Origin of the sequence: Primorskyibacter flagellatus (assembly GCF_014638275.1) — a bacterium.
In the GTDB taxonomy this organism is placed as follows: Bacteria; Pseudomonadota; Alphaproteobacteria; order Rhodobacterales; family Rhodobacteraceae; genus Pseudooceanicola; species Pseudooceanicola flagellatus_A.
On sequence record NZ_BMFJ01000003.1, the window covers coordinates 1 to 110,830 of the forward strand.

Consider the following 110,830-nt stretch of genomic DNA (forward strand, 5'->3'; position numbering starts at 1 on the left):
CTTCCGTTTCGACATCTCTGATCTCCTTCTCGTCGAAGATCAGCAGACTGCAAATCATAGCTTATGTCAGTGTCCGAATTTCGGGGGGTAGCTCAAGGCGCCGGTCGATGGTCGAGACCGATAGGGCAGGGGAGGGGCCCGACCCGGACGCCAGATCCGCGAGATACAGTCCGATCATCTCGGGGGAGGGCGGCAGCGGCTCGGTGCCCTTCATCCGGCACCAGCGCGCGAAATGTTCCCAATCCTTCGCATAGGCCTTGAGTGTGTTCTCCGAGGCCGCGGAGCGCGCATAGTCGCGGGCCGTGTCGACGAGGCGGTCAAGTGTGCCGGAACTGGCCACAGAGGCGGGGAGTGTGATCCGGTCGCTCTTGTCTTGATCGGGACTTGCACCTGACTTATACTCCTCATCCATACGCATTCTCCGGGAGGTCTCTGTGGGCCGCGTGAAAGTCAATCTGACCCTCGACGCCGATGTCGCGGAATCGGCGCGGGCGCTTGGCCTCAACATGTCGCGGCTGGCCGAGGCGGCGATCATCAAAGCCGCCAAGGTGGAACGCAACCGCCTTTGGCGAGAGGCGAACCAACCCGCAATCGACACCTATGCCGAAGAGATCGCCAAGGAAGGTTTGCCCCTCGCGGCCTTCCGCAGTTTCTGAGGACCACTTGGTATGGCACAGTTCGATCTGTATCGCCTCAAGGGTGGCCAACTTGTCGTTGATTTGCAAACCGATCTGATCGGCATTGACGCCTCTCGTATCGTGGCGCCATTGCGCGAGGCAAGCCGGTATGTGGCCTTTCCGGGTCTCACGCCCGCTGTCGCTTTTGAAGGGACGACGTTGATCGTGCGGGTTCAGGAACTGGCCGCGGTGCCGGGCGCGGAGCTTCGGGACCAAGTTGGATCTCTGGCCGATCACCGCGACGCTTTGAAGCGCGCCATGGACATCCTGATCGACGGGGTGTGAACCGATCCCAAAGTGGAGGCGGGTCAAATCCTCGACGTCAGAGCAATCTCTCTCGTTGTCCTCGCTGGACGAAGACCCGATTGGTGCTTCTGAGCTCGATTTCTCGTGATCTTCTGACATGTCGCGGAGCATATCTTTTCATGTCCGATAAGGCAAACTTATTGGACATTGCGGGAAGCGGCAGGGTGGGGCGGTTATATCGCTATTTTCTGGAGAAAAGCGCCGTGCTGATGTAGGCTTCAGGCATGACTTTTGCCCGGCCGGATCACATCAGCGACCTCGACACGTTACCCCGGATGCCCGCCTGGGTCACCTCTGCACGCGCTGAAACCCCTGAAGATGTTGCGTTTTTATCGGGTGCGGCGCTGAACCACCTGCATCTTGTGTTGGGGCGTGAAGAGGTACCCCACGCCCTGTTGCGGGACCGGCTCGCGTTACGTGCGGCGGGGGCTTGCGTTGCGTTTTCCGGTCGTCCGGAGCGGGCAGGGGAGCTGCGCGATGCGGTGCACCTGTTGCGGTCCGGCGATCTTCCCGGACCCGCGGGGGAGACCTACCTGGCCTGGCGGCGCGCGGTGGAGCGGCCGGTGTCGGTCAAGGCTCTCGGTCGAGCCTTGCCGACCCTCGAGCCGGGCCAGATCGCGACGTGGCTCGATGCGGGGAGAGGCGCGCCGGTCACCCAGGTCGCGATGGTGCTCGAGGCGGTGCTGACAGACGCGCCGCGTGCCGACGCCCCGGCGCTGATCCTCGCGGATGCCGCCCTCGCCCAGGCGCTTGGCTGGGATCACCTCCTGCCGCTACTCGCCGCGGGCCTGAAACGCGTTGACTTGCGCAAGCATGGGGACGACTTGCGTCTCGCCTGTCATCGGTCGCTCGTCTCATCGGCGGTCGACGCCGTGCGGCAGGCCGCCGACCTCACGCGCCGGGCGGCGCATCTGAAGGCGGTCGCACCCAAGCTGCGGGCCAAGGGAGCGGGCGACGCGGTCGAGATGTTCCTGACCCGCGATGCCGTGGCGCCGTCGGCGTTGCCTTTGCCGGATCGCGCTGCGCGGCGGTTTTGCGAGCGGCTGGTCGACCTCGGCGCGGTGCGCGAACTGACCGGGCGCGACACCTTTCGGCTCTACGGGGTGTAGCGATGGCGAAGGATCGCTCTGACCCCGAACTGGATCGCGAGTTGGCCGACCTGCCGCCCGAGCTGCGCTGGCGCGAGTGGATGCGCCGGATCGAGGCGGTGCTCTTCGCCTCCGCCTCGCCGGTGCCGCGCGACGACCTGGTCCGCGTGGTGGGGCAGGGGGCTTCGGTCGATCTGCTGGTCGAGGACCTCGCCGCCGATCTGGACGGGCGGGCCTTCGAGATCGCTCAAGTCGCCGGCGGCTGGATATTCCGGACCCGGGCGGCCTACGCGCCCGCGATCCGCGCTGCGGCGGATGTCGGGGACCAGCTACTCGATCTGAGTGAATTCGACGTCGCGGTGCTGGCTGCCATCGCCTACCATCAACCGATCACCCGCGACGGGCTCAAGGACATCTTCGGCAAGGAAATCAGCCGTGACCTGATCGGTCGGCTGAATGCGCGCGACCTGATCGGGACCGGGCCTCGGTCGCCTCGACGCGGGGCGCCCTACACCTTTGTGACGACCGAGCAGTTCCTTGTTGCATTTGATCTGGAGACTCTCGCGGATCTGCCAGAGCGGGAGCAGTTGGAGGACGCAGGTCTGGAAGGCGGGTCATAGGAATGGTGGCGGGCTGGCAATCCTCGTATTGGCCAAACGGTGAGGCATGTCGTGGACGTTTCGTGACGCTCTCAGTTGAGACTTATTGAGAGAACTCAGGCTTCGATCCTGAGCCCGCTGAACAGAGCTTCGCAAGGGTCGCCATCCTCGGTCATTGCGCCCGGTTCCAAGTTTGCCATGTTCTCGTCGATGACTGCGTTGTGGTAGTTCTTGAGCCAGCTGTATTTGCGCCGCACCGTCGCATTGGGACTGTCGGCGAGACCGCTCTCCACCAACGTTTTGTGCCTACCCAGAAACTCGATCCAGCCGGCGTATTCGCCGTCGAGCTCGCTGAGACTGGCGCGAAGATAGTCGATGTAGTGAAGGCCTGACTCGTCCTGTCGTAGGAGGTTGTTCAGGTGACGCTCTTCATCCTCATAGGAATGTCCTTCCCGCCAGAGCGTTTGGTCCTGCCGGTGGCGTTCGATAACATCTTCGTGGATCGCAATGCGCGGGAAGATGACCTCGCCTTCTTCCATGAAATATGCCTGAACGAGGGCAGGCCCAAACACCGGACCACTGAAGTCCATGCCGAGATGCATGGGGCCGATCGTCATCGCGCCGCGCACCAATATGCCATTTGCCACGCATTCGATCTGGATGTGCAGCAGATCGATGAGCTCCCAGACCAAGGGGCCGGCCTGGTACTGAGTTTCAATGGTTCTGGTTCTCACGATCGCATCAGACACGATCTCGGCATGGACTTCGCTGATCATCCGCATTTCGTCGGAGCGGGTGGGCGGCGTGGCATCTCCTTCGGAAACCCTGCGAAACATGGAAAGCAAGTGCCTGATCTCTGCACCGCTTCGCGTGTGCAGGAGGTTCCTGAAACCGAGGACATCAAAAAAGGTCACAAGGCATTCTTCGTAGGCGGGGTCGTTCTCGAAAACAGTCATCTCTGGTCCATCTTCAGCCGAGGAGCTTCTCCAGCTCTTCCCCTTGGGTGGCATGCTTCTTGGGGTTTTCTGCTTTCAGCTTGTTCACGTTGATGAGCTTCCATCTGACCGCTGGAAGCTCGGCCGCCTGAGGGCGGTCGATCGCGTCGAAGTCGGGGGCGCCGTCATGCAGGGTTCTCAGGAACCTCTTCGCGCCCTCATCCAAGCGGGATTGGATATCACCGATCAGGCGGTCGCGCGTCGCGATCAATTCCCCGAGGTCGACCGCTTCCTTCGTCATGCCCTCGAATTCCCGGGCATAGGGCTGATCCAGATCGATCAGGTTTGGGTTCAGAAGTTCGTGCGGCGGGCGGGGTGAACTCGCGACGTAGATCAGAAAAGTACGGAACAACGCGTCGGTAAACCCTTCGTTCTCGTAGAGCAGTTTAACGTCGTAGAGGTCTCGCGGGTGCTGGCGATCAAGGGCCGCATGGAGCTTGCCGCCGAACAAATCCTCGAAGGATACGATGTTCATCGTCGCATATCCGAACGCCTCCTCGACGGCTTCGGAGACTTCGCGTTGTTCCGGATCATGCACGACGCCCCGGGTAACGGGGGAGGTTTCGATTTTGATTTCGGCTGTGCCGAGGCGGGCGAGCGCACGCGTAGCCCCACCGCCACCGCCGGCAATGCGCTGAGCTTTGGCGCCGGTGATGCCGCCTTCGATGGCGGCGGCGATCCGGTCCATCGCGTTGTTGATCTCGACGAGGCTTTCGCCGCGGTCCTTGACAGGCAGATAGGTCAAATCGATATCGACCGAGAGGCGCGGAAGGTCGCGATAGAAGAGGTTGATGGCCGTCCCGCCCTTGAGCGCAAATATCTCCTCCTTCGCGACATACGGAAGTACCCGCACGAGCAGGGCCACTTGGGCGGCATAGTCCTCACGCGCCATGACCAAGTTCCTTTCCCACAAACTCTTCGGGCACCATGATCCTGTAGCGTGGATGTATCTTGCCGCCTTTGACCAATGCGCGATCCCCGCTGCCGAGGTCGAAGTCTTCTGGATCGAGACGCTTGCGCCAGGCATGGTCGTGGCGGTCGGCGAACACGAAGAACAGGCGTTTGACCTTGATCTTCTTGCAACTTCTGAGCAGTGCCGAGAGGGTTCTTGGGCGCAACGTCGTCAGGCTTTCGAACACCATGTCGAGGTTGTGAAAGCTCTCCTGATCCGGCAACTCGTCCAGCGCCTCAAAGATCGCGCGTTCCGGCGAGGACATCACCAGTTTCCAGTCCCATGGCAGGGACGATGCTGTCTCGTTGAGATTTTTTCGTGCGTCATTGACACCCAACTCTGGATCGAAGAACAGCGATACGCTGCGTGTGCGGAGTTCGGCGTTGAGCGGCAGTTTTTCGAGCCAGTTGGGGATTTTTGAGCCGTAGAGCCAGACTGTGCTCTTGTCGCCGAGTGAGAGATAGTGCGCATAGCCTTGCAGGTCCAATGCCGTCGCCCCCCCGACATGGACAGGGTAGTGCATGATGTGCTGGAGCGAGAGCAGGCAGGTCTTCCAATCGAGCGTATTCGTGGTGGCGCTGCCTGGTGCCGGGCGGCGGAAGACGCCGCGTCCAAGGCGTTCTAGCCAGCCACGCTGGACATAGGCGTAGGACGAACGCCGGCCTATCCCGTGGTGCTCAAGCCAGACCGAGTCCACGAGGAACCCCGTGGGAACAGCCTCAAGAAGGCCCTTTAGTTTTTCGTGTTCTTGTCCGCTCATAGGCGACACAATGATATATTTTTAAAGGGACCGCCACTTGTTTCAGTGGAAACCCACAAAATAGTCTGTCAAGGATGGACAAATTTTCTCATTTTCAAAGAGACCGGTGGTTGTCGGCTCTGAAACTCACCAGCAAAGCAGGGGGGATGCCCTCGAACAGCTGAGAAAACACCCGGCCATGTGGGCTTCGCAGATGAGCGACTACCGGTCGTTCCTGCGACGAGAAAACCGGTGTTTGTCTATCGGCGAATGTGGCCGACTTTAAGTCCCGCCCGACGTGCTAAGCGGTCCGTGGTAAAATGCAGCCGAAGCCCGAGGAGCATCAAAGAATGTCTCAAGCCGTTCGGCGTTTTCTTCGACAAGACGTTTCGCCTGCTGCGGAAGTTCGGCACTCGCTCGCGTGAAGTCATCAAGTGCAATGGGTTCGAGCGTCGGAGCGGATGTCAGACGAAGCATGCGGTCTCGCCCGATCAAAAGTCCGGCCTGTCCAAGGGCGTTCTGGCTTTGCAGGTGCATCGCGCTCTCGATGATTGTTCTTCAGTGGAACATGCCGCCGCGCTTGATCTGACCGTCAGTCATACGAAGGTCTTGATCGCCACAGCCTAGGCTCAGGATGTCGATTTTGTGTCTGTCTACGTTGAAACAGCTCATGGCATCGACCAGCACCACCATGACGGGGTTGTTCGCCCAAACACCGCCATCGGCAAAGTGCCGGGTGCCATTTCGGTAGGTCGAGAAGAATGTCGGCGCGGCTGACGTCGCCAATGCTACCGTGACCAGTTCTTCCTGCCAGTCGAGGCGGAAGTCAGGGTGGTGCGGGGTCTTGAGGACGTTGACCTCGTTGAACCCATCGAAGGCGGGAATGTTCAAACGCACATTGACGGAGCCCAATGTCCTGTTGCCAAAGCGATCTCGAAGCGCTCGTTCCAAGGGTTCGCGGTTGTATCGATAGACGGCAAGATCGCGGGCGAACTGGTAAGCGGATCGCATCGCGCGACCAATTCGAGTTGGAGGAGTCCAAGGCCTGGGAAATATTTCCGACCCGTGGCGCATATAGATTTCCAAAACCTCCTCTGCGCGCATTCCTGCTGCCATGCCGAGCGCGATTATTCCTCCGGTTGAAGTGCCGGCGATCATGTCGAAGTAGCTGGCTGCCGAACCGCCCTTCAAGAAGCGACGCTCACATTCCGCCAGCACCGCCGCAGGCAGAATGCCTTTTATGCCGCCGCCATCAATGGAAAGTACGCGAAAATCATCTGCGGGCCATTCGAGTTGATCTCGACGGTGAAAGATGGTGCCCTGCGAGCGGCGGGATTGAGGTTGTGCCATGAAATCTCTCCATAAGTGCCGCCAACCTGGATCGCCCGCCTGACTGACTTCTGATGTGTTTGCCGGTCCCAAACCATTTTCCCGAAGCGAGCCAGCTTTCGTAGCAGCTCAGCCAGTTGGACGCCCAGGGAATGGTCGTATTGCTGATCAGGTCATCTGGCGACCACTGATCCGCTTCGTCGTCGAAGAGGCAGAGGAATGGCCCCGTACGCTCTGTTCGCGGATGTGATACATAAACATGCGGTAGGGACCCTTCTTCGTTACCGAAACGCCTTTGCATGGTCGGTTCAAGAACCTCAACAAGAGGCTGCAGGTACAGGTTCGATCTACCTTCGAGCAGTAGGGGTTCCGTATACTCTACCCGCAGCCGGTACGTCGTTCTGTGTGGCTGCAGGCGCCCCTCCCAGACACAAGTCCGTCTGCTCAGCCGGTCGCATGACCATTCCGAATAGACATCGGCCATGTCCGCAATCTGATCACCAACAGTTATCATCAGGTACAGTGCCCCCCATGTTCGTATTCGCGCGCGCAGGCCTCACGAGGCCTGGTGCCGACGCGATCCCAGCACCCAAAGCTGGTGCAGCCAGAGACGAAACAGGTGCCGCAGGTTTCAGATGCCCGCTCGGTGTCATGCCGAGCGCACCATGTTCGAGCTGGACAGTCTGTGCACGATGATAGGCCTGCAGAGCGGTCTCACCGGCCTTTTCACCGAACAGATCGTCGAACGTCGATTGGATAACCGCAGGATCGAAGCCAACCCGCTTCAGGTTTTCGAGGCGTTCGATGAGGGTGAGCAAGTCCGCCGCCCAAAGTTGCTGGTCGCTCCTTTGAGCCGGCCACCGATCGGTGAAGAGGTCGGGGTAATGTGCCGGATTGCGAACTTCCAGCAACCGCAGGTTCTGTTCAGCATTGCGGATCTGCCAGCGCATCCGCTTGGCAATCGCTATCACCTCATCGACCAGGCTATCGTTTGCAGGGCTGGCATCGATTGCAATCGCTGCGATAATGACGGCCGGTGGTTTGCGTTTGCCACGGTGATCGTCGTGCTTGCGATAGCGTTTGTCGCGGAACCTCTTGATCAGTTGCAGGGCAACCACGCGAGGCGATTTCTGGTCGAGCGGGACATGCACCGGCATCGGTTGGGTATCTGCCTTTTGCAACGCCAGACCAGACGTCTCATTTGAAAGCCGCGTGGCCAGTTCGGTGTAGGTTTCGCCATCGACGAGGTAACGACGCGCATCGAAGCGCTTCTGAAACGCCTCGCTGATCTCGACGCGAGCATTGAAGTGATCGGCAAACCCCTTAGGATTGATCTCCTTGTGGTACCGCTCGTCCGTCTCAGGCTTGTGGTGAAACAAGGTTGCCACGCGTTCTGGTGCCCCATCGATGCGAACGACCGGCATCAGATCGACCGTGACGCCGTCCGGGTAGGTAACCGTGACACAGCGACTGTTTTTCTCAATCAGGTAGTCGTAGTACTTGCTGCCTTTTTCGCCCTTGATCGCTTTGTACAGTTGTTCAAGCACCCATGCCGGATCGGTGCCAGGAGCGATCGCGATCTCGAGCACGGCATCAACGTCGTGCTGGTCGGTCTTCAGGCGTGACCGAGTCGCGGCGTGGATTGCAAAGCTGCCAGAAGGGTAGATCTCAAGGACCAAATCTTCGAGAGGGCTGCCAGGGCGGTCGACATGCTGAGCGAGCCCGCGAAAATGGCGGTCGGCTTCGTCGTGCATCGTGCGGGTGATCTGGATGGCACGTGCAACGTCCATCAGCGCAGCTTCTACAGGGTCGATCTCCAGGCTGCGGGCGAAATCTTCGAGGTTCGTCCTGATATTCATCTTCATCTGCCCCCTCAGGCTTGACGGATTCGCTGATCCGTCTTACAGTTTTTGACGTTTTCGTAGGATAGAAAGCGAAAAAAGAAGCCGCGAGCAAGCGGCAGTAATCCTACGATATCGTCATACTAACACATGCGGGAGCGTCATGTCAAATTCTACGGATTCCAATGGTGGGTTCGGTGACAGGTTACGTCAAGCCAGAGAAGCGCGAGGGATCAACCAAACGGAACTTGCGGCGAAGACTGGGTTACAACCATCAGCAATCGGCCATTTCGAGAAGGAGCGGCGCAAGCCTTCGTTTGCAAACATTAGGGCCCTCGCGAAGGCATTGAGCGTTACGTCAGACTACTTGCTAGGCAGGACCAACGACATGGCGGGAGCAACAACGGCATTTCGTGGTGAAGAGAACCTGTCAGACGACGACCGAGAGCACATTCAAATGATGATCGACCTCATGAACCAGAGAAAGTCGGGTCGTTGAGCAAATTCCGAATTCATATGGCGCGGCGCCAAGGTGAACTCAAAGCAAAAGAAAATGGCTACGATGCCTTCCCCGTTGATCCGTTTGCGATCGCGGAGAGCGAAGACATCTTGGTCGAGCCAAAGGATCCGGGCCGGGTTGGCGTGAGCGGCGGGATCATCTTCCATGATGAGAGCGTTGGCATCTTCTATGCGACCGATATCAAGAGCGAGGGGTTTCGCCGGTTCACCGTGGCTCACGAACTTGGCCACTATTTTCTTGAGGGGCATCCCGAGGAAATTCTGAAGACTGCTCCGATCCACATGTCCAGGGCGGGGTTTTCACAAGGGACGAGTTCGATAGAGCTAGAGGCGGATCATTTTGCGTCTGGGCTGCTCATGCCGTCGAGACTCGTGGGCGAGGTCATCGGGGGCAGCCGTGTCGGTCTGGATGGGATCATTGCGCTAAGTCAGCTGGCCGAGTGCTCGCTCACGGCCTCTGCCATCAGAGCCGCCGAATGTTGCGACTATCCGATGGCGGTTGTCGTCAGTTCCGGCGACAAGGTCGCATATGCGTTCTTGTCTGACAGCTTCAAAAAGCTCGACAAGCTCACATTCCTCAAAAAGGGTACTCCGCTGCCACGAACCCATACCCTGCGGTTCAACGCTGATACGCAAAGCATCCGGTCCGCGCGCTCGATATGTGGACAAACCAGTCTTGCTGAATGGTTCTCTTGTGGGCGACGGCTTGCGTTGGATGAAGAAGTCATCGGTCTCGGCGCTTACGGCTTCACCCTTACCGTCCTTTCCAGCGAAGAACTTGCTGACGATCCCGATGACGAAGCCTACGAAGAAGAAGCCTTATTGATTGAGAGCTGGACCCCCAAGTTCGCGATAGGTCGCTAAAGCGGCCATTCGATGAAGATTGGTACGCGCGCTGGCAGAGAGGAAGACCATTGGGCATGGGTCGAAACTAGTAGCCACACGTGTCCAATTTGTGATGCGGCCGAACATGATCGCGACAACGTGCCGATTCCTACCACGGCATGCGCGGCGCCTCGCCACAAGCTGATGCGCCGCGCATGTATGTCATCAGCTCTGATCGTTTAGCCTGGCATCGGGCGCATTGGCTTTTACCGAGGCAATGCCATTTTCGCGTGCGGCTTCGCTGCTATAGGCCTCGCTGGTTCCAATGACTTGGCCGTTGCTGGCCTTGAGGTTGAACATAGGCTTTCCGGCCGCATTGGTCTTCCGCTCGTAGCGTGTGTCCAACGGTGCGTTGGTGCGCACCGAGGCTATACCATTCTCGGCGCTGGCCTTCTGCTTATAGCCCTCGCCTGTCAAGATAATCTCACCATTTCCGGCCTTCAGACGAAACCGGTACTCCCCGGCCCTGTCCTCGTAGAGTTCGAATTTACCCGCCATTCTGTCACTTCCTCCGAAAGTCTGATTTCCGCGCGCAGTTGACAGGTGCGAGAAAGGCTTGGCAAGACCCGGTTTCCCTGACGCGGATCGAAATCGTTCCAACGCAATTGCGACGTTGTCCGGGGGTAACATTGCGTGAGCCAGCCGATGGTTCTGCTTTGGGGGGGCCGATCCTCAGGGTCGGAAGACGGGTGGTGTCTTTGCGCCACCCGTTGCGGGAAGTTCACTTGACGTGCATTTCTTGGGCGTCGTGGGCATGAATTTTGCCACATTCCACGCCCAATGAATGTTATAGCACACCGGATGTCAATTTTTGAGCAGACCCCGAGACCGCAGATATGTCCCTGAGCCCCGTTCTCGATATTTCCATAGACCCGGAACTTCATCCCTGCATTCCCGCTGCACTTTTGCGCCTTGGATACCTCTATCCCGAGCTCGACTTTCTCGTGTCGGACAAGGGCGTCGCGGTGCACGGCGCGTCGGGGTCCGATCTCGCGCGGCTCAAACGCGAGGTGACCTACCAAGTCTATCGCGAGAAGGTCTTCCGGCAGACCTTGTCCATGCGGCAGAGCCTCTACGCGATGTTGGCAGGCTGATGCAGATCTGGCCGCTCCGTTTTCGCGATCTCGACGATCAAAGAACCATCCTCGCCGATGACTCCGGCGCTTATTTCCTGGCCGAGAGCGGGTTCGTCGATCGCTACGCGCGCGACGCGATAACGCCTCCGGAGGAACGGTTCCTGCGGGAAAAGGGCCACGCCTTCGAGTGGGCGGGCGATCTCGCCCATACCGGGTTTCTCACGAGGTGGTCGCGGCGCCAGCATGTGGGCGGCGGGTCGGCCTATGTGATCCTGATCCCGACGCTGCGTTGCAATCTGAAATGCTCCTATTGCCAGGTCTCGCGCGCGCCGCTCGCGGCGCAGGGCTTCGACTGGGATTCGGAGACGCTTCAAAAGGTGCTGGGCTTTCTCGACGGCCTGCCGGTCGAGGAGATCCAGATCGAGTTCCAGGGCGGGGAGCCGTTCCTCAGGCTCGACCTCCTGCAGGCCGTCGCCGCCTTCGCGCGCCGGCGCTTTCAGCGCGTCCGTTTCGTGGTCTGCAGCAACCTTCAAACTCTCGATGAGGACATCCTCGCGTTTCTCGACAGCGAGGACGTGCTGATCAGCACCTCGCTCGACGGACCGCACCAGATCCATACCCGTAACCGGACCGCAGATAGCGCGCTAACGAAGAACTTCCTCAGCAACCTCGAGCGGGTGATCGGCCTGATCGGTCCCGCACGGGTCTCCGCCCTGCCGACCATCGACATGGACGACCCGCCCGATCCGGAAGATCTGATCGCGGCCTACGAGGCGTTCGGCTTCACCTCGCTCTACCTGCGCCCCGTCAACTACCAGGGTTTCGCCCGCAAGAGCCATCCCGCGGCCCGGACCTCGACCGCCTGGAACGCCTACTATCGAGGTTTCATCGACACGCTGATCGCGCGAAACGCGCTGACGGGCCGGGTGATGGAGGAGTTCTATCTTGCCCATTGCCTGCGACGCATCCTCGCTCCCGGGCTGGACGGTCACACCGATCTGCGCAATCCCAACATCCCGACCGGCGCGAATGCGGTCATCGATTTCGACGGACAGATCTATCCCAGCGACGAGGCGCGCATGTTGGCGCGCATCCGGCGGGTCAATCTCGCCATCGGCAATGTGAGCGATGGCCTGGACCAGGAAAAGCTGGCCCTGCTCGCGCCGGGACACATCAACAACTTCGATCCCGACTGTATCCACTGCCCCTATCAGCCCTTCTGCGGCACCGATCCGATCGATGATCTCTCGCGCAGCGGTCGGATTGATGTGCCCCGCCAAGACAGCTGGTTCTGCCAGCGCCACCTCGCTGTCTTCGACCTCGCAATGGAGCTGATTTACAGCAAAGACCCAGCGGTCGAATTTACCCTGTCGCGCTGGTTCGGGCTCGAGACTCTTCCCGACGCCTTGAGGCCGATCGCGCCATGATCCCGCTGCGTCTCAAATCGGAGTGCGACCGCACCCTCGCGCCTTTCGTGACCCGGATCGCCGAAGAGGAGCCGCGTTGCGCGGAGGATGCCACGCTTTGGTCGGAGGAGGCGGGCACCTTGGGCTACCAGACCGGACAGATCAAGTTCAGGCTTTCGGATGTCGCGCCCGCAGAGGTCGCGGGCGATGTGCTGCTCGTCGACCCGCGGCGCCAGATCGCCCATCGACTCATCCGGGCGGCCTCGCCGCACAACACGTTCCTGATTACCGAGCAATGCGACCAGCTTTGTCTTATGTGTTCCCAGCCGCCGAAGCCGCAGCACCAGGACATGTTTGACCATTTCCTCGCGGCCTCCCGGCTGGCGCCGACGGGCGCGCAGATCGGGCTTTCCGGCGGAGAGCCGCTCTTGCACAAGGACGCCCTCTTCGCCTTTATCGACGCAGTTTTCGCGACCCGCGATGATCTCTGCTTCCACATCCTGACCAACGGGCAGTATTTCGAGCGCGCGGATTTGGCATGGTTGCGCAAGCACCGGGCACGGCTGCTTTGGGGCGTGCCAATCTATTCCGACAACCCCGCAACCCATGACGAGATCGTCGGCAAGCCTGGCGCCTTCGCACAGCTGTCTCCGAACCTCGCGCTCCTGGGCCTAGCCGGCGCCGCGCTCGAGCTCAGAACAGTTGTCCTGCGGCAGAACGCTCCTGGGTTGCCAAGTCTCGCCGACTTCATCGCGCGACATCTACCCTTCGCCGCAACCTGGGCGATCATGCAGATGGAACGCATCGGCTATGGCCGGATGAACTGGGGCCGGTGCTTCTTCGACAGCAGCATCGACTTCGCCAGTCTCGGCGCGGCCATCGACCTGATGCGCGCGCGCCGCCAAGACGTGACGCTCTACAATTTCCCGCTCTGCACGGTGCCTCCGGCCTATCGGGATCTCGCGGCACGATCGATTTCAGACTGGAAGCAGAAGTACCTCCCGGCCTGCGCAACGTGCAGCCTGCGCGACGACTGCGCCGGGTTCTTCGAGTGGTACCGGGAGGAGGACGGATTCATGGAGATACGGCCGCAATGAAGAAGATCGGAAAATTCGCCATCACGCTCGCGGCCGCGGGCTACCTGCCACAGGGGGCTCAGGCCGTGGTCGCACCACCGCGGCTCGATTATGACGATGATGCGTCGGCCTCGCTGTTCCAGATCCTACGGGGCGAGCACAAGTACACGCTGGCCGGGCACCGATCACACTCGAGCCATGGCTCGCACGGATCGCATGGCAGCCATCGCTCCTCCTCGAGCGGGGGATATTCGAGTGGGGGCAGTTCCTATCGCCCGTCGAAACCCTCAAGCAACAGCACGCCGCCATCCTATGTCATGCCGCGCGCGTCGCAGGCGCCGAAAACATTGCCCGGCAACAGTACGGCCTTCACCGAGATTGTCAGGCGGGTTCAGACGGCACTCTATGCCTATGGCTATTACACCGGTGCCATCGACGGGATCGTCGGCACCGGCACCAAAACTGCGCTCAGCAAGTTCCAGAAGGACTGGAACCTGAAGATCACTGGCACCATCACCCCCGAGGTCCTCGATGCGCTCAATATCGTTGCGAAGTAGCTGGCTCCGATATGCCCTGGTCCTGGCCGGTGGCGTGGTGATCGGCCAGATCGTTCCGCCGCTCTGGACCTGGGGGGTGATCCTCGTCGCCGAGCCGTCGTACCAAGAGGCGACCTATCGCTGTGATCGCTCGATGCGCGCGCATCTCCTGGCCAAACAGAAGCTGGAGGCTGCGCCTTCGGCTGAAAGTGTCCGGGACCTCGAGGCGAGCGAGATCGCGCTGATCGACTGCCAGGATTACGACCTGATGCGCAAGCGGCTGATGCTCGTCGGGCTTGACGAGACAGCCCTGTCCTACATGGCACTGAAGGCCATCGAGGCCAAGGCGACAGACCTGCAGGATGTGATCGAGATCCATGAAATCCATTACTAGGGTCTTCTTCGCGATCGCGCTGATCTGCGCCGCCCCCGCCATGGCCGAAACCATGCGCGAGGCCGTCCTGCGCAAGGCCGCGCTGGAGAATGGATTGCGTCCGGCCGAAGAGTCCTGGCCCGATTTCGAACCGGAAAAGGCGGCGGTCGGCAAACTCCTCTTCGAGAGCGAACTTCTCTCGCTTACCCGGAACGTCTCCTGTCGTAATTGCCACCTCGACGAGTTCGGCTCCGCGGATGGTCTGCCGCTTGGACATGGGGCAGGTGGTGTCGGCAAAGGCGTCGAGCGGATGAAGAGCCAGGCAGGGGTGCTCTCACGCAACGCCCTCGCCCTCTGGGGCCGCGGCGGGATCGGCTTCGACGTCTTCTTTTGGGACGGACGGGTAGATGCCAGTTCGGGTGCGGTCCGAAGCCAGTTCGGCACCATGGCGCCCTCCGACGACCCTCTGGTCGTGACCGCGCATCTGCCGCCGGTGGAGTTCCGCGAGATGATCGGGGAGAGCAATGACACGGAATGGCTCCGCCAGGGCGATGTCAACGCCGCGGCCCGGGTGCACCAGGAGATCGCCCGCCGCATTCGGGGGACGCCCGAGATCGCCGAGCCCCTGTCTGAAGCGTCCGGGCTTGACTTCGAGCAGCTCACCTACTTGCAGATCGCCGAGGCCATTGCCGCCTTCATCCGCTCCGAGTTCCGGCTTCGGGAGACCAAGCTCCATCGCTTTGTCTTCGAGCGTCAGGCGCTGACAGACCAGGAACTGGCCGGCGGCCTCCTTTTCTACGGCCGCGGGCAGTGCGCGGCCTGTCACAGTGGCCCCTATTTCTCGGACCTCAGGTTCCACGCGATTCCGTTCGCGCAGTTCGGGTTCGGGTTCAACGGCTTCGGCATCGACTACGGCCGCTACAATTTCACGCAAGACCCCCGAGATCGCTACGCCTTCCGCACGCCGCCGCTTTATAATGTCACCAAGACCGCGCCCTATTCCCATTCCGGGGTCGAGCCGGATCTCGCCGGCGCCATCCGGGCGCATGTCGATCCTTTGGCAGAGATCGATACCAGCAGACTTTCCGCGCTAGATCGGGCCGAGGTCTACCAGAAAATCGCGCGCTGGTCACTGGAGCCGAGCTACGCGGTCGAGCTCAGCGACGCGGAGATCGCCGAGCTCGTCGCCTTCCTGGCGGCGCTGGAGTTCGATCCGGAGCCCGGGCGGTGAAGCGGGTGCGCCCGCGCGATGTGCTCGACCTCTTCACCCGGATCGCCATCATCGGGATCGGTCTATCCCTGCCGGTCTGGCTCTACCTGGCAGAGCTACGTCCGCGTTTCGTGCTTCACCGGACGGAGAAGGACCTCCGCGCGCTGGCCGCCGCCTGCGACCAAGCGCTGCGCAGCGCGGAGGCGACAGAGGAGACCCGTGCCCAACTGGACCCTGCGCAGGCGGCGCGCCTCGACCTGTCTCTCGAGATCGGCCGGTTGCCCTGCAAAAGCTACAGTGTGCTCACCGAACAGTTGCTTTCGGAGGGCGTATCGCGGCATGCGCTCGCGGCCCTCAACCTCTCTGCAACCTCCGATCCCGCTTATCCGGACTTGAGGGCGGTGCTCGCGGATGCGGACCAGCTTGATGCCCAGCTGCGCGTCACGTCCCGGCTCTTCGATCTCGCGCCGCTGCCTCTGAAGGAATATCTGCGCAATGCGAAGTTCCGGCTCGGCGAACGGTTATTTTTCGATCCACTCCTGAGCGGGCAGGGGGATCGCACCTGCGCCACCTGCCATGTCTTGGTCTCCGCGACCGCGGACGGGGCGGCCTTGGAGACACATCTTGACGTATCGCCAGAATGGTTGCCCGGCGTTCCTGCGCGCAACGTGCCCGATCTCTGGAACCGCGACCACAACGACGTCTCAACCATGCTCTGGGATGGTCGGGTTCAGGCGCTCGCCGCCGCGAATGAGGGCGGGCTCGTATCGCCCGAGCCCCTGCCGACGACGGGATTCGAGAACCTCATGGCGTTGCAATCGATTCGGCCGATCATTATCCCGGCGGAGATGCTTGGCGAGCCCGGCGCCGGGAATGTTCTTGCTCCCAAGTCACTCGGCGCGCCGCTCCCCGAAGCTGTGCTGACACGCCTCGCGACGCGACTCTACGAGGACGATGAGCGCGGTAAGGATACGGAGACATATCAGAGGTTGTTTCGCAAGAGCTACGGGGTCGGGGCTGCCGAAGAGGTGCGTCCGGCTCATCTCGGCAATGCGCTCGCGCATTACATCGAGATCGCCTTTCAGTCCCGGGAAACGCCTTGGGATCGCTACCTCGTCGGCGATCTTTCCGCCCTCACGGCGGATCAGAAACGCGGGGCGGTCCTATTCTATGGCGTCGGTAAATGCGCCGTGTGTCATGTGGGCGATGTCTTCAGTGACTTCGGGTTCCATTCCATCGGGGTGCCCGACATGCGGGAGGAGAAGGATTTAGGCCGCTTCTATGCCACCGGTTTGGCAGAGGACCGGTTTCTGTTCCGGACGCCGCCCTTGCGGAACGTCACGCTCACGGCGCCCTATTTCCATAACGGTCAGGGCAAAACTCTCAGCGAGGCGATCCAGCAACATCTCAATCCATATCAGTTTGCACGGGCCTACGCCGAAGGCGGAGAGCATCTGATGGGGTCGACAGAGATTGATGCGATTTCGCCGATCCTCGCGCCAAGATCTATGATCACCGATGCTCAAATCGAGCTTTTGATAGCGTTTCTGAAATCCTTGGAGGATCGCCGTGCCGACGCATTGTCGCCCTGATCAGGCATGGCTCTTAGAGGAACCTAGAATCTGAAGAGTATCTATCGAATTAGGGCATAGGGCCGGTAACGATAATGGCCCCTCTTATCGTGCGTTGACATTTGCGCGCGCCCAGAACAGCCTGCGGGCACTCACCCGGGGGGTCTCGACAAGAGGCTGAGATACTGCTGGCACCTGTGCAGCGCAGTGACCCGATGAACCTGATCCAGTTCACACTGGCGTAGGGATGGTGCACTGGCCGCGCGGGCCCCGACCACTTTCGTGGAGGGCTATTCCCACACCGGCAATCCCATTCGACGCGGAACTGGGTCTCCAACGCTTTGAGCTATGGAGGCTCCGACCGATGAAAGATCTCACCCCAACCGTCACCACGGGCCCGCTGCCCGCGTCGCGCCGCGTCTGGCACGCGGGCACCCGTCACCCCGATATCCGCGTGCCCATGCGCGAGATCGACCTGCACCCCACGGCCGGGGAACCGCCCGTCACCGTCTATGACAGCTCAGGCCCCTATACGGACCCGGATGCACAGATCGCCATCGACCGCGGCCTGCCGCGCCTGCGCGAGGACTGGATTGCGGCCCGTGGCGATACCGAAACCTACCACGGGCGCCATGTGCAGGCGGCTGACAACGGCTTTGCCGAAGGCGCGCGGCTGACACCCGAATTTCCCGTCCGCAACGCGCCCCGTCGCGCCACGCAAGGACGGGCTGTCACCCAGATGGCCTATGCCCGCGCCGGCATCGTCACGCCCGAAATGGAATTCGTCGCGATCCGGGAAAACCTCGGCCGCAAGGCGCAGGCCGAGGCCCATGCACAGACATTGCCGCGCGACGGCGAAGGCTTTGGAGCGGAGATTCCGGATTTCGTCACGCCGGAATTCGTCCGTGACGAGATCGCCAAGGGCCGCGCGATCATCCCCGCGAACATCAACCATCCCGAGGCCGAGCCGATGGCGATCGGGCGGAACTTCCTTGTGAAGATCAACGCCAATATCGGCAACTCGGCGGTGACCTCCTCGATGGCCGAGGAAGTGGAAAAGATGGTCTGGGCGACCAGATGGGGAGCCGACACGGTCATGGACCTGTCGACGGGGCGCAACATCCACAACATCCGCGACTGGATCCTGCGAAACTCGCCGGTCCCGATCGGCACGGTGCCACTGTACCAGGCGCTGGAAAAGGTCGGCGGCGTGGCCGAGGACCTGAGTTGGGAGGTCTTCCGCGACACGCTGATCGAACAAGCCGAGCAGGGGGTGGATTACTTCACCATCCATGCAGGGGTGCGGCTGCACATGATCCCGATGACGGTGAACCGGGTCACGGGAATCGTGTCGCGCGGCGGCTCCATCATGGCCAAGTGGTGCCTGCACCATCACCGCGAAAGCTTCCTCTACGAGCATTTTGACGAGATCTGCGAGATCGCGCGCGCCTATGACGTGTCCTTCTCGCTCGGTGACGGGCTGCGCCCCGGTTCCATCGCGGACGCCAATGACGAGGCGCAGTTTGCCGAACTTGAGACCCTCGGAGAACTGACCCAGATCGCCTGGGCACGGGATTGCCAGGTCATGATCGAAGGGCCGGGCCATGTGCCCATGCACAAGATCAAGGCCAATATGGACAAGCAGCTGCAGGTCTGCGGCGAGGCGCCGTTCTACACGCTCGGGCCGCTCACCACGGATATCGCGCCGGGGTACGATCATATCACCAGCGGCATCGGCGCGGCGATGATCGGCTGGTTCGGCACGGCGATGCTGTGCTACGTGACGCCCAAGGAACACCTCGGGCTGCCCGACCGGGACGACGTGAAGGTCGGGGTCATCACCTACAAGATCGCGGCCCATGCGGCGGACCTGGCCAAGGGGCATCCGGCGGCGCAGATCCGCGACGATGCGCTCAGCCGCGCGCGGTTCGAATTCAGATGGGAAGACCAGTTCAACCTCTCGCTCGATCCCGAAACCGCCCGGTCGATGCATGACGAGACCCTGCCGAAGGAAGCCCACAAGGTCGCGCATTTCTGTTCGATGTGCGGGCCGAAATTCTGTTCGATGCGGATTTCCCACGACATCCGCGCCGAGGCGCAGAAGGACGGCATGGCCCGCATGGCCGAGAAGTTCCGCGAAGGCGGAGACCTGTATATCCCGCTGGAGGACAAGGCATGAGCCAGAGCCCCGAAACCCTATTGACCGGGCTGCGCGCCACGCCGCCGCTGGTGCAGTGCATCACCAACTACGTCGCTATGAACATCGCCGCCAATGTGATGCTGGCGGCGGGGGCCAGCCCCGCCATGGTTTCCGACGTCGAGGAGGCCGAGGAATTCGCCGGGATTGCCGGAGCCGTGACGGTGAATATCGGCACCCTGTCGCCGCCCTTCGTCGCCGGAATGCACGCTGCAATCCGGGGCGCGCGAGGTGCGGGGCGGCCCTGGGTGCTGGATCCGGTGGCCTGCCAGGCGACGGCCTATCGCCGCGCGGTGGTACAGGCGCTGGTTGCCGAAGGCCCGACGATCATCCGGGGCAATGCCTCGGAAATTCTGTCGCTGGCCGGAGAGGCGAGCAGGGGGCAGGGCGTCGACGGGCGCGATCCGGTCGCGGCAGCGGAAGAGGGCGCGCGTCGGCTGGCGCGCAGCAGCGGTGCCGTGGTCGCCGTGACGGGCGAGGTGGACTACGTGACCGACGGAGAGCGGGCAGTGCGGATTGGGGGAGGCTCGCCCTTCATGCCGATGAACACCGCGCTTGGCTGTTCGCTCACCTGTCTCTGCGGAGCCTATGCTGCGGTGGCCGAAGACGCCTTCGACGCCGCCGTCGCTGGGCTTGCGCATTTCGCAGTTGCGGGGGCGAAGGCGGATGAGGGCGCCTCGGGGCCGGGCAGCTTTGCGCCCCGGTTCCTCGATGCGCTGGCGGCGGTCACCCCGGCGGACCTGTCACGGGGGGCGATTTACGACGCGGCGGTGCCCGCGTGAGGCGCTGCCCTGACCTCTCGCTTTACCTCGTGCTTGATCCCGGCCTGTGCGCCGGGGTCGGCATGGTCGAAACCGCCCGCGCTGCCGTCGCGGGCGGGGCGACGGTTGTGCAACTGCGCGACAAGGCGGCAGGCACCGCGCGGATGATCGAGACTGGCCGGGCACTGAAGGCGGCGCTGGCCGGAACCGGCGTGGTGCTGATCGTGAACGACGACGTGGAGGCCGCCGTTGCGATTGGTGCGGACGGGCTGCACATCGGGCAGGGCGACATGGCCGTGACCGAGGCCCGCGCCCGGATCGGTCCGGCGATGGTGCTGGGCCTGTCGGTCGAGACACCCGCGCTGGCCGCCGCCGTCGATCCGGCGCTGGTCGACTACATCGGTGCGGGGCCGGTCTTTGCCACGCCTTCCAAGCTGGATCACAAGGCGCCTGTGGGTTTCGAAGGGCTGGCGGCGCAGGTTGCTGCCAGCCCGGTGCCCGCCGTGGCGATCGGCGGGCTGAAGGCCGAGCACGTGGCGCAGGTCCTGAAGGCCGGCGCGCAGGGCGTCGCCGTGGTTTCCGCCATCTGCGGCCAGCCCGACCCCGAGGCCGCTGCCCGCGCCCTCAGGGACAGGATCGACGCGCTAACCGTCTGACGCCCAGAGCGCGTGGAAATGATGCACCGGCCCGTGCCCGTGGCCCACGTCCAGCGCATCGCTTTGGGCCAGCACCGCATGCAGGTAGGCCTTGGCGCGGGTCACGGCCTCGGCCATGTCGTGATGCGGCAGGAGCGCGGAAATGGCCGAGGACAAGGTGCAGCCCGTGCCGTGATCGTTGGTCGTGGTGATGCGGGGCGCGCGCAGGGTCTGGATACCCTCGGGACCGGCCAGCAGGTCGGTGCTGTGCGCGCCCTCCAGATGCCCGCCTTTAAGCAGGACGTACTCGGAGCCGAGAGAAAGGAGGTCGGGCAGGGCGGCGGTCATGGTCGCGGTGCTCCAGTCATCGGGACGGTTCAGCAGGACGGCGGCCTCGGGCAGGTTCGGCGTGATGACCGTGGCCAGAGGCACCAGCGCCTCGCGCAGCGCCGAAACCGCTTCGGGATCCAGCAGCGCGTGACCGCTTTTCGCCACCATCACCGGGTCCAGCACGATGTTGCGCGCCGCGTGATGGCGCAGCCGGTCGGACACCGCGCGGGCGATCCCGGCGTTGGCGATCATGCCGATCTTCACCGCGTCGATGCGCACGTCCTCGAGCACAGAGTCGATCTGGTCGGCGACGAAATCTGGGTCAAGCGCCTGGAAGGACCGAACGCCGCAGGTGTTTTGCGCCACCACGGCCGTGACGACCGAACAGGCATAGGCGCCAAGCGCCGACATGGTCTTGATGTCGGCCTGGATGCCGGCGCCGCCGGACGGGTCCGTGCCCGCAATGGTCAGGACGTTGGCGATCATGTCGGTGCCCCCGCCATCAGGGCTGCGGCCTGGTCCGCAACTGCGCCGACATCGCGGCTGAGCGCGAGGCTGCCATCCGTCAGCGCGGCAAGGTCGATCCAGCGCGCCTCGAGCGCGTCATCTGCGGCAACCGGAACCCCGGCGATCCAGCGGAACAGAACGGCGATCAGGATGAAATGGCGGCGCAAGGTGCCGGTGCCGTCGTGATCAAAGGCGTCGAGCGCCGTGATCACCCGTAGCGGGTCTGCGGAAACGCCGGTCTCCTCGGCCAGTTCGCGGATGGCTGCGTCGAACAGGGGTTCGCCCTGGTCAATCTTGCCGCCGGGAAATCCCCAAAGGCCCGCATCGGGCGGATTGGCGCGACGCACGAGAAGCACCTGGGTGTCGCGCACGACTACGGCGATGGTCGCCGGGATCGGGCGTGGGTCTGTCGATTGATATGGCAAAGCGGCCTCGTCATGCTGAGGCCGGCAAGGGCAAGAGGTCTGCGCGATCCTGTCCCTTCGCCGGCATGATCCGGATCAGGTTCAAAGGGTCACCGCGCTGCAATCGCCAGCGATATCTCAGCCCCTTGTCGGGACACCCCTAGGTGAGAGGCAGCTTATCAGGCTGAGCGCCCGGTTCAATGCCGGGCGGATGTGCTTGCGCCTGCTGTCGGTTGCTGAAACTTTGGGCAAAACAGACGAGGAAGCAGTCATGGAATCCCTGTTCCGTTCGCTTGGCCCGGTCATCGGCCGTCCCTCGCCAGTCGAGGCCCTTCGTGCGGGGCTCGGCGCTCTGATCGGCCTTGGGGTGACGGGTGTATTCCTGTTGTCGCCCGTGGTCGACCTGACACTTGGGCTTTACCTGATTGCTCCGTTCGGTGCGACGTCGGTCCTGCTGTTCGCAGTGCCCAACAGCCCGTTGGCGCAGCCGTGGTCGGCGGTGGTGGGCAACACCCTCGCGGCACTGGTCGGTGTGGCGGTCTGTTCCGTGATCGCGGACCCTGTCCTGCGGATCGCCCTTGCGGTCGGGCTGACGATTACGGTCGGCATCCTGTGTCGCGCGATCCATCCCCCGGCGGGTGCGGTCGCCATGACAGCGGCGATGAGCCCGGAGGCGGTCGAGCGACTTGGGTTCTGGTTCGCGATCGCGCCCGTCGCCACGGGCACCCTCGCGCTGGTCGTCTGTGCTGCGATCTACGCCCGGCTCACGGGGCGCAGGTACCCATTCCGCCAGTTCGATGAGCCAAATCGCCACCGCACCGAAGATCCCGATCCCGCCAAGCGCATCGGGCTGTCCCGAGAAGAACTGACAGAGCTGCTGGACCAGTATCGCCAGTCGTTCAATCTGGGTGTCGAAGACCTAGCGCGGTTGATCGGCGCGGCCGAGTTGCAGGCCGCCGCGCACCGGACAGGTCCGCTTCTGGCGACCGACGTCATGTCGCGTGATCTGGTGACCATTGGCCCGGACACTCCGCTGTCAAAGATTGCGGACCTGTTCAGACATCATCGCTTCACATCGCTTCCGGTGACCGGGGTCGAGGGGCGTTATCTTGGCGTGATCTTCCAGATGCACCTGATCGACCGAGCGCGCGAGGATGCGCTTCGGCTCGACCGTGGCTATCTCGCGGCGTTTCGGCGCCTGATCGACCAGGATCGTACGCAGCCGGTTCGAGCCAAGGACATCATGAGCGTCGCCGGGCCTCGGGCGGTACCGGCGACTCCGGTCGGGGTGCTCCTGCCGATGATGGCCGATGGTGATGTCGATGCGGTGCCGATCCTTGAAAAGGGCCGGATCGTCGGCATCGTCACCAGGACGGATCTGATCGCCGCCCTCGCGCGGTCCGGGCTGCGGGCACAGGGCTGAGAGGCGGCGGCCCGGTCAGGCCGGTTCGAGCGGGTGATCTTTGCGAGTCGGGACGCTTGCGAGACCCGCGACAGGGACATTGTCGATCAGGCGCACGCCATCGAGCCAGGCGGCGAGGAAAAGGCGACCGGGGCGGTCTGCCCTGGTCATCAGCTTGAGGTCGGGATCGCTGCGCAACTCCAGGTAGTCGATCGTGTCGAACCCGGCAGAAAGCAGCGCCGCCCTGGCGTTATCGAGGGCCTGCGCGACTTGTCCGCCGCGGGAGATGACACGCGCGGCGTCGTCCAGGACCTGGGCGATCACCGGCGCAATTTCGCGTGACCCGGGCCCGAGCCGGAGGTTGCGCGACGACATGGCGAGGCCGTCGTCCTCGCGCACGGTCGGACAGCCGACGATCTCGGTCTTCAGATCCAGATCCTCGGCCAGCCGGATCACCACCTGAAGTTGCTGGTAATCCTTTTCACCGAAATACGCGCGGTCGGCATCGCATTGCAGGAACAGCTTGGTCACCACCGTGGCCACCCCGTCGAAATGCCCCGGCCGCGCCCCGCCGCACAGGCCTTCGCTGACCCCGGTCACCGACACGGTCGTGGCAAAGCCTTCGGGGTACATCTGCGCGCCATCGGGGACATAGAGGATATCCGCGCCATAGGGCGTCAGCTTTTCGGCATCGCTGTCCTCGGTCCTTGGGTATTTCGCCAGATCCTCGGGGTTGTTGAACTGCTTGGGGTTCACGAACAGCGTCACGATTACCCGGTCGTTTTCGGCGCAGGCCCGCTCTACCAGCGACAGGTGCCCGGCATGCAGCGCGCCCATGGTCGGCACGACGCCGATGGTTTCGCCGGCCCGGCGCCAGCTTTCGGTCAGGGCGCGCAGGTCTGCCTTGGTGCGGATGATCTTCATGTGCCCGGTTCCTCCTGGGAAAAGACATGTTCGGGGGCGGGGAAGCTGCGGGCGCGGACCTCTGCCGCGTAGGTGCGGATGGCGGTGCGCGCATCGCTGGCCAGATCGCCATAGCGTTTCACGAACTTCGGCTTGAAGGCGTCGAAAAGGCCCAGCATGTCGTCGATCACAAGGATCTGTCCGTCACAGCCCGCCGAGGCCCCGATGCCGACCGTCGGGATGGCGATGTCCGCGGTGATCTGATCGGCCAGCGCGGCGGGCACCTTTTCCAGCACGACTGAAAACGCCCCGGCGCGGGTCACCGCGCGGGCGTCTTCCAGGATCCGGTCCGCATCCGCGCCGCGCCCCTGCACCTTGTAGCCGCCAAGCGCGTTCACCGCCTGCGGCGTCAGGCCGATGTGGGCCATGACGGGGATGCCGCGATCGACGATAAAGCGGATCGTGTCCTCCATATGCGCGCCGCCTTCCAGCTTGACCGCGCCGGCCCCGGTTTCGGCCATCAGCCGGGCAGCGTTGCGAAAGGCCTGGGCGGGGGATTCTTCGTAACTGCCGAAGGGCATGTCGACGACCATCAGCGCGCGGCTGAGGCCACGGGCGACGGCGCGGCCGTGCAGCACCATCATCTCCATCGTCACGCCGAGGGTCGAGGGCAGCCCGTGCAGCACCATGCCGACGCTGTCACCGACCAGAACCAGATCGCAGTCCGCGTCCGCCAGCTGTGCCACGGGGGTCGTATAGGCGGTCAGGCAGACCAGCGGATCGGCCCCCTTGCGCGCACGGATGTCGGACGCGGTGAGGCTGCGTTGCGGGGCGGATTGGCTCATGTCGGTCCTCCTCAGACAGGCTTCCGTGGGGTTACCCGGTTCGACATTATTTCGCAAGTGCAGCGTAATATTATTGCGATTCAATATAAGAAAAAGCCATATATGTGCGTGATGGGTTGTGGACTCAGAAGTCCAGTCCCAAGTCCAGCACCTGCGCCGAATGGGTCAGCGCACCGGATGAAATATAGTCCACGCCCGTAGCCGCGACCTCGGCGATGCGGTCCAGCTTCATGTTGCCCGAGGCCTCCAGCACCACCTGACGGGCGGTCATGTCCACCGCCTTCGCCAGCATTGACGTGTCCATGTTGTCCAGCAGAACAACGTCTGCGCCACCCTCGTCCAGGACCTCGGCCAGCTGGTCCAGGCGGTCGACCTCGATCTCGCAGCGGATCATGTGGGATGCCCGCGCCTTGACCGATTGCAGCACGGGACGGATGCCACCGGCGGCGGCGATGTGGTTGTCCTTGATAAGGATCGCGTCGGACAGGCCGAAGCGGTGGTTGAACCCGCCGCCATGCAGCACGGCCTGTTTTTCCACGATACGCAGGCCGGGGGTCGTCTTTCGGGTGCAGGTCACGCGGGTGTTCGTCCCGCGTGTCTCGGCCACGAAGGCGGCGGTCAGCGTGGCGATGCCGGACATGCGCCCGGCAAAGTTCAGCGCGACCCGTTCGCCCGACAGGATCGAGGCCGCGTCGCCCGAGATCTCCATCAGCAGGTCGCCCGGCGCGATCACGTCGCCATCGGCCTTGTGCGCGGTGATCTTCAGCGCGGGATCCACCAGCCGGAAGGCCAGTGCGGCAATCTGCAGGCCCGACACGACGCCCGGTTCGCGCGCATTCAGCCGCGCGGAATAGGTGGTGCCAGCAGGAATGACCGTGCGGGTGGTGATGTCGCCATAGGTGCCCAGATCCTCCATCAGCGCGGCGCGGACAAGGGGTTCAAGGATCAGGTCGGGCAGGGGGGCCGATTTTGCACGGGGGCTCATGCCGGTTCCTTTCGGGTCGTGGTCGCGCGGAGTGCCAGCGCGTCGTTCAGGGTCATCAGCGACCGGGTGCCGATTGCGCCGTCCGCCTGCGGATAGTCCGACCGGAAATGCGCGCCCCGGCTTTCGCGGCGCATCAGCGCGGCGGCGGCGATCAGGGTGGCGGTGGCGGTCATGTTCTTCAGCGTCTCGCAACCGGGCTGCGCGGCTTCGATGTCGGCGATCTGGGTCAGCGTTTGGGTCAGGCCGTCTGCCGTGCGGATCACGCCCGCACCGTCGGTCATCGCCTGCCGCAGCCGTTTGACCAGCGCAGGGTCGGGCGTTTCCGCCGGCAGAAGGTCGGGCAGGGTGACGGGCGCGACATCCATGGGCGAAGGCAGCGTGGCATGAATCGCCAGCGCGCAGCGGCGGCCATAGACCAGCGCTTCGAGCAGCCCGTTCGAGGCCAGGCGGTTCGCCCCGTGCAACCCGGTCGAGGCGACCTCTCCACAGGCCCAGAGGCCCGGCAGGGTGCTGGCCCCTTCCGCATCCGTCGCCACACCGCCCATGTGGTAATGCGCGGCGGCGGCCACGGGGATCACCTGTGTCACCGGGTCCAGCCCGGTCTGCTGGCAGGCGGCGGCGACGGCGGGGAAATCTGTCAGGATCTTTGCGCCAAGGGCGGCGCGGGTGTCTAGCGCGGGGGCCAGCCCTGCCTGCGTCTGGGCATAGACGGCGCGGGCCACGATGTCGCGCGGGGCCAGTTCCGCGTCGGGGTGCGCATCCAGCATGAAGCGCTCGCCCTGTCGGTTGACCAGTGTGGCCCCTTCGCCGCGCAATGCCTCGGTCGCCAGCGGGGCAGGGTCCAGCCCGCAGGCCATGGCCGTCGGGTGGAACTGCACGAATTCCGCGTCGGCGATCTGTGCGCCCGCGCGGGCTGCCATGCCGATCACCTGACCCCGAATGCGCGGCGGATTGGTGGTGAGGGCATAAAGCCCGCCCGATCCGCCCCCGGCCAGCAACACGGCGGTGCCGCGCAGGGTGACGCTCGCGCTTTGCCCCCGATCACAGCGGGCGACGGCCACGCCGGTGACACGGCCGCCCGAGACCTCAAGCCCCGTGGCCATCACCCCTTCTAGCACCTGGATATGATCCGCCTCGCGCACCTGTGCGGTCAGGGCGCGCATGATCTCGGCCCCGGCCTGATCGCCCTGCACACGCACCACACGGGCGAAGCTATGCGCCGCCTCGCGCGACAGCACATAGTCGCCGTCTGCGGTGCGGTCGAAGGGCGTGCCCAACCCGGTCAGGTCAAGGATGTGATCGCGCGCCTCGGCTGTGACCGACACCGCCACGCCCGGATCAACCGTCCCCGCACCGGCAGTGACGGTATCGCAGGCATGGGCATCGGCGCTGTCCGCCGGGTCCATCGCCGCCGCCACGCCGCCCTGCGCCCAGGCCGAGGAGGCGCCGGTTCCCAAAGCCTCGGGAGAGATCATCAGCACGGGACGCGGGGCCAGTTTCAGCGCGGCATATTGCGCCGCCAGCCCTGCGCCCACGATTATGACGCGGCCCGTGTTGATCGGCGTTTCGGTCGGGGTCATGGCCCTAGCCGGCCATCTTGGCGGACAGGTCGATCATGCGCTGAACAGCGACGCGGGCCTTTGCGGCGACCTCCGGGTCGACCTCGACCGCGCCCTGCATCGTGTGCAGCGACCACAGCACCTTTTCCAGCGTGATCTTCTTCATGTAGGGGCACATGTTGCAGGGGCCCACGAAATCCACATCCGGCAGCGCGTCCGAGATGTTCGAGGCCATCGAACATTCGGTCACGAGCATCGCCTTTTCCGGCCGCTGCTGCGTCACGTAGTCGATGATGCCGCTGGTCGAACCGGAAAAATCGGCCTCGACCACCACATCGGGCGGGCATTCGGGATGCGCGATGATCCTTGTGCCGGGGTTCCATTCGCGGAAATCCCGCAGATCCTGCGCGGTGTACTGTTCGTGCACGATGCAGGCACCGTCCCACCACACGATGTTTTTCTCGGGCACGAGATTGGCGATGTTCTGCGCCAGATATTTGTCCGGCGTCATGATGACCGTGTCGCTGTCCATCCCGCGCACGATCTGCACCGCGTTGGAGGAGGTGCAGCAGATGTCGGATGCGGCCTTCACCTCGGCGGTGGTGTTCACATAGGTGACGACCGGCGCGCCCGGATATTTAGCGCGCATTTCCGCGATGCCCTCCGCGGTGATGCTTTCGGCCAGCGAACAGCCGGCCTCCATGTCGGGGATCAGCACCGTCTTCGCGGGGTTTAGGATCTTGGACGTCTCGGCCATGAAATGCACACCGCATTGCACGATCACGTCGGCCTTCACCTTCGTCGCCTCGATCGCCAGCTGAAGGCTGTCGCCGACCACGTCCGCGATGCCGTGATAGATTTCGGGCGTCATGTAGTTATGCGCCAGGATGACCGCGTTGCGATCCTTCTTGAGCTGATTGATCGCCGCGACATAGGGCGCATAGATCGCCCAGTCGGGGGGCGTCACGACACGGTCCATCCGGGCGTAGATGTCAGCATGTGCCGTGGCGATGTCGGTGGACGGAGAGAGATCGTAGTGATCGGCGAGTTCGGCGCGCAGCGCGATCTGGTCGAGCAAGAGCGGAGTTCCTGAGGTTATTTCGGGTCGACGCGGAGGGCGCGACCGCACGCGGGTGGTGTCGGCTGGGAGGTGTTTACGGGCCGGCTTACCTAAGGGCAAGTGTGCGGGTCGTCATATTTCAATGACGCACGCTAACATGTACCGAAAGCCACCGTCATACGATTATGGGCTCAGATGTCGGTGCGCGGGCAAGTCTTTGAATCCGGTCCAGAGGCGAAGCGGGCTTTCAGCAGGCATTCGTCGTATTCCGAGCGAACCTCGGAATCGAACACGATGCCGCCGCCTACGTTGAAGACGGCCTCTCCGCCTGCGTGCAGTGTGAGGGTGCGAATGGCAACATTGAAGCGCATCTCGCCGGACGGAGCGATGAACCCAATGGCCCCACAATAGATGTCACGCGGACGACTTTCCAGCGCACGCAGGATCTGCATCGCACGGATCTTCGGAGCTCCGGTGATCGAGCCGCAGGGAAAGAGCGCAGTGAAAGTATCGGAGACGGTCGTCCCCAGTGCCAGCCGCGCCCGAACGCGGCTGACCATCTGATGCACTGTGGGATAACTTTCGATCCGGAACAGCTCGGGTACATGCAGCGTGCCCAATTGGCAGATGCGCGAGATATCGTTGCGCAACAGGTCGACGATCATCAGGTTCTCGGCTTGGTTTTTCCCGTCCTGTCGCAAGGTCTCGGCCAGGGCGGCGTCTGCCTCGGGCGTCGATCCGCGCCGGATAGTGCCTTTCATCGGATGTGTCTCGATCCAGTCTTCCGCGTCTACCTGGAAGAACAGTTCAGGCGACCGTGAGAGGATGATGGGCCCACCCAAGTCGACCAGGGCAGCATAGCGGACCGGCTGCCTGGCGGTCATTTCTTCGAACAGCGCTATCGGATCTCCCGACCATCGCGCGGAGAACGGGAAAGTCAGGTTCGCCTGGTAGCAATCGCCTGTGCGAAGGTGTCGGTGAACCCTTTCGAAGCGCGACCTGTAATTCTCGAAGGCCCATTCTGGCCGGACATCCGTCAAAGTCGCCTTGCCTGTTGCCCGTGTCCCGACCGATCCAGTCTCGGGCGCGTTGAAGACCCCAATGAGCACGAGCGGCAGGCGGCGGCCTCCGGGCATGATGTCACGCAATTTCGGCTCGAGAGCGTAACCGGCCTCGTAGCTCACGTAACCGGCACACCATTTCCCTGCCGCACGTGTGCGTTCCATTCGGTCGAGCGCGGCCTGGACTTCGTCCAGATGGTCGGCGCGGATCACCTCGCGTGGTGTGGCGAACCGCATCTCGGTACCGGCGAGGTCATCGCGCAGCAGAATGCTTGGCCCGTCCGCGCGATAGGCTGCTTCAGGCCTGTCCATCGGGAGCCGTGAAGGCCTGGGCCTGATCGTAGTCCACCGCGAAGCGCAGTTCGCGCAGGGGTTTCACCCGGCGGATCGATTCCGCGTAGGTTTCGTGCGCCTTGTAGGCAGCCAGAGCCGCATCATTGGCGAATTCGCCATAGACGACGACGTCGATTTCCTTGCTGTTCGGATCTGACTTCCGATTGAGCGAGATTTCGAGGTGCTGGGCATAAGGGATGCCGGTGAGCATCTGGAGCCCTTTTCTGATGGATTCGATATTGTCGTTGTTGATGGCGGTGAAGAAGACGATGTGGCGGATCATGGCAATCCCGGTTGGTTTCTGAGAACATGCGGATGCTCCCGACGCGTGGCCCGGAGTCGTCCGCAGACCGAGTTGTAGGGTCTGCCTCGCGTCGTTCAACCGGATAGTGCTGGGTCATAAAGGTGTGTGTCACCTGACCCTAGCCTGCCTTCTGGTCCTTCTCTGACCGGCGTCGCGCCATTCAAGAAGACTGTTGCCGACTACGATACGGCACCCAAACGCGACCACGGCTTCAACGTCGACCTCGGCAAGGATGCATATGAGGACGATCCGTCCCTGCAGGCCACAATTTGTGGTCCCAAAGGCGCTGGCCTGCTCCCCTTGGTGTCCGCGTACTTCAGCTCGTTCTGTTTAGGTTTTGTCGTCGGATCGGTCCGGGTCTGCCCTAGATGCGGGAAAATTCTATCGGCAAGTTCGGTCCGCCAGACAAGAAATCGCCACTGATCTGAAGAGTTCGTGGGTCCCACTGGAGAGAACCCCATGCCAATATACCAATCTTCATTCGTCCTCGACTTTGGATATGGGTTCTCCTTTGTCTTCTAGCGCGGTTATTCACTTGTCTATGGGTGCATGTGTCCACCACTCGACTTGCAAGGAACCAAACCGGCTTCCAGTCGCTGAAGGCGTTAGGCCTATGAAATGGTGCGGACAGCGGGACTCGAACTCGCACGCTCGATTGAGCAGGAGATTTTAAGTCTCCGGTGTCTACCATTCCACCATGTCCGCGTGGTGCCTCGGGCAGGATTCGAACCTGCGACCTAACCGTTATGAGCGGTCAACTCTAACCGCTGAGCTACCGAGGCACGTGGGGATCACTAAATGAGCGAATTCGGTGTCTTGCTCAAGGATCTTAGGGTCAGCTTGGCGCGATTTCTGGGCTTCCGCTGGACTGATGCCGAAAGGCACTTCGTGTCAGTGATATGAAAAAAGTAAAAGCAAGCTTTGGGTTTTGCCGGATCCAGAGTCACGGAATGGGGGTCTGGCAGGGTTCTGGACGGACCCTGCCGTCCCCTCCAAGGGTGTTTTCCTGACGGTCGGTACCTCCGGGTCTGCACACTTACCAGACATCGGAGATCATCATGGCCAAATCCAGCAAGCCAAAGTTCGACGCCGCGGCGTCGATCACCAACGAACTCATTAAGATCATCGACCGGGGCGTGTTGCCCTGGCGCAAGCCCTGGACGGTCGGCGGCAGTTCTGTGCCGCTCCGCCAGAACGGCGAACCCTATCAGGGCGTCAACAACTTCTTGCTGACCATGCGCACCTTGATGGCCGGATTCTCCTCGCCCTACTGGATGACGTTGAGGCAGGCGAATGAGCTCGATGCGAAAGTCATAAAGGGCTCGAAATCGTCGGTGGTCGTCTATTACGGAACGGCCGAGCGCGAACAGGCCGAAGGCGCCCACGGCGGGGAGGCGGAAACCGAAGACCCAAAAACCATCCCCTTCATGAAATCCTATCGCGTCTTTAACGCCGATCAGATCGAGGGGTTGGACCCTCGCTTCCATTCCGCTGCGGCCGAACCGGAAGTTCACCCCGAACGCGCACCGATCCCGCATATGCAGAGCTTCTTCGAGGCAATCGGTGCCAATGTCAGCTTCTCTGGTCGCGAAACATGTTACGTCCCGAACCTCGACAAGATTTACATGCCCCCGATCGAGCTCTTCGAGAACCCGCGGAATTTCTACGCCGTCTGGGGTCATGAGCTGGGTCACTGGACGAAACCCCGGCATCGGTTGAACCGAAGCTATGGCGACGCTCGGTTCGGGAACACGGCATATGCCCGCGAAGAGATTGTGGCCTTATCTTGACAGTCTGCACCGCATGTCACCTTGCCGTAGGATGGGTGACAGGCGTCGACGGTAGGCAGTTTTCAGGCTGGCCGCCGCGCTTACCAAAGAGCTGGCGGCGGCCAGCCTGAGAACTGCCGGGCCGAAGCGTGCACGGGGTGGGGGCATGGGGAGGGTTTTGCGCTGGTGTCGATTATTTCAGTTTGCGAGCGTCGCGAGGCCGGGGGTCTCGACGCGCATGTGCCGTTGATCCTGCGCGGCGACACGCTCTACGACCCCGATCTGGATCGCTTCTTTCTCGACCAGCCGCTATCGGGGATTCGATCACGGCATTCGCTTCGCGCCCAGGCCTATGATGTGACGGTCTGGCTTCGCTTTCTCGATGCCTGCGGCAAGACCGTATGGGCTGCGACCCGCGACGATGTCGAGGCTTATCATCGTGCGCGCCGGCGCGGCGATGCTGGTCAGCGGATCACGGCGGCAAGCTGGAACAGGGCCGTCGCCAGCCTTGATCGCCTCTATCGCTGGGGCGAGCGGCAAGGGCTGATCGCCGATGCACCGTTCAACCGTCGTGCCGTGTGGCGACCGGCGCAGGGTGGACGTCGCGGAATGATCGCCGCGCGCAACGATGCCTATGAACGTGTTGTGAAGCGGTCGGATGTCCGGTTCGTCACGATGGACGACTACCGCATCTTCCGCGAGGTCGGTCTACGCGGCCTCGCGCCTGACGGCAGCGAACGCCCCGGCGCGCGTGATCGGAACGGATTGCGTAACGCGCTCTTCGCTGATCTGCTCGTCACGACAGGTTTGCGACTGGAAGAAGCCTCAGGTCTGCTCGCCGGTGATCTCGCGGTCATCGTTCCGGACGGCGATGAGAACCGGCAGCTCTGGCTGCGCCTGCCGCCGCCGCTCACCAAGGGCGATCGCGGACGAAGTGTTCTGGTCCCACGCCGGCTGCTTCGTCAGATCGCGGCCTATATCGATGTCGAGCGCGCGGCAGGCGCGGCCAAATTCGTCGCGCGCGATGGCGCGGCGCGCTTTGACCGGCCGATCCATATTACCGACGCCGGTCTCGACCGCATGCGCGATGTCTGCACGCCAGAGGAACGAGGCCGTCTGATTCTGTGCAACGAGAACGGAACGCCGCGCGAGCCCGCGGCGCTATGGCTGACCGAGGTCGGACAGCCCGTTCGACCCAATTCCTGGGAGGTGATCTTCGCCCGCGCCTGCAAGCGCTGTAGAGACTATGGTTTCTCGTTGTCGATCAGCCCACACCAGCTGCGCCACACCTTCGCGGTCCATATGCTCGCTTTGCTGATCCAGGAGCGTCTGCGCGAAGCCGCATTGCCGGCGGGGCCGATGGAGAGCTACCGGCTGATCCTGGGCGACCCGCTGCAGCAGGTGCAACGCCTGCTCGGCCACGCGAGTCTCGCCACCACCTATATCTATCTCGACCATATCGCGACCCGCGCCGATACGGTGGATTCGGCGGTCGAGGAGTTGCTGGCACTGCTGCCGGGACCGCAGGGCGCATGAGCGGGCGTCCCCGCAAGGGCAGGCCCGTCGCTTTCGCACCCGTCACGCCGGAGCGAGCCAAGCCCGATCCGGTGCTCGGCCTCAGGTTCGTCATCGAGGCGCGGCATGGCGGGACCGTCCTGGTCGACATGACCGATCTCGATCCTCGTCCGCTCGGTATCGCCTTTGCCAGCGCGTTGCGCCGGTCGGCCGCGCTCGGCGGCCGGATCGGTGCGGCCAGCGTCATCAAACAGTATGTAAACTCCTATCGCCGTTTCTTCACCTGGCTTTCCGATGAGGCGGGGGAGGTGGACGGGCCCGAAGACGTGCGCGCAGCCCATGTCGACGGTTTCGCATCGGCACTCGAACGCGGGGGAATGGGCGCGATCTACCGGCATGTGACGGTCAGCAAGATCGTCAATACGCTGCGTGCGATAGAGGCGGATCGGCCCGACAGGATCACGCCCGACCTCCATGAGCGGTTGCGCTATACAATGGCGACCTCGGCGGGACGCTCGACCCCGCGTGATGCCTACAGTCCCTTCGTCGCCCGCGCGCTGCGCGACGCGGCCCGTACGGACGTGGAAGCGATATTCCGCCGGATCGGCGCCGAGGATCGGACCGATGAGGGCGATCCGGTCATTGCCGGAGCGCGGGCCGATGTCGAAGCTCTCATCGCGCGCCATGGAGCCGTTCGGACCGAGAGCGTCGAGCTGCGCCGTCTCTATTTCATGCGCTTGCGGCGCGGCTTGCCGATCAGCACGCTGATCGACGACCTGCATCGCCGACATCATCTGCACGTCACCGATCTGCCGCCATTGCTCGTGCTGCTTGCTCTCGATACCGGCCTCGAGCCGGAATGCCTGAAGGCGCTGACGGTCGATTGCCTGGACAATCCCTCCGCCGGAACCGTCGAACTGCGATACCTGAAACGACGCGCCGGCGCCGCCGGGCACAAGAGCATGCGCGTGCGCGACGGCGGCCTCGGCACGCCGGGTGGCCTTATCCGCCGGCTGATCGAGATCACGACCGTCGCCCGTCAGCATCTGCCCAACGATTGTCTCTGGGTTTACCACAACGTCGGCGGTCTCCATGCAGGCATCCGTCATCCGCGCGAACGCCTCGACGCCTGGGTGGCACGGCACCGGATTGTCGATGAGGACGGCAAGCCGCTCCATCTTCTGCTGTCCCGGCTTCGCAAAACCCACAAGGCGCTGTGGTACACCAAAACCGAAGGGTACATCGCCCGCTTCGCGGTCGGCCACACGCCCGAGGTCGCGGCGCGCCACTACGCCGATCTGCCATCGCTGCGGCCCCTGCACGAGGCCACCGTCGCCGATGCCTTCCGCGACGCTGTCGTCACCGCGATGCCGACCATCCTCGCGCCAGCAGCCGAGAAGACGCTGCGCGAAGCGCCCGAACAGGCCGGGCCGCTGATGCCGCCGGATGCGGTCGGTTCCATTCTCGATGGGGAGCAGGATCTCTGGCTCGCCGCCTGCGCGGGGTTCCATAGCAGCCCCTTCGCCGAGGCCGGCTCGCCATGCCAGCAGCCGTTCTGGGGGTGCCTCCATTGCCCCAACGCCGTCATCACCGCCCGCAAGCTCCCCGCGATCATGGCCTTCCTGTCCTTCGTCGAAGACCAGCGGCAGGGGCTTCCCGGTCCCGACTGGATGGTCAAGTTCGGGCAGGTTCATGCCCGGATCGTCCATCAGATCTTGCCCGCGTTTTCCGATACCGTTGTCGCCGAAGCGCGGTTACGCGCCGTGGAGGAGCGCCTCTATCTGCCTCCCGAGGCGCGCGCATGACCGCGCCCGCCCTTGCCCGCGCGCACGCGTTCGATGATCGGCCCGTGCTGGCGTGCGCGCCGCTCAAGCCGGGCCATGCCCGCGAGGACCTGTCGCGCGTCGGCGATCCAAGCTGGAATCTGGGTCCCGCCGTCTTCCGTGAGAACGCCCGGCGCTGCCACGTCACCGTGTATTTCGACGTGCTCGAAGATGCCGATGTGCAGGCAATGATGCGCGCCTATCTCTATGCGCGTCTCAATGTCGACCTTCCCGGCCATCGTCCGAAGCTGCCGCCCAGCTGCGTGCGGCAGGCGTTCAACCGGGCGCGGCGCTTCTTCGGCTTCGTCCGCGAACGATTGGGCGCGCTGGACCTTGCCCGCATTGATCCTCCGCTGATCGACGCCTATGCGCGGCATCTCCGAGAGGACCCGGCAAGGCGGCCCGTCATTGTCGGGCAGCTTCTCGAGGTCGTCATCGACTTCTATCTCTACCGCGAGCACCTTCCCGGCGGCGGCTTGTCGTTCGAACCGTGGGACGGGCGGCCACCCGCGCGCGTCGCGGGCTATCGTCATGTTCCCGAGAACCGGACCCCGCGCATCCCCGAGCCGATCATTGCGCCGCTTCTGGCATGGTCGCTGCGCTACATCACGGTATTCGCAGGGGACATTCTCGCCGCCCGGCGTGAGCTTTCCCGGCTCGAAGCGCGCCGCGACCGGCTCTTCGTCGCGGAACAGGGATTGCCGCATGCGGAGCGCCGCCGCCGGCAACGGCAGCGACTGGCGCGCTATTTTCGGTCCCGCGCGCGGCAGGGCCGGGGCGTGCCGGTCTGGGCAAGCCCACCCAACGGTTCCGCATCCGTCGATCCGGTAAGCGGGGAGCTTCTGCCCGTCGTCAACGTGCAGCTTCTGCATCTACACGTCGGCGTCGATGCCGCCAGGGAGCCGGCGATGCATCTCGCTCTCGCTGGCGGCGCGTCCGATCTCATCGCTGCCGCCATCGCGGATATCGGGATCGAACCCGGCGGCATGGATACGCCAATCTCGGTCGATGCCGATCTCGGCCGGCCATGGCGGCACCGCTTTGATGCCAAATCCCTCGTCCTGGAAGAGCGCATGCTGCAGGCAGCGGCTTATGTGGTCTGCGCCTATCTGACCGGTATGCGCGATTGCGAGGTGCAGGCGATGCGCCGGGGATGCCTGACGCTTGCGCGCAGCGAGGACGGCACCGTGTCACGACACCGCGTCCGTTCCACTGCGTACAAGGGAAAGGGGGGCCGGGGAGCGTCGGCGGAGTGGGTGACCATCGAGCCCGTCGCCCATGCGATCGGGGTGCTCGAACAGTTGACCCGGCGCGCGGCTGTTGCCCATGGTCTCGATACGCTCTGGCCCGTGCTGTCAGTGACGCGAAGTAGCAAACCGCACGTCTCCGCCGAGATCGTGCGCCAGTTAAACGCCTATCGTGACCACCTGAACAGGCTGTTCGGGACGGAAGAGGCGCCCGCCATACCGCCCGGGCCGGACGGTAAGCCCTGGCGGATCACGACGCGCCAGTTTCGTCGCACGATCGCATGGCACATCGCCAACCGTTCCTTCGGAACGGTGGCCGGCATGATCCAGTACAAGCATGCATCCGTCGCCGCGTTCGAAGGCTACGCGGGTAGCAGCGCCTCGGGTTTCCGCGCCGAGGTCGAGGCGCAACGCCGGCTCGGCCAGATCGATGATCTGCTCGAGTATTTCGACAGGCGGCGCGGCGGAGCCGACCTTGGTGGGCCGGCCGGTCTTCGTGTCGCGCGTACCCTCGACGAGACAGCCACCGAGCTTGGGCCATTGCCGCCGATGATCGCCGACCGGTCCCGTCTGCGCACTATGCTCGCCAGTCTGGCCCGCACCCTGCATGTCGGACCGCTTGCCGATTGCTTCTTCGATCCGGCAACCGCCCTGTGCCTCAAGCGCGTGACGGATGCCGCGGCAGACCGCCCGCTGACAGCGCTTTGTGAACCGACCCGCTGCCCGAACGCCTGCATCGCGCAACATCACAGGCCCGTGTGGGAGCGGAGTGCCGATGAGGCACGCATGTTGCTGCGCGAGAAGCGGCTGCCCGGATTGCAGCGGGCCGCGCTTCAGCAGGAAGTTGACCGGATCGAGGGTGTGCTGGCCCGGATCGCGCCGCCGCCCGTTCGGTCGGCGGTAAAGGGAGAGGAGGCTTGGGATCGGGGTGAGTGACGGGATGAGGAGAGCGGGAAAGGCCTGTTCCGCCCGTCCTGGAGACCTGTCATGTCCCGATCTTCCTCATCGGCCGGGCGCGCCGATGTTTATAACCGTATCACCACCGAGATCATCGCCGCCATCGAGGCAGGCGCCGGCGACTGGCGTGCGCCCTGGTTCCACGACGGGAGCAGCATCGCGCGTCCGACCAACGTTTCATCTGGCAAGCGCTATCGCGGCATAAACACCTTGGCGCTCTGGGCCACGGGCTTTGCCGCCGGATATTGCGACGGTATCTGGGGAACGTACAAGCAATGGCAGGATGCCGGCGCGCAGGTGCGTAAAGGAGAACGCTCTACCACGGTCGTCTTGTGGAGGGAGATCAAGGTTTCCCAGCAGGCCGACGACGAAGACGATGATGACGGGCATCGACGGATGTTCGCCCGCGCCTTTTCTGTCTTCAATATCGCTCAGGTGGACGGGTACGAGCGCCCGGCGACCCCTGTGCTGCCCGAGGCTGAACGCCTTGCCCATGCGGAAGCGTTCATCACAAACCTGGGCGTCAAGACGGAGTTCGGTGGATCGGAAGCCTATTACCGCCCGTCGACCGACACCGTGTTCATGCCGCCGTTCACTTCGTTTCGCGATGCCGCGTCGTTCTACGGTGTCTGGCTACACGAGAATGGTCACGCCAGTGGCGCAAAGCACAGGCTCAACCGCGACCTTTCCGGTCGCTTTGGTTCGGCCGCCTATGCCGCCGAAGAATGCTGCGTGGAAATTCTCAGCGGGCTGGTCCTGGCAGACCTCGGGATCGCCCACCATCCACGCCCCGATCATGCCGCCTATATTGCCTCGTGGCTCAAGGTCCTGAAAGACGACCCCAAGGCCATCTTCACCGCCGCCAGCAAGGCGCAGCAGGCGGCCGACTGGATGCATGCGCAGCAGCCCCATGCAGAGGAGGTAGCGGCATGACCAAAACCGTTCTCATTGCCGAAAAATTTCAGAATGGGGCTGGACTGTCAGGATATGTGGCCGAATTTACCTCGGTGTTCCTGGGTCAGACGCTCGGCTTCACGGCGCATACGCTCGAGATGAATGCCGCCTACCTCCACAACTGGTTACGGGTCCTTCGGTCGGACAAGGGTGCGATCTTCAAGCACGCTGCAGATGCGCAGCGTGCCTGCGACTATCTGATCGCCAGATCGGAGACGGGCAGGGCAGGGCGCAGTGCCGAGGCCGCTTGACCACACGGAGAACGGAGACACCCATGTCACGTAAGGAACCCAAAACGCTGCGGGTGGCCTGCTTCAACGACGGCCGCCGCAAGATCATCACCTTCAAGCGCCGTGCCTATTGGTGGAGCCCGTACGAGGGCGCTTATCCGCTCTCGGCAGCGCTCGAGAGCATCAAGCACCAAGGCGGCTGGATCGAAACCATCCCCAACCCGAATTACAGACCCAAGGGGCTGTTCGGGTAGGGCACCTTCGGCCTCGATTCATCCGCCAAGCGGAAAAGAGAAAGCAGGCTTTGGGAAGGGTGTTCCAACTTCTCAAAGGAGATCCCCATGCCCATGACCGTTCAACCCCTGCCAGACCGTCCCGATCCGACCGTGATCGCGGCGCAGAACGACGCGTTTCGCAAGCTCGCATGCCTTGGAGTGCCGCCCGCGCAGCCCATCCAGGGCCGCATGCATGTCACCCGCTCGCTTATGGAGGCCGGCGATGGCTTCATGGCCGAAGCGGTGAAGGCCACCGGTGCGTTCGATACATTCGAGCCTGAGAATGATCCCGAAGGATGGCACGATTTCGGTGCGGTCGAGATCCGGGGCGAGACCGTGTTCTGGAAAATCGATCTCTATGAAGCAGACTCGGATTTCCGCTACGGGGCCGAGACCCCGGACAACCCCGCCACCACCATGCGCGTGCTGACCATCATGCTGGCGCGCGACTGGTAGAAGGGCAGGGGACTCCTCCCCCCTGACATCTGAGACGATGAAGGCCCGCTGCCCCTCAAAGGGAGAGTGGGCCTTTTGTCGTGGTGATCCCTGAAGCCGGGGATTTGTCACGCGCGCGAGTGCGTCGGCCACACCTCACCCACCTGAAAGGATATCCCATGACTACGAACTTTGCCCCTCTCACCGTCGCCATCGGCGATCTGGTCCCGCATCCCGCCAATGTGCGCAGCAACTCACCGGAAACTTATGACCTCGAGAACATCGCCCATCTGAAGGCCAGCATCGCTGTGCTGGGCCTGCTCCAGCCGCTTATCGTCCAGAAACTCGATGGGAAATACGCCGTCCTCGCCGGCGGCCGCCGCCATGCCGCGCTGAAGGAGCTGGTCGCCGACAAGGCCGCCAAGGGGTTCACTGCGAAGACCAAGATCGACTGCCGCCTTGTGCCTGACGACTGCGACGTCACCACGGCCCTGTCACTTGCCGAGAACATCACCCAGGCACCGATGAACGCCATTGACGAGTTCGAGGCCTTCGCGCGGATGATGGAAGTCGACGGCCAGACGCCGGAAACGATCGCCAAGACATTTGGCACCACCGTGGCCACCGTCAAAGGCCGGTTGCGCTATGGCCTGATCCACCCCGATATCCGCGCCGCGGCCCGGGGCAAGACGATCACGCTCGACACGATGAAAGCTTTCGCAGAGCACCCGAGCCAAGAGGTGCAGCGCGAGGTTTTCGAGGCGCTCACGAAAGACGGCGGCTATCTGCAGGCCTATACCGTCCGTCAGGCCCTCAAATCCCGCGGGGTGAAGGTCAGCGATGATATCGGGGCCTTCGTGCGCGCAGACTACGAGGCCCGCGGCGGCGCTGTCGCGGCTGATCTTCTGGAAGAGCATTCCGTGCTGGAGGATGCCGCGCTGGTCGAGACCATCCTGCTCGAGAAGCTCGGGGCCGCCGCCGAGGAGGCCCGTATGAGGCTGGGCTTTGCCTGGGCCGATGCGAGGGTGCGCTATGATTACGCGACCATGGCCGACTACGGCCGCGTCTATCCCGGCCCGATCGAGCCCGACGAGACCGCCCAGAAGCGCATCGATGAGATCAACGCCGAGCTCGAGCAACTCCAGCTTGAGATGGAGGATGAGGGGCTCGAGGACGGTGCCTACAATGCCCTTTACGAGCGCGTAGACGCCTTGGAAGATGAAGCGCGCGATCTGCAGGAGGCCTACAGCGCCGAGGACCTCGCGCGGTCTGGGGTGATATCGTCGTGGTCGGCCGGTAAGGTCACGCTCCATGTGGGCCTCGTCCGCCCGGAAGACACCGTGAAAGAGGAAGGCGCGCGCGGCTCCTCGGCTAGCCCGACCGGGGAAGACGCCCCGGACGCCGGCGAAATCACCTATTCAGCCTCACTGGCCGAGGATCTTAAGACTGAGCGGGCGATGGCGCTCGGGGCCGCGATGGCGCTGCATCCGGAGGCCACGCTCGATCTGACGCTCTTCAAGCTGGTCAGTGACGTTCTGGCCAGCGGCATGAGTGTCACGCAGGCGATCAAGATCGATGCCCGCACGGAATACCGCAGCCATGCCAAGATGGACGAGATCGACGAGACCTCGCTCGAGCAGGTGGCGGCGGCGCATGATGCGCTGGACCTCTCGTGGCTCGATGACACCCGCGCGCCCGCCGATCAGTTCGCGGCGTTTCGCGCGCTGGAGGCAGGCGAGAAGGCCAAGCTCGTGGCCTATGCCACGGCTAGCACCACGCAGTCCTGTTTCGCGCGGGACCGGCAGCGCGACAGCCTCATGCATGACTTCGAGATCGAGATCATGCCCGACATTCGCGCCCACTGGACGCCGAATGCGGCGCTGTTCAATCGCTTCAAGAAGGCCTGGCTCCTGAAGATCCTCGGCGAGGATCTGGGTCTGGCTCAGGAGGCGGTGACGCTGGCCTCGTCGAGCAAGAAGGAGATCGTCGCCTTCTGCGACAAGCTCTTCGCCGAGCCCTTCGCCACGCTCACGGACGCGCAGCGCGCTGTCGTGGCCGCCTGGTGCCCGCCGATGATGCAGACCGCCGGTGTCGCCTTTGATGAGGCGGAGCCCGCTGCGGAAACCCCGGAGCCTGACAACGAGGTCGCGCAAGCGGCCTGAGCCATCACGCGACCCGCGCGAGGCGTTCCCCGCGCGGGTCGACCCTTCCAAACCGAACAGAAAGACATCCCCATGGCTATTCTCAAGTTCTCTGCCTCCGCAGTTGCGGCGCAGATCGCCCATGCGCGCGCCTGCAAAACCTTCCTGCCCAACTGGAACGGGCCCGTGGACAGGCCCGCCCTGATTCTGATCGTCGGCAATGGTGTGCATCTGCGATCGAACGGCATCGACGGCACGACCACTCGTATTTTAACGACCGAGCAGGCCGATCCCTCCTTCGCCTTCGCCGACGGCATGAACCCGTTTCGGGACACCGACTGGATGGCGCAGCGCCGCATGGCGTTTCGCGATCTGACCGGCCAGTTCTACACCGACATCCTGGATGACGTGCAGGTACTCATCGATCGGGGGCGGGGTGCGATCCGGCTCGCCACCGATGGCCACAGTATCCGCGTCTTCGTGCGCCGGGCCTCGGACTATCTCATCGGCGGGACCTACGAGGTGCCCTCGGGCCTCGGCGGCACCTTCCGGGTCATCCTCAAGGATGCCTGCGATACCTTCGCGATCGTGCAGAACTGCGGAAATTGCGAGGATTTCGACGTCATGCAGCCCTACCGCGTGCCGCTCGATGCGCTGATGGAACTCGATGATCGGAGGGTGGCGTAACGCGCCCTTTCTCAAACTAGCATCGCCAATACCCTACCGGGCCTGCGGCCCTCTCGGGACATTGGCGACAACAATTTTCCCCAACGACAGAAAGGACTCTGAAATGGGTTGGCTCTTCTACACCGACGGCCGCGTCAAAACCTACGCGGATGAGAAAGCGGAAATCGCCCGGCTTTGTACCTTCGAGGGCGAAAAGCGTAAGACGGAACTGGTCAAAGCCTGCAAGGTCGGCTCCACCTGGTATGCGGCGGCAAGGGTCATCAATCTCGACGGCACCCCTGTCGAAGACGCGACCTATGTGACCGATGCGGATGGCTCCATCACTTTCGGGGCTGTTTTCCTCACCCGATACGATGACGGCTGCTGGGGCTACAAGGACATGGAGGAAAGCGCTGGCCCGAACGAGTCTCGTGCTCCCCTTGGGCTGATCGAGCTTCTCTCCAACCTGAAAGACGAAGGCAGCTATGCTCATGCCTGGCGTCAGCGCTGCCGGGATTGGGCTGCGATCTCGGACTATGAGGAAGGCGACAAGATCAGGCTCGCCGCCCCTGTGACGCTCACCGATGGCAGCACCTGCCAGATCGTCACCGCGACCCACTACAGGTGTGGGCGGCAAAAGCGGCGCTGCTACCGCATCGAGGAAACCGGCGGGCTCGTACGCCTGTCGAAGGCCTCGCTTGCGGGCTCGGAGCTGCTCAGCTCCGCGAAAGGCGAGGCCAGTCCTGTGCTGGCGGAGTTCCTGGCGGGGCAGGGTGGCTGAGTTTCCCGCTGAGACAACACCACGGGACCACTTGCACACATACTGCCGACTTGAAGCCGTATCTCAAATGAGATACATCACTCCCATCAACTGGAGGACCATCCATGCCTGCCCAAACATCCATGCTTCATGTCCGTGTTGACGATCAGCTGAAAGCACAGGCTTCGGACGCACTTGCGGGCGTCGGTCTGACGCTCTCCGACGCGGTGCGTATTCTTCTGACCCGCGTGGCCGCAGAAGGCGGCTTGCCTGCCGGATTGACTGCTGATCCGGATGCCTATGACGCCTGGTTCAGGGCGAAGGTACAGGAAGCGCTGGACGATCCACGGCCCACAACGCCCCATGCCAAGGCGATGCAAGACGCCCAGGCATTGATTGACGGGAAGCGCCTTGCCAAATCTTGAATGGAAAGCCACGGCCATAGCCGACTTGCTGGCAATCATTGACTACATCTCTGACGACAACCCGGATGCCGCCCAAGTTCTCAAAGACGAGATTGAACACAAGACGTCCCTCCTTCCAGAACGCCCTCAGATGTACCGCGCGGGCCGTGTGGACGGGACTAGGGAGATGGTTGTTCGGCCGAACTACATCGTGGTTTATGCTGAAAGCCCTGAGATGGTGACCATTTTGCGCGTTCTTCATGCTGCGCAGCAGTGGCCATGATCGGGGTGCAGGCCCCCCGCTAAGAAATTGCCCGCTCTACGCCTTCAAAGTGTAGAGCGGCCTTTTTGTCCTTTGGAACTCAGACCCTGATCCAAAGGAAATCCCCATGTCCAAGCCCAAACTGGCAAACCCGGCTCTCTCAATCTCCGACGCTGATCTCACCTCTGCGCTGGCGCAAATCGGCGCGGAGATCGACCACCAACCCCTGCGCAGCTCGGCGCTTGCGCGCATCATGCGCGAGACGTTTCATGGCAGCGATGCCGGCGGTGCCTGGGACTGGCGCATGGCCTATGACCTGATGCAGGCCGCGGCCGTCCAGGTGCTGCTGCGTGGGGCCGACGCGGCAGGTGACATCGCTGCTGCAAAGCTGCTTGCCTCACGGCTGCTGACGGAAACCCGCCGGTCAGAGCAGCAGATCCGGCTGCAGCAGTTTTCCACGCCGCTGGCATTCGCGACCATGGCGGTTCGCGCGGCGGCGATCCGCAAGGCCGAGACCGTGCTGGAGCCCTCGGCTGGCACCGGTGCCTTGGCCGTTTTCGCCGCCCGGGCGGGTGCCAAGCTTTTGCTCAACGAGATCGACCCCTTTCGCCAGAGCCTCCTGCGCGCGATCTTCGGCGGTGAGGTGACGGGTCACGACGGCGGGCATATCGACGATCTGCTGCAGACACCGGTTCTACCCGATGTCGTGGTGATGAACCCGCCCTTCACCTCCTCGGTCGACCGCTCCCGGGACAAGCACATCGCTGCCAAGCATCTCATTGCGGCTGCCAAGCGCCTGGCCCCCGGCGGGCGGCTGGTGGCGATCATGCCGCCGGGGTTCACGCCCGAACGCGATGCCGCGCATTGGTCCCGCGCCTGCGGTCTCCTGGCGCCGCGATTGGCGCTGACGATGCCGGGGCAGGTTTATCGCAAGCTCGGCACCTCGGTGGAAACCCAGCTCATGGTCTTCGACAAGTTGCAGGAGGACGGCGGGATGATCCGCGCAACGGTTCAGGATCTGGAGGAAGCCCTTCCTTTTGTCGACACCGTGGCCGCAAACCGGCCTGAGACGCGGCCCGCCCAACGGGCGGCGAAAAACCCTTATGCGCGATCGGTCGGTCCAGTACCTGTCACGCGCAAGCGCCCAGTTGCCAGAGTTGCGGCGTCCAACGCTCAGACCAACGCCGCCATACCGCTCACTTTCACAAGCCTTGAGGCCCCGCGCGACAACACGCCCGTCTCGGACATCTATGCGCGCTACCGCCCGCAGCGGATCGAGATCGCGGGTGCGCAGGAACATCCCACACCGCTGGTCGAAAGCATCGCCATGGCTTCCGTGGCTCCGCCCGCTGCCTTAGGCGCGGCCAGTGCGGAATTGCGCCTGCCTGCCAAGCTGATCGAGGAGGGACATCTCTCCGAGGCGCAGCTCGAGACCATCATCATGGCGCATGATGCCCATGGGCGCGACCTGCCAGGACGGTTCACCATCGATGACGACCAGACCAAGCTGACGCGCGCCGATGCATACCCGGAGGCATGTGCCTATCGCCTCGGGTATTTCCTCGGCGACGGCACCGGCTGCGGCAAGGGGCGCGAATGCGCCGGGCTCATCCTGGTGAACTGGCTGGCCGGCCGCAGGAAGGCGATCTGGGTCTCCAAATCCGCGACGCTCATCGAGGACGCGATACGCGACTGGACCGATCTCGGCGGCTCGCCTGCCGACATTCAGCCGCTCTCCAAATGGAAACCGGACCAGCCCATCCCGATGGGCGACGGTATCCTCTTCGTCACCTACGCCACGCTGCGGTCCGCGGGCAAATGCGGCACCACGCGGCTGAGCCAGATCCTCGACTGGATGGGCGAAGACTTTGAGGGCGTGCTGGCTTTTGATGAAGCCCATGCCATGCAGAACGCCGCAGGGTCCGAGCAGGGCAGGGGGGTCAAACCCTCCCAGCAGGGCCTTGCGGGCCTGCGTCTGCAACTGGCAGCACCCCGCGCACGCGTCTTCTACATCTCGGCCACGGGCGCCACGAGCGTGCATAATCTGGCCTATGCCGCGCGGCTGGGGCTCTGGGGGCAGGGTCCCGAATACCCCTTCCCAAGCCGCGAGAGCTTTGTGTCGGCGATGGAAGCTGGCGGCGTTGCTGCCATGGAGGTGGTGGCCCGCGATCTCAAGACGCTCGGGCTCTACACGGCGCGCGCCCTCAGCTTCGATGGCGTGGAGTATGACGTGCTCGAACATGCGCTCACCCCGGCCCAGATCGAGATCTACGATGCTTATGCGACCGCGTTTCGGACGATCCACCACAATCTGGAAGCCGCACTGACTGCGACTGGCGTCAATGGCGCCTCGGGGGAGACCAATGCGTCAGCCGCCCGGGCCTCGGCCAAGTCCCGCTTCGAAAGCACGAAGCAGCGCTTCTTCAACCATCTTCTGATGGGCATGAAGGCACCGACCATCATCCGCGCCATCGAGGACGACCTGACAACGGGCCACGCGTGCGTCATCCAGGTGGTTTCGACAGGTGAGAGCCTGCTGAAACGCCGGCTTGACACGATGGACCCCGACGACGAGCTCGTCGAGGGTGCCTTGACGCCGCGCGACTACGTCTTGGGCTACCTCGAACAAGCATTCCCGATCCACGCGCAAAAGCTCGTGGAGATTGACGGCAACATGGTGGCCGAGCCGCTCCGGGATGAGACTGGCGCGCTGGTCGTCTCGCGCGAGGCGCTCGCCCTGCGCGATGCGGCCATGATGGAGTTGATGACGCTGGCGCCCATCCCCTCTGCCCTCGATCAGATCCTTTGGGCCTTTGGCGACGAGGCTGTTGCCGAGGTTACGGGACGGTCCATCCGCCCATTGAAGGCCGAGGATGGTCATCTCTTCATCGAAAAGCGCAGCGCCAGCAGCAATTCGTCTGAGACCCAGGCCTTCATGGACGGCGAAAAGGATATCCTGATCTTCTCCGATGCGGGCGGGACGGGCCGATCTTACCATGCTGCGCAGACGGCGAAGAACCAGAAACGACGCCGACACTACCTTCTGGAGCCCGGCTGGCGTGCCGATGCGGCCATCCAGGGGCTCGGCCGCACCCATCGTTCGGCGCAGGTCAGCGCGCCCTTCTTTCGGGTCTGCACCTCCGATGTGCATGGCGAGAAGCGCTTCACCTCGACGATCGCCAAACGCCTTGATCAGCTGGGGGCCCTGACCAAGGGCCAGCGCGAGACCGGCTCGCAAGGCATGTTCCGCGAGGAGGACAATCTCGAAAGCCCGATCGCACGGGCGGCATTGCGTGGGTATTTCGCCGATCTTGCCGCCGGGCGCGCCGAGGCGATGAGCTACGAGCGCTTCACCGACTGGACAGCCCTGCGGCTGATCGACAAGGACGGGGTGCTGCTCGAGGAGCTTCCCCCGATCCAGCGGTTTCTGAACCGGGTGCTGGCGCTGCCCATCCACATGCAGAACGCGCTCTTTGCGGAATTCATGAGGCGGATCGCTGATCAGACCGAACGGGCGCGTGCGGTGGGCACGCTCGATCTCGGCGTCGAAACCCTGCGCGGCGAAAAGATCGAACAGGTCTCCACCGAGGATCTCTGGACCTGCCCGAAATCCGGTGCGGTCACACGGATCATTGGGCTCGAAGTGACGGACCCGGTCCATGTTCTGGGTGCCGAAGAGGCTATGTCGCGCAATCCGGACAAGCTGCCCATGGTCAATCGCGCGTCTGGACGCGCGGCGCTGATCTCGGCGCGGCCCATACAGATGTATGACGAGGACATCGTCACGCTGATGCGCAAGGCGGTGCGGCCCAACGGGTCGAGCTACCTGGAGGAGACGCGGTTCGATTCCTCCGCCTGGGAAGAGATCGGAAGGCCTGAGTTCGAACGGCTTTGGGATGCCGAGGCTGCGGCCTTGCCTAAAACCACCACGACCAAGCTCTACCTGCTGACCGGGCTGCTGCTGCCGATCTGGAAGGACATTCCGACCACGAATGAACGCATCTACAGGGTCACGCCTGACGGGGCGACGGCCATGATCGGGCGCACGCTGAGCGAAGAAGGGGCGGCCGCGCTGCGCGCCCGCTTCCTCGTCTCCAATCCGCAAACGCCGGAGGATATGCTGACCGCCGCCCTCGGCACCACCGTACCTGTGGATCTGGGCCGGGGTCTCACCCTGACCCGTCGCCGGGTCGCAGGCGAGATGCGTCTCGAGCTGGGCGGTGCGGATCGGGGCATGATTGAAGGTCTCAAGGCCATGGGGTGTTTCACGGAGATCATCGCCTTCCAGCTACGGGTGTTCCTGCCGCATGGGGACGGGATCGACACGGGCCGCATTCTGACTCGGATCGTGGGGCAGGCACCAGATGCCGCTTCAGTGGCAGCAGAATAGGCAATGGGGGGAAAGATCATGACACTCGATGAAATCAAGGCGGCCGTCGATGCCGATCAGACCGTGCATTGGGCCAATACCGGCTACGTTGTCCAGAAGGACAGTCTCGGTCAGTACCTCATCACCTATTTGCTGAATGGTAGCTGTATCGGCCTGACCGACCGGAGCGGGCACCGGTTGAACGGTAAGGAAACGGAGTTCTTCATCGCGCGATCGGAAGATGGCGTGGAAAATCCGGGCCGCCAATCAAGACCAGACGGGCAGGGGAGGGGCGTAGCACCCGGAGGCGCGGGGGCATCCCCACTCGGACGGCAGCTCTGACCCGTGGGCGGGGCTGAAAGGAAAGCAGGCTTTCTGATTTGTGATCCCTCAAGGGGTCGAGAAAGCAATCCCGGATGTGCCGGCAAGAACGTCAGGCACCGACCAATCTGAAAGGAACCATCCCATGTTCGCAGGAACCCTTACCCGCAATGTCGAGACCGCAGCCGCTCAGTATACCGGCATGATTCACTCGACGCGTTTCGACATCGCCATCCAGCTGGAAGCGCGGGCCAAGATGTCCGCGCGCAGCCCCGATTACGACGTGACGGCGATCAACAAGTCGGGCCGCAAGGTGCGCATCGGCACGGCCTGGAACGAAACTGGCAACACCAGCGGCAACCCCTACATCTCGATGCAGCTCGATGTTGGCCTGGGCCCGTTCCGGGTCAACGCGGTGCAGACGAAAGAGGCGCGCGCGGCCCAGAGCGGCGAATTCGAGATCATCCCTCTGGTCTCGAACGGCCTGATGAAATCCGGCTCGATCTCGGGTGAGCTGACCGCCATGGACGCCGACAACGCCTTCACCGGCTACATCGCCAACATGATGTTCGATCTGGAGTTCATGCTGATCGAGAACAGCTACAAGACCGAGGAGACCCACCCTGACTACCGCATCGAGGTCAGCTCGCCCCGGGGCACGCCGATCCGCGTCGGCTCGGCCTGGATGGCCAAAAGCAGCCGCACGGGAAATGACTACCTGTCGCTGCTGATCAACACGCCCGATGGCGACCTGCGCGTGAACGCCGTGCAGAACGAAGAACAGCGCGGCGGGCAGACCTTCTCGATCATCCCGTTCATCGACAGCGGTGAGCAGCCGCAGGACGCAGGCGCGGGGCTCTCGCTGGTCGCGTGATTAGCGCGCGAGAGGAGACGATCTGAACCGAAAGGGGAGCCGTGGGACCACGGTTCCCCTTTTGGTCGTGTTGTTTCAGCTCAAAGATCAACGAGCAATACCTAGGCCTCACGTACAGGCCAATCGTCTGGGATCAGCTTGATACCGTTGGCTTTAGTCCAACGTTCAACTGTGGCGTCAACATAGCGATCATCATTCTCCATATATGCATGTTCGATTAGTAGAACTTGGAGGCCATTAGCTTTGGCTGTCTCTTTGAAGATGAAGTCCATTATTCTTGCCATGGAACGACGATCATCATCCTGCGCCATTTCTTCCAAGCTGCGTTCGTCGCGAGCCTTTTCATCCTTGGGATAATACGGACGGCTAATCTGATCGATAACGAGCAGGCCGGGCACCGGCGATGCAACCTGCTCAAAGTGCTTGTGCAAGCCAAATAGTAGTGCCAAATGAATTGCGAGATAGTTCTGATCTGAACCAACATCGACGAGATTGAGCTGGCGTTGACGCTCCGCTTCAATAATGCGAATTCTGCCATCGGCAAAGAATTGTAGGCGGGCATCTGTGAGTGGAGCGGTTGAGGGAAGGGAAGGAAGCATCTCAGATGCGTAGTTAGACACCATGTTTTCGGCATGTGCGATCTTGTCGCGAAGAGCTTGCGGATCGACAAATTCTCTTAACCCTTCGATTTCACTTCGAAGACTGCCAAAATCAACCGGAGCCTGCTCGAAATCCTCAACGGTCGTTTCTAAAAACTGCTCTACGCGGCCAAGAGTGATTGCGCGCGCCTGAGCCAGATCATCAGCTCGTCTAAGGGCATCGCTTTGCTGAATGGCACTTCGAATCTGGCGCTCAATTTCCCTGATCCGATTATTAGCGGACTGCAAATTTTCTTCTGCCTGCTCTAATTGATCAAGCAACTCTGGGGTCACTTGCTGAACTGAGGCAACTTCCTTCTCAATGAGCGAAAGAGAGGCAGCAATGTCCTTAGCAATTTTTGCACCTATCTGACTCTTTTCCTGGCACACTGGGCAAGTTTCGTTGTCGAGGTGCAGGTGATTTACTAGGTTCAACTTCTGAAACTGCCCAGAGGTTGTCGTTTCAAAACCAGAAGCGTCTTTGACTAGCGCTTTCAAGGCATCTCGCTTTTGGCGATTTTCTGAAGCCAATCGAACTGTTTCCCGCCGATCCTGTTCTAAGGCGCCAAGCTGATCGCCAGTCTCCGTATCGGTCCGAGTGATCTCGAAAGATGTTACCTCTCTCAGAAGATCAAGAAGTTCATGTTCTGGGAGCGTGGGGTCTGGTGCGTCAGACATTCCTAGGCCAGCGGATTGGGTAAGCAATGCTATCGCTCGCTCGGTAAGCAGAGATCGGCTTTTTTTTCTTGCCTTGTCCTGACGTTCAAGCCGCGCTAACGCCGCCTCTAATTGGCGCAATCGTCTTTGTGCCAAGACAGTTTCCTGATCAACCGCTTGAAGGAAGTAAGGCAATGTTGCCCTGATGTCCTTTGCCTTGTCGGGATCATTCAGGTCATGAAGAACGGTCTTGTTGCTGATAATCACGTCTGCGGTGAGAAACAGATAGGGTGTGGTGTGCCTGATTGTGGCCTTTCCAACCGTCGACTTCTCGTCTGCGTCCGCATCGTCTATGTCGGAGATCCGGAATGCTCGTTCGATTAGTTTTCTGGCAGTCGCGCGAGGGGCGGGCCCTTCAATTTGTTCAAACGAAGTAGGCAACCGTAAATTGCGCCCCGTCTTAACGAACATTTTTTCTGTTCCCACGCCACTGTCGGGAACGACGCGTCCAACTATCAAGTCGGTTTGATCGTTTTTCCAGTGAACTGCGACACCGATAGTACGTCGCCGCACATAATCAGGGAGCTCACAGCTTCTGGAGCCAAGGCAATAATCAATTCCTGAGATGATGGCCGATTTGCCTGTTCCGGAGCGGCCAGTAAGTATTGCTACTTCATTTGGGCGCAACTGGATTGTTCTTCTCCGGCCTTCCAGACCAAAGAACGCGATCTCAGAGATATTCCAACGTGTCATGGTCGCACCTCTAAGGCGGAAAAGATAGTAGCCGGGCCGCCGATACCAGACATCCATGTCCCAAGTCGCTCAGCCCTCGAGACAGCCTGCTTTGGCATATTAGACAGCTTGCTTTTGGTGTTTTCTGGGGGCTTCTTCGCGCCGCCAAACTGCATGGTTCCATTGTTCCCTAACTCTAACAATTGGCTGAAGAGGGCGGCACGAATTCCCTGATCAGTAGTATTTCTTGCTACCTCAATGTCTTGTTGAAGTCCGATACGGACTTCGGGAAAACGGTTGAGCCAAGAAAGAAAACCTGTTGCAGAATTTGTTGAAGAAAAACTGGCTTCTAAGCGTTGTGACACGGCCAAGGGCACAACAAGATACGCTAGACTTATGTGTGGGGCCTCATCACTATCGCCTGAATAGCTTTTCACAAATCGATAGAGGAGAAATGACACAAAGGCCGGGTTTGTTTCAGCAAAAAGGTCATAAGTCGTTCTCATTCTGAAAACCCCAGACGTTTGCGATAGTCAGGGTGCCATCCGACCCGACCCTCAATTGACAAAACCTGATAACTTCCTCGCACGTAGAAGGGCGATGTCACTGTGCTTTCAATAGTTCCTACCTCTTGAGCAGCTTCTTCCAAGACCCATCGCAGTACTGATTGCCCGTTAATGACCAATTCAGTTTCATTTCCGGCCTCGGTGTTTTCGCATGCACTTTCGTGCCTGTAGGTCCACTCGGAGACAAGTCTTTCGTCGTATTCCACGATTTTGCTATGTTTGGATGGGGCTTCAATTGACCAAGCCGCTCTTTGATTTCTAGCTTGCCATTCTGAAATACGAGCCAGCTTCACCATTGCTGGCTTGGCTTCCACTAGCTCGCATTGTTTCGCCAACATCTCATGAGTATCAAAAACAGGAGGCGGTTGTTTGCTGCTAAAGCTATCCAATAGAGCTTCTGATGTAAGCATTGCGCTAATCTCGGAGAGTTGCTCGAGCAGTTCATACCTTTTAATGAAGCGATCTCGCTTACCGTCAAAAGACAACAACATCTGCCGATCCCACCACTCACCGAGTTTCGCCGCGAGCGTCGCCCGTTGAGTTTTCGGGTAGGTGTCAAGACGCTGAGCAAGTTTGCCTTCCAAGCTACTGATCGTCCCTACTTCTGACTGTATCGAAACCCTTTGAAGCAAGCTTGCCCTCTGACTTTCAGACAATGCAAGAAATGCCGCAGCCCCAGAAGCCTTCTTCTTATGAGGCTTTGTTCTGCCTTCAGGTTCTGCTGTTTCGACGTCTTCAATGACGCGCTTCGCCTCTGCTTGTAACTCAGACGACAAAGAAGCGCGGTCTGAGCCTTCCGTTTCTAAGCAACGAAGACTGGAATTAGAGGCAATCGGAGCAACTGCAATCAACGCAAACTTGGTACATTCTAGATTTAGGTTTGGAAGTAGCTCACACCAGATCCTGAAGGTTGTCCAAAGGTTCACCGATTTAATTGTCAGTGGCTTGGGGTTTGGAACAAGCGAATGCTTTAGTTGCTCAAGAATATCTACGCCGTTGGCCTTAAGCTGAACGTCATCAAGAGCCTCAACTGCTACTGCGGCCTCATCATCGTTTGTCTCGAGTAGCTGGAGAAGGGCAAAGCGTTCCTGGTAGCGGAACCCTAGTGCCGAAGCTGTTGCGTCGTGTTGCGATTGTGAAGTCATTCTTCTGCTTAAATACCGGTGCACACCTTTTGCGAGAGTAGCCGTAAATCAATGAAACACAAAGGCTTATCGAGGCAAACCTATTCCTCCTCAGTGATGGTATCTTGCGCGTCGGTAGTTTACTGGCTTCTGCCCCCCTGCTCGGCTTCGCGTGTCGCAGGGGAGAACGGCCCTTCGGTCCGTCGCGCATTCGGCCATGCGGCCTCACCGCGGCGTCGCGCCTGGCATCCCGGTTTGCCCGCCTCGCGAGCACGTCCCTCCCCGGCCGCTCCGCCGGATTGCTCTCTGGTCTGTTTTGGCCCGAGGCCAAAACGATCCCGCCGCTCCATCCGTCTTCCGCGTCCGGTCGGGCCGTTTGCCTGCTCGGGTCGGGCAAACCTACCGTCAAAACACACACACATGAGTGCGGAAGCATATCCTCCGGATGGCCCCCAAATCAGCCCGCGTCAAGGATCGCAAAACTTTTCGGCGAGGGCGGCGCTTGTTGTGCGGCGCGGTCCCGTGCGTGAGGGCGCGCGTGTCTCGGGTGTTGCGCGCGGAAAACTTTTGCGCCCGGCAAGCCGGCGGCTGCGCCGTCCCTGACCCGGGCAGATTCGGAAACCAGGCATTCGGCCATGCCCCCACACTCATGTGGTGGCCTTGGAACCGAACACTGGAGACCAAACATGGCTTACGACACCGCAAACACCTACGAGACCATCGAACTTTTCGGACTGACCGAGAAGGACGCGCAGCTGCCGATCCCGGAAGATCACATCCTGACCGACCGCATCATCCGCGAAAGCTTCGAGGCTTTGCTCGGGCAGCTGCGCGGGACCGGGCTTGAAGCCGAAATCGAACCGCTGGCCCATGGGCTCGCGACGATCCTGCAGCGCCGCAAGGTGGCACTCGGCAAGGAGGTCGACCGCACCGCCGACAAGATCGGCGCGCTGGCAAAATCCCACGACGGATCGGAGATCGCCGAGACCGCTCTCGAAGAGGCGCAGGCGCGCTTTGTGCAGCTGCGCGAGATTGTCAGCGCCATCGAGGTGATGAGCGAGGCAGCGGCGGAATGCTACGAGATCGAGACCGGCCACGCCTACATCCCGGCAGCCGGGTCGCGCGCAAGCGTCCGGGCGAAAGAGACCGGGGCGGTCTTCGAGGCGCGGCAGCTCCTGGAGCAGCACGACCGCGAAACCGCCGAGAAGTCGAAAGTCGAGGGGGTGCCCCTGATCGTCTCAGGCGCCACCGACTGGACCGATGTCGATGTGATCTTCAACACGCTCGACAAGGTTCGCGAACGGATCAAGCAGAACCGTAACCACGAGATATTCCTCTGCCACAAGGGTGGCAAGCACGGGGCGGAGATGATTGCGGCTCGGTGGGCCCGGGCACGCGGGATAGCACAGGCGCGCTTTGATCCGCGCTGGTCCGCGCACGGGCGGGCGGCACCGTTCAAGTGCAACGACGAAATGCTGGACGACAAGTTCGCGGCGACGGGGGTTGTTCTCTTCGGTGGCAACGGGGTCGCGCTGAACCTCGGCCAGAAGGCGGAAGCGAAAGGTCTGACGGTCATGCGGGTTGCTGACCCGGTGAAGAAGGCGTCGCAGGATTGAAGAGAGGGGGTCGCGCTTGGCGCGGCCCTTTCGTCATGTCTCATGGCGCGTGCGGTCGGTTACGCAAGATCGACAGGCTGCGACGCCCAGCACCGTTATCCCTCTACCCGGTCCGTCAGAGTGCGGCCCATCCGCATCGGTACGGGCTGGGGATGGTGCGTACCTCGCACATCGTCAGCGGGGCAAGACGCGAGGGGTCGAGACGTCGCACTTGAGGCTGAAGACTTGCGCGTCCCTCGGGTAGTGTTTCGGAATATCGCATCCACGCGGGCGGGCTCCGTCAGCACCCCGGCCAGGCTCGGCGGGACGCGGATGGTGGCGGCTGCGTGATGGCAAGGGTCATCCGGATCACTCCTTTTTGCTCATAGATGTGGATCGCACGGGGTCGGCCCGTCCGTGCCCTCAGCTCATGCTTCGGCAAGCACAAATACGGCTTCCACGGCTAGCCGCGGACCCTCCGCATTTGCGCTTGCGACCGGGCCTCCTGCCCCCGTGCTGGGTGATCCCCATCGCAACAAGGAGTAACCCAAATGACCAACCACTACGTCGCTACCGTCCCCGTCAAGTTCACCGATACCGATGGCCAGGAGCGCACCCGTTTTCAGCGCGTGGGCGCGATGTTCCGCAACACCCGCAACGGGGACGGCTCGGAGTTCTTCAGCCTCAAGCTCGACTTCCCGGTCGCGGTCTCGGAGCTGGTGATGTTCCCGCCGAGCGCAAAGGACCCCCAGGACTGAATCCTCTGACGAGGATGGGCCGCCCCAGGATGATCTTGGGGCGGCCCGATCCCTGTTCCAGGGATGCCGGTCCCTGCGCGTTCAACGGACGCACTACACCCGGAATGATCAGGCCGCGACAGGGCGGCCAGTCAGCCTCAAGGGGGCCATCCACAAAAACCTATCGGCCAGGGCCTCCCGGTTTTTGCGGCAGAGATTTGGTACCCAAATCTGGCCTCCCTTGACCCTGTCTGTCAGCCCCGTCGGAAGGAAGGCGCGCCGCCCCTCGCGTCCGTCCAAACACGGGTTGCCCCGTGTCCGGACAGACCCTCGGGCGCGGGCGCGATCATGGGCGGGCGTGGCGCTGTCGGAGAGGGAGGCTGGCGCCCCTTCGGGCCGCGGCCGAGCGCCCCCGGTTTCACCGGGGCCGCTCGGCGGAAAACGGAATTCGAGGCCGCCCGCGCACTGTTCATACGATCATATATCATTGACACGTTGATATAGTTTCGTATGGTGGAGGCGACCTCGTATGGAGATGGCAGGAAATAGGGGGGCTTTCTTCCGCATGAGCAGAGCGAAGCGACTGACCGAGACGGAGCGGATGGAGATCGTCCGGGAGGCGGCTGAGGGCGTGTCCACGTCCGAGCTGGCTGCGCGTTTCGGGGTCACGCCGCGGGCGGTGCGGTACACGGTGAAGGCGGACGCCGAGCGGCGGCGCGACACGGCCGTTCCAGTCGTCGCCGTCAGCGTGAAAGTGACGGCGGAGCAGATGGCGGCCTTTGACGCGGCGCTGTCAGCGGCGGGGATCGAGACGCGGGCCGACGGGCTGCGTCGGTTAATGCAGGGGGCAGGCGGTGTCTTCGTTCCGGACGCCCGCGTGGCGGCCGAAATGGGGCGGCTCCGGACCTCTCTGAACGAGGTGGGAAACGGGGTCGCGCAGATCGCCAAACGGATGGCCGAGGCCAACCGGACGGGGGGCGGCGCAGGGGCGGAATTCTCGGACCTGCGGCTGGCGCAGATGCGGGCACTGGCGCGGTTCGTCCTGGACGCGGCGGATGAGATCGACTTGCTGGTGCGCCGCCGCCGGGACGCGATGCAGCTGGAGGCTGCGGCCGTTCTGAGGGAGTTTGCTCATGCGGCTGAATGATGCGGTTCATGATGTCACGGGCGAGATCTTCCGGGATGGCTGGAGCCGGATCCGAGGCTCCATGCAGGGCCTCCATGTCTCGAAACAGAAACAACTCGTCCGGGCCGCGGCCGGTCATCGCGCGGCGGTCTTCAAGGCGATCCGGAGCGGCGGAACCCACACGAAATCGCAGCTGACGAACCAGCTCGAATACCTCACCACGAAGTCGAGTTACATCGTCGACAGCAGCGGGTTTCTGGACGGGAAGGAGAAGCTTGAGACGGGCGAGATCAAGGACCTCACCGAGCGCTTCGCGAAGAGGTGGGACGGCAGGTTCAAACCCAAGCTCGGGCAGACCACGCACTTGCTGATGTCCTTCCCGATCGGCACTCGTGGGGTGGATGTGCGCGACATCGCCTCGGATGTCGCGGAGCGGTTCTTCCAGAACGATGAGGGGCACTTCGATTACATCATCGCGGTGCACGAGGACCGGGATCATCCGCACGCCCATCTTGTGCTGAACCGCCGGTCGCAGGAGGGCGAGTTCTTCTATCTCGGCCGGAACCACCGGTTCAACTACGACGACTTCCGCCTCGCCATGGTGGAGGAGGCGGAGAAGTACGGGGTCCGACTGGAAGCGACGCGGCGGATCGACCGGGGCGAGGTGCATTACCCGCCCCGGACGCGCGAGGTCTACGCGGCGAAGGCGGAGGGTCGCATGGCCGCGCCCCGGGCCCGCGTCGGGGCCGACCTCGACCGGGCGCTCCAGGAGATCGCCAATACGCGGACCGTCTACCGCTCGCTTGCTGCGGAGGCCTCGAAGGACGCCCGTGAGGATATTGCCGATGCCCTCTTCCGGGCCGGGGAGCTTCTGGCGAAGGGCGGCAAACTCACATCGGAAGGAGGCGTCTACATGGCCGAGGATCAAACGTTCGACGACCTGCGCACGCGCTATGCCGAACAGGTCGAGCGCATTCAGGGGATGATCGCCGAAAAACCCGAGGCCGAGCGGCCGCGGCTCGAGAAAAGCCTCAACGAGATCCAGTCGCGGCTCGCGCATATGCAGCCGCTTGGTCTCCGATCGCAGACACTGACAGAGCGACCGTCTGAAGGCGGGGTCTATTCTGAGCAGAACATCGATGCGGCCCATCTCGATCGGTTGCGCGACCCGGAGATCCGCGCGCAGGTCGACACCGCGTTGCGCGGCACCGGCATCAGCAGTTCGGTGGTGGTCGCGCGGATGGAGACGGGCGCGCAGAACGCCGCGCTCGAGCGGCAATGGATCGCGGACGATCTGAGCCGGGTGGCGGAGCGGGACGGTCTGAACCTCGAGCGGCGGGCCGATCTGGAGACGGCCCGCGAGACGCTTAACCGGGCGCATGTGCAGCTCGGGACCGCATTGGAGCGGGCCGGGGTCCTGCGCCGGGATGGGGTGACGGAGGTCGAGACGGTGACGGAGCGGGTCCATTACGATCCAGAGTCGGTCCGGGCAATGGAAGGGACCATCCGTCGCGAGATGCGGGTCGAGGGTCTGACGGATCGTCAGATCGACACCCGGGAGCGGGAAGTGGTCTCCCGTGCGGAACGGCGGATTGAGGTCGAGCAGCGCGACTGGCTGGCCGGGCATCCGGAGATCCTGTCGCGACCGGGCGACGTGATCGACCGGTCCGAGCCCTACCGTGAACACATCACCGATGACGCCCGGGCCGCTGACATTGCGCGCGAGGTCGACCGGATCATGGACGGGCGCGATGTCCGGACGCCAGTCGCGGAAGCGGTCTCGGAGAGTTTCCGGGACCGGTACCCGGACATGCCCGCGCATCTCGCCCGCGGGCTTGGCGCGACCTATACCGCTGTTGCGGAGGCGCGGGATACTGAGGCGATCAACGAGGTGCGGCGCGCGGCAGAACGGGACAGTCACTCGACCGTCACCGAGATCACGCGCGGCGTGGCCGATCAGTTCGACCGGGCACCGAGCGAGTTCACGCGGTTCGAACGTGTCGTGGTCGAGCGTGATCTTCTGGAAAATGATCGCCTGCAGGACGGGAGTGGCGTCCACCTGAGTTCGGCGGTTCAGGACCTGAATGACGATCTCAAGGCCGGTCGGCTGGATCCGGTCGCGGCGCAACGGGCTGAGGTCCTGATCCGGGAGACGATCGAGCAGCATGGTGATCGCATGACCCGGGACGTCAACCGGGACTATTGGGAGAGGATGTCAGCCCGCGAGACCGCGCTTCTGTCGGGGAGCGACGGCGACAGGACCGTCACCGAAATGGACTACGAACGGATCCGGTCTGATCGGGAGGGGCTCGGCACACTCCTGCGGGAGTATGCCCCGGCCGCAACCCGCGAGCGCGTCGAGTCTGATGAGGTCCGCCGCGTCATCAATCATGAACGCGCGGCGGATTGGTCGTCGCCCTTCGAGACCGCAGAGCATCGGGCGACGTACCGCGACGCCATTGAGCGGGACCTGAACGAGGCCCAGATCGACCGGTTGCGCGACGGCGATGTCGACGTCCTGAAAGACCAGATCGAAGATCGGCTCGACCGGCTCTACGCGGCAAAGCACTACCTGCAATCCGACGCCGCGACCGCCAACAGCGCGGCGACGCGAGCCGTGGTCGAGGAGATCGCCGATCGGGAGTACGAGCGGGACCGGGCCGATCTGACTGACGGCGAGACCGAACGTGGGGAGACCCACTGATGGGACCGCTCGCACCCGCCAAGCTCGCCTTCGGGGTCCTGTCGGTCACGCTCGTGGCGGTGGCCATGGGCTACGTGATCGCCTCGGCCGTCCTGACGTTCCGCGATGTCGGCTTCCAGGCCGAGATCGATTTTTCCTACATCGCGCGGAACTACCTCTCGATCCGGGCGTACCGCCCCGAGGACTTCCGCCTGATCAACCTCATCATGGGCGGGGCAGGGGTGGCGGGTCTCCTGATGAGCCTGGCGATATCCGGATCCGCTCTCACCCGGTTCGGCATGACCCACTGGCAGACCCGCCGCGAGATGAAGCGCAACGGGTTCTTCGGCGCCCCCGGCACGGGCTTCATCATCGGCAAATTGGGCAAGCCCGGATCGCGGGCACCGTTTCTCTCCTCGACGGTGTTCCCGCATGCACTGATTGTCGCCCCGACCGGGCGCGGCAAGACCACGGGGTTCGTGATCCCGAACCTGCTGACCTGGCAAGGCTCGGCGGTGGTGCTCGACGTGAAGGGCGAATGCTACGAGGCGACCTCCCGGCATCGCGCGGCGCAGGGCGATCGTGTTTACCGCTTCGCACCGACCGACTGGGAGGGCCAGCGGACGCATCGCTATAATCCGCTCCTGCGCATCTATGGCCTCAGAAACCCCGCCCGCCAGCAGATGGAGTTGCAGCTCCTGGCGACGCTCTTCCTGCAGAACGACAACGACCGGGTCCAAGGCCTCCTGAAAGGCGGCATCGATCTCTTCGTCGCGGCAGGGTTGCTGGCCTTCCAGCGTCGCCGTCCCACGCTTGGCGAGATCTATCGGATCTCCGCCTCAGGCGGCAACAAGCAGAAAGAATATCTGGCCCGGGCGCATGAGGTCGACAACCGGGCGGCCAAGCTGATCTTCATCCGGCTCGCCTCGACGAACAACGACACGCTGACCTCCTATGTCTCGCTCCTGATGACCTCCGGTCTCGATCAGTGGCAGAACCCGGCGATCGACGAGGCGACCTCGGTCTCCGATTTTGATTTCCGGACGATCCGGCAGACCCCGTTCAGCGTCTACCTCGTTGTCCAGCCTCTGATGGTCAAACCGCTCGCGCCGCTGATCCGGCTGTTCTTCTCGGACCTGCTCTCTGCGTTACAGGACAAGGAGCCGGGACCGGACGAACCTTGGCCGGTCATGATCATGCTCGACGAGTTCAACCGGCTCGGAAAGATGCCGATCGTGGCGGAAAGCATCGAAGTGCTTCGGCACTATCGTGGCCACCTGGCCGTGGTCACGCAGACCATCCCGGCGATCGACGAGATTTACGGCGAGAACACCCGTCGCGCGCTTCAGGGTAACGCCGGCGTCAAACTCTACCTCACCCCCTCGGACGAGAAGACCATCGAAGAGCTGAGCAAGGCTGTCGGCAAGACCACGAAGACCGTGGTTACGCGCTCCCGCTCCATCGGCAAGAACCCCTTCGAGGGCCGAAGCCAGTCGACGCGGACAGAAGAGACCTCACTCTTGCCCGAGGACGAGGCGCGACGGTTGCCGCTTGATGAGATCGTCGTCGTGGTCGATGCCCAGATGCCGATCCGGGCGAAGCGGGTCGTCTACTATGAGGACCCCTTCTTCAAGGAAATCCACGCGGCGCAGGACGGGGAGATGCCGTTCCCGAAGGGGCCAGTCCCACAACCATCGGCGAACGTGCCGTTGAGTGTGCAGGCGATGCCGATGGCACCGCCGGCCAGGGGTACAGCGGATCGTGAAGCCGTTGTGAACCCCTCGCAGGGCGAATTGAAATTAGAGGCTGACCATGTTCGATCGGCAACTGAGACCAAGAAGCGGGCCGAAATCCTGGCGGCGGATGGGCGGCAGCTTGAGATGGATCTGACGGGGAGCGCTGAGTTGATGGTCGAGAACCCGACCAAGCGAGACGTTGCTGAGGTCGAAGGGGCCTTGGATGATCTCAACAAGCTGGAAGGGGACATCGCTGCGGGGATGGAGGAATTGGACCGAAGGACGGGTGTGAAGGTTGGAGTTCGTTAGGGCGCGTGAATTGGTAAGTGCGGCCCAAAGCCGTCGCTCGCCGTCAGCGTGGACAATGTCCGCTTCGCGCCCCATATCGGTCGTTCGATGCAATTAGTTCGGCTCCCCGAAAGCGGCCATCGAGCTATGCACCAGATCCCAAATCTTCACGACAGTGAATTACTTCGTGGATTTTGTGCAGTGCCATTGCTCTACTAGCAAAGCTGGACCACCCTGATGCCGCGCTTTCGGAGGGGTTTTAGCATGTCCGAACCGCAGCCGCAGCAAATTGCTTCCCCCCTCTTGCACACGCCCTTCCGCGCCTTAAATTTGGTTAATCAGCGGTTTTTTGCCGAGGTGTGGAACCAATCTTGGGGAAATGAATGTTCGCAAGCGTGAGCGGTCCATCGTTCATCTTCTGGCCGGTCGGCACGGGGGATACAACGACTATAGTCATTAGCGAGAACGAGGTCATGCAGGTTGACCTCAACGACAAGCAAATGGCGGACGAGGAGGGTAATGAGCATATCCCGATCGTGGATGAGCTGGTCTCGAAGCTGCCGGTCGTGAATGGCCGACCTTATCTTTCCTGCTTCGCTCTGACCCATCCCGACCTCGACCACTGCCGGGGCTTTGCCGAATTGCTCGAACGCGTTGACATCGGCGAACTCTGGCACACTCCGCGCGTTTTCCGCGAATATGAAGACACGTATGAGCTTTCAGCCGACGCCCGTGCCTTCCGCACCGAGGCTCACCGCCGCGCCGAACGCAGCATCGAAGTGGGCGGCGATCCGGGCAGCGGCGACCGCGTGCGGATCATCGGGTACAGCGAATTGTTTCAGGAAGGCGAACGCTACTACGGTTTCCCCGAGGAAGATTTCTATACACGGCCGGGCAATTCGATTTTCACCCTGGATGGCAATGACGTGTCAAACCGGTTTGAGGCCTTCATCCATGCGCCATTCAAGGAAGGCATGGCCGACGCGCGCAATGAAACCAGCCTTGCCATGCAGATTACCATCGGCGGTAGTACGCCCTTGCGTGGCCTGTTCCTAGGCGACCTCTCTTACCCCACGGTGATGCAGGTCTTCGACGAGACCCATAGCCATGGCAACGAGGACAAGCTGCAGTGGAATGTCCTCCTTGCTCCGCACCACTGCTCGAAGAAGGTGATGTACGAGGATGGGTCATTGCGTCAGGACGTGATGGACGAGTTTGCAGCCTGCCAGCTTGAACCAGGCTACATCGTCTCAAGCTCCAACGAGTTTAAGGGCCGCAACGAATCCGGTGACAATCCCCCGCACCGGGTGGCCCGCAACCGCTACGAAGAGATCGTCAACACCCAGTTCGTCTGCACGGGCGAGGTGAGCACGCCGGAAAACGTCCGGCCGATCATCTTTTCCTCTACCGCTCTTGGAATTGTCGCCGACGGCGAAGACTACGAGATGTCAGACATGGCCGAGAGTACGCTGATGGCGGCGATTGCGGCGGCTGAAGGTACCGACAGTCCACCTGCGACGAAGGTTGGCTTCGGCAGGGTATGAAGTCGGAGGGGCAAACTTGGGCTGTTGCCCAACTCGGCGAAATTACAGCCGTATCGCCCGAGGCGTTTGAACTACTTGAGGTCATTGACCCGGCGGGAGAAAACGAGGGCATGACGGTCGTCGTGTCCGTGAACTGCAAGCCGTTCGAAAGAAGAGAAGGTGGCATTCCCCTAAAGGCAAGGGAGCGTCTGCGGATCTCCGTGCCTTGGGACTTCCCGCTGGAACGGCCGACGGTCAACTTTACCCACGACAGGTATGGCGCATTCTCCCATGTGCAATGGGGTAGCTCCATTTGCGTACATCAAGCGCCCGATGTGGAGTGGCAGGCCACTAGGGGGATGTTTGGCTTCATGCAGCGGCTCGGAGAGTGGTTAAGGGCCGGTGCGGCCGGCGAACTTGACCCGGTCGGGATGCCGCTCCATCCGCCGGTGGCCTACCCGGTTGCCAACTTTCGTGTCGTTCCCACCCAAAACGCACCTGAACCCACGGAGACCTATTGGAGCGGCTACGTCGAGATCACGCGGGAGGCGTCCCACGCTGCCGAGTTGGGTCGCTGGATCGAGAAGTCGGAAGAGGTTCCCGATATCCGACTGGCCTCGGTGATTCTGCTTCCCACCACCATGCCCTTCGAGTATCCCACCACCGTCTGGGACCTCATCGTCGCGCTTATGGAGCGGGGCGTCTCATTGACCATGATACGCCTCTTGATGACGATCGGCGTGCTGCGTACCGGGGAAGGCAAATGCGCCATTTTCGTCCTTGGAGCGGCCATGCGTGGCGTTTCCGGCGGACGACTTCTCCAGCACCTTGCCTGTTGGCGTATGGATGTAGCGCAGACGGACAAATTGAGGGCGGCTGCGATCGCCCGAACTGACGACAATCCGATTGATGAGCAAGTGTTCTACGCATGGGCATTCGAGGCCAAGGTCGAATGGTGCCGGGTTCTGGAAGACAGGCCGGAAATCGTCGAACGACGTGACAGTGTTTCGCCTGCGGCCTACTGGCGCGGTAAAAGCGTGACCTTGATGGGGTGTGGCGCCATCGGCAGTGCCGTCGCGATGATACTTGCCAAAGCGGGCGTAGCAAAGCTCCGCCTCTACGATAACAATGTGGTCACGCCAGGCGTCCTCGTGCGACAAGGCTTTGATCGTCGGCAAATTGCCTACACAAAGTCTTCCGCGACGAAGGTGAACGTCGAGGTGGCCGTTCCCGGCATCAACGTAATTGAGGCACATGCAAACGTGGCTCAGGCGCTCACTGATGAGGTGAAGCGCGCCGAGATTTTCGATGCTGACGTGGTTATTGACGCCACGGCTTCGGCGTCCGTGGCCGCTTCGATGGAACTGCACTTCCGCCGCCATCCGATTCCCCACCCTCCAGTTGTGACGATGGTGCTCGGGCACAATGCCGACCGGGGGCTGGTCACCCTCACCACAGAAGCGTCAGTCGGGGCTACCCAAGACGTAGATCGGCGCACCAAGCTGGCACTTCCCAGAACGACTGGTGGTGCCGCATTTCTCGAGGAATTTTGGCCCGTGGATCCCTCCCGCCGCGCCATTTTCCAGCCGGAACCAGGCTGTTCGTCGCCAACTTTCCGGGGATCGTATGCGGATGTGCTCGCGCTTTCCGCCCTAATGACGAACGTTGCGGCGCGATGGCTCGGCGCTGATCAAGATATGCACCGCGCCCTTGCCGTCGACGCATCCTGCAACCAGGGGCGGCGCCCAGAGGTCGAGCTTGCGTTCGCACCCTACTTTGTCCTTCGAGACGCGATCCACGCCTACCAAGTGCGCTTCAGCCACGAGGCGATGACTTCGGTGCTTGCGTGGACGAGGCGCTCCGAACGCACTCAGGCCGACCGCACCGAAACGGGTGGCGTGCTGTTTGGCCAGGTCGACGAGTTCCTGAAGGTTGTTTGGGTTGACGAGGCGTCGGGGCCGCCCCCTGATAGTGATGCCTCCCCCGACGCATTCGTCTGCGGCACGGCGGGGGTCGCTGCGCTGCACCGCGAGAAAATTGACAGGTCGCGAGGTTCTACCACGTTCGTAGGCATGTGGCACACGCATCCAAAGGCGTTGCCGAACCCAAGCCGCACTGACCTCGGCGCCATGCAAATGTTGCTCAGCGATAAAGATACGTTTCAGGGAAGGTCGTTCCTGATGCTCATTTTGGGTGGCACGTCGAAGCGCCCGATCCTCTCCGCGGGACTGTTCGAGCGGGGTGACTATGCCCAGGACTGACCGCAAGCGATTGGTCGCACTCGCGCTCTCCGGCGGCGGCGCGCGTGCCATGGCCTTTCACCTCGGCTGCTTCCGCGCTCTCCATGATCGGGGCCTCCTTGACCGCATACAGGTCGTCTCGAGTGTGTCGGGCGGCAGCGTGCTGGCGGCCTGCTGGGCCTATCGCGGCGAGGATTTTGAATCGTTCGACTTGCATATGGTGTCGTTGCTCAGGCACGGTATAAAGGGGCATATCGTACGGGAGCTCTTCTGCTCGACCGAAGGGTTGAAGATCGTGGCGACCCTGCTCGCGACCTTTGGTGTGTCGATGGTGACAAGGCTTGCGGGTCTTGCTCTTCGGATACTGCGCGCGACGATATCTCTGCCGACCGCGAACCTTGAAGCAGCCCTCTACGCGACGGCCCGTAAGGTCCCTGTGTGGGCGAGCCTGACCACGGCTTTTGAGCGTTCGCTCCGTAGGCATCTCTTTGGTGACGCGACCGTCGATCAGGTTAAGCGCCGAGGGCTTACCACCATCATCAACGCATGTGACCTCAAGACCGGCACCGCGTTCCGGTTTGGCTCGCGCAAGTCCGGTGGATGGCGGTACGGTGACATTCAGGGCGACAAGGTTAGCGTCGCCAAGGCGGTTGCCGCTTCCGCGGCCTTCCCTATCCTCTTGCCGCCGCTGGTCGAGAGTTTCCGGTTTGAAAAGGGCGCAGACGCCTCCGCGCAAACGGTCGTGCTCACGGACGGCGGGGTTTTCGACAACCTCGGGGTGGCTGTTCTCGAACCGGGGCGGGCGCATGATTATGCCTTCAGCGAGACGGTTACGCACCTCATCAGCCTCAACGCAGGTGGGGGGCAGTTTGATGTCGCGGCCGCGCATCCGTACTGGTGGGGGGCGAGGGTCGTGCGTTCGTTCGAGGCGGTGTACCGCAAGGCGCAGGATGCGGTTTACCAGCGACTGCACAAGTATGCGGAGGTCGGTGACCTCGACGCCTTCGGCATGGTTTACCTAGGCCAGCAGGATTCCAAGTTGCCGTGGGCGCCAGCGGATTTCGTCACGCGCGAGCAGGTGAAGGACTACCCCACCGACTTCTCCCCGATGTCAGAGGAAAATATTCGGCTACTGACCACTCGCGGGGAGCAACTGACCCACATCATCGTCGAGCAGTATCTGGCGGACCTTACGGTCTGACAAATGAAAAAGCTGCCCGTAGGCGGCTTTCGTGAGGCGGTTTTCCAGAAGACAATGTGGCGGGCAACCAGCCGACCTCGCCGAGCTTGGCGGCGGTGACAGCGGCCGCCTCTATCTTCTTCATCCCTGAAATATGGCCGCCTCGTCATGGGCACTGACTTCCGTCAGCAGCTTGACGATGAGTAGTCTGGACAAGCGTCCGAATAATATCGGTTCCTGAAAGTGGCCGGCCGATTAGCAGCGCCAAAGAGCCCCAGATGCCGTCGGGACTTGGAGGAGGTCTTCTTTCGATCGACGATCACTGACCTGCTCCCCATAGAGTCCGCGCTTATGAGTTAGCTCTGTTCAGGGTTTGGTCCTCAACTGACCGTTGGTGATACTCCCACGGGGTGAGCCCGTCGAGGCTCGTGTGGGGGCGGTGGTGGTTGTAGTCGTCGCGCCATGCCTCGATCATGTCGCGGGCATGGCGCAGATTGGCGAACAGGTGTTCATTTAGGCATTCGTCACGCAGCCGTCCATTGAAGCTCTCGACGAAGCCGTTCTGCATCGGTTTTCCCGGAGCGATGTAGTGCCATTCGACCCGGCGCTCCTCCTGCCATTTGAGGATGGCGTTCGAAGTCAACTCCGTCCCGTTGTCGCTGACCACCACGCATGGATAGCCGCGCACCCGAGCGATGCTGTCGAGCTCACGGCCGACGCGCTGCCCTGACAGTGAGGTGTCCACGACCGCGGCCAGACATTCCCGGCTGAAGTCGTCGATGACGCATAGCACCCGGAAGCGGCGACCATCGGACAGGCTGTCTGAGACGAAGTCCAGGGACCAGCGCTGGTTCGGCCCCTGCGGGATCGCCATCGGCGCCCTAGTCCCCAAGGCCCGCTTGCGACCGCCTCGTTTACGGACTGTTAAGCCTTCTTCTCGGTAGATCCGGTAGAGCTTCTTCCAGTTCACCTTCCAGCCTTCGCGGCCAAGAAGCAGGTGCAGTCGCCGATAGCCAAAGCGACGCCGTTCGCTGGAAAGCGCCTTCAGCCTCTGCCGCAACTCGGCGTCGGCAGGTCTGGTCGTTCCCCGTCGATACACACGCGGATCGATCCCGGCCAAGGCGCATGCCCGCCGCTGGTTGTAGCTCTTCTCTGTCATGGCCCAGTCCACAGCTCGTCGCCTTGCACCGGGCTTCAGAAGTTTTTTCCCAGCATCTCCTTGAGCGTGGCCACGTCGAGCATGTGTTCAGCCAGCATCTTCTTCAGCTTCGCGTTCTCGGATTCGAGCGCCTTCAGCCGTTTGGCCTCCGACACCTCCATGCCGCCATACTTCGAGCGCCACTTGTAGAACGTGCCATCGCTGACGCCGTGCTTCCGGCAGAGCTCCTTGGCGCCTATCCCGGCTTGGTGCTCCTTCAGGATGCCAATGATCTGCTCTTCGCTAAAACGGCTTTTCCGCATCGTCTGTCTCCTCGTTTGGAGAACAGGCTAACCTCAAACCGCGGACTTTTCAGGGGAGCAGGTCATCACCAAAAGCGGACAGACTGCAAACGGCCCCGCAGCGGTCGTTCGACACTTCTGCGGCGAATGACCGCTTCCCGCCCTCTATGACCTACGCGGTGATCGCGTAGACCGAGCCATCCGACTGGTCTTTGAACATGTCGATCTTTGTGCCGTCCCAATGATAGGTGAGGTGCCGCCCCTGAACGGGTACTCCAGCGACGTCCGGGTAGAATGTTGCCACACAGGTTCCTCCCGGGTTCCGCACCGACGGGTAAACGATCCCGTTTGCGCCACCCACTCGCTGCTCTCGGGCGAAACTCTGCGATCTGGCGTAATCATCAGGATCGAGAAGTTCATCAAAGCCTATCCTGACATCCGTCAGGACAGCGTCGATCGAGCCGATCAATTCGCGCTTGTCCGCGATCCAGCCTGGAGCTTCGTTCGTCGCGGCGCATAAAGTCTGAGTGTGGTGTACGGTCTCGAACAACGCAGTCTCAAAGCTGTCAGCGGCATAGAATGCGCCAAACGTGCCATCGTGGAACCGTCCCCGGTGGTCTGTGCTCACGTGAACGAAGGGTGCCATCAGGTATGACGCGCCCGGACCGCCTACGCGGCGGTCGGCGGGTACGAGATCAAGATTGCCGATGGTCTGGGCCAGCCTCGGGTTGGTCTTGCTTTCGGCGGACCCCAGAAGGAGCCAGTCCGAAGGATCGGCAATGTCCTCGAACAGGTCGATTGGCGGGTAGGCTGAGTTGATCAAGCGGTAGTATCGGTCCCATGTGATCCGGGTCTCTTGGACAGTCACCAAGGTCCTCGCATCGCGTCCAGATAGCGGCGCACTCGCATGATGTCTGTGATCTGACCGTTCAGCATGACGTCAAGGGCGGTCATACCGCCGAACGCTTCATTCGGGCGCTTTACCCAGCCATAGCCGCGAGCGGGTTCTTTGAAGAGCAACCGCAGAGCTTTGTGGATTCCCATCAGATTTGAAAGGCGTGCTGCGGTGTCGATGCCAGCCCGGCCGAGCTCTCCAGCTCTCCAGCGGCGGAAAGTGCGTACAGAGATGTCACCCATGAGCACAGAGGATTGCTCGTCGGAGAGCCCCCAAAGGTCCGCGAGTTTGATAAACGCTCGCTGCATGGCCTGCACCTCTTCGCCAGAGAATTGCGGCTGCGGGGGGGCGATGTGCGGGTCTATGCGTCGGAGTTCGGGCATCGGAGCCTCCTTTTGGCATTTGACATCCATATGTATCTTTGCTGTCAAATGTCAAGATGAGGGCCGATCGGGGATTCAGTTTCTGGACCGCAGTTAGGTTCTCCCACGTGGGGTCCATGACCCGCAAACATGTTCGGAGAAGAATGTATCACTACCGTTTCCCCAACCTGCTCAATCGCGCTAACTGGGCCAACATCCGCGCCCCGGTCCCGGTGGCACCGCTACCCGGAAGTGGTGAAGGGCCCCCGGCAGAATTCGGACGGGCGGGAAGTGGTTGGACGCCGAGAAATTGCCGGGCCCGCAAGGCTGCGTACTCGGCTCCTGTCGCGCCACCAATTGCGTACCTGTTGTAGACCTGCTGGCTTCCAGCTAACCCGCGGGCGAAGGAATAGCTGCCCCCAAAACCTGCGGTGAGCGCAGGCATCATGATGTTTCCCGACACCGACCTGACGATGAAGGGCGTCGCGATGATAAAGCCCTTGGCCATGAGGACCATCATGAAGAAGGGGATCAAAGCTCCGATGTTCGGTGCGCCCTCCGGATCGCCCAGTTCAGCGAGCAAAGCACGTGAAACTCCCGTGATGGTCGCGAATATTCCGGCGACAACGATCGGATACATCGCGAAAGAGACGAGCGCGGACAGCCAGCGCGCAAAATAGTCTTTCGTGACATCGAAGAGTGTCAGGAAGATCATTACCGGAGCGATCCCGATCAACAGGGCGATCATGAGCCGGGAGGCAATGACGATAAAGGCTGCAAGACCGCCGAGGATCGAAAGAAGCAGCACGCCCAAAGTATCTAGCAACGCGCCCGCCATCCAATTGAGCTCTGAGCCCGCTGCGTTGAGGTAATCCCCGAGAGCGGCGATGAGTTCGTCGAATTCCTCCGCGAACGTCCCGGAAGGACCAGGCGATCCTCCTCCGACAGAGGCCACCAAGGATCCCGCGATGCTGTCGATGCCGCTCAAGATCGCGGTGGCAAAAGCGTTGAACTCGACCCAGTTGGTCGCAAAGACCCCGATGAGCCCGATCTTGATTGCCAACCAGAATGCCGTGCGACCATCCATGGCGCGGTACTGGTAGATCATGTTCAGGCAGACCAGGACCACGACAAGCGTTGCTCCGAGCACAAGCAGCGTCCCGACCGTCGAAGCCACGGCCCCGAACTGGGTTTCGGCTACGGTATCCAGATAACTTTGGGCGGTTTCAACGAAGTACGCGACAACGCTCATGGTCAGGCCTCCAACTACCAGTTCCCGGCCGCTTCACAAATCGGCTTGGCAACCTTCCGGAACTCGTTCGCCAACCGCCGACTTTCTGAAGTTGCCTCGACGATGTCCCGGTATTCCCCAGTGGCATAACGGTCCCTGTACTCGGCCTCGGCGGCATCCCAAGCAGGATATCGCGTCGCACATTCACAGCTCTGGGCCTCCACGATGCGTTGCATGCTCTCAGCCCTGTAGATCTGCTGGATGAGCAACCTCTTGTGCGCATCGCGCGGGCCCATCTCCGTCATCCACTCCGGCTCAGGAGGTTGGTCGGGGCAGACGTCCGGCGTGTCGAAACGCGTCGGATTCTGACTGCGTTCGGCAATGCTGCTCGTGGCGGCTGCGATCACTGCCGTGGCCAATAGAAGCTCAACACGTATCATGGCGCTTCGGACGCTGAATTGGGGGCAAGTTCTCGTTTCAAGAACGTCGTGTATCCATAATCGCCTGCTTCCGCGGATAAGACTTCCCATCCATCTGCCCCGTGGTCATTCAGGGCCCGGCGCATCTTCTCGAAGTCCTTTGTCTTCTTCACCTCGAAGAACATGATCTCATATTCAAACCGTTTCATGACGTCCGCCTTTCCTCCAACTCTGTTCCTGGCAAGTAAAACTCGGTGATGCCGCGCTGGCCCTCTTCGCGCCCGGCCTGGATGATCACGTCGATCGAGCTTTCGACGTACTGGACCATGTCCTGGTAGCTCATCGGGATCTCGGTCTTGAGGGCGGCAATGGCGAGGCGCTGGACGGCGAGCTGCGGGGTTTCGGCGTGGAGCGTTGTCATGGACCCGCCATGGCCGGTGTTGATCGCCTCGAGGAAGGTCATCGCTTCTTTGCCGCGAACTTCGCCGAGGATGATACGGTCGGGGCGCATGCGCAGGGTCGCGGTGAGGAGGATGTCGGCGGACTGGAACTCCGCATCGCGGTTGGCGATGAGCGTCACTGCGTTCGGTTGGGTCGGCAGCAGTTCTGCCGCTTCCTCGATGGTGACGATACGTTCGTCCGGGCTGACGTAGGACAGGATTTTCCGGGCGGCGACGGTCTTGCCCGTGGAGGTCCCGCCGGAGACGATCATGTTGAGCTTGTTCTTGACGCAGAAGCGGATGGCGTCGGTGATGACCCCGGAAGCCACGACCTCGCGGAGCGTCCGGTTCTTCTGCTGGCGAAGTTCCTCGAGCTTTCGCTCCTTGCCGTAGAGATAGCGCAACTCGATCTCGTCGAGCGGCAGGCTGGAGAAGAACCGAAGGGAAATCGACATGCCGGAGATGACCGCCGGGGGCGTGATGACCTGCGCCCGGATCGGCCGCCCACGATAGCTGATCGAGACCGAGACGATCGGTTTGTCCTTGCTCATGGTCGTGTTGGCGCTGGAGGCGATCTGGTTGCCGAGGTCGCGCAGTTCGGTGACGGTCAGGCGGTCGTCCAGCGCCCGCATGAAATGATCGCCCTGGAATTCCCCCCAGCAGGAGCCGTCGGGGTTCACGCAGATCTCGATGATGTCGTCGCGGGCGGCGTCCTTCAGCTTGTCGAGCGAGGCCTGGAGATAGCTGACCGTCATCTCAGAAAATCTCCAGATCACGGTCGACCATCACGGTGACGCGGGCGCCCTGGTCGATGTAGATGACGGGGCCGATGGAGAGGTACTCGCCGATGACGCTGTCGGTCGCGTCGGCCAGATCATCGCCCACATCCTCGAGCACGTTTGCGGTGTTCTTGTTCTTGACCTCGCCGGCGGCAACACTGGGGGCAGCGGAGATGATCGAGATGAGAGCCGCCGAGCCGAAGCGCTGCGCGAAGCGCGTATCAACAAACCCGGTGACGCCGGAGCGTCCGAGTTCGTCGCCGCCGAAGGCGCTGATCCGGATTGTCTGCTGCGTCGGCAGGATGATGCGGTCCCAGGCGATGGTGACACGGCGCTGCGCAATCTCGACGCCGGAGCGGTACCGCCCGATCAGTCGAGAGCCGCGCGGGATCAGCAGGCGGGACCCATCGTAGCTGTAGACATCCTCGGAGATGATGGCGCGGGTCTGGCCGGGCAGGGAGCTGTCGAGCGCGGTCTCCATCACCGCCTGGATCATCGTGCCCTGCACCACAGTGTTTGAGGGGTTGGCGATGACCTCGGCCTGCGTGACCTCGCTCGGCAGTGCTCCGTTTCGTACGAAGTCGGTGACCTCGTTCAGGGTGCGCTTTGCCGGTTCGGTTGATTGAGAGTCGTCCGCGCCAGCGCCGCCGAAGGCGATGACAGGCGAGGCGACCCGTCGCTGCTGAAAGGCGCGTTCCTCTTCGGCCCGCCTGCGCAATTCTTCCATCCGCCGCGCCTCTTCCTCCTGACGCAGGCGCTCCGCTTCCCGTGCCCGCAGGTCCTCCTCGGACGGACCCGACGGGGCAGGGACGGGCTTCTTGGCCTCGAGCTGCGCGAGCTCCAGATCCATCCGCAGTTGCTGCATCTCGCGGTCACGGGCCGCGAGCTCCTTCTGGAATTCCGCCTGGGCGTTCTCCGAGGCCTTCTGGAGGGCCGCAACCTGCGCGGTGAGCGCATCGATGGCTGCCGCTGCCGCCGGGTCTTCGCCGGACTCGGGCGGCGGTGCGGAGCGCAGCTCCTCGATCTGGGCCTGCAGCGCGGCGATCTGTTTCAGGAGCTCGGCATTGGGTTCGGCAGGCTCGGGTACCATCACGACCTCGGGCTCCGGTGGCGGCGGCGGCCGGAACGGCTCGATCTCGCCAAACCCGTCGCCTTCCTGCTGGAACTCGTCCGGTGTCGCGGTTGGCAGGGCCACCTCCACCTCCGGCCTCGAGAAGACATAGAGCACGAGACCGCCCGCAAGGATCAGGCCGGCCATCAGGAGGGCGAGAAGCGGGGATCGCCTCTTGCCCTGTGAGGGGCGTCTGGCCGTCCCCTGTTCCAGCGCGGCGAGGCGCTTTTCCAGATCGGGGTTCGGATCGTCGCTCATGACGTTCCACCCTCCGGCACAATCGCTGAGACGCAGACGGTGTCGTCCCCGAGCCGCAGGACCCAATACCGGTTGACGCCGGACACGCGGATCACGCCATCCTCAACGGCGCCGGTGTTCACCGTGCGCTCCCGCCCGACGGAATATCGAAAAATGGCCGGGACGGGCGCGTTTCGCCGGAAGGCGAAGTAGGTGAAGGTGCCATCGTCCCAGATCCGGGAGGGCGTGAACTCCTTGCGTGCGCTGACGGCGTAGTTGTGGTTCGGCGCCGCCTTGGCGATGGCGTTTGAGGGGCGGCGGGTGTCGCCCGGATAACGGAACTGGACGACGTAGAAGGTTGGGCTCGAAACCTCTTCCACGTTGAAATAATAGCTCCGCCGGTTGGTGTAGACGGTGACATTGGATTTCACGCCGCGGGCGAGGGGCTTGATGGCGAAGGCGCGTCCCCCCGGGACGCCGTCTATCTCGAAGCCCACGGTGTCGCCCGCGATGATCGAGCGGATGCTCTCGCCCTCGCCGAACTCCACGGTTGTCACATGGGTGAGCGAGACGTTCAGCCGGAAGACCTGACCATCCTGGTAGGTGGCGATGCGGACGCGCTTGTCGTTCGGGCCGCTCCGCGGAACCTGCTCCGCAAGGGCAGGGGCGGTCAAAAGGAGCAGGCAGAGCAGGGTGGAGAGGCTGTGGCGCATGTCAGTTCTCCAGCCTGTCCGAGCGGATCGCGTATTCGACGACGGTGAAGCCGAAGGGATTGTTCCAGACCTCATCGATGGTGCGGCGCGTCTCGGGACGGAATTCAAAAAGGAGGGTGGCAGTGAAGAGACCGGCCTGCACGCCATTGATCGAGGTCAGGCGCTTGCGCAGGCGCACCGTCGCGCGGTTGGCCCCGATGCGGTTGATGCTGAGGATCTCGACCTCGAGGCGGGCGTTCGGACCGTAGACCGTGGGCGGGTAGTCGGCATTGGCCGAGTTCCAGATGCGCCGGAGCGAAGCCTGCGCAGCGCCGTCCGAGCGTCGGAGGACGCTCCGGATGCGGACATCGTTGTCGAGCTGGTTGTAGACCTCGCGGTCGGTCACATATCGAAACACCTCGGCTTCGATGATGGCGCGGTTTTCCGTGACGGAGGTGGCGCCGACGGAGGCTTCCGGGAGCGCAAACCCGGTGGCCGGATCATAGGGCACGACGACGGGCGGCGGATCGACATCCAGAATGGCGACGGCGGCGGCGCTCAGGCAGCCGAGACAGCCGAAGATCAGGCCCACGAGCCCGAGGCGCTGCCAGAGCCGTTCCCGCCGGAGGGCGCCATAGACCAGTTCCTCTTCGATGATCGCCAGCTCTTCGTCCACCACGGCATATCCTCACTCGGGCCGGAGCTCGGGGAGGGTGAAGTCCATGAACTTCTGCTCCTCGGCGATCGTGGCGGCATCGATGACGCCGCCGGTGCCATCGCCTACAGTCTGAACGGCCTCGAGCTGCCACATGGCGACAAGGGCGATGGCAAGTTCCGCCGTCACGCGGGTGTTGAGATCGACGCTTTCCTTCAGCTCGTCCATGTCGTCGATGAGGCCGACAAGCCGCTCGACACGCTGCAGCGACTGGCCCGCATCGTCGTAGCTGTTCTGCGCGGCGGCGGAGACGAGGGCGCCGGTGGTGGCCTGGGTCGCGACGCGTTCGGCCCCGGGATTGCCGCTGCGGGCCATTTCTGAGAGCGTGTCTTCGTCGAAGCCGAGATCGGCCAGCACCCGGTCCATCTGGGTCTCGATCTGGCTGGCACCGGACCCGGTCAGACGGGAAAAATCCCCGGTCTTGATCGCCTCGATCGTAGCGATGATGTCGCCGAACTCCTGGTCGAGGAGGCCGTTCAATTCCTCCTCCATCTGGGTGCGGATGATCTCCGGCAGTTCGGCGAGACGGGTGAGGGCCTGATAGGTGCGCTGCAGTTCCGCGAGATGTTCCTTGAGAGTGGTCAGCTGTTCGCGAAGTTGCGTCAGTTGTTCGTTCTGCAGGAGTTCGTCCTCGATCATCTGCCGCAATTGCTGAATGTTCTGCGCGATGTTCTGCGTGTCGACGACGGGCACGCCCTGGGCCTGCGCACCGGTGCCAATCAGGTACGGAGGACCCGACAGGACCAGCGCACCGACGACAGCCGCGCGATGGAGCAACCGGGAAGGAAAGCAAGTTACCGGCATCAACGTACCTCCTTGATCGTGAAGTCCATGAACGCGGCCTCGGCCAACCTGGCGGAGGCCTGGGCGAGCTGAGCGGCGGTCAGTGGCTTGGTGCGCACGGCCTTGAGGCGGATGCGGGCGGCGACGAGGCGCACCAGTTCGGCGCGGGCATAGGTGTTGAGCGCCATGCTGTCCTGAACGTCGGTGGTTCCCCGGATCCGCAGAACGATGTCCTGAATGCGCAGGGCGGCCTGGCGGATCGCCACCGTAGAAGCGTTGCCGTACTGGGCCGCGCCAAAGCCCGCGAAGGAAAGTTTGGAGTTCGCGAGGAGCGCCGGATCAATGGTGCCGAGCGCCTCGATCCCGCCAATTCGGGAGAGGTAGAGGTTGTAACGCTCGGGAATGACCCGGACGTAGTGCTGGGTCTCCTTGAACGGCGGCACGCCACCATACTCGAACACGCGACCCGGTCCGGCGTTGTAGGCGGCCAGCGCGTTGATGACATTGCCATCGAAGGTGTTGAGCTGCCTTGCGAGATACCGCGCCCCGCCCTCGACCTGCAGATAGGGGCTGTCGTAATAGGCGGGGTTGATGCCGAGATCGCTGGCGGTACCCGGCATGATCTGGGTGAGACCGAAAGCCCCGACAGGGGATCGCGCCCCGATGGAAAACCGGCTCTCCTGCCAGATCAGGGCCTGCAGAAGCGCCCGCCATTGCACCACCGAGAGGCCCGCGCGGCCGACACCGGGCTGGCCATGGGTGTCGCGCGCGACGCGGATGATCAGTTGTTCAACGTTCTCGGCCGCATCGCCGAACATCGCCGCGCCGCCGGGATTGGGATCGACATCGGCGTCTCCATAGACAGCCTCAACAGACCGGTCTGAGTCCCCGCTCCCGGTCTCGAGGTCCGAGACCATGTCGGACAGGCCCAGGCCGCCAAAGCTGGTCTGCGCCTCGAGGATGTTGCGCAGGACGGCGAGCTGTTCCTCTTCGATCTCGGAGATCAATTCCTTGACGGCCAGCTTGTCGCGCTGGAGGGCGAGATCGGTCTCCCGGTCGGCGGTTTCTACTATGTCCCGCGCGGTCAGGGCGTTGTCATTGGTCGGGACGCCTTGCGCGGCGACCGGCCCGGCCAGAACGGCGAGGGTGAAGATCAGCGCCGGGCTACTCATGGCGCAAGTCCGCCAAAGTGGCGCCGACCACCGGCGTGAAGAAGCAATCATCGGAGCCCGGAGCGCTCGCGGCAAAGCTGAAGCAGTTGGCGCGGGGTTCCTGGTATTGTTCGCAGGCCGTGAGGGTGCCGAGGCCGATGAGCAGCAGGACAAGACGGATCATGGACGCCTCCAGAATTCCGGCCGGTCGCGATAGTCGGCGCCCACGAGGGCCTCGCCCTTCTCCATGCCGCCGAGGATGGTCAGGTAGGGCCCGAGGGCAGACAGATCGGCATCGACCACGACCGAGCCGGTGTCATCGCGGATCAGCGCCAGGCGGCTGTCGCTGCCGGTGTTCAGCAGCACGTCGAGCTCCTTCTCGAAAAGGTTCAGCATGGCGTAATCCGCAGCATGGGCCCGGATATTCGGCAGCAGGATTTGGGTCGGGACGGCCTCGACGATGGTCTTGCCGGTGCGCGTGCGCTCCAGCTGGCTTGCGTATTGCGTCATCATGACGGCGACAGTGTTCTGCTTGCGGGCGGTCACCAGCCAGTTGGACAGCCGCTCCGCAAAATAGGCGTTGTCGAGGGCCTTCCAGGCCTCGTCGATGATGATGATCGTCGGGCGACGATCCTCGATCTCGCGCTCGATCCGGCGGAAGAGATAGCTGAGGACGGCCATCCGCTCCTTCTCGCTCTCGCTGTCGAGGATACCGGTCAGGTCGAAGCCGACGACATCGCCTTCGAGCGAGAACGTGTCCTTGAGGCTCTGACCAAAAATCCAGCCGTAGCGTCCCTCTTCGGTCCATTCGAGGAGCCGCTCGTGCAGATCGCCGCTGTCGTCGGTCGAGACGAAGAGGGACGCAAAGTCCTTCCAGTTGCGCAACTCAGGACTGGCGGCGGTTGCATTCTGGCGGACCACCTCCTGGATGCGGTTGGTCTGGGCGGGCGTGAGCGGCTTGTCCGCGCGATGCAGGAGCGAGCCCAGCCAGTCCGAGAGCCAGGCCGTGCCGCGCGGGTCCACCTCGGTCCAGAGCGGGTTCAGACCCGTGGCCTGACCGGCTTTCACCGAGGCGTATCGCCCGCCATTGGCCCGCACCGCCATCTCCATCCCGAGCCGGTAGTCGAAGACAAAGATCCGCGCCCCGACGCGGCGGGCCTGGGTCATGAGGAAGGCCGAGAGCACGGATTTGCCGGAGCCCGGGCGTCCGAGGATCAGGGTATGGCCGCCGGTCGGTTCTTTGTCGGGCGAGCCTTGCTCGTGATAAGAGAACCGGTAGGCGCTTTGCTCGGGCGTCGGAAAGACCGTGATCTCCTGGCCCCAGGGGAGCTGATGTTTGTCCTTGCCAAGCTGGGTGCGGTGCAGTGAGGCGAAGTCCGCAAAGTTGCGGTTGGTCACCGCGCTGGCGCGGACGCGTTTCGGCTGATTGCCCGGATGCTGGCTCAGATAGTGGGTCTTGGCGGCGACGCGTTCGCCGATCATCTTCACGCCCTCCGTGGCGGCCGCGTTGACGATCTCGGCGCCGAGTGTCTCCAGCTCGTCGAGACTGTCGCAGAACACGGTGACGACCATGTGGTGTTCGCCAAAGCTCTGGCGTTTCGCCTCGAGATCGTCATGGGCGATGTCGAGCGCCTCGAGGAGCGACAGGGCGGCATCGCGCGAGGCCTGCATCTGCCGCTTCTGCCGCTTGATCCGTCCGGCCATAAGGTTCGAATTGATGGGCGTGAAGGAATGCGTGACGATCATGTCGACGGGCAGGTTCAGCATGTCGAACATGGTGCAGGTGGTGGCCTCGGAATATTCCCCAATGGTGAAACATTTGCCGAAGCGCCTGCCGACGACGCCCTCAGAGAGCTCGAAGTGATCCTCGAGAAAGGTCACGCGGGTGTTGGCGACATTGGTGGAGAGGAAACCGAAGCGGTTGGCCGGATAGAGCGGCAGTTCGCGTCCCGTATTCAGCGCGCCCAGAAACCCGACCAATTCGCCGGACGCGGCCGAGAGGAGACGCGGCCTCAGATCGCTGAGCCCCGAGAGAAACACCCCGACCGCGTCCTTGAGGCGACGAAGACGTTTGCGGGTCTGTTCCTTCAGCCGCTCCGGATCGCTGCCGTTCAGGAACTCGGTAAAGCTCTTGGGCGGCGGGCGATGGATCACGGTCAGGGTCAAGGTCTTGTCACGGAGCCCGCTGGTTGCGAGCTTCTGGCGCCAGGTCGCGTCGACGGCGGCCGCGAAGGTGTCGCCCCGGACCGGCAGCAGGTCGGGCGTAATCGCCTTGGAGACCTTGTGGACGTAGTAGCTGAACTCCGGGCCGAGCTGGGCGATGATGCGGGCGAAAAGCGCCGTGACCTTGTCGAGATAGGCGTCATCGGTCGTGTAGCTGTTGACCCCGCCGATCCGGATGCACTGAAAGATTTCGTTGGCCCGTGTGCGGACCGTCAGGTCGTCGACGAGACTGACGTAGGGCAGCATATGGGCGAGACGCTTTTCTCGCGCGTACCAGTCCGGCATCAGGGTGCGTTCGTCGAACGCGGCGTCACGGGGCATAGCTGTCGCCTCCGTGCACGCCGCGGTTCCGCGTCGGCGGCGTCTCCTGCAATGCCGTGACCATCACATCGAGGAACCGAGGGTCCCAGTCGGCCGCCTTCCAGAGGGCGGGGTAGAGCACTGCGGCCAGTACCAGCACCGCGAGGTGCTGGATCCAGACGAAGAGCAGCACCGATCCGAAGAGCCAGACCATGGCGTACATGATCGGCAGGCCGAGGAGCTTCGGCGGTCTGACGAGGCCCAGGAAGAGGGGAGAACGCTCTGCCACGATGGCCTCCGATCAGGACCCGAAGACGGCCGCGACGATGGTCGGCGCGGCGGCGACGCCCGCGATGCCGACGAGCACCCAGAGGGCCTGCCGCAGGTCGATGATGTTGAAGAACCAGCTCAGGAACACCCCGAGCACGGCCAAGGTGGCGATGACCACGCCAAGCGGACCGGTCAGCGCATCTACGATCCCCTGCAGGAGGCTCTGGATCGGCGAGAGATCGATGCTCTGCGCCATCGCTGGATCGGCCAGCAGCGCGAAGAGCGCGATGAGGGCAATGTGCAGTGCGTAAGATCGGGACTTCATTGAGATGCTCCTTCCAGTCGATTGACGACGGCCAGCACACGCTGGACGTGGTTCCGGGTCTCGGTGAACGGGGGAATGCCTGCGTGCTTCCGGACGGCCTCGGGTCCGGCGTTGTAGGCGGCAAGCGCCAGCCGGACGTCGCCGAACTCGGCCAGCATCATCGCGAGATATTGCGCCGATCCGGTCAGGTTCTGCTGCCAGTCCCGGGGATCGACGCCGAGGACCCGGGCGGTGTCCGGCATGAGCTGCCCGAGGCCGATGGCGCCGACGCGGGACACTGCGTGCGGATTGTAGCCGCTCTCGATCTCGATATTGGCGCGGTAGAGGTTGAGCCAGGTGGTGACGGTGATGTCGGCGGCGCGCAAGCCACGATGACCGGCGTAGCGCAGCGCGGTCTCTTCGATGGCGGCGAGGATATGCGGCTTGGGAATCCGGGGGGCCGGGAGGGAGGCGGAGGTGCTGAGTGTCGCGGCCCTCTCGCCCAGGACCTTGAGATCGTCGGCCGCTGAGCCTTGTCCGATGCCGTCGGTGTAGTTGCGGGCGAACCGGTCCTGCCGCTGGCTCGGGCGGAGGGTTCCGTCGCTCTCCATCACCAGTACCATCTGGGCCGAGACGGGAGCGCTCAGGAGGGAGACGAGGAGGGCGCTAAAGCCGGAGCGCCGCCATCTCTTCGCTGGAAAGCTTGTGCACCGTGCGTCGGCCTTCCTCGAGTGGCACATCGGCGTGGGAGAACCCGATGGCTTGAAGCAGCGAGATGACCCCGGTGACGGTCTTGATCTCGCGGATCTTGATGTCGTTCCGGGAGGTCCGTGTTCGCGCGGTGACGAGGAGTTTTTCGACGCCGGCGTCGCTGACGGCGCGCAGGATCCAGGACCCGTGCCAATTGGGGCCTTTTCTGAAGGCGTTCGCCTTGCAGACAACTTCCACGCGATAGCCGCTGGCGACCAGATCGCGGAATCTGGGTTCGGTGACCACATTCGGGGCTTCTTTTTCTAGATCCATCACCCTGGTCACACTCTCCAATAAGGCGAATGGCCGGGTATCATCAGTTGATGCCCAGTCATACGATGATATAGTATTGACGCACAAGTTATATCCATGCGCCGCCTAGCGGATTCTCGCTCATTCAAACGGATAGACGCCTCCCATGCCTGCGATCAAGAGAATAAGGCTTCGCCGAATCTTTCCTTCAAAATCGCACCTCCTAGCGCTTTGTATACTCTTGCCCCTTTCGGTGCACGGGGCCTCTGCCGAAACCTGCATCGCGCCGCAGCGACCATTTGTGCCGATGGACGCTCGGGACGCCCAGGATTATGCCGATATCATCCGTCGGGACTTTGACCTCTACTTCCGCGATATCCAGTCCTACCTGCGGTGCCTGGACGAGGAGCGGTCCCGAGCCTTCGCGGAGGCCAGAGAGGTGAGCGAGGAGTACGGCCGCTTCGTCCAGACAGCGGCCGATTGACTGGTCCGCAAAGTGAGAACGTTTGACTCATACGCCACTGCCGGTTGCCTGCGACGGTGATATCGTTCGTGGGTACAAACTATCTACTTTTTAGATAATCTGCAAACTGGATTAGCCCCGTCGCAAGAGGCATGTGACGCGTGGCAAAGACAATCAGGAGTTCCGGGCATGAAGCACTCCGCGACGCATTGGTCGCGGCGCGGAAAGCGGCTGGCCTGACGCAAGAGCAGCTCGCCGACCGGCTCAAGTGCCACCAATCCTTCGTTGCCCGGGTCGAAAGTGGTGAGCGTCGGATCGACGTGATCGAGCTGATCGTGTTGGCGCGGGCCATGGAGGTCGATGCGTCGACGTTGCTCGCCAAGGCCGAAGGCGCCACGGACGCGGATCACCGGATTTGATTTTCAGGCCACGTGAGGCTGTCAGTAGTTGATCTGCTCAAAGCCGTAGTTGCCTTGATAATCCTGCCAGTCGACGAAGACGGATCGGTGGTAGAGGTCCGGGCAGTTCATGCCCCAGGTCTCCAGGCCGACATGCGCTTCGGGCAATGCTTCTGGTGTAGATCTTGCCCAGGAGAATGAGCCTTGGGTGCTGTAGCTCCCGAGGTAGACTGCTGCCGATCTCACGCACCCAGCTTCGCTCGCGTCGTACTGACCCGCGTGGCGGACATCGTAAACGCGGATCGAACGGACGAAGTTGAACTCAGGGCCGCTGATGTCGATGTCGGCGCCTTGTGCGAGTTGCAGCGCAAAACCTTTCGGGAGACGCCGGACTTCTTGATCCTCCGCGTCGGGCCAATGTCGGGGTGAAAGCATATGGCTCAAGATTGCTGGACCCGGCGCAGGCATGGTCGGGGCGGATCGGTCAAACACGGCGTCATAGAGGCGGGCGAGGGGGCCTTCGTCACTGTTCTTTGGATAGGCTGCGCCCATGGGGCACCGCCAGATCTGAAGAGGAGGCTCGATTGGCCATGGGGTGATCCGCCGGATGAACTCCGCCCGCGCCCGCGCACAGGGCACCGACGCCGGCCAGCCGCCGGACAGGCAAAGCAATATGGCGCAATCGATCGGATAGCTTTGCGCGGCGGCTGTGGTCCCGGCACAAGGACCGATCCCAAGGGCAAGAGCGGCAACGAAAGGAGCGAGGCGTTTGCGCATGTCTTGGTCTCCGGAGCTACTGACGATTCCATGCCATACGTCGGCAATACTATATGAACGTATACTTTGATATAGGGTGTGTTACGTTTGCTTTGGTTGGCTACGCGTCTGACGCGCGTTCAGAAAGGGCAGTCAGCAAATCGGTCACGTCATCAGATGTCACAGTAATGGCCTGGTCGAGCACGCCCTTCGGTAAGGGAGGGTCGATGAACTTTGGCGGTACGCGACGATCGAGCCAGAGGATTGAGAGTTCAGAAGTATTCCAGACATAGACCCATGCTAGCGTGCGATCTGGGTCGGCACCGATGAGGCGCGCGATTGGTGCAGCTTCTGCCTTGACCGCCTTCATTGGAAACGACCTCTGGCAAGGCCTATTGCTAGATAGAGTCTGCTGGACAATGCGGGGAAACGCAGTTCAACGGTTCTGTCAGGCACAACTCGATTACCTCGGGCGCGACGAAAACACGGGGCTGTCAGGCAGATATGGCGCACTGATAAACACTCACTGGCTGTATAATGCAGAGAACTACTCGCGTCACATAGCTCAATTTTTGACTATGGTCAGGAAGCGCGATGCGCAAGAGAGAATGACGCCACTTAGCGTCTGCGCGGTAATCCGCTGTTGCAAAGAACAACAGGGCAAGCGTTAGGACGCTCAATACGTCAGCGATCATACCGGGGCCAGAGCATTGCTGAGCAGTCTTCCATCTGAAGACCGGCTCTTGGGGGACTGGGGATGTGACGCGGACCCGGTTCCGCGAAACCCTCGTCGAAAAGAAGCTAACTGCATGCCTGGTCGAACGTGACGCGACAAGCCCGGCTAATACGACAAGCGTCGCTACAGAAAGCGCAACCGGATCGAAATCATGTTCGGACGTTTGAAAGACTTAAGGCGCGTGGCACACCGTTGCCACATTCTCTCGGCCACCGCTCTCGCTGCGACCGTGATCTTTTGGTTATGAGTCCAGGGCCTAGGCTGGTCCAAAATTTTAGGAGGGGACCATGTTTAGTTGCCTCAAAGCGTTGGGGCCGGGCGTGTTCGCCTCGGCCCCATTGTCTGTCTTCACTTCATCTGCGTGACAGTAAGCTTGCCCTTAACCCGGTCGGCAATGAACTCGATGTCCTGACCTTCCGCCATCTTGGCCATCATCGCTTCGTCCGCGCGGAAAACCATCGTCATCGCGGGCATATCGAGATTGACCAGAGGGCCGTGGATGATTGTGACCTTGCCGGCCTTGGCGTCAATCTTCTTGATGGTCCCACTCGTGTATTCCACGTCAGCCTGCGCCGTCTGATCGCCGACCTTGACTTCCCGGTGCATGCCGGACTCGTAGTGACCCGGAATCAGGCACGCGGCTTCGAACGTACCCGCATTTGCGAAGGTCCAGACGACCTCGCCCGTGGCGCCCGGATCAAGACGGATACGGTTCGGGTCATCGTGTTCCATGTCCATCTTGGCCATTTCGATCTTGTGCTCGGCGTTGCGCTCGACCGTATCGAGGACGAATTCATGCTCCAGCTCCCCCTTGTTCGTGATGTTGAAGCGGATGGTTTCACCCTCCTTGATGGTCATCTCTTCGCTCTCGATCAGCATTTCGCCTTCGTCGTTTTCGAGCAGAGTGATATCAATTGTGCGGTCCACATTGGCGGCTTCACCCGGCATGCCGATCATCATTGCGGCCGGCTTGGTCTCACCGTGTCCGCCATCATGTGTGCCTGAGGCAAATGCTGGTGCCGAAAGCGCCAACGCGAAGCTTGTCGTCAATAGAAGTTTTCTCATTTCATTGTCCTGTAAGTTGGTTTGGTTGGTGTTGACGAAGGGCCGTTCAGCCCTTCGAGGTTGGTCTTGGTGTGAGAATGGTCTTGGGACTGTTGTTCGAGGCGAACTCGGGCAATTCGCCGGTCCATTCGTAGGCCATCTCGCCCGGAGGATTTTCGTACCAGCCGGGATCGGAGTAATCGTCCGCGTCGATGCCGTCCCGCACCTTTACGACCGAAAACATGCCGCCCATCTCGATGGGGCCGTAGGGCCCCCAACCCGTCATCATCGGGATGGTGTTGTCAGGCAGCGGCATTTCCATTTTCGCCATGTCCCCCATGCCAGACATGCCCATGGGCATATATTCCGGCTGGAACTGACGGATCTTCTGGGTCAGTGGTTTCTTGTTGACCCCGATGAACGTCGGTACATCGTGCCCCATGGCATTCATCGTGTGGTGCGACTTGTGGCAGTGAATCGCCCAGTCGCCCAGATGGTCTGCGACGAACTCATAGGCGCGCATCGCGCCCACAGGGATGTCGATGCTGACTTCCGGCCATTGCGCTTCTGGCGGTACCCAGCCACCATCCGTGCAGGTGACCTTGAAGTCATAACCGTGCATGTGGATCGGGTGGTTTGTCATCGTGAGGTTGCCGACGCGCACGCGCACCTTGTCGCCCTTGTTCACGACCAGCGGATCGATGTCGGGGAAGATCCGACTGTTCCACGTCCACAGGTTGAAGTCCGTCATCGTCATGATGCGCGGCACATATGTGCCAGGATCAATGTCAAAGGCATTCAACATGATTAGAAAATCGCGATCCACCGGCATGAAGGTGGGATCCTTGGGGTGGACCACGAACATGCCCATCATCCCCATCGCCATCTGCGCCATTTCGTCGCCATGGGGGTGATACATGAAGGTTCCCGATTTCACCAAGTCGAACTCGTAGATGAACGTTTTGCCTGGCGGGATGCTGGGATGACTCAAACCGGAGACCCCATCCATGCCCGAGGGCAGGATGAGCCCGTGCCAATGCACCGTGGTGCCTTCCGGCAGCTTGTTGGTAACGTAGATGCGGACCCGGTCGCCTTCGACTGCTTCGATCGTTGGACCGGTGGACTGGCCGTTGTAACCCCACAAATGCGCGATCATGCCGTCTGCAAGTTCGCGCTCTACCGGTTCGGCCAAGAGGTGAAATTCCTTGACCCCGTTGTTCATCCGGTGCGGCAGGGTCCACCCGTTCAGCGTGACCACAGGTGTGTAGTCCGGTCCTGACGACGGACGCGCCGTAATCGCCGTTGCAGCACTGTCCATCTGCGCGGCTTCGGGTAGGCCCATATTCAAGGTTTGACCCCAGGCTTTTGAAGAGATCAACGTTGCGCCTGCGGCACCGGCTCCGAGTAATTGACGTCTATTCAACATGTCAGTTCCTTTCAGTGTCCTGCGCCGCCGCCGGCGGCAAGCGTTGCGCCATCTCCACCAGCACCATCACCGCCTTCGCCGCCGCCATAGATCGCGGCGGTCAGATCGGCCTGTGCCATATAGAATTCGCGTTTTGCATTTGCCGCTTCCAGGGATGCGCCAAGTTTCTCGCGCACATCAGTCAGCAACTCGAAAGTGTTGGTGATCATGCCGTTGTAGGACAGCAAACCCTCTTCTTCGACGGTGGTGCGTAGCGGCACCAGAACGTCGCGGTAGTGGCGTGCGATTTTGTATGCGGCATGATAAGAGGCTTCAGCACCGCGCGCTTCAGACCGGACGTTCACGGCCTTCTCTGCGAGCACGTTGGCCGCTTGAAGATAAGTCAACTCCGCTTTGCGCATCCGGGCCTTGCCGGTGTCGTAGATCGGGATCGCGAACTCCACTTCCACCTGAGGTAAAGCCTTGGTTTCAATGTCGCCATTGCCGCCAACTTCACGCTCGAACTCGGCTCCAGCAACGATCTCCAGATCGCTGACAATGCGGGTCTGATCGGTCAGTCCAAACGCCTTGGCCTGCGCTTCCAGGCCAAGTTTGGCAACACGCAGATCCACCCGGTTTCTTAGCGCCTTGGCCTCGATGTCGGTCACACGGCCGACAGAACGCGGCAGTGCAGGAAGTGCATCTGGCACATAGTAATCGACTTCGGTGCCCCAGAGGCCCATCAACCTGGTCAAAGTCTCCTTGGACCGAGTGGCGTTCAATCGTGCCTGTGCAAGTTGCCCCGCCAGTTCGGCATTGAATGCCTGTTCGCGGGCCTGCCCAGCTTTGTTGAGTGCGCCGGTCTCGCCCAACCTCATCGCCAGTTCAGAGCCGGCGTCAGAGGTCGCTTTCGCGCGCCGCAGATAGCTCACTGCCTCGAAGGCGGCGACTGCATCGACCCATGCCTTTCGCGTCTGATTGGCCAGTGCGAGGGTGTCATTCACCGCACCAAGCTGAGCCTGTCGGAAGCCTTCATCAGCAATGGCCATACGCTGTTTGCGCGTGGTGGCATCGAGGACGTTCGACCGGATCAGCCCTTCGATCGCCCTGTAGGCGCCGAGCTCAGGCGCACCGATTCCCAAGACACCAATTGAGACGATCGGGTTTTCCGGCGTCGATTGCTGCCAAGCCTCAGCGGCCGAGAGGCCAACATTGGCGTAAGACGCTTGCAGACCCTTATTGTTCAGCAGCGCAACCTGGACCGCCGTATCGGCCGAAATCGTCTTCTGATGCACCATGCTGTGCACCTGTTTCTTGAGAGCTTCGTTTTCGGCCTGCGTTTCCGCAAACACGGTCCGTTTGCCGATCGCTGGCGTGATCTGGCTGGCCACATTGGCAAAACCGGCCTTCGGTTCGGTGTAGCTTACCGGTACTGCGGTAGCGCAGGCACCCAAGAAAAGTGGAAAGCCAAGAACCAGCGGAATCTTGGATACCCGCATCAGTTGCCCTCCGACTGCTCTTGATTGACAGACCGCCAATCACGGGGGCCGGTCGGACCACGATAGGTGTAGCCAGCCAAGGGATCTTGATAGCTGATCGGAGACGAAACGGTCGCGTTGACGACAGCCTGTTGTGTCGCAACGGAGGGCAAAGGGGTAGGCTCATAGGCGCATGCGCCAAGCCCGAGGGCCGAAGCCCCCATGAGTAGATGAATTTTCATGAAGGTATCCTGATTGATGAACGATGTCTCACGCAGAGTCTGCGCAAGGCTCACACCCGGATTGGGCGCCGTTTCAGATCAGGAATCGAGGGGGCCGCAGAAACCCTGATGTTTCGACGGAATGCGCCTGACCGCTCAGGATCATATATTCTTTCGCAGCAATAGGATCCGGGAATACCAAGTCTGCGTCTGGAATGACGACAGAAATGCATATTCCGTTACAACACTGAGTTGATTGATGCTCTGTTTCACCCATGTCGGAGGATATGTCATCCACGTCAACTGTCGCCGGGTGTTTCATGTGGTCGGCGTGGATGTCAGTTCCCTGACCAACTGTCGGTTCGCTGAGAAGGGAGCTGATCGATCCAGAATGCTGACCATCATGCATTCCTGAGGCCGCGTGTGCCGCAGACGGTGGAGACAGAACCATCGCCAACGCAAAAGCGAAGCAAGTGAGGACTCTCACCCATACTGAAGTGGCGACACGTATTCTCATGAACGGCAACTTGGACGTTTCGACAATTTAGTCAACGCTTACAGCGCGGGAAGGTTTGGCACATTCTTGCGAGGCAGGCGAATTCTTGCTGCGCAAGCTGAAAACTGTTGCGCGAGAGGTACATGGCAACCGGGCACCAGTCGGCAGAAGACGCCTACATGGCAGAGAATACTTCCCTGCCGACCGGTGTCGCCGGGGCTAAGTCTGTCGCTCCGAGCCGTAGCCTGCATCGAGAATCGCTGCCTTCAGCGCGCTTTCATCCAATGCGCTATCTACCTCGACGGAACGCGCAGTCAGGTCACAGGTGACAGTCGCGTGTGGGTCTATCGTCACAATGGCCTTCTCTATCGACGCGGTGCAATGTCCGCAGTTCATGTCCGGCACGCTGAACCTGATCATCACGATCTCCTTCTTGCTGCTGCTACCTAGGGCGTTCCCCTATGGGAAGGTCAATGCCCGAAAAAATTCCTCGATGCACCTGTTGACCTTCCAGTGAATGGAACCCTTATGTGAGGGAGGATCAGAATCAGGAGATTTCCATGTCCGGTCCGCACAACGTCCGAATTTCCCTTCAAAACATGTCCTGCGCCTCTTGCGTCGGGCGGGTGGAGCGTGGGCTTTCCGGCCTGCCGGGTGTCAGCGACGTTCACGTCAACCTCGCTAGCGAGACGGCCCAGGCGCAGTTCGACGCGCCAGGGCGCATTTCGAACATCGTCGAAAAGCTGGAAGAGATCGGCTATCCGGCCCGTACTCAGAGCATTCGCCTGAACGTGGCCTCCATGTCCTGCGCGTCCTGCGTCGGTCGGGTGGACAAGGCGCTCGCGGCGGTGCCGGGCGTGCTGGACGTGAACGTCAATCTGGCCTCGGAAATCGCCACGGTGACTTATCTCGAAGGCGCGGTCGTGGTCGCCGACCTGCTCAAGGCGGCGGGTGACGCAGGCTATCCCGCGACCTTGCCGCAGGACAGCGCGCCGGAAGACACGAGTGTCCGGAAGGATGAAGAGGCGCGGACGCTGGCTCGCAGGACCGCGCTGGCGGCGGCCCTCGCCCTGCCGGTGTTTCTGCTGGAAATGGGCGCGCACCTGATCCCCGGCATGCATGGTCTGATCGGCGACACGATCGGCCATCGGGCAAGCTGGCTGATCCAGTTCGTCCTGACCACGGTGGTTCTGCTCTGGCCGGGGCGCAGCTTCTACACGCGCGGGTTTCCAGCCCTGCTCAAGCGTGCGCCGGACATGAACAGCCTTGTCGCGGTCGGCACTTCTGCCGCCTATCTCTATTCTCTCGTGGCGCTATTCGCGCCCGCGCTGCTGCCCGAAGGGTCGCGTGCCGTCTATTTCGAGGCGGCGGCAGTCATCGTCGTGCTGATCCTGCTGGGCCGGTGGCTGGAGGCGCGCGCCAAGGGCCGCACCGGCGCAGCGATCCAGAAGCTGCTGGGCCTTCAGGCCAAGACCGCCCGCGTGCTGGTGGACGGAGAGCCTGAGGACGTGGCCATCGAGCGCATCGCCGCGGGCGACATCCTGCTCGTGCGCCCCGGAGAGCGGATTGCCGTGGACGGTGAAGTGACCGAAGGCATTGCGCGTGTCGATGAGAGCATGATCACGGGAGAGCCGGTGCCGGTCGCCAAATCCGTGGGCGATCCCGTCACCGGCGGGACCGTCAATGGTTCCGGTGCCTTCCAGTTCCGTGCGACACGCGTGGGAGCGGATACGACGCTGGCGCAAATCATCCGTATGGTCGAAGAGGCGCAGGGTGCCAAGTTGCCCATCCAGGGTCTGGTGGATCGGATCACCCTGTGGTTCGTGCCCGCGGTCATGGCGCTGGCGCTGCTGACGGTGATCGTCTGGCTGCTGGTCGGGCCATCGCCCGCCCTGTCCTTTGCGCTGGTCGCCGGAGTATCGGTGTTGATCATCGCCTGCCCCTGCGCGATGGGGCTGGCCACGCCGACCTCAATCATGGTGGGCACCGGCCGTGCCGCCGAAATGGGTGTGCTGTTCCGCAAGGGCGATGCGCTGCAACAGCTTTCTACCGTCGATGTGATCGCGCTGGACAAGACCGGCACGGTGACCGAAGGACGCCCCGAACTGACCGATCTGGTGCTAACGGAAGGTTTTGACCGGGCCGAAGTGCTGGCTCTGGTCGCGGCCGTAGAGGCGCGGTCGGAACATCCCATCGCCGAGGCCATCCTGCGGGCGGCAGAGGCCGAGGGCGTTGCCCGGCACGACGCCCGAAACTTCGCGTCCGTCACCGGCCACGGTGTCCGGGCCGAGGTCTCGGGCCACGACGTGCTGGTGGGGGCAGACCGTTTGATGACGCACGAAGGGCTGGACATCGGTGCGTTGGCCGACGAAGAGCGCCGCCTGGCCGAGCGGGGCCGCACCGCGCTTTACGCCGCCCTCGACGGACGCGTTGCCGCCCTTATCGCCGTGGCCGATCCGGTGAAGCCGTCCAGCACGGCGGCCATCCGGGCGCTGCACGATCTGGGCCTGAAGGTTGCCATGATCACCGGCGACAAGCGCGAGACGGCAGAAGCGATCGCGCGCGAGACCGGCATCGACCATGTGATCGCGGGTGTGCTGCCGGATGGCAAGGTCGCGGCATTGGACGATCTGCGCGGCACGGGCCAGCACATCGCCTTTGTCGGCGACGGCATCAACGATGCGCCCGCGCTTGCCCATGCGGACGTGGGCATCGCCATCGGCACCGGCACTGACGTCGCCATCGAATCCGCCGACGTGGTGCTGATGTCGGGCGACCTGCGCGGCGTGGTCAACGCGCTGGAAATATCGCGGCGCACCATGCGCAACATCCGCCAGAACCTGTTCTGGGCCTTCGGCTACAATGTCGCGCTGATCCCGGTTGCGGCGGGGGCGCTTTACCCGGTGTCGGGCCTGCTGCTGTCGCCGGTGCTGGCGGCGGGGGCGATGGCGCTCAGCTCGGTCTTCGTACTGACGAACGCGCTGCGACTGCGCCGTGTCCGCCCGGCGATGGACGAGGCGGCGAAGGCCGCGACTGCCCCCCGCCTGTCCCCCGTTCCGGCTGAATGAAACAAGGAGAAAACGATCATGAATATCGGAGACGTGGCCGACCTGTCCGGCCTTCCTGCGAAGACCATCCGCTACTACGAGGACATCGGGCTGGTCGAGCCGCTGCGCAGCGCGAACGGTTATCGCAGCTTTCGGCAGAGCGACGTCCACAAGTTGGCGTTTCTCGGGCGAGCGCGTGCGCTTGGCTTCACCATCGAGGACTGCCGGAGCCTGCTGAAACTCTATGCCGATACCGACCGCGCCAGCGCGGAGGTCAAGCAGATCGCCGAGGAACACCTCGACCGGATCGACCGGAAAATCGCAGAACTGACCGAGATGCGCGCGACGTTGTCGCACCTTGTCGATGCCTGCGCTGGCGATCACAGGCCTAATTGTCCGATTCTCGCAGATCTGGCGATGGAAGAGGATAAGACCCGGACCGCCAGGGCAGCGGATTAAGCGGGCTTAGATACGTCCCGCAGCGGGCAGCGCCACCCATAAGGTACGACTGGCTGCAGCTATTTCGGAACATTCCAGCGCGGGAAAGTTGTTCCACGTTTAGACTTCACGATTTCGAGAGAGGACAACTTCATGTCATATGGCCGCTTTTTCGCGATGATCGCCACATCTACCGTCGTCATGTTCGGTCTGATGTATCTCAATACCTACCTCTGGACGCATGTGTTCTGGTCGGAAACGCGGGCCTACATGGCTCTCCTGATGGGTGCCACCATGGCGATCATCATGCTGGGCTTCATGCTGTCGATGTATTCCAGCAAGATGGCTAACGCCGCCATCTTCATCGGTGCCGCTGTGGTCTTTGCCGCCTCCCTTTGGCTGGTCCGCAGCCAGGTGACGGTGGGCGACACCAGCTACATGCGGGCAATGATCCCGCACCACTCGATCGCGATCATGACCTCCAGCCGCGCCGATATCTCGGACCCGCGCGTGCGCAAGCTGGCGGATGAGATCATCTATGCGCAGGACAAGGAAATCGCCGAGATGCGTTATCTGGTGAACGATATCGACGCCAACGGTGACAGTCCGGCACAGTCAGAAAGCGGACCGGCGCAGATCGTGAGCCTCGACGAGGCGCTATCAACCCCGGAAGTCGCCATTCTCGACCTCGAATTTCTTACTACGGAGGACATTGCTCAGATGTTTCCCGGCGGCGCCGCGTGCACGTTCACCTACACCACCACAAGCAGGCCTGCGCTGGCGGTGGGCCGCATCGACGGTGGGAGTGTAGCTCTCGCCAAGATCAGCGGCGATCTGGTGCGGCTGGAGGCTGGCGACGCCGGAAGCACTTGGGGCACGGAGGGCATGACAGTGGAGTTGAGCGCGCCGAGCGGAACCGGCACATTGGACGCAAATAGTGGCGAAATGCAGGACGCCGATCTCGTTCTCGAACTTGAGTCCGGTCTGCGTGCAGGGTATCGCGGATATTACGGTTGCGGTGCCTGAACCAGAAACTGGAGGAAACACCATGCCGAAAGACGCATCGAAATCAGCCCAACTCTACCGGATGGTCATGCAGGATCATCTTTGCCCCTATGGCCTGAAGTCCAAGGACCTGCTCGAACGCGAAGGGTACGAGGTCGAGGATCATCACCTGACGACACGCGAGGAAACCGATGCCTTCATGGATGAACATGGCGTCGAAACCACTCCGCAGACCTGGATCGGCGACAAGCGGATCGGCGGCTATGACGATCTGCGGGTCCATTTCGGCCTCGACGCGCCGGAAAGTGAGCGCTCGGACACCTCCTATCAGCCGGTGATCGCGATCTTTGCCGTCGCGTTTCTGATGGCGCTCGGCCTGTCATGGTACAGCTTTGGAACCATCCTCAGCCTGCGCGCGCTGGAATGGTTCGTCTCGATCTCGATGTGCTTGCTTGCAGTGCAGAAGCTTCAGGATGTCGAGAGCTTTTCGACCATGTTCCTGAATTACGACCTGCTGGCGCGCCGCTGGGTGCGCTACGGCTATCTCTATCCCTTCGGAGAGGCCTTCGCCGGTATCCTCATGGTCGCCGGGGCGCTCACCTGGCTGTCGGCACCCGTGGCCTTGTTCATCGGCACCGTCGGCGCGGTTTCGGTCTTCAAGGCCGTGTACATCGACAAGCGCAAGTTGAAATGCGCCTGCGTCGGGGGGGACAGCAACGTGCCACTAGGGTTCGTCTCGCTCACCGAGAACCTGATGATGATGATCATGGGTATCTGGATGCCGATCCGGGTCTACCTGATCGGCTGACGGCCCCGCGACCTCTATAGGGGCGCGGCGTGTACGACCTTTTTGAGTGGGGGAGATGATCCCCACTTGTCAGCCATCACGCCAAGAGCTGGTTCCAAGTTCGTCACCCGATCGTCGCGAGAAAGGGAAACGTCCCCAGCAGCCAATAGGCAAACCGTGACAATTGCCCGGTCATGATGGCAACTCCCATGATGATCATGGCAACACCCGCGCCCTTGTAGAGCCAGCGACCGGCTTTGCCGATCTGCCTTACCCGCGCGGCGATGGCGTCGGTGAAGAGCGCGGCCAGCAGGAAAGGCACCCCCAGTCCAGCGGAATAGATCGACAGCAGCCAGATGCCGTCCGACATGCCGCCGGAGGTCGAACTGAGCGTCAGGATTGCGCCGAGGATCGGACCGATGCAAGGTGTCCAGCCAAAGGCGAAGGCCAGTCCCAGCACGTAGGCCCCAAACGGGCGACCGCCGGGAATGTCGAGATTGAAACGGGTATCGCGCGAGAACGCATTGAGACGAAAGACACCCAGCATGACCAGTCCGAACAGAATGATGATCGCGCCGCCGAGATAGTTCAGCTCGGTGCGCCATGTCAGCAGCAGGGATCCGAGCGCGCTGGCCCCGGCCCCGAGGGCGACGAAGACCGTCGAAAAGCCCAGGACAAAGCAGGCACTCAACCCGAGCGCCCCGGCGCGCGCCCGCAAGCCGACCGACCGCGTCGTGCGCAAATCTGGTTGCCCTGCGATGTAGGATACGTAGCCCGGCACCAGCGGCAGGACGCAGGGTGACAGGAACGAGATGGCTCCCGCCAGAAACGCCGCGAAGATGCCGATGCCGGAAATATCCATCATACATCACGATCGTTGTTGAAAGGCCGCCAGACCCACCAGAACGCGACCAGCGGTATCACGATCCATTGCAACACAGGTGACAGGCCCGCATCGAGGATCGGAATGATCGGCATCAGGTCCGAATAGGCCCAGGCCGCGCGGATCACGATGTTGAGCCATTCGCTGAACAGCGTGTATCCGAGCCCGAACACCACCGTCAGGACGGTCACAGACCGCCGCGTCGAGGCGACCAGGGGCCAGCCCCGGCCCGACAGCATGAGGGCAAGCATCAGCGCGCTCATGGCGATCAGGATATCGCCACCCGTGCAATGGACGGCTGCGAAGACAATCTCACCCCAAGTGCCCTCGTTCCAGATCGTGTAGAGCGGCATATGAGCGAACTCCCAGATCAAGTTGGCCGGGATGATCACCGCAAAATACCGACGCAGAGCTGTCAGGGAAACTCCGTCTGTCGAGGACAGCCTGACGCCAGTCGCGACGACACTCATTGAAACACACCTGTCAGCCGGTCCCACCAGCTGGGCTCCCGGCGTCGATGCTGGGCGTTGTTGATCAACTCGCTGACATAGAGGATCAGGTTCACGTTCTTGAAGTCCATGCCATGGAATTTTGCAGCGAACCGCCCGCCGATGTCCACGACATGGGTGACCGCTCCGTGCATCATCATGTCGCTGTCGGCGGTCATCGTGAACTCCAGCCCATATTCCCGCGCCAGAAGGCGCGTCGCGTCATTGGCCTGATCGGATCGTTTGGTCAGAATGACCCAGTTGCTCGGATCGAGCCCATGCCGGTCCGCGTAATCGCGCAGCACGTCCGGCGTGTCATTCACCGGATCGGTGGTGATCGAGATGAACTGCACAAGATCCTTCATCGGACCGTCGTTGATCGAGGCCTGAATCGCCGCGATCTTGTCCGTATGGAGCGGGCAGATATCCGGGCAGTCGGCGTAGATGAAATGAAGGATGACCACCTTGTCGCTGAAATCCGACAGGCGCACGGGATTCCCCTCGGAATCCTGCAGCTCGAAACCCGGAGCCTGCGCTGCATCGATGGCTTGGAAGTAGGGCTCCATCTCGAACATGCGCGCATCCAGGTTTTCCCCCGGATGATTGGCGAAGGCCGGAGACGAAATCGTGGCCGCGAGTATCGCTAAAGCGGCGCGCCGTGTCAGTGCTGTCAATTCTTGTATCCTTACAATAAATGCCTGCCGATCCGTTGACCGACAGGCATTTGGGCAAATCTAGCCGTCAGACTTTTCCGACGGCATCATGCCGCCGTCCATATTCTCGGTCATGGACGCCATCATCTCGGTGCAGGCTTCCATCATGGGTTTCATTTCGGCCATCATCTTCATCATGCCCATCATGTCGCCGTCCATCATGCCGCCTTGCATGGCCCCCTCATTCTGCATCATTTCGCCCGTTTCCGGCGTGGTCTGTTCCTGGGCGCTGACGGCAAATGCACTTGCGGTAAGGGCCGTCGCAACGACGAAAGTTGTAAGTGTTTTTCTCATGGTTTTCTCCTTGGGTTGATCGTGTGGTTATCGAAAGAACTCAGTCGGGAGACGCCCCGTCCGGCGAGTTGGAGCATCCCTTTCTAGACCCGCCCTTCATGCACAGACCCAGGCCGCACATCGCGGCACAGGGGGCCAGCGAGACCAGAACAGGCGCGAGCCCGATCGCGGTGAGCCATCCCCAGTTCAGGGCCATGCCGCCCCCCATCACGGTTGCCGCACCGACGAACAGCAATCGTCTGCGCGTCAACCACCTGGGCCAATTTCCTGCGCTTTCGATGTTGGCGGCACCCGCAATGTTGGAAGGTGATATTTCGGTCATCCAGAAAGTCCTTTCGATGATTAAAAGCTAGTCATTCCAGTAACTGGAAGGTCAAGGGTGAGCAGTGGACTTTTGCTGGGATTCATTCAATAAAGCTTCGCAAAAAGGACACCATCTCGGGATCATCCCATTCGGCCGGGCCGACCAGTCGCCCGAGCTCCTGCCCCTGCGCGTCGATCAGGATTGTCGTCGGCAGGCCAACGGTGCGCAGCGCGGTCATCGAGAGCATGGTCTGATCGACATACATATTGAGGTTGGTGACACCGATTTCGTCGTAGAAGCGCCGAACCACTTGTGATCCGGCCCGGTCGATGGACAGGGCGACCACTTCGAAGTCGCCGCCGCCAAGTTCCGCCTGAAGCGCATCCAGCGTCGGCATCTCTTCGCGGCAGGGGACGCACCAGGTTGCCCAGACGTTCACGAGGATCACCTTGCCGCGAAAATCTTCCATGTCTCCCCGGTTGCCGTCTTCTTTCTCGTAGCGCACATTGGCGACAGGCTGCGGGGTGTCATGCAGTGCAAACCCCTGCGGCCCGGCAAACGCCGCGCCGACGGACAGTGCCCAGGCGATTAGCACCGGTTTCAGAATTTTCATGGCGTTGTCTCCTTGGCGGATTGGGTTTTGAGGTCACGGACGATCGGCAGCAGCGTATCCTGCAGGATCGCTCGCGTGATCGGACCGACATGGCGGTAGGCGATGGTGCCATCGGCGATGACGTAGGTTTCGGGCACGCCATAGACGCCCCATTCGATACCGGCGCGTCCGTTGATGTCGGCCCCGATGCGCGCATAGGGATCACCCAAGTCGTCGAGCCAGGCGCGCGCCTGATCGGGCGGGTCCTTGTAGTTGATTCCGTAGAGCGGCACCTCGCCTGTGGTGCTCAATTCCATGAACAGCGGGTGTTCGGCACGGCAGGGCACACACCACGAGGCGAAGACGTTCACCAGTGACACGTGTCCGATCAGGTCCTGCGTCGAAAGCCCTTCCTCGCGGCCAAGCACCGGGGGAAGCGCGAAGTCGGGCACGGGTTTGCCGAGAAGTACCGACGGCAAATCGTCGCCACCCCTGAAAAGCCCCCAACCGAACAGGACCATGAAGGCAAAAGCTATCAGCGGCACCAGCACGAACCCGGAGATACTGCGTCGCGACACAGGGTCGGCATTTCCCTCGACCTCTTCCGTCATGGCTGCGCCTGCTCATCGGCAAGGGATCGGCTTTCCTGCGACGCGCGGATCCGGTTGGGCCATCTGCTCTTGATGTAGTCAATGATCGCCGTAATCTCATCGTCTGTCAGCACATCCTTATATCCGGGCATGTCGCTTTCGTACCCGTTCCCGACAATCGCCGCCGGTCCGCGTTTCACGATGTCGAGCAATACGCGGTCGGGGTGATGCCACGTATGGCCGGAGGCGTCATGCGGCGGGGCAGGCAACTTGCCGTTCGGCAATCGTGTGCGCCAATCTGGTTGCCCCTCCAGGTTCGCCCCATGGCAACTGGCACAATTCTCTTGATAAAGGCGCTCGCCCATGAGTACGTCGCTCTGCGCTGCTACTGGCAAAACCGTTGTGGCGAGCAGGACCGCAGCGAGCCTAATGGTTTTTTTCACGGTACTTCCGCCTTCTTGTTACGAACCACATACAGAGAATGAAAAGTGCCGCGAGCGACAACAGGACAAGCAGGACGCAAAGCGCCCAGACCAATCCCATCGACAACAGGCTGTCGCCGCTGTTGGCACCCTCAATCCGCATTCTGGAACATTTCTATTTTCCGCTGTCCGAGCGGATGTATTTGACCAAGGCATTCGCCGCGAGCACCAGCACACCCACGATCAGCAACCAGACGAGGCCCATCGCAATCATCATGCCGCCGCCCATCATTCCACCGTCCATCATCATGCATTCCATCCATTGTTTTCCCTTGAAGCCGGTCTGACACGGGTTCGCACCAGACCGCGCGATTGATCATTCGACCGCATAGACGGTCGGGCTCACACCTTCTTCGACGGTGTAAATCTTGAAGGGCTCCTGTTTCGCGCCGCCCATACCCGGCGACCCCAATGGCATGCCGGGAAGAGTCACACCGGCAATTTCCGGGCGCTCTTCCAGCAGCCTGTTGACGACATCAATCGGCACGTGGCCGCTGACGACGTAATCGTCCAAAAAGGCTGTATGGCAGCCTTGGAAGTCATCCGGGATGCCCGCATCGCGGCTGATCTGCGCCAGGTCGTGGGTCGGCTTCACCTCCACCGTGAAACCGTTCTCGCGCAGATAGTCCGCGTAGCTCTCGCAACATTCGCATTGTGGGTTCTTGTAGAGCGTGATCTCCTGCGCCGCGGCAGGCGCGGCATTCAGGCTCATCGCAAGGACGGCGACGGCACCTGCCGTGCCGAGGCTGGCAAATCCAAGTATCTTCTTTATCGGTTCATTCATTTTCATGGTCCTAAGTGTGTGAGTTTCAGTTTTTGGTCGTGCCAGGTTCCACACGGATGACGCCCATCATGCCCGCCGCCTGGTGTTCCAGAATGTGGCAATGGAACATCCAGTCACCGGGATTGTCCGCGGCGAAGGCGATCTCGACCCGTTCTTCGGGTGCCATCAGGACGGTGTCCTGCCATTCGCGATACCGAGTCGGTTGTCCGTTGCGGGCGATCACACGGAACGAATGCCCGTGAAAATGGATCGGATGGTGCCAGGCGGTGCGATTATCCATCTCGAACACGTGCGACGTGCCCTGCGGCAGGACCAGCAAGGGGTCCATCATATGACCCGTCGCGGCTTCTCCGTTGATGAACCACATGTTGCCCTCGCGCATCTGGTCCATCATCGACCCCATACCGCTGCCCATCATCATCTGCCCCATCATTCCGCCGTTGAAGACGATCTGGTGCCGCGCGGCCGACGCAATGTCCGGTTCGGCCAGCGGGTTGGGCGGCAGGTCCATCGACCAGTCCGGTACCGCGTCCCGCAACCTGTCCGGTCCGTAGGCAAGATCGACCAGCCGGTATTCGAGCCCCTCGTAGAAGGTATCGATGACGGTCACGGCGTCTCCAGGCTTGCCGGTCATGTCGATCACCAGATCGACACGCATGGCCGGGCCGATCACAACGATGTTGCTATCAGGGACATGAGGCGTCACGGGCTGACCGTCCAAAGCGACTACGACAGGCTCAAGAGCCCCGAAATCCAGCCCAAAAATCCGCGCGTTCGCTGTGTTGATCAATCGCAGCCGGATACGTTCGCCGGACCGCACCGCAATGCGCTCCGGCATCTGACCGTTGATCGTCACGGAATTCCCGATACGACCGCCATGCATGGCGTCGTGGCGGCTGCCGAAGTCACCCGCAATCTGTCCGTCGCGGGTCATGCGCCAGTCGTCCAGCATCCAGGTCAGGTCCCGATCCACGCGGATCGGGTCCGCCTCCTCGACGATCAGCGGCCCGTAAAGGCCGCGTCCGACCTGTTCGGAACTGCGCTGGTGCGGATGGTACCAGAACGTGCCCGCATCCAGCGCATCGAATTCGTAAAGGAATTCGCCCGCGACGGGGATCGGGTCCTGCGTGAGGAACGGCACCCCGTCCATCGCATTGGGCGTGCGGATGCCATGCCAGTGGATTGTGGTCCCTTCATCCAACCCATTCTGAGCCAGAACCCGGATACGGTCGCCTTGCCGGACCCTGATTTCAGGTCCGGGGACGGATCCGCTATAGCTCCAGACATTAGTCGGGCCGTATGGCAACGGTCGCAGGGCGGCCTGTCCGGATGCCGCGCGTAGCACGAAGGGGTCCCCTGTTGGATCGGCCATCGCCATTCGTGCAGGTGACAGAGCGGATAGAGCTGTGAAGGCGGCACCGGTGTGCAGCACGTGCCTTCGTGAAATCGGTCTGTGGAGGATCATCGCAACTGCCTTGATCTGAAAGGGTCGCACTCAGCCAGCTTCGGCCAAGGCAACAATCAGGCCTCGCAGCAGGCGAGGCCGGTTTCAGGTTCAGACAGGCAGTTTGGGAGGGAATGGATCAAGCGACGGATTCGTGCCGAGTGAGATCAGAGGTTCGGCACCCCGGACGGCAGTACCAAAAGGCCTCGTGAGCCGCGCTGACGGCATCTTGGCAAAGAGGCCAGAAGTACCGCTGGAGCCGCAAGGAACAGGACACCCACCTTCACAGGCAGTGCCCTCAGCAAATCCGGTGGGATCGCACCCGCCGCAACGGCCATCCGCGCTTTCGGTGGGTTCCATCTGCGCCATAGCCGTGATTGACATACTGGCCGACGACATATCCGGCGCAGTCACTGGACCGAAGGTCAGCATGAGAATCAAAACAAGGCGAAAAACGCAGGTCATATAGTTACTGCTACAACCTTCCAGCAAGGGGAGGTCAAGTGACATTCTGTAACTGGGACGTGATACCCCTGTAGTGTATCCGCCTCAGACCTTCGCTACTGCCCTTCGCAGCCAGTTGCTCATGCAAAGGTTCATCAGTCCACTTGACGTTGGTCGACGTCAACTTGCCGTCGCAAATGAGGAAATGATATCCTCATGCTCGGTCAGCTTTTTTCGTGAGTATGAGTTTCCTCCCCATCTCTCGAATTACCGTGACCATAGAGATCGGCGTTCTGATGAGCGCGATCCTCGTGCTCGAATTCGAGGCTGGAATGGCTGATGCCGAATTCTCCCTTCAGCCGCTTCTTGATCGCGCTCTTGATCTCTTCAATCTTCGACCACCCCTCGGCTGCCACGACGACATGGCAGTCGAGCGCAGCCTCGTGCTCTTGCATTTGCCAGAGATGGACGTGGTGGACGTCGGCGACGCCTTCGACTTTCCGCATCGCTTCGACGACGACCTCGTTGTCGATGTCCGGCGGGCTGCCGAGCATCAGCGTCCGGATTGGACCACCGATCTCGGTGAAGGCCAGGTAGAGGATGTAGAGCGCGATGCCGATGGTGATGGCCGGATCAACCCAACGCATATCATAAAGTATAATGAGCGTCCCGCCGACTATGACGGCCACTGAAGCCATCGCATCCGAAAGGTTGTGGAGAAACAGCGCGCGGATGTTCACGCTCCCCTTCTGCATTGAATAGGTCAGCATTGCGGTCAGCGTGTCGACCACAAGGGCGATTCCACCGAGAATGACGACGGTCCACCCCATGACTTCGGGTGGATTAATCATGCGCATGCCACCTTCGTAGACTAGGTAGAAGCCGATCACGATCAGGGTCGTGTAGTTGATCAGGGCCGCAACGATTTCGACCCTGCCATAGCCGAAGGTCATACGTTCATCGGCCGGTCGGCGCGCGATCTTGCGCGCGGCGAAGGCAATGACAAGCGAGGCCATATCGGAAAAGTTGTGCAGCGCATCGGCGATCAGTGCCAGACTGCCCGAGAATATGCCCCCGACGACTTGCGCAACGGTAAGTAGCCCATTCGCCCAGATCGCGATCGCAACCCGCCGATCGCCAGAATTCGGATCGATATGCGCGTGCCCGTGGTCATGTGGCATTGGCAGGCTCCTCATGCGCGTGAGCCGCGCGTCGGTCAGTCTTCACGCGGCCGCTGCGGAAACCACGTACGCGCGTATTCATCCAGTGGCGTATGATATGACGGTAAAGGGCACCACGCAGCCATCCAAAGGATTGCTCATGGGACAAATAGAAAGCATCCGGCGTATCAAACACGCCGAAATCTTGCACGATGCCGGTTTTCTGAATGTAGGTATCTTCTCCGTTCCAGGCGACGGGAGGCGCGCCAAGACAATCCGTGCCCGCGCCATAACCGCAGAGACTGTCCGTGTCCGAGAAAGACGTTTGCAGGACTTTGAGGAAAGCGTCATCCAGGATGAAGCCTTCGAGGTTGATCCAAGCACCTTGATATTCGATCTCTACCCATGAGTGGAGAATTTCCTGCGGAGCAAGCGGATAAACCGGCTCAGGGACATCACCGCGCTGCAAGCCTTTGTGGATCGCAAACCCATGCAACCGGCAACGGATGCCGACACCACGCAGCAGCGCCATCAAGAGCGTCCCTTTGGTATTGCACTGCCCATAGCCGTCGGAAAACACATCCGAGGCGGGGATGTCGTCGGCTCGATTGTATCCGAACGCGATTTCATTCCGAACGAAATCATAGGCAGCTCCGATCCGATCGTATTCGGATAAGCCGCGCCAGCTGCGGGTCTCAATTAGATGCGCAAGAGGCGCGGCATCAAAATCCAGTAGTTTGGTAGGTGCAAGTTGGGGGTCGGTCATCTGCAACGGAGTCGCTCCTCGAATCGTCTTGGAACAAGTCTAATTGCTATAGTCACTATAGCTTCAACCCTTTCTTTCAGAAAGAATCTCCCGCAACTATTTGCCCGTATGAACTGCTTTGTGGTGTTCGCCGTGTGCGTCGCGCAGAATGTCGATACCTCCCCAGGCCGCGATCCCGGCGACAATCACGCCGACGACGAGGTCCGGCCAGTTGGTTCCCAGCCAGGCGACGAGACCACCAGCCAAGACGATTCCGAGGTTCGCGGCGAAATCGTTGTAACTGAATGTGTTGGCCGCGCGGATGCTGACGTCCGGATCTTTGAGCTTAGCGAGCAGCCAGACGCAGACTGCGTTGATAGCCGCCGCAATCAGGGCCATGGCGATCATGATCGTCCCAAGCGGATCTGACCCGCCGATGTAGCGGCGCCACGCATCGTAGAGGATGCCTGCAGCGAACAGGATCAGCAGCCCACCGGAAACGTTCGCCGCCCCGCGTTTCCATTTATCGGATCGGGACAAAGCGAAAAGGCTGATCGCGTAGACGAAGCTGTCGGAGAGGTTATCGAGCCCGTTGGCAATCAGGGCGCTTGAATCGCCGAAGGCGCCTGTTGCGAAAAAGGCCACTGCCAAACCGATATTGAGCGCAAGAACGATCCAAAGCGTCCGTCTCTCCATTGAATCTTGTCTAGCGGCCATTTTGTGGTTCCAGCTTGTGTTGTACGACACATTAACTTCTGCGGCTGATCTGCGTTCCAGCCGGAATGTTGGCTGAATTCCTTCAGGCCCCGGTTTCCTCGTGTTCGGTCAGGCATTCCGAATGGTCCCGCAACACCTCAAGCACCTTGCAATCTCCCGTCCGCCCGCCGCTGCATTCGTGAACCATGCGTTTCAGTTCCGTGCGCAGCGCCTTCAGGCGCGCCATGCGCTGCTCCACCTGTTTGAGCTGCCGGCGCGCGATGGCATCGGCCTCGTGGCAGGGCCGGTTGGGATGGTCGCTGAGGTCGAGCAGCTCGCGGATCGCATCGAGCGAGAAACCGAGTTGTCGCGAGTGGCGGATGAAGGACAGTCGATCGAGCTGTGCATTGTCGTAGCGCCTCTGTCCGCCTTCGGTCCTGCCAGGTTCGGGCATGAGTCCGATCTGTTCGTAGTACCGGATGGTCTGCACTTTTGTGCCAGTCTTCTTTGACAGAGTGCCGATCGTGAGCATTTTCGCCTCCATGAAAAAGATACAGTTGGTGTAGGTTTTGCCGTCGGAATAAACAAGTGTCGGATTCACAGACGCGTGAGTTCAAGCGATACTATGATTTCGTGCTTGAACCTCTAGCGGCTAGAGGATGTATCCGCACATGCAATAAGAATCAAAAACAGGCGAACAGGATTGTCCCTTACATCGGCACAGAAGTTTCTTTGGGTTTTGGCAGGCGTGGCAGCGCTTGCCTTCGTATGGCTTTTACTCTGGTCCGACTATCGTGCCGACCGCGCCCGAACCGACGCCGAACCGCCTTTTTTCGCTGAGTTCGAACTAACGGACCACCAGGGTATGGTTCGAACCGAGGAGGACTTTGCGGGGCGCTGGATGCTGGTGTTTTTCGGCTTCACCAACTGTCCCGACGTCTGCCCGACGACCCTGTCAGAGGTCGCGGCGGTGATGGACGGTCTGGGCGACGATGCCGCCAAGGTCCAGCCGATTTTCATAACAATCGACCCCGAACGGGACACGCCCGCCGCACTCGCCGAATACGTCCCGCTGTTCGATGCGGGCATCATCGGGCTGACGGGCACGCCGGAACAAATCGCCGCCACATCCGAGACGTTTCCGATCTTCTTTGAACGCGTCGAAGAGGCCGCAGTGCCGGATGGTTACACGATGGGCCACACGTCGCATCTGTTCCTCTTCGATCCCGACGCGGGCTTTGCCGACTCCTGGCCCTACGGCACCCCGGCCGAAGAGATTCTCGCCGATCTGGAAGAGAGGATCTGATCGACATGAACCGCATATCCGGAGAAACAGCCCTCGGGCTGGCGTGGATCATCGCGCTCGTCGCCTCGCTTGCCGTGCTTTTCATCGGCGAGGTGCTGGGGCAGACGCCCTGTGTGCTGTGCTGGTTCCAGCGCGCCTTCATGTTTCCCTTGGCCATTATCCTAGGGCTGGGCCTTTGGTGGCGGGACGGCCGTGTGGGGCGCTACGGCATCGCATTGGCGCTTGGCGGCGGCGCAATCGCCCTGTGGCACATGGGCCTGTACGTCGGTCTTGTTCCCGAACGCATCCAGCCCTGCACGGCCACCGGCCCCTCTTGCACCGATGACAACCAACTGGTCTTCGGCATCCCGATCCCGCTGATGGCGCTCGCCACCTTCGCGCTGATCGGGGCGCTGTCGGCCCTTTCATTGAAGGACACACGAACATGAACCGACGCGGCCTGATCCTGTCCGTTCTCGCCCTCGGCGTCGCCGGTTTCGCCGGAGCCACCTGGTTTGCAAACCGCCCCGGCCCGGTGGCCGAAGCCGAGCCTGTTGCTCCGGAACTTGCGGACGCGATGAACCGCCCCTACTCGCCCATCCTCGGGCCTGCGGATGCGCCCGTCACGATCGTTGAATTTTTCGACCCGGCTTGCGAGGCCTGTCGCGCGTTTCACCCAATCGTCAAAGACATCATGGCGGAACATGGCGACGCGGTTCGCGTCGTGATCCGCTACACGCCCTTCCACGGCGCGGCATCCGAGGAAGCCATCCGCGTGCTCGAGGCGGCACGCATGCAGGATGTTTACGTGCCGGTGCTCGAGGCCGTTCTGCGGGAACAGCCGAAATGGGCGTCGCACGGTGCCCCGGAGCCCGGCCTGATCCTTCAGATCGCCGCCACGGCCGGACTCGATGCCGAGGCCGCGCGCACGCAAATGCTGGCACCCGATGTCGTGGCGATCCTGAACCAGGATCGTGCTGACGTCGAGACCGTGGGAATTCGCCAGACGCCCACATTCTTCGTGAACGGCAAGCCGCTCGATCCATTCGGGGAGGCAGAACTGTGGCGATTGGTGGCCGCCGAAGTCGCTGCCGCGCAAAGCTGAATGGAAAGGGCAGGATCAGAACGATGAAAAAGTATATTTTGACCAGCACACTGGCGGCGCTTTTTGCCCTTGGAGGGCTCTCGGTGCCCGCGCTGGCCGGACCCGAGGATGTTGTCGTCGAGAACGCGTGGTCCCGCGCCTCCATCGGGATGAACCGTCCCGGGGCCGCTTACATGACGATCCGCAACACTGGCGACGAGCCAGTGACGCTGATCGGCCTTGCAACACCGCTCGCGATGATGCCCGAAATCCACGAGACGAAGACAAATGCCGAAGGTGTGAGTTCCATGAGCCCGGCGGGGGAGATCGCGATCGCCCCGGGCGAGAGCGTCGCGCTCAAACCGGGGGGCCTGCACGCAATGCTGATGCGGCTACAAGAACCGATGAGGGAAGGGGACACCTTTCCGCTGACCCTGCTTTTCGACGACGGAGGCGAGGTGACGGTCGAGGTGCCGATCCTCGGCATCGCCGCGCGGGGGCCAGAGGACTGATGCGGCGACGGGCGATCCTGGGGTATGGTGCGGCTGGTGTCGGGGCGGTCGCCCTGATGCTCTTCGTCGGTTGGTGGCAGGTCGATCGACCCGGTGGGCCCGAACCTGTCGGGCAGCGGCCTGTGGCCCTGACCGAGATGGATTTCCGTCTGACGGATCATGAGGGCAACGCGGTCGGGCCAGAAACCCTGATCGGTCGCCCGACGATGGCGTTCTTCGGCTTCACCTACTGTCCCGATGTCTGCCCGACCACGCTCTCGGACATTTCGGGATGGCTCGACGATCTGGGAGACGAGGCCGACGAGATGAACGTGGTTTTCATCACGGTCGATCCCGAGCGCGACACTGTCGAAACGATGGCCGAATATGTCGGCTACTTCCATCCGGCGATTCGCGGCTGGACGGGGCCGGAGAAGCAGATCGCGCGCGTCGCGGACGGCTTCCGCGCCACCTACGAGCGGGTGCCGACGGAGAGCGGCGATTACACGATGAACCACACCGCGAGCGTCTTCCTGTTCGCAGCCTCCGGGCGGTTCGTCACCATGATCGACTATCACGAACCCAGAGAATTCGCGGTGCCGAAGATCGGTCGCGTGCTGGAAGAACAAATGGAGGGGGCGACATGAGGCTCAGAACTATGGCGGCTTGTGTCGCAATTGCGGGGATGGTTTCGGGAGCGGCTATCGCCCTCTCTGATTTCATGTCGAAAGAACCCGTGCCGCCGGAACTTGCCTCGGCAGGTAAATGGATGCCCCAAGGTCCTGAAGCTCCCCAAAACGTTGACATCCTCGTGACGCTGCCCGCGACGGCATGGGCAGAAGATGCACCCGACCTCGGCCCCCTGCCCCTTCTGCAGGTCGCTGTTGCCGACAGGCCGGTACGGGCGATCGAGCCACCGCTGTCGACGTGGTCGCGCGACATTGCACCTGGCGAGACGCTCGATTTCTTGCTGTCCGAAGCTGGACTTGCGGCACCTGACAGAGCCGAAGTTGCCCTCGCGCTTGGCGCGGAATACGATCTGCGACGGCTGCGGCCGGGGCACTCGGTCACTGTTGCTTCGACCATGGACGGCAGCCCCCGCACCGTCTCACTCGCCGTCGAGGACGGGGTTCGGATCGAGATAGTTTTCGGCGAGCAGTTGTCCACACAGGTCGTGGCTCCGGATCCGGAGATCGTAACCCTTGCCGGCGAAGCCATGATCGACAGCTCGATCTTCGCGGCACTCGACGAAGCCAGCATACCCGCCCGTTTTTCCGTGGACCTTGTGCAGATGCTGGGTGGGACCGTGGATTTCCGCCGCGAGATGGCCGGTGGCGAGAAACTAAGGCTTCTCTGGCGTGAGGCGCGTGTGGGCGAGGATAGGATCGGACAGCCCGAGCTCGCCTTCGCCGCATTGGAGATCGGCGGTTCGCTTTACGAGATCGTATGGCCGGACGACGGCAGCGGTCAGGCGACGATCTACGTCGATGGCGAGGTGCTGCGCGTCTTCGCACAGCCGGTCGAGGGTGCGCGCCTCAGCTCGGTGTTCGGACGCCGCACGCATCCGGTCTTTGGCAACGTCCGGATGCACACCGGCGTCGATTTCGCAGCGGCACGTGGGACACAAGTTCAATCGACGGCACCGGGGCGGGTTAGCTTCATCGGCTGGCGCGGTGGCTATGGTCGCGTGGTCGAAATCTCGCACGGCTCCGACACCATGACGCGCTACGCGCATCTGAGCGCCGTGCCGGAAGACCTGGCACAAGGCCAACGCGTTGCGGCGGGAGATGTGATCGGCCGCGTCGGCGCGACCGGCACGGCGACAGGTCCGAACCTGCACTACGAAGTCCTCGTGGATGGGCGCCCGACTGACCCGCTCTCTGACGACCGGCTCGCCGAAGCAGCCGAGAGCGAAGCGGATGATACGGCCGCGCTCTCGCGTCTGGCCGAGGCGCGCGCGCTTCTGAATCAAAACCTCGGCAGCGAGATTGCCGAAACGACAACCGAAAGGCTCTGACCCATGAAACGCATGACCCAAGCTCTTGCCATCACGCTCGCCCTGTTCCCGGCGGCACAGGCCCTCGCAGAGGCAACGGCGATCGACGTGCGCAAGACGAACGGATGCGGCTGCTGCCTCTCGTGGATGAACCATCTCGAAGAGAACGGTTTTGCGCCGACCGGCCAGGACATGAACGGCGGGCTGCTGGTACGTTTCAAGCTCGACAACGGCGTGCCGCAGCGCATGGTCTCCTGCCACACCGCGCTCATTGATGGCTACGTGATCGAAGGCCATGTCCCGGCCGCTGACATCCGCCGCCTTCTCGAGGAGCGCCCGGACGCCGTCGGTCTCGCCGTGCCTGGGATGCCCTATGGCTCGCCCGGTATGGGGCCTGAAGATGACCGCGAGGCCTATGATGTCTTCCTCATCCGCGAGGACGGGTCGACGGAAGTCTTTTCGAGCTACGCCGAAGGATAATCTGGCCCGCCCATGGAAAATCTGTCCCCGATCATGCTCGGCTTTCTCGGAAGCCTCGCCGCCGGATCGCTTACGGCGGTCGGAGCAGCTCCCGTGCTGTTCGGGCGCATCCCGTCGCGGGCCACACGCGATCTGTCGCTCGGCTTCGCTGCCGGTGTCATGCTGTCAGCCTCGTTCTTTTCGCTGATCATCCCGGCATTAGATGCCGCAGAGCCGATGTTCGAGAACGGCGCGATGCCTGCGGCCATCGTATGCGTTTCGATCCTTCTGGGCATGGGGGCTGTCGCCCTGATGAACGAAAAGCTGCCGCACGAGCATTTCAAGACGGGACGCGAAGGGCCCGAAGCGGCGTCATTGCGGCGGGTCTGGCTGTTCATCATCGCGATCACGATCCACAACTTTCCCGAGGGTCTCGCGGTCGGGGTTGGGTTCGGTTCCGGTGGCATGGAAGGTGGCCTCCCACTCGCCATCGGCATCGGCTTGCAGAACGCGCCCGAAGGATTGGCCGTCGCGGTGTCGCTACTGGGCGAGGGATATCCGAAGCTGCGCGCCTGGGGCATTGCGGCGCTGACTGGCATGGTCGAGCCGATTGGCGGTCTGCTCGGGGCCGGCATCATCACACTGTCGGAACCGCTGCTTCCATGGGGTCTGGCCTTTGCCGCGGGCGCAATGCTCTACGTCATTAGCCACGAAATCATCCCCGAAACCCATCGCAGCGGCCATCAGAACAGGGCGACGCTCGGTCTCGCAGTCGGGCTCGTTCTGATGCTGTTCCTTGATGTCTGGTTGGGATGAGGCAATGTCACTAAACAAGGTATCTCCGATGATCGGCGTCTTCGCAGCACTTGCTGCGTTCGCGATCGATCAGATCACCAAAGCCATTGTCGTTGCGAATGCCGTCACTTTAAGCGCCGGGATTCCCGTGTTTCCGGGATTCAACCTCGTCTTTTATCGTAATGACGGCGTGACTTTCGGGATGTTGGGCGGCGCGCCGTGGTGGAGCCTCATCGCTCTCGCTCTTGCCATCTGTGTTTGGCTGGGGGTTATGCTGTTTCGCGCCGAAAATGCGGTCGAAACACTTGCCTATGGCGCGATCATTGGCGGAGCCTTGGGCAATGTTATCGATCGTGTGCGGTATCGGGCTGTAACAGACTTTCTCGATTTCTACATTGGCACAACACATTGGCCTGCCTTCAACATGGCCGATATATTTGTTGTCAGTGGGGTGGGGCTCTTGCTCGCCGCGCCATGGATCAGCGTGCGGCGTCCGATCAAATCGTGAAGCCGGAAATTCTGAACCGCATAGCACTGCGCCACCGTTTGCTTTCGCGGATGACGCTTGGTTTCGTCGCCGGGGCGCTGACCGTTCTGACTTTCCCGCCTTTCTCGCTTCTCCTGCTTGTTCCCGTTGCCTATTCCGCGTTGTTTGTCGGTCTTCGCGATCTCTCCTTCGGGCGCGCTTTCCTCGTCGGCTGGGCGTTTGGTCTTGGCCAGTTCGGTTTCGGGATTTGGTGGATCGCGGAAAGTTTCTACGTCGAGGCCGAGCGGTTTGGGACGATGGCGATCCCGGCGGTCGCGGGATTGTCCGCAGGTCTCGCGATTTTCCCAGCCATTGCCGCCGCGCTTTTTGCCGAAATCGCGCGGCGCGGAGCCATGGGCAGTCTCTTGGCCTGCCTCCTGTTCGCGACCTCCTGGACCGTGGCCGAGTGGTTGCGTGGTCACGTTCTGACAGGGTTTCCCTGGAACCTGGCCGGTTACGCACTTGTAGACTACGCCGCCCTTCGCCAGACCGCCGCCTGGGTCGGAAGCTATGGGCTAAGCTTTCTCACCGTGTTCGTCGCGGTACTCCCTGGCGCGGCTGCTATGGCGTCCGGGCGGCAACGATTGACCGTTTCGCTCATGGCGCTGGCCGGCATCGCGACGATGTGGGCTGTCGGCACGCTGCGCCTCCAGTCGGATGCACAACAGCCACCCGGTGTCGACCTGCGCATCGTCCAGGGCAACATTCCACAAGAGGAGAAATGGGCGCCCGAGAACCGCGAGGCGACCTTCGCGCGCTATCTTGAGCTTTCGACCCGGCGCGGCGATTTCGACGTTCTTCTCTGGCCGGAAACCGCCTTTCCGGATTTCCTCGATGAGGATACGGAGGCACGGGATCGCATTGCCGCTGCGCTCACAGACGGCAGGGTGCTGCTCACCGGTGTGCCGGACCGTGTACCGAGCGAGGATGGCACCCGATATTTCAACACGGTTCAGGCATTTGACGAGACCGGCGAGATCCTGACCGGATACGCGAAACACCATCTCGTGCCGTTCGGCGAATATGTGCCATTCCGTGGCTGGTTGCCCATCGAGCGGCTCACGGCGGGTCTGGGCGATTTTACGCCCGGACCGGGCCCGCGAACGCTTGCGCTTCCGGGTGTGCCCCTGGTCGCCGTGGCGATCTGCTATGAGATCATCTTCCCAAGCCATGTGGTCGACGACCTGTTCAGGCCGGACTGGATTTTCAACGCGACAAACGACGCCTGGTTCGGCACCAGCATCGGACCCGAGCAGCATCTGGCTTCCGCACGGATGCGCGCCGTAGAGGAAGGCCTTCCTGTCATCCGAGCCGCGAATACAGGCATCTCCGTGGTCATCGACGCGAACGGAGAGATCGTCGCGCGGCTCGATACCGGCGAAACGGGAATCATCAACGCTAGTCTGCCCTCCGCGCGGCCGCCGACACTCTACGCGAGCTTCGGGGACTGGATGCTGTTGGCGCTCATCTTGGCTTCGTGGAGCTGGGCAATGGCGGCCAATGCGACGGCTCGCTACCGCCACATGAGAAAGACCGTCATGCAAAGATGTGGATAGGTGTTCCGTCCTTCACCATTGCATAAATGTCCTCGATCTGCCGATCCGTGACTGCGATGCAGCCAGCTGTCCAGTCGCGGACGTCCGTTGGGTCGATGCC

The 110,830-nt window shown here is 62.0% G+C and carries 114 protein-coding genes, 2 tRNA genes, 3 pseudogenes and 2 riboswitches (1 of these 121 cut by a window edge); of the genes and pseudogenes, 58 read left to right on the plus strand and 61 right to left on the minus strand.

What is annotated here, in order from left to right; all coding sequences use genetic code 11:
- Positions 1–94: 94 nt before the first annotated feature.
- Positions 95–412: pseudogene (locus IEV87_RS19450) on the minus strand (integrase); the annotation flags it as partial.
- A gap of 22 nt (positions 413–434) precedes the next feature.
- Here IEV87_RS19450 and IEV87_RS19455 point away from each other — a divergent pair.
- From IEV87_RS19455 to scpB, 4 genes are all read left to right on the plus strand, one after another.
- On the plus strand, positions 435–656 hold the full coding sequence (locus IEV87_RS19455; RefSeq protein WP_043755186.1) for a type II toxin-antitoxin system CcdA family antitoxin: 222 nt from the start codon (positions 435–437) through the stop codon (positions 654–656).
- A gap of 12 nt (positions 657–668) precedes the next feature.
- Positions 669–962: a CcdB family protein gene (locus IEV87_RS19460; protein ID WP_043755182.1), complete on the plus strand. Its 294-nt coding sequence runs from the start codon at positions 669–671 to the stop codon at positions 960–962.
- 245 nt (positions 963–1,207) lie between these two features.
- Positions 1,208–2,092, plus strand: coding sequence for a DUF1403 family protein (locus IEV87_RS19465; protein ID WP_043753980.1), 885 nt, complete (start codon positions 1,208–1,210; stop codon positions 2,090–2,092).
- A 2-nt stretch (positions 2,093–2,094) separates the two neighbouring features.
- Positions 2,095–2,691: an SMC-Scp complex subunit ScpB gene (gene scpB / locus IEV87_RS19470; protein WP_043753981.1), complete on the plus strand. Its 597-nt coding sequence runs from the start codon at positions 2,095–2,097 to the stop codon at positions 2,689–2,691.
- A 95-nt stretch (positions 2,692–2,786) separates the two neighbouring features.
- Here scpB and IEV87_RS19475 read toward each other — a convergent pair whose 3' ends face one another.
- From IEV87_RS19475 to IEV87_RS19495, 5 genes are all read right to left on the minus strand, one after another.
- Positions 2,787–3,626 carry a hypothetical protein gene (locus IEV87_RS19475; RefSeq protein ID WP_043753982.1) on the minus strand — a complete coding sequence of 280 codons (840 nt, stop codon included), beginning with the start codon at positions 3,624–3,626 and terminating at the stop codon, positions 2,787–2,789.
- Between the two features lie 13 nt (positions 3,627–3,639).
- The gene (locus IEV87_RS19480; RefSeq protein WP_188479529.1) at positions 3,640–4,557 is read right to left on the minus strand and encodes a nucleotidyl transferase AbiEii/AbiGii toxin family protein; all 918 of its coding nucleotides are present in this window, start codon (positions 4,555–4,557) and stop codon (positions 3,640–3,642) included.
- Complete coding sequence (locus IEV87_RS19485; RefSeq protein ID WP_043753988.1) at positions 4,547–5,377, minus strand: type IV toxin-antitoxin system AbiEi family antitoxin domain-containing protein; 831 nt, start codon at positions 5,375–5,377, stop codon at positions 4,547–4,549. Before IEV87_RS19485 ends, IEV87_RS19480 begins: the two co-directional genes overlap by 11 nt.
- 537 nt (positions 5,378–5,914) lie before the next feature.
- Positions 5,915–6,706: a CBASS cGAMP-activated phospholipase gene (locus tag IEV87_RS19490; RefSeq protein ID WP_188479530.1), complete on the minus strand. Its 792-nt coding sequence runs from the start codon at positions 6,704–6,706 to the stop codon at positions 5,915–5,917.
- 476 nt (positions 6,707–7,182) lie between these two features.
- Positions 7,183–8,550, minus strand: a complete 1,368-nt coding sequence (locus IEV87_RS19495) for a nucleotidyltransferase domain-containing protein (protein WP_043753993.1) — start codon at positions 8,548–8,550, stop codon at positions 7,183–7,185.
- A gap of 139 nt (positions 8,551–8,689) precedes the next feature.
- On the opposite strand from IEV87_RS19495, the gene IEV87_RS23085 reads away from it, so the two are divergent.
- Both IEV87_RS23085 and IEV87_RS19505 read left to right on the plus strand, forming a co-directional pair.
- Positions 8,690–9,025, plus strand: coding sequence for a helix-turn-helix domain-containing protein (locus IEV87_RS23085; protein ID WP_081979695.1), 336 nt, complete (start codon positions 8,690–8,692; stop codon positions 9,023–9,025).
- Entirely contained in the window at positions 9,022–9,909 is an 888-nt protein-coding gene (locus tag IEV87_RS19505; RefSeq protein WP_043753995.1) for an ImmA/IrrE family metallo-endopeptidase, read from the plus strand. Before IEV87_RS23085 ends, IEV87_RS19505 begins: the two co-directional genes overlap by 4 nt.
- A 186-nt stretch (positions 9,910–10,095) precedes the next feature.
- Here the strand turns inward: IEV87_RS19505 and IEV87_RS19510 are convergent, their stop codons facing one another.
- Entirely contained in the window at positions 10,096–10,428 is a 333-nt protein-coding gene (locus IEV87_RS19510) for a YegP family protein (protein ID WP_043753997.1), read from the minus strand.
- Between the two features lie 338 nt (positions 10,429–10,766).
- Between IEV87_RS19510 and IEV87_RS19515 the strand changes: the two genes are divergently transcribed.
- The 10 genes from IEV87_RS19515 to thiE all read left to right on the plus strand — a co-directional run bounded on the left by IEV87_RS19515 (position 10,767) and on the right by thiE (position 20,792).
- Complete coding sequence (locus tag IEV87_RS19515) at positions 10,767–11,024, plus strand: hypothetical protein (protein ID WP_043753999.1); 258 nt, start codon at positions 10,767–10,769, stop codon at positions 11,022–11,024.
- Positions 11,024–12,433: a His-Xaa-Ser system radical SAM maturase HxsB gene (hxsB, locus tag IEV87_RS19520; protein WP_043754001.1), complete on the plus strand. Its 1,410-nt coding sequence runs from the start codon at positions 11,024–11,026 to the stop codon at positions 12,431–12,433. The genes IEV87_RS19515 and hxsB overlap by 1 nt, the downstream gene beginning before the upstream one ends.
- A gap of 119 nt (positions 12,434–12,552) precedes the next feature.
- Positions 12,553–13,509: a His-Xaa-Ser system radical SAM maturase HxsC gene (gene hxsC, locus IEV87_RS19525; protein WP_229737719.1), complete on the plus strand. Its 957-nt coding sequence runs from the start codon at positions 12,553–12,555 to the stop codon at positions 13,507–13,509.
- Entirely contained in the window at positions 13,506–14,045 is a 540-nt protein-coding gene (gene hxsA / locus IEV87_RS19530; protein ID WP_043754003.1) for a His-Xaa-Ser repeat protein HxsA, read from the plus strand. The genes hxsC and hxsA overlap by 4 nt, the downstream gene beginning before the upstream one ends.
- A complete protein-coding gene (locus IEV87_RS19535; RefSeq protein WP_229737720.1) occupies positions 14,020–14,418 on the plus strand; it encodes a TIGR03982 family His-Xaa-Ser system protein in 399 nt (132 codons plus the stop codon). Before hxsA ends, IEV87_RS19535 begins: the two co-directional genes overlap by 26 nt.
- Positions 14,402–15,628 carry a His-Xaa-Ser system-associated MauG-like protein gene (locus IEV87_RS19540; protein ID WP_229737721.1) on the plus strand — a complete coding sequence of 409 codons (1,227 nt, stop codon included), beginning with the start codon at positions 14,402–14,404 and terminating at the stop codon, positions 15,626–15,628. The genes IEV87_RS19535 and IEV87_RS19540 overlap by 17 nt, the downstream gene beginning before the upstream one ends.
- Positions 15,625–17,199 carry a cytochrome-c peroxidase gene (locus tag IEV87_RS19545; RefSeq protein ID WP_043754004.1) on the plus strand — a complete coding sequence of 525 codons (1,575 nt, stop codon included), beginning with the start codon at positions 15,625–15,627 and terminating at the stop codon, positions 17,197–17,199. Before IEV87_RS19540 ends, IEV87_RS19545 begins: the two co-directional genes overlap by 4 nt.
- A gap of 126 nt (positions 17,200–17,325) precedes the next feature.
- A riboswitch (TPP riboswitch) is annotated at positions 17,326–17,444 on the plus strand.
- Positions 17,445–17,542: 98 nt separating this feature from the next.
- Complete coding sequence (thiC, locus tag IEV87_RS19550; RefSeq protein WP_043754005.1) at positions 17,543–19,357, plus strand: phosphomethylpyrimidine synthase ThiC; 1,815 nt, start codon at positions 17,543–17,545, stop codon at positions 19,355–19,357.
- Complete coding sequence (gene thiM / locus IEV87_RS19555) at positions 19,354–20,157, plus strand: hydroxyethylthiazole kinase (RefSeq protein WP_043754006.1); 804 nt, start codon at positions 19,354–19,356, stop codon at positions 20,155–20,157. The genes thiC and thiM overlap by 4 nt, the downstream gene beginning before the upstream one ends.
- Positions 20,154–20,792, plus strand: a complete 639-nt coding sequence (gene thiE, locus IEV87_RS19560) for a thiamine phosphate synthase (RefSeq protein ID WP_043754009.1) — start codon at positions 20,154–20,156, stop codon at positions 20,790–20,792. The genes thiM and thiE overlap by 4 nt, the downstream gene beginning before the upstream one ends.
- Here the strand turns inward: thiE and thiD are convergent.
- Positions 20,781–21,587, minus strand: a complete 807-nt coding sequence (gene thiD / locus IEV87_RS19565; protein WP_043754012.1) for a bifunctional hydroxymethylpyrimidine kinase/phosphomethylpyrimidine kinase — start codon at positions 21,585–21,587, stop codon at positions 20,781–20,783. The two genes, thiE and thiD, sit on opposite strands and share 12 nt — an antisense overlap.
- The gene (locus IEV87_RS19570) at positions 21,584–22,033 is read right to left on the minus strand and encodes an NUDIX hydrolase (protein ID WP_043754014.1); all 450 of its coding nucleotides are present in this window, start codon (positions 22,031–22,033) and stop codon (positions 21,584–21,586) included. The genes thiD and IEV87_RS19570 overlap by 4 nt, the downstream gene beginning before the upstream one ends.
- Before the next feature lie 34 nt (positions 22,034–22,067).
- Positions 22,068–22,184, minus strand: a riboswitch (TPP riboswitch).
- 99 nt (positions 22,185–22,283) lie between these two features.
- Between IEV87_RS19570 and IEV87_RS19575 the strand changes: the two genes are divergently transcribed.
- Positions 22,284–23,435, plus strand: coding sequence for an HPP family protein (locus IEV87_RS19575; RefSeq protein WP_043754018.1), 1,152 nt, complete (start codon positions 22,284–22,286; stop codon positions 23,433–23,435).
- 15 nt (positions 23,436–23,450) lie between these two features.
- On the opposite strand, the gene panC is transcribed toward IEV87_RS19575, so the two are convergent.
- The 9 genes from panC to IEV87_RS19620 all read right to left on the minus strand — a co-directional run bounded on the left by panC (position 23,451) and on the right by IEV87_RS19620 (position 31,246).
- A complete protein-coding gene (gene panC, locus IEV87_RS19580; protein WP_043754020.1) occupies positions 23,451–24,338 on the minus strand; it encodes a pantoate--beta-alanine ligase in 888 nt (295 codons plus the stop codon).
- Positions 24,335–25,162, minus strand: a complete 828-nt coding sequence (gene panB, locus IEV87_RS19585) for a 3-methyl-2-oxobutanoate hydroxymethyltransferase (RefSeq protein ID WP_043754022.1) — start codon at positions 25,160–25,162, stop codon at positions 24,335–24,337. Before panB ends, panC begins: the two co-directional genes overlap by 4 nt.
- A 124-nt stretch (positions 25,163–25,286) precedes the next feature.
- Positions 25,287–26,147, minus strand: a complete 861-nt coding sequence (nadC, locus tag IEV87_RS19590; RefSeq protein ID WP_043754024.1) for a carboxylating nicotinate-nucleotide diphosphorylase — start codon at positions 26,145–26,147, stop codon at positions 25,287–25,289.
- Positions 26,144–27,727 (minus strand): L-aspartate oxidase, encoded by a 1,584-nt coding sequence (locus IEV87_RS19595; RefSeq protein WP_043754026.1) that lies wholly within the window; start codon positions 27,725–27,727, stop codon positions 26,144–26,146. The genes nadC and IEV87_RS19595 overlap by 4 nt, the downstream gene beginning before the upstream one ends.
- Positions 27,728–27,731: 4 nt before the next feature.
- On the minus strand, positions 27,732–28,784 hold the full coding sequence (nadA, locus tag IEV87_RS19600) for a quinolinate synthase NadA (protein WP_188479532.1): 1,053 nt from the start codon (positions 28,782–28,784) through the stop codon (positions 27,732–27,734).
- A gap of 173 nt (positions 28,785–28,957) precedes the next feature.
- Positions 28,958–30,139, minus strand: a complete 1,182-nt coding sequence (locus tag IEV87_RS19605; protein WP_156127932.1) for an aminodeoxychorismate synthase component I — start codon at positions 30,137–30,139, stop codon at positions 28,958–28,960.
- Entirely contained in the window at positions 30,126–30,443 is a 318-nt protein-coding gene (locus IEV87_RS19610) for a Dabb family protein (protein WP_043754029.1), read from the minus strand. Before IEV87_RS19610 ends, IEV87_RS19605 begins: the two co-directional genes overlap by 14 nt.
- Before the next feature lie 640 nt (positions 30,444–31,083).
- A tRNA-Leu gene (locus IEV87_RS19615) sits at positions 31,084–31,169 on the minus strand.
- A 1-nt stretch (position 31,170) separates the two neighbouring features.
- Positions 31,171–31,246, minus strand: a tRNA-Ile gene (locus IEV87_RS19620).
- Positions 31,247–31,522: 276 nt separating this feature from the next.
- On the opposite strand from IEV87_RS19620, the gene IEV87_RS19625 reads away from it, so the two are divergent.
- From IEV87_RS19625 to IEV87_RS19700, 16 genes and pseudogenes are all read left to right on the plus strand, one after another.
- Positions 31,523–32,254, plus strand: coding sequence for an ArdC family protein (locus tag IEV87_RS19625; protein ID WP_373284071.1), 732 nt, complete (start codon positions 31,523–31,525; stop codon positions 32,252–32,254).
- 165 nt (positions 32,255–32,419) lie between these two features.
- The gene (locus tag IEV87_RS19630; RefSeq protein WP_188479533.1) at positions 32,420–33,769 is read left to right on the plus strand and encodes a tyrosine-type recombinase/integrase; all 1,350 of its coding nucleotides are present in this window, start codon (positions 32,420–32,422) and stop codon (positions 33,767–33,769) included.
- Positions 33,766–35,553 (plus strand): hypothetical protein, encoded by a 1,788-nt coding sequence (locus IEV87_RS19635; protein WP_043754032.1) that lies wholly within the window; start codon positions 33,766–33,768, stop codon positions 35,551–35,553. The genes IEV87_RS19630 and IEV87_RS19635 overlap by 4 nt, the downstream gene beginning before the upstream one ends.
- Positions 35,550–37,754 (plus strand): integrase, encoded by a 2,205-nt coding sequence (locus IEV87_RS19640; RefSeq protein WP_188479534.1) that lies wholly within the window; start codon positions 35,550–35,552, stop codon positions 37,752–37,754. The genes IEV87_RS19635 and IEV87_RS19640 overlap by 4 nt, the downstream gene beginning before the upstream one ends.
- A 51-nt stretch (positions 37,755–37,805) precedes the next feature.
- Complete coding sequence (locus tag IEV87_RS19645; protein ID WP_188479535.1) at positions 37,806–38,708, plus strand: ArdC family protein; 903 nt, start codon at positions 37,806–37,808, stop codon at positions 38,706–38,708.
- A 56-nt stretch (positions 38,709–38,764) separates the two neighbouring features.
- A pseudogene (locus IEV87_RS19650) lies at positions 38,765–38,980 on the plus strand (zincin-like metallopeptidase domain-containing protein); the annotation flags it as partial.
- Positions 38,981–39,003: 23 nt separating this feature from the next.
- Positions 39,004–39,213, plus strand: a complete 210-nt coding sequence (locus IEV87_RS19655; RefSeq protein WP_188479537.1) for a DUF6330 family protein — start codon at positions 39,004–39,006, stop codon at positions 39,211–39,213.
- Between the two features lie 87 nt (positions 39,214–39,300).
- The gene (locus tag IEV87_RS19660; RefSeq protein WP_152467383.1) at positions 39,301–39,690 is read left to right on the plus strand and encodes a DUF3768 domain-containing protein; all 390 of its coding nucleotides are present in this window, start codon (positions 39,301–39,303) and stop codon (positions 39,688–39,690) included.
- Positions 39,691–39,848: 158 nt separating this feature from the next.
- The gene (locus tag IEV87_RS19665) at positions 39,849–41,831 is read left to right on the plus strand and encodes a ParB/RepB/Spo0J family partition protein (RefSeq protein ID WP_188479538.1); all 1,983 of its coding nucleotides are present in this window, start codon (positions 39,849–39,851) and stop codon (positions 41,829–41,831) included.
- Positions 41,832–41,903: 72 nt separating this feature from the next.
- Positions 41,904–42,497, plus strand: a complete 594-nt coding sequence (locus tag IEV87_RS19670) for a regulator (protein WP_188479539.1) — start codon at positions 41,904–41,906, stop codon at positions 42,495–42,497.
- A 103-nt stretch (positions 42,498–42,600) separates the two neighbouring features.
- On the plus strand, positions 42,601–43,257 hold the full coding sequence (locus IEV87_RS19675) for a DUF6927 domain-containing protein (protein ID WP_188479540.1): 657 nt from the start codon (positions 42,601–42,603) through the stop codon (positions 43,255–43,257).
- A 104-nt stretch (positions 43,258–43,361) separates the two neighbouring features.
- A complete protein-coding gene (locus IEV87_RS19680) occupies positions 43,362–43,661 on the plus strand; it encodes a type II toxin-antitoxin system RelB/DinJ family antitoxin (RefSeq protein ID WP_044353023.1) in 300 nt (99 codons plus the stop codon).
- Positions 43,648–43,923 carry a type II toxin-antitoxin system RelE/ParE family toxin gene (locus tag IEV87_RS19685; RefSeq protein WP_071974127.1) on the plus strand — a complete coding sequence of 92 codons (276 nt, stop codon included), beginning with the start codon at positions 43,648–43,650 and terminating at the stop codon, positions 43,921–43,923. The genes IEV87_RS19680 and IEV87_RS19685 overlap by 14 nt, the downstream gene beginning before the upstream one ends.
- A 106-nt stretch (positions 43,924–44,029) precedes the next feature.
- The gene (locus IEV87_RS19690) at positions 44,030–48,292 is read left to right on the plus strand and encodes a strawberry notch-like NTP hydrolase domain-containing protein (RefSeq protein WP_188479541.1); all 4,263 of its coding nucleotides are present in this window, start codon (positions 44,030–44,032) and stop codon (positions 48,290–48,292) included.
- Positions 48,293–48,310: 18 nt separating this feature from the next.
- Positions 48,311–48,613 (plus strand): hypothetical protein, encoded by a 303-nt coding sequence (locus IEV87_RS19695; protein ID WP_188479542.1) that lies wholly within the window; start codon positions 48,311–48,313, stop codon positions 48,611–48,613.
- 124 nt (positions 48,614–48,737) lie between these two features.
- On the plus strand, positions 48,738–49,466 hold the full coding sequence (locus tag IEV87_RS19700; protein ID WP_188479543.1) for a DUF736 family protein: 729 nt from the start codon (positions 48,738–48,740) through the stop codon (positions 49,464–49,466).
- Between the two features lie 101 nt (positions 49,467–49,567).
- On the opposite strand, the gene IEV87_RS19705 is transcribed toward IEV87_RS19700, so the two are convergent.
- From IEV87_RS19705 to IEV87_RS19715, 3 genes are read right to left on the minus strand one after another with little or no spacing between them, the layout of a single operon-like run.
- Positions 49,568–51,514 (minus strand): DUF3732 domain-containing protein, encoded by a 1,947-nt coding sequence (locus IEV87_RS19705; protein WP_188479544.1) that lies wholly within the window; start codon positions 51,512–51,514, stop codon positions 49,568–49,570.
- On the minus strand, positions 51,511–51,999 hold the full coding sequence (locus tag IEV87_RS19710) for a three component ABC system middle component (protein ID WP_188479545.1): 489 nt from the start codon (positions 51,997–51,999) through the stop codon (positions 51,511–51,513). The genes IEV87_RS19705 and IEV87_RS19710 overlap by 4 nt, the downstream gene beginning before the upstream one ends.
- Positions 51,996–53,204, minus strand: a complete 1,209-nt coding sequence (locus IEV87_RS19715) for an ABC-three component system protein (RefSeq protein ID WP_188479546.1) — start codon at positions 53,202–53,204, stop codon at positions 51,996–51,998. Before IEV87_RS19715 ends, IEV87_RS19710 begins: the two co-directional genes overlap by 4 nt.
- A 665-nt stretch (positions 53,205–53,869) precedes the next feature.
- Between IEV87_RS19715 and IEV87_RS19720 the strand changes: the two genes are divergently transcribed.
- The 8 genes from IEV87_RS19720 (at position 53,870) to IEV87_RS19755 (ending at position 66,312) form a co-directional block, all read left to right on the plus strand.
- On the plus strand, positions 53,870–54,799 hold the full coding sequence (locus IEV87_RS19720) for a DUF2493 domain-containing protein (RefSeq protein ID WP_188479547.1): 930 nt from the start codon (positions 53,870–53,872) through the stop codon (positions 54,797–54,799).
- A gap of 530 nt (positions 54,800–55,329) precedes the next feature.
- Complete coding sequence (locus tag IEV87_RS19725; RefSeq protein ID WP_007120662.1) at positions 55,330–55,536, plus strand: hypothetical protein; 207 nt, start codon at positions 55,330–55,332, stop codon at positions 55,534–55,536.
- A 544-nt stretch (positions 55,537–56,080) separates the two neighbouring features.
- Positions 56,081–56,662, plus strand: coding sequence for a helix-turn-helix domain-containing protein (locus IEV87_RS19730; RefSeq protein WP_188479548.1), 582 nt, complete (start codon positions 56,081–56,083; stop codon positions 56,660–56,662).
- Positions 56,649–59,345 carry a relaxase/mobilization nuclease domain-containing protein gene (locus tag IEV87_RS19735; RefSeq protein ID WP_188479549.1) on the plus strand — a complete coding sequence of 899 codons (2,697 nt, stop codon included), beginning with the start codon at positions 56,649–56,651 and terminating at the stop codon, positions 59,343–59,345. Before IEV87_RS19730 ends, IEV87_RS19735 begins: the two co-directional genes overlap by 14 nt.
- Entirely contained in the window at positions 59,345–61,369 is a 2,025-nt protein-coding gene (locus IEV87_RS19740) for a type IV secretory system conjugative DNA transfer family protein (protein ID WP_188479550.1), read from the plus strand. Before IEV87_RS19735 ends, IEV87_RS19740 begins: the two co-directional genes overlap by 1 nt.
- A 362-nt stretch (positions 61,370–61,731) precedes the next feature.
- The gene (locus IEV87_RS19745; RefSeq protein WP_188479551.1) at positions 61,732–62,892 is read left to right on the plus strand and encodes a hypothetical protein; all 1,161 of its coding nucleotides are present in this window, start codon (positions 61,732–61,734) and stop codon (positions 62,890–62,892) included.
- 110 nt (positions 62,893–63,002) lie between these two features.
- Entirely contained in the window at positions 63,003–65,132 is a 2,130-nt protein-coding gene (locus IEV87_RS19750; protein ID WP_188479552.1) for a ThiF family adenylyltransferase, read from the plus strand.
- The gene (locus IEV87_RS19755) at positions 65,119–66,312 is read left to right on the plus strand and encodes a patatin-like phospholipase family protein (RefSeq protein WP_188479553.1); all 1,194 of its coding nucleotides are present in this window, start codon (positions 65,119–65,121) and stop codon (positions 66,310–66,312) included. The genes IEV87_RS19750 and IEV87_RS19755 overlap by 14 nt, the downstream gene beginning before the upstream one ends.
- 328 nt (positions 66,313–66,640) lie before the next feature.
- Here IEV87_RS19755 and IEV87_RS19760 read toward each other — a convergent pair.
- From IEV87_RS19760 to IEV87_RS19845, 18 genes are all read right to left on the minus strand, one after another.
- Positions 66,641–67,752, minus strand: a protein-coding gene (locus IEV87_RS19760; protein ID WP_188479554.1) for an IS3 family transposase whose coding sequence is annotated in 2 segments (ribosomal slippage) — positions 66,641–67,503 and positions 67,503–67,752 — 1,113 coding nt in all. Because the reading frame shifts where the segments join, the coding sequence is not laid out codon by codon here.
- 151 nt (positions 67,753–67,903) lie between these two features.
- Positions 67,904–68,554: an RES family NAD+ phosphorylase gene (locus tag IEV87_RS19765; RefSeq protein ID WP_229737723.1), complete on the minus strand. Its 651-nt coding sequence runs from the start codon at positions 68,552–68,554 to the stop codon at positions 67,904–67,906.
- 41 nt (positions 68,555–68,595) lie between these two features.
- Positions 68,596–69,009, minus strand: coding sequence for an MbcA/ParS/Xre antitoxin family protein (locus IEV87_RS19770; protein WP_188479556.1), 414 nt, complete (start codon positions 69,007–69,009; stop codon positions 68,596–68,598).
- 151 nt (positions 69,010–69,160) lie between these two features.
- A complete protein-coding gene (locus IEV87_RS19775) occupies positions 69,161–70,240 on the minus strand; it encodes a type IV secretion system protein (RefSeq protein ID WP_188479557.1) in 1,080 nt (359 codons plus the stop codon).
- Between the two features lie 14 nt (positions 70,241–70,254).
- Positions 70,255–70,659, minus strand: coding sequence for a hypothetical protein (locus IEV87_RS19780; RefSeq protein ID WP_188479558.1), 405 nt, complete (start codon positions 70,657–70,659; stop codon positions 70,255–70,257).
- Entirely contained in the window at positions 70,656–70,847 is a 192-nt protein-coding gene (locus IEV87_RS19785; protein ID WP_188479559.1) for a hypothetical protein, read from the minus strand. Before IEV87_RS19785 ends, IEV87_RS19780 begins: the two co-directional genes overlap by 4 nt.
- Positions 70,844–71,833 carry an ATPase, T2SS/T4P/T4SS family gene (locus IEV87_RS19790; RefSeq protein ID WP_188479560.1) on the minus strand — a complete coding sequence of 330 codons (990 nt, stop codon included), beginning with the start codon at positions 71,831–71,833 and terminating at the stop codon, positions 70,844–70,846. The genes IEV87_RS19785 and IEV87_RS19790 overlap by 4 nt, the downstream gene beginning before the upstream one ends.
- Position 71,834: 1 nt before the next feature.
- Positions 71,835–73,226 carry a TrbI/VirB10 family protein gene (locus tag IEV87_RS19795; RefSeq protein ID WP_188479561.1) on the minus strand — a complete coding sequence of 464 codons (1,392 nt, stop codon included), beginning with the start codon at positions 73,224–73,226 and terminating at the stop codon, positions 71,835–71,837.
- Positions 73,223–73,918 carry a TrbG/VirB9 family P-type conjugative transfer protein gene (locus IEV87_RS19800; protein WP_188479562.1) on the minus strand — a complete coding sequence of 232 codons (696 nt, stop codon included), beginning with the start codon at positions 73,916–73,918 and terminating at the stop codon, positions 73,223–73,225. The genes IEV87_RS19795 and IEV87_RS19800 overlap by 4 nt, the downstream gene beginning before the upstream one ends.
- A 1-nt stretch (position 73,919) precedes the next feature.
- Positions 73,920–74,573: a virB8 family protein gene (locus tag IEV87_RS19805; RefSeq protein WP_188479609.1), complete on the minus strand. Its 654-nt coding sequence runs from the start codon at positions 74,571–74,573 to the stop codon at positions 73,920–73,922.
- A 12-nt stretch (positions 74,574–74,585) separates the two neighbouring features.
- Positions 74,586–75,416 carry a type IV secretion system protein gene (locus IEV87_RS19810; RefSeq protein ID WP_229737725.1) on the minus strand — a complete coding sequence of 277 codons (831 nt, stop codon included), beginning with the start codon at positions 75,414–75,416 and terminating at the stop codon, positions 74,586–74,588.
- Positions 75,416–76,567: a lytic transglycosylase domain-containing protein gene (locus IEV87_RS19815; RefSeq protein ID WP_188479563.1), complete on the minus strand. Its 1,152-nt coding sequence runs from the start codon at positions 76,565–76,567 to the stop codon at positions 75,416–75,418. Before IEV87_RS19815 ends, IEV87_RS19810 begins: the two co-directional genes overlap by 1 nt.
- Positions 76,560–76,730 carry a hypothetical protein gene (locus tag IEV87_RS19820; RefSeq protein WP_188479564.1) on the minus strand — a complete coding sequence of 57 codons (171 nt, stop codon included), beginning with the start codon at positions 76,728–76,730 and terminating at the stop codon, positions 76,560–76,562. Before IEV87_RS19820 ends, IEV87_RS19815 begins: the two co-directional genes overlap by 8 nt.
- The gene (locus tag IEV87_RS19825; RefSeq protein WP_188479565.1) at positions 76,727–79,090 is read right to left on the minus strand and encodes a type IV secretion system protein B4; all 2,364 of its coding nucleotides are present in this window, start codon (positions 79,088–79,090) and stop codon (positions 76,727–76,729) included. Before IEV87_RS19825 ends, IEV87_RS19820 begins: the two co-directional genes overlap by 4 nt.
- Entirely contained in the window at positions 79,080–79,358 is a 279-nt protein-coding gene (locus tag IEV87_RS19830; RefSeq protein ID WP_188479566.1) for a type IV secretion system protein VirB3, read from the minus strand. Before IEV87_RS19830 ends, IEV87_RS19825 begins: the two co-directional genes overlap by 11 nt.
- A 12-nt stretch (positions 79,359–79,370) precedes the next feature.
- Complete coding sequence (locus IEV87_RS19835; RefSeq protein WP_188479567.1) at positions 79,371–79,664, minus strand: TrbC/VirB2 family protein; 294 nt, start codon at positions 79,662–79,664, stop codon at positions 79,371–79,373.
- Positions 79,661–80,266, minus strand: coding sequence for a lytic transglycosylase domain-containing protein (locus IEV87_RS19840; RefSeq protein WP_188479568.1), 606 nt, complete (start codon positions 80,264–80,266; stop codon positions 79,661–79,663). The genes IEV87_RS19835 and IEV87_RS19840 overlap by 4 nt, the downstream gene beginning before the upstream one ends.
- Before the next feature lie 43 nt (positions 80,267–80,309).
- Complete coding sequence (locus IEV87_RS19845; protein ID WP_040608793.1) at positions 80,310–80,666, minus strand: hypothetical protein; 357 nt, start codon at positions 80,664–80,666, stop codon at positions 80,310–80,312.
- A gap of 145 nt (positions 80,667–80,811) precedes the next feature.
- Here IEV87_RS19845 and IEV87_RS19850 point away from each other — a divergent pair, with 145 nt between their 5' ends.
- Both IEV87_RS19850 and IEV87_RS19855 read left to right on the plus strand, forming a co-directional pair.
- On the plus strand, positions 80,812–81,129 hold the full coding sequence (locus tag IEV87_RS19850; RefSeq protein ID WP_188479569.1) for a hypothetical protein: 318 nt from the start codon (positions 80,812–80,814) through the stop codon (positions 81,127–81,129).
- 140 nt (positions 81,130–81,269) lie between these two features.
- Complete coding sequence (locus IEV87_RS19855; protein ID WP_040608795.1) at positions 81,270–81,527, plus strand: helix-turn-helix domain-containing protein; 258 nt, start codon at positions 81,270–81,272, stop codon at positions 81,525–81,527.
- A gap of 21 nt (positions 81,528–81,548) precedes the next feature.
- Here the strand turns inward: IEV87_RS19855 and IEV87_RS19860 are convergent, their stop codons facing one another.
- Positions 81,549–82,283: a hypothetical protein gene (locus IEV87_RS19860; protein WP_229737726.1), complete on the minus strand. Its 735-nt coding sequence runs from the start codon at positions 82,281–82,283 to the stop codon at positions 81,549–81,551.
- Positions 82,284–82,383: 100 nt separating this feature from the next.
- The gene (locus tag IEV87_RS19865; RefSeq protein WP_188479570.1) at positions 82,384–82,632 is read right to left on the minus strand and encodes a hypothetical protein; all 249 of its coding nucleotides are present in this window, start codon (positions 82,630–82,632) and stop codon (positions 82,384–82,386) included.
- Between the two features lie 304 nt (positions 82,633–82,936).
- Between IEV87_RS19865 and IEV87_RS22910 the strand changes: the two are divergent.
- Positions 82,937–83,245, plus strand: a pseudogene (locus IEV87_RS22910) (IS5/IS1182 family transposase); the annotation flags it as partial.
- Between the two features lie 101 nt (positions 83,246–83,346).
- On the opposite strand, the gene IEV87_RS19870 reads toward IEV87_RS22910, so the two are convergent.
- The 4 genes from IEV87_RS19870 to IEV87_RS19885 all read right to left on the minus strand — a co-directional run bounded on the left by IEV87_RS19870 (position 83,347) and on the right by IEV87_RS19885 (position 88,062).
- Positions 83,347–84,063, minus strand: a complete 717-nt coding sequence (locus tag IEV87_RS19870) for a copper-binding protein (protein WP_188479571.1) — start codon at positions 84,061–84,063, stop codon at positions 83,347–83,349.
- A 46-nt stretch (positions 84,064–84,109) separates the two neighbouring features.
- On the minus strand, positions 84,110–85,468 hold the full coding sequence (locus tag IEV87_RS19875) for a multicopper oxidase family protein (RefSeq protein WP_188479572.1): 1,359 nt from the start codon (positions 85,466–85,468) through the stop codon (positions 84,110–84,112).
- Between the two features lie 11 nt (positions 85,469–85,479).
- Positions 85,480–86,946 (minus strand): TolC family protein, encoded by a 1,467-nt coding sequence (locus IEV87_RS19880; RefSeq protein WP_188479573.1) that lies wholly within the window; start codon positions 86,944–86,946, stop codon positions 85,480–85,482.
- A gap of 915 nt (positions 86,947–87,861) precedes the next feature.
- Entirely contained in the window at positions 87,862–88,062 is a 201-nt protein-coding gene (locus IEV87_RS19885) for a heavy-metal-associated domain-containing protein (protein WP_188479574.1), read from the minus strand.
- A gap of 140 nt (positions 88,063–88,202) precedes the next feature.
- Here IEV87_RS19885 and IEV87_RS19890 point away from each other — a divergent pair, with 140 nt between their 5' ends.
- From IEV87_RS19890 to IEV87_RS19905, 4 genes are all read left to right on the plus strand, one after another.
- Entirely contained in the window at positions 88,203–90,710 is a 2,508-nt protein-coding gene (locus IEV87_RS19890) for a heavy metal translocating P-type ATPase (RefSeq protein ID WP_188479575.1), read from the plus strand.
- Between the two features lie 18 nt (positions 90,711–90,728).
- On the plus strand, positions 90,729–91,148 hold the full coding sequence (gene cueR, locus IEV87_RS19895; RefSeq protein WP_037941731.1) for a Cu(I)-responsive transcriptional regulator: 420 nt from the start codon (positions 90,729–90,731) through the stop codon (positions 91,146–91,148).
- Positions 91,149–91,280: 132 nt separating this feature from the next.
- Positions 91,281–92,153 carry a DUF305 domain-containing protein gene (locus IEV87_RS19900; RefSeq protein WP_188479576.1) on the plus strand — a complete coding sequence of 291 codons (873 nt, stop codon included), beginning with the start codon at positions 91,281–91,283 and terminating at the stop codon, positions 92,151–92,153.
- A gap of 22 nt (positions 92,154–92,175) precedes the next feature.
- Entirely contained in the window at positions 92,176–92,940 is a 765-nt protein-coding gene (locus tag IEV87_RS19905; protein WP_188479577.1) for a MauE/DoxX family redox-associated membrane protein, read from the plus strand.
- A gap of 103 nt (positions 92,941–93,043) precedes the next feature.
- On the opposite strand, the gene IEV87_RS19910 is transcribed toward IEV87_RS19905, so the two are convergent.
- The 15 genes from IEV87_RS19910 to IEV87_RS19980 all read right to left on the minus strand — a co-directional run bounded on the left by IEV87_RS19910 (position 93,044) and on the right by IEV87_RS19980 (position 103,070).
- Positions 93,044–93,784: a cytochrome c biogenesis CcdA family protein gene (locus IEV87_RS19910; protein ID WP_009503821.1), complete on the minus strand. Its 741-nt coding sequence runs from the start codon at positions 93,782–93,784 to the stop codon at positions 93,044–93,046.
- Positions 93,781–94,272: a hypothetical protein gene (locus IEV87_RS19915; RefSeq protein WP_009503822.1), complete on the minus strand. Its 492-nt coding sequence runs from the start codon at positions 94,270–94,272 to the stop codon at positions 93,781–93,783. Before IEV87_RS19915 ends, IEV87_RS19910 begins: the two co-directional genes overlap by 4 nt.
- Entirely contained in the window at positions 94,269–94,865 is a 597-nt protein-coding gene (locus IEV87_RS19920) for an SCO family protein (protein ID WP_229737727.1), read from the minus strand. The genes IEV87_RS19915 and IEV87_RS19920 overlap by 4 nt, the downstream gene beginning before the upstream one ends.
- A gap of 159 nt (positions 94,866–95,024) precedes the next feature.
- Positions 95,025–95,297 carry a hypothetical protein gene (locus tag IEV87_RS19925; protein ID WP_071974092.1) on the minus strand — a complete coding sequence of 91 codons (273 nt, stop codon included), beginning with the start codon at positions 95,295–95,297 and terminating at the stop codon, positions 95,025–95,027.
- A gap of 40 nt (positions 95,298–95,337) precedes the next feature.
- Positions 95,338–95,619, minus strand: a complete 282-nt coding sequence (locus IEV87_RS19930; protein ID WP_188479578.1) for a hypothetical protein — start codon at positions 95,617–95,619, stop codon at positions 95,338–95,340.
- Between the two features lie 82 nt (positions 95,620–95,701).
- Complete coding sequence (locus tag IEV87_RS19935; protein ID WP_188479579.1) at positions 95,702–96,214, minus strand: TlpA family protein disulfide reductase; 513 nt, start codon at positions 96,212–96,214, stop codon at positions 95,702–95,704.
- The gene (locus IEV87_RS19940; RefSeq protein ID WP_188479580.1) at positions 96,211–96,804 is read right to left on the minus strand and encodes a DsbE family thiol:disulfide interchange protein; all 594 of its coding nucleotides are present in this window, start codon (positions 96,802–96,804) and stop codon (positions 96,211–96,213) included. The genes IEV87_RS19935 and IEV87_RS19940 overlap by 4 nt, the downstream gene beginning before the upstream one ends.
- The gene (locus IEV87_RS19945) at positions 96,801–97,226 is read right to left on the minus strand and encodes a c-type cytochrome (protein WP_373284072.1); all 426 of its coding nucleotides are present in this window, start codon (positions 97,224–97,226) and stop codon (positions 96,801–96,803) included. The genes IEV87_RS19940 and IEV87_RS19945 overlap by 4 nt, the downstream gene beginning before the upstream one ends.
- Positions 97,227–97,380: 154 nt before the next feature.
- Entirely contained in the window at positions 97,381–97,524 is a 144-nt protein-coding gene (locus tag IEV87_RS19950; RefSeq protein WP_188479622.1) for a hypothetical protein, read from the minus strand.
- A gap of 57 nt (positions 97,525–97,581) precedes the next feature.
- Complete coding sequence (locus IEV87_RS19955) at positions 97,582–98,049, minus strand: DUF411 domain-containing protein (protein WP_229737728.1); 468 nt, start codon at positions 98,047–98,049, stop codon at positions 97,582–97,584.
- A gap of 25 nt (positions 98,050–98,074) precedes the next feature.
- Positions 98,075–99,514: a multicopper oxidase family protein gene (locus IEV87_RS19960; protein WP_188479581.1), complete on the minus strand. Its 1,440-nt coding sequence runs from the start codon at positions 99,512–99,514 to the stop codon at positions 98,075–98,077.
- A gap of 647 nt (positions 99,515–100,161) precedes the next feature.
- Complete coding sequence (locus tag IEV87_RS19965) at positions 100,162–101,118, minus strand: cation diffusion facilitator family transporter (RefSeq protein WP_188479582.1); 957 nt, start codon at positions 101,116–101,118, stop codon at positions 100,162–100,164.
- Positions 101,108–101,863 carry a transglutaminase-like domain-containing protein gene (locus tag IEV87_RS19970; protein ID WP_188479615.1) on the minus strand — a complete coding sequence of 252 codons (756 nt, stop codon included), beginning with the start codon at positions 101,861–101,863 and terminating at the stop codon, positions 101,108–101,110. The genes IEV87_RS19965 and IEV87_RS19970 overlap by 11 nt, the downstream gene beginning before the upstream one ends.
- A gap of 96 nt (positions 101,864–101,959) precedes the next feature.
- Positions 101,960–102,538 (minus strand): cation transporter, encoded by a 579-nt coding sequence (locus IEV87_RS19975; RefSeq protein ID WP_188479583.1) that lies wholly within the window; start codon positions 102,536–102,538, stop codon positions 101,960–101,962.
- 103 nt (positions 102,539–102,641) lie between these two features.
- Positions 102,642–103,070, minus strand: coding sequence for a MerR family transcriptional regulator (locus tag IEV87_RS19980; RefSeq protein WP_188479584.1), 429 nt, complete (start codon positions 103,068–103,070; stop codon positions 102,642–102,644).
- Positions 103,071–103,277: 207 nt separating this feature from the next.
- On the opposite strand from IEV87_RS19980, the gene IEV87_RS19985 reads away from it, so the two are divergent.
- From IEV87_RS19985 to lnt, 10 genes are read left to right on the plus strand one after another with little or no spacing between them, the layout of a single operon-like run.
- On the plus strand, positions 103,278–103,844 hold the full coding sequence (locus IEV87_RS19985) for an SCO family protein (protein WP_188479585.1): 567 nt from the start codon (positions 103,278–103,280) through the stop codon (positions 103,842–103,844).
- Positions 103,845–103,849: 5 nt separating this feature from the next.
- A complete protein-coding gene (locus IEV87_RS19990) occupies positions 103,850–104,272 on the plus strand; it encodes a disulfide bond formation protein B (protein WP_188479586.1) in 423 nt (140 codons plus the stop codon).
- Complete coding sequence (locus tag IEV87_RS19995; protein ID WP_188479587.1) at positions 104,269–104,928, plus strand: DsbA family protein; 660 nt, start codon at positions 104,269–104,271, stop codon at positions 104,926–104,928. Before IEV87_RS19990 ends, IEV87_RS19995 begins: the two co-directional genes overlap by 4 nt.
- Before the next feature lie 23 nt (positions 104,929–104,951).
- Positions 104,952–105,419 (plus strand): copper chaperone PCu(A)C, encoded by a 468-nt coding sequence (locus IEV87_RS20000; protein WP_188479588.1) that lies wholly within the window; start codon positions 104,952–104,954, stop codon positions 105,417–105,419.
- Positions 105,419–106,045, plus strand: coding sequence for an SCO family protein (locus IEV87_RS20005; RefSeq protein ID WP_188479589.1), 627 nt, complete (start codon positions 105,419–105,421; stop codon positions 106,043–106,045). Before IEV87_RS20000 ends, IEV87_RS20005 begins: the two co-directional genes overlap by 1 nt.
- Positions 106,042–107,415, plus strand: coding sequence for a M23 family metallopeptidase (locus IEV87_RS20010; RefSeq protein ID WP_188479590.1), 1,374 nt, complete (start codon positions 106,042–106,044; stop codon positions 107,413–107,415). The genes IEV87_RS20005 and IEV87_RS20010 overlap by 4 nt, the downstream gene beginning before the upstream one ends.
- A gap of 3 nt (positions 107,416–107,418) precedes the next feature.
- The gene (locus tag IEV87_RS20015) at positions 107,419–107,874 is read left to right on the plus strand and encodes a DUF411 domain-containing protein (protein WP_164193056.1); all 456 of its coding nucleotides are present in this window, start codon (positions 107,419–107,421) and stop codon (positions 107,872–107,874) included.
- Between the two features lie 12 nt (positions 107,875–107,886).
- The gene (locus IEV87_RS20020) at positions 107,887–108,669 is read left to right on the plus strand and encodes a ZIP family metal transporter (protein WP_013959873.1); all 783 of its coding nucleotides are present in this window, start codon (positions 107,887–107,889) and stop codon (positions 108,667–108,669) included.
- Between the two features lie 28 nt (positions 108,670–108,697).
- Positions 108,698–109,156, plus strand: a complete 459-nt coding sequence (lspA, locus tag IEV87_RS20025) for a signal peptidase II (protein WP_188479591.1) — start codon at positions 108,698–108,700, stop codon at positions 109,154–109,156.
- Positions 109,123–110,730 (plus strand): apolipoprotein N-acyltransferase, encoded by a 1,608-nt coding sequence (gene lnt / locus IEV87_RS20030; RefSeq protein WP_188479592.1) that lies wholly within the window; start codon positions 109,123–109,125, stop codon positions 110,728–110,730. Before lspA ends, lnt begins: the two co-directional genes overlap by 34 nt.
- On the opposite strand, the gene IEV87_RS20035 is transcribed toward lnt, so the two are convergent.
- A protein-coding gene (locus IEV87_RS20035; protein WP_188479593.1) for a L,D-transpeptidase family protein crosses the window boundary here: on the minus strand, positions 110,711–110,830 show its end. It continues 393 nt past the right edge of the window; the window shows 120 of its 513 coding nt (coding positions 394–513); its start codon lies beyond the right edge, outside the window; its stop codon occupies positions 110,711–110,713. The two genes, lnt and IEV87_RS20035, sit on opposite strands and share 20 nt — an antisense overlap.

What these genes read in the sequence shown, in the direction of transcription:
- IEV87_RS19625 (WP_373284071.1), top strand. Translation starts at nt 31,523, where the DNA reads ATGGCCAAATCCAGCAAGCCAAAGTTCGACGCCGCGGCGTCGATCACC.
- IEV87_RS19745 (WP_188479551.1), top strand. Translation starts at nt 61,732, where the DNA reads ATGTTCGCAAGCGTGAGCGGTCCATCGTTCATCTTCTGGCCGGTCGGC.
- IEV87_RS19880 (WP_188479573.1), bottom strand. Translation starts at nt 86,946, where the DNA reads ATGCGGGTATCCAAGATTCCGCTGGTTCTTGGCTTTCCACTTTTCTTG.
- IEV87_RS19475 (WP_043753982.1), bottom strand. Translation starts at nt 3,626, where the DNA reads ATGACTGTTTTCGAGAACGACCCCGCCTACGAAGAATGCCTTGTGACC.
- IEV87_RS19860 (WP_229737726.1), bottom strand. Translation starts at nt 82,283, where the DNA reads ATGCGCAAACGCCTCGCTCCTTTCGTTGCCGCTCTTGCCCTTGGGATC.
- IEV87_RS19705 (WP_188479544.1), bottom strand. Translation starts at nt 51,514, where the DNA reads ATGACACGTTGGAATATCTCTGAGATCGCGTTCTTTGGTCTGGAAGGC.
- IEV87_RS19955 (WP_229737728.1), bottom strand. Translation starts at nt 98,049, where the DNA reads ATGAATGAACCGATAAAGAAGATACTTGGATTTGCCAGCCTCGGCACG.
- IEV87_RS19990 (WP_188479586.1), top strand. Translation starts at nt 103,850, where the DNA reads ATGAACCGCATATCCGGAGAAACAGCCCTCGGGCTGGCGTGGATCATC.
- IEV87_RS19795 (WP_188479561.1), bottom strand. Translation starts at nt 73,226, where the DNA reads ATGAGCGACGATCCGAACCCCGATCTGGAAAAGCGCCTCGCCGCGCTG.
- IEV87_RS19605 (WP_156127932.1), bottom strand. Translation starts at nt 30,139, where the DNA reads ATGGACAGGCCTGAAGCAGCCTATCGCGCGGACGGGCCAAGCATTCTG.
- IEV87_RS19680 (WP_044353023.1), top strand. Translation starts at nt 43,362, where the DNA reads ATGCCTGCCCAAACATCCATGCTTCATGTCCGTGTTGACGATCAGCTG.
- IEV87_RS19935 (WP_188479579.1), bottom strand. Translation starts at nt 96,214, where the DNA reads ATGAAAATTCTGAAACCGGTGCTAATCGCCTGGGCACTGTCCGTCGGC.
- IEV87_RS19785 (WP_188479559.1), bottom strand. Translation starts at nt 70,847, where the DNA reads ATGAAACGGTTTGAATATGAGATCATGTTCTTCGAGGTGAAGAAGACA.
- IEV87_RS20010 (WP_188479590.1), top strand. Translation starts at nt 106,042, where the DNA reads ATGAGGCTCAGAACTATGGCGGCTTGTGTCGCAATTGCGGGGATGGTT.
- IEV87_RS19845 (WP_040608793.1), bottom strand. Translation starts at nt 80,666, where the DNA reads ATGGATCTAGAAAAAGAAGCCCCGAATGTGGTCACCGAACCCAGATTC.
- IEV87_RS19995 (WP_188479587.1), top strand. Translation starts at nt 104,269, where the DNA reads ATGAACCGACGCGGCCTGATCCTGTCCGTTCTCGCCCTCGGCGTCGCC.
- IEV87_RS19640 (WP_188479534.1), top strand. Translation starts at nt 35,550, where the DNA reads ATGACCGCGCCCGCCCTTGCCCGCGCGCACGCGTTCGATGATCGGCCC.
- IEV87_RS19675 (WP_188479540.1), top strand. Translation starts at nt 42,601, where the DNA reads ATGGGTTGGCTCTTCTACACCGACGGCCGCGTCAAAACCTACGCGGAT.
- IEV87_RS19975 (WP_188479583.1), bottom strand. Translation starts at nt 102,538, where the DNA reads ATGGAGAGACGGACGCTTTGGATCGTTCTTGCGCTCAATATCGGTTTG.
- IEV87_RS19710 (WP_188479545.1), bottom strand. Translation starts at nt 51,999, where the DNA reads ATGAGAACGACTTATGACCTTTTTGCTGAAACAAACCCGGCCTTTGTG.
- IEV87_RS19770 (WP_188479556.1), bottom strand. Translation starts at nt 69,009, where the DNA reads ATGCCCGAACTCCGACGCATAGACCCGCACATCGCCCCCCCGCAGCCG.
- IEV87_RS19755 (WP_188479553.1), top strand. Translation starts at nt 65,119, where the DNA reads ATGCCCAGGACTGACCGCAAGCGATTGGTCGCACTCGCGCTCTCCGGC.
- IEV87_RS19465 (WP_043753980.1), top strand. Translation starts at nt 1,208, where the DNA reads ATGACTTTTGCCCGGCCGGATCACATCAGCGACCTCGACACGTTACCC.
- IEV87_RS19825 (WP_188479565.1), bottom strand. Translation starts at nt 79,090, where the DNA reads ATGCCCCGTGACGCCGCGTTCGACGAACGCACCCTGATGCCGGACTGG.
- IEV87_RS23085 (WP_081979695.1), top strand. Translation starts at nt 8,690, where the DNA reads ATGTCAAATTCTACGGATTCCAATGGTGGGTTCGGTGACAGGTTACGT.
- IEV87_RS19870 (WP_188479571.1), bottom strand. Translation starts at nt 84,063, where the DNA reads ATGAGAAAACTTCTATTGACGACAAGCTTCGCGTTGGCGCTTTCGGCA.
- IEV87_RS19890 (WP_188479575.1), top strand. Translation starts at nt 88,203, where the DNA reads ATGTCCGGTCCGCACAACGTCCGAATTTCCCTTCAAAACATGTCCTGC.
- IEV87_RS19900 (WP_188479576.1), top strand. Translation starts at nt 91,281, where the DNA reads ATGTCATATGGCCGCTTTTTCGCGATGATCGCCACATCTACCGTCGTC.
- IEV87_RS19695 (WP_188479542.1), top strand. Translation starts at nt 48,311, where the DNA reads ATGACACTCGATGAAATCAAGGCGGCCGTCGATGCCGATCAGACCGTG.
- IEV87_RS19940 (WP_188479580.1), bottom strand. Translation starts at nt 96,804, where the DNA reads ATGACGGAAGAGGTCGAGGGAAATGCCGACCCTGTGTCGCGACGCAGT.
- lspA (WP_188479591.1), top strand. Translation starts at nt 108,698, where the DNA reads ATGATCGGCGTCTTCGCAGCACTTGCTGCGTTCGCGATCGATCAGATC.
- IEV87_RS19875 (WP_188479572.1), bottom strand. Translation starts at nt 85,468, where the DNA reads ATGTTGAATAGACGTCAATTACTCGGAGCCGGTGCCGCAGGCGCAACG.
- hxsB (WP_043754001.1), top strand. Translation starts at nt 11,024, where the DNA reads ATGCAGATCTGGCCGCTCCGTTTTCGCGATCTCGACGATCAAAGAACC.
- IEV87_RS19665 (WP_188479538.1), top strand. Translation starts at nt 39,849, where the DNA reads ATGACTACGAACTTTGCCCCTCTCACCGTCGCCATCGGCGATCTGGTC.
- IEV87_RS19715 (WP_188479546.1), bottom strand. Translation starts at nt 53,204, where the DNA reads ATGACTTCACAATCGCAACACGACGCAACAGCTTCGGCACTAGGGTTC.
- IEV87_RS19485 (WP_043753988.1), bottom strand. Translation starts at nt 5,377, where the DNA reads ATGAGCGGACAAGAACACGAAAAACTAAAGGGCCTTCTTGAGGCTGTT.
- IEV87_RS19965 (WP_188479582.1), bottom strand. Translation starts at nt 101,118, where the DNA reads ATGCCACATGACCACGGGCACGCGCATATCGATCCGAATTCTGGCGAT.
- IEV87_RS19865 (WP_188479570.1), bottom strand. Translation starts at nt 82,632, where the DNA reads ATGAAGGCGGTCAAGGCAGAAGCTGCACCAATCGCGCGCCTCATCGGT.
- lnt (WP_188479592.1), top strand. Translation starts at nt 109,123, where the DNA reads ATGGATCAGCGTGCGGCGTCCGATCAAATCGTGAAGCCGGAAATTCTG.
- IEV87_RS19980 (WP_188479584.1), bottom strand. Translation starts at nt 103,070, where the DNA reads ATGCTCACGATCGGCACTCTGTCAAAGAAGACTGGCACAAAAGTGCAG.
- IEV87_RS19970 (WP_188479615.1), bottom strand. Translation starts at nt 101,863, where the DNA reads ATGACCGACCCCCAACTTGCACCTACCAAACTACTGGATTTTGATGCC.
- IEV87_RS19790 (WP_188479560.1), bottom strand. Translation starts at nt 71,833, where the DNA reads ATGACGGTCAGCTATCTCCAGGCCTCGCTCGACAAGCTGAAGGACGCC.
- IEV87_RS19930 (WP_188479578.1), bottom strand. Translation starts at nt 95,619, where the DNA reads ATGACCGAAATATCACCTTCCAACATTGCGGGTGCCGCCAACATCGAA.
- thiD (WP_043754012.1), bottom strand. Translation starts at nt 21,587, where the DNA reads ATGATCGCCAACGTCCTGACCATTGCGGGCACGGACCCGTCCGGCGGC.
- IEV87_RS19815 (WP_188479563.1), bottom strand. Translation starts at nt 76,567, where the DNA reads ATGAGTAGCCCGGCGCTGATCTTCACCCTCGCCGTTCTGGCCGGGCCG.
- IEV87_RS19925 (WP_071974092.1), bottom strand. Translation starts at nt 95,297, where the DNA reads ATGAGAAAAACACTTACAACTTTCGTCGTTGCGACGGCCCTTACCGCA.
- IEV87_RS19480 (WP_188479529.1), bottom strand. Translation starts at nt 4,557, where the DNA reads ATGGCGCGTGAGGACTATGCCGCCCAAGTGGCCCTGCTCGTGCGGGTA.
- IEV87_RS19535 (WP_229737720.1), top strand. Translation starts at nt 14,020, where the DNA reads ATGCGCTCAATATCGTTGCGAAGTAGCTGGCTCCGATATGCCCTGGTC.
- IEV87_RS20000 (WP_188479588.1), top strand. Translation starts at nt 104,952, where the DNA reads ATGAAAAAGTATATTTTGACCAGCACACTGGCGGCGCTTTTTGCCCTT.
- nadC (WP_043754024.1), bottom strand. Translation starts at nt 26,147, where the DNA reads ATGAGCCCCCGTGCAAAATCGGCCCCCCTGCCCGACCTGATCCTTGAA.
- hxsA (WP_043754003.1), top strand. Translation starts at nt 13,506, where the DNA reads ATGAAGAAGATCGGAAAATTCGCCATCACGCTCGCGGCCGCGGGCTAC.
- IEV87_RS19910 (WP_009503821.1), bottom strand. Translation starts at nt 93,784, where the DNA reads ATGATGGATATTTCCGGCATCGGCATCTTCGCGGCGTTTCTGGCGGGA.
- IEV87_RS19700 (WP_188479543.1), top strand. Translation starts at nt 48,738, where the DNA reads ATGTTCGCAGGAACCCTTACCCGCAATGTCGAGACCGCAGCCGCTCAG.
- IEV87_RS19920 (WP_229737727.1), bottom strand. Translation starts at nt 94,865, where the DNA reads ATGTTCGAGATGGAGCCCTACTTCCAAGCCATCGATGCAGCGCAGGCT.
- IEV87_RS19820 (WP_188479564.1), bottom strand. Translation starts at nt 76,730, where the DNA reads ATGATCCGTCTTGTCCTGCTGCTCATCGGCCTCGGCACCCTCACGGCC.
- panC (WP_043754020.1), bottom strand. Translation starts at nt 24,338, where the DNA reads ATGAAGATCATCCGCACCAAGGCAGACCTGCGCGCCCTGACCGAAAGC.
- IEV87_RS19655 (WP_188479537.1), top strand. Translation starts at nt 39,004, where the DNA reads ATGTCACGTAAGGAACCCAAAACGCTGCGGGTGGCCTGCTTCAACGAC.
- IEV87_RS19490 (WP_188479530.1), bottom strand. Translation starts at nt 6,706, where the DNA reads ATGGCACAACCTCAATCCCGCCGCTCGCAGGGCACCATCTTTCACCGT.
- IEV87_RS19575 (WP_043754018.1), top strand. Translation starts at nt 22,284, where the DNA reads ATGGAATCCCTGTTCCGTTCGCTTGGCCCGGTCATCGGCCGTCCCTCG.
- IEV87_RS19510 (WP_043753997.1), bottom strand. Translation starts at nt 10,428, where the DNA reads ATGGCGGGTAAATTCGAACTCTACGAGGACAGGGCCGGGGAGTACCGG.
- IEV87_RS19905 (WP_188479577.1), top strand. Translation starts at nt 92,176, where the DNA reads ATGCCGAAAGACGCATCGAAATCAGCCCAACTCTACCGGATGGTCATG.
- IEV87_RS19885 (WP_188479574.1), bottom strand. Translation starts at nt 88,062, where the DNA reads ATGATCAGGTTCAGCGTGCCGGACATGAACTGCGGACATTGCACCGCG.
- IEV87_RS19645 (WP_188479535.1), top strand. Translation starts at nt 37,806, where the DNA reads ATGTCCCGATCTTCCTCATCGGCCGGGCGCGCCGATGTTTATAACCGT.
- IEV87_RS19915 (WP_009503822.1), bottom strand. Translation starts at nt 94,272, where the DNA reads ATGAGTGTCGTCGCGACTGGCGTCAGGCTGTCCTCGACAGACGGAGTT.
- IEV87_RS20005 (WP_188479589.1), top strand. Translation starts at nt 105,419, where the DNA reads ATGCGGCGACGGGCGATCCTGGGGTATGGTGCGGCTGGTGTCGGGGCG.
- IEV87_RS19460 (WP_043755182.1), top strand. Translation starts at nt 669, where the DNA reads ATGGCACAGTTCGATCTGTATCGCCTCAAGGGTGGCCAACTTGTCGTT.
- IEV87_RS19635 (WP_043754032.1), top strand. Translation starts at nt 33,766, where the DNA reads ATGAGCGGGCGTCCCCGCAAGGGCAGGCCCGTCGCTTTCGCACCCGTC.
- IEV87_RS19540 (WP_229737721.1), top strand. Translation starts at nt 14,402, where the DNA reads ATGAAATCCATTACTAGGGTCTTCTTCGCGATCGCGCTGATCTGCGCC.
- IEV87_RS20020 (WP_013959873.1), top strand. Translation starts at nt 107,887, where the DNA reads ATGGAAAATCTGTCCCCGATCATGCTCGGCTTTCTCGGAAGCCTCGCC.
- cueR (WP_037941731.1), top strand. Translation starts at nt 90,729, where the DNA reads ATGAATATCGGAGACGTGGCCGACCTGTCCGGCCTTCCTGCGAAGACC.
- IEV87_RS19495 (WP_043753993.1), bottom strand. Translation starts at nt 8,550, where the DNA reads ATGAAGATGAATATCAGGACGAACCTCGAAGATTTCGCCCGCAGCCTG.
- IEV87_RS19750 (WP_188479552.1), top strand. Translation starts at nt 63,003, where the DNA reads ATGACGGTCGTCGTGTCCGTGAACTGCAAGCCGTTCGAAAGAAGAGAA.
- IEV87_RS19850 (WP_188479569.1), top strand. Translation starts at nt 80,812, where the DNA reads ATGCCTGCGATCAAGAGAATAAGGCTTCGCCGAATCTTTCCTTCAAAA.
- IEV87_RS19670 (WP_188479539.1), top strand. Translation starts at nt 41,904, where the DNA reads ATGGCTATTCTCAAGTTCTCTGCCTCCGCAGTTGCGGCGCAGATCGCC.
- IEV87_RS19810 (WP_229737725.1), bottom strand. Translation starts at nt 75,416, where the DNA reads ATGCCGGTAACTTGCTTTCCTTCCCGGTTGCTCCATCGCGCGGCTGTC.
- IEV87_RS19660 (WP_152467383.1), top strand. Translation starts at nt 39,301, where the DNA reads ATGCCCATGACCGTTCAACCCCTGCCAGACCGTCCCGATCCGACCGTG.
- IEV87_RS19690 (WP_188479541.1), top strand. Translation starts at nt 44,030, where the DNA reads ATGTCCAAGCCCAAACTGGCAAACCCGGCTCTCTCAATCTCCGACGCT.
- IEV87_RS19840 (WP_188479568.1), bottom strand. Translation starts at nt 80,266, where the DNA reads ATGGTACTGGTGATGGAGAGCGACGGAACCCTCCGCCCGAGCCAGCGG.
- thiM (WP_043754006.1), top strand. Translation starts at nt 19,354, where the DNA reads ATGAGCCAGAGCCCCGAAACCCTATTGACCGGGCTGCGCGCCACGCCG.
- IEV87_RS19835 (WP_188479567.1), bottom strand. Translation starts at nt 79,664, where the DNA reads ATGAAGTCCCGATCTTACGCACTGCACATTGCCCTCATCGCGCTCTTC.
- IEV87_RS19610 (WP_043754029.1), bottom strand. Translation starts at nt 30,443, where the DNA reads ATGATCCGCCACATCGTCTTCTTCACCGCCATCAACAACGACAATATC.
- IEV87_RS19595 (WP_043754026.1), bottom strand. Translation starts at nt 27,727, where the DNA reads ATGACCCCGACCGAAACGCCGATCAACACGGGCCGCGTCATAATCGTG.
- IEV87_RS19960 (WP_188479581.1), bottom strand. Translation starts at nt 99,514, where the DNA reads ATGATCCTCCACAGACCGATTTCACGAAGGCACGTGCTGCACACCGGT.
- IEV87_RS19720 (WP_188479547.1), top strand. Translation starts at nt 53,870, where the DNA reads ATGGCTTACGACACCGCAAACACCTACGAGACCATCGAACTTTTCGGA.
- IEV87_RS19735 (WP_188479549.1), top strand. Translation starts at nt 56,649, where the DNA reads ATGCGGCTGAATGATGCGGTTCATGATGTCACGGGCGAGATCTTCCGG.
- IEV87_RS20015 (WP_164193056.1), top strand. Translation starts at nt 107,419, where the DNA reads ATGAAACGCATGACCCAAGCTCTTGCCATCACGCTCGCCCTGTTCCCG.
- thiC (WP_043754005.1), top strand. Translation starts at nt 17,543, where the DNA reads ATGAAAGATCTCACCCCAACCGTCACCACGGGCCCGCTGCCCGCGTCG.
- IEV87_RS19730 (WP_188479548.1), top strand. Translation starts at nt 56,081, where the DNA reads ATGAGCAGAGCGAAGCGACTGACCGAGACGGAGCGGATGGAGATCGTC.
- IEV87_RS19725 (WP_007120662.1), top strand. Translation starts at nt 55,330, where the DNA reads ATGACCAACCACTACGTCGCTACCGTCCCCGTCAAGTTCACCGATACC.
- IEV87_RS19800 (WP_188479562.1), bottom strand. Translation starts at nt 73,918, where the DNA reads ATGCGCCACAGCCTCTCCACCCTGCTCTGCCTGCTCCTTTTGACCGCC.
- IEV87_RS19780 (WP_188479558.1), bottom strand. Translation starts at nt 70,659, where the DNA reads ATGATACGTGTTGAGCTTCTATTGGCCACGGCAGTGATCGCAGCCGCC.
- IEV87_RS19515 (WP_043753999.1), top strand. Translation starts at nt 10,767, where the DNA reads ATGTCCCTGAGCCCCGTTCTCGATATTTCCATAGACCCGGAACTTCAT.
- IEV87_RS19775 (WP_188479557.1), bottom strand. Translation starts at nt 70,240, where the DNA reads ATGAGCGTTGTCGCGTACTTCGTTGAAACCGCCCAAAGTTATCTGGAT.
- IEV87_RS19950 (WP_188479622.1), bottom strand. Translation starts at nt 97,524, where the DNA reads ATGGAATGCATGATGATGGACGGTGGAATGATGGGCGGCGGCATGATG.
- panB (WP_043754022.1), bottom strand. Translation starts at nt 25,162, where the DNA reads ATGAGCCAATCCGCCCCGCAACGCAGCCTCACCGCGTCCGACATCCGT.
- scpB (WP_043753981.1), top strand. Translation starts at nt 2,095, where the DNA reads ATGGCGAAGGATCGCTCTGACCCCGAACTGGATCGCGAGTTGGCCGAC.
- IEV87_RS19740 (WP_188479550.1), top strand. Translation starts at nt 59,345, where the DNA reads ATGGGACCGCTCGCACCCGCCAAGCTCGCCTTCGGGGTCCTGTCGGTC.